General features: G+C 64.6%; 88 protein-coding genes (1 of these 88 running past the window's edge). 30 read left to right on the top strand and 58 right to left on the bottom strand.

Annotated elements, in window-relative coordinates; all coding sequences use genetic code 11:
* On the top strand, window positions 1–2,035 hold the 3' portion of the coding sequence (locus HB675_RS16090) for a UvrD-helicase domain-containing protein (RefSeq protein WP_213879333.1). The gene continues 245 nt to the left of window position 1, outside the view; only the last 2,035 of its 2,280 coding nucleotides appear in the window; its start codon lies off the left edge, out of view; it ends in the stop codon at window positions 2,033–2,035.
* Here the strand turns inward: HB675_RS16090 and HB675_RS16085 are convergent.
* Window positions 2,028–2,288 carry a DUF1652 domain-containing protein gene (locus tag HB675_RS16085; RefSeq protein WP_213879332.1) on the bottom strand — a complete coding sequence of 87 codons (261 nt, stop codon included), beginning with the start codon at window positions 2,286–2,288 and terminating at the stop codon, window positions 2,028–2,030. The two genes, HB675_RS16090 and HB675_RS16085, sit on opposite strands and share 8 nt — an antisense overlap.
* Window positions 2,289–2,717: 429 nt before the next feature.
* On the opposite strand from HB675_RS16085, the gene HB675_RS16080 reads away from it, so the two are divergent.
* On the top strand, window positions 2,718–4,343 hold the full coding sequence (locus HB675_RS16080; protein WP_213879331.1) for a methyl-accepting chemotaxis protein: 1,626 nt from the start codon (window positions 2,718–2,720) through the stop codon (window positions 4,341–4,343).
* A 58-nt stretch (window positions 4,344–4,401) separates the two neighbouring features.
* Window positions 4,402–5,589: a pyridoxal phosphate-dependent aminotransferase gene (locus HB675_RS16075; RefSeq protein ID WP_213879330.1), complete on the top strand. Its 1,188-nt coding sequence runs from the start codon at window positions 4,402–4,404 to the stop codon at window positions 5,587–5,589.
* A 181-nt stretch (window positions 5,590–5,770) separates the two neighbouring features.
* On the opposite strand, the gene HB675_RS16070 is transcribed toward HB675_RS16075, so the two are convergent.
* On the bottom strand, window positions 5,771–25,606 hold the full coding sequence (locus HB675_RS16070; RefSeq protein ID WP_213879329.1) for an Ig-like domain-containing protein: 19,836 nt from the start codon (window positions 25,604–25,606) through the stop codon (window positions 5,771–5,773).
* Window positions 25,607–25,931: 325 nt separating this feature from the next.
* The gene (locus HB675_RS16065) at window positions 25,932–27,839 is read right to left on the bottom strand and encodes an AAA family ATPase (protein WP_213879328.1); all 1,908 of its coding nucleotides are present in this window, start codon (window positions 27,837–27,839) and stop codon (window positions 25,932–25,934) included.
* Window positions 27,840–28,031: 192 nt separating this feature from the next.
* On the opposite strand from HB675_RS16065, the gene HB675_RS16060 reads away from it, so the two are divergent.
* Complete coding sequence (locus HB675_RS16060) at window positions 28,032–28,847, top strand: inositol monophosphatase family protein (RefSeq protein ID WP_213879327.1); 816 nt, start codon at window positions 28,032–28,034, stop codon at window positions 28,845–28,847.
* A 3-nt stretch (window positions 28,848–28,850) separates the two neighbouring features.
* Here the strand turns inward: HB675_RS16060 and HB675_RS16055 are convergent, their stop codons facing one another.
* The 9 genes from HB675_RS16055 to HB675_RS16015 all read right to left on the bottom strand — a co-directional run bounded on the left by HB675_RS16055 (window position 28,851) and on the right by HB675_RS16015 (window position 37,501).
* A complete protein-coding gene (locus HB675_RS16055; RefSeq protein WP_213879326.1) occupies window positions 28,851–29,543 on the bottom strand; it encodes a histidine phosphatase family protein in 693 nt (230 codons plus the stop codon).
* Window positions 29,544–29,725: 182 nt separating this feature from the next.
* Window positions 29,726–30,910 carry an extracellular solute-binding protein gene (locus HB675_RS16050; RefSeq protein ID WP_213879325.1) on the bottom strand — a complete coding sequence of 395 codons (1,185 nt, stop codon included), beginning with the start codon at window positions 30,908–30,910 and terminating at the stop codon, window positions 29,726–29,728.
* The gene (locus tag HB675_RS16045; protein ID WP_213879324.1) at window positions 30,907–31,896 is read right to left on the bottom strand and encodes a GTP-binding protein; all 990 of its coding nucleotides are present in this window, start codon (window positions 31,894–31,896) and stop codon (window positions 30,907–30,909) included. Before HB675_RS16045 ends, HB675_RS16050 begins: the two co-directional genes overlap by 4 nt.
* A complete protein-coding gene (locus tag HB675_RS16040) occupies window positions 31,893–32,192 on the bottom strand; it encodes a hypothetical protein (RefSeq protein ID WP_213879323.1) in 300 nt (99 codons plus the stop codon). The genes HB675_RS16045 and HB675_RS16040 overlap by 4 nt, the downstream gene beginning before the upstream one ends.
* 26 nt (window positions 32,193–32,218) lie before the next feature.
* Window positions 32,219–32,983: an SDR family NAD(P)-dependent oxidoreductase gene (locus tag HB675_RS16035; RefSeq protein ID WP_213879322.1), complete on the bottom strand. Its 765-nt coding sequence runs from the start codon at window positions 32,981–32,983 to the stop codon at window positions 32,219–32,221.
* Between the two features lie 17 nt (window positions 32,984–33,000).
* Window positions 33,001–33,774: an SDR family NAD(P)-dependent oxidoreductase gene (locus HB675_RS16030; RefSeq protein ID WP_213879321.1), complete on the bottom strand. Its 774-nt coding sequence runs from the start codon at window positions 33,772–33,774 to the stop codon at window positions 33,001–33,003.
* 13 nt (window positions 33,775–33,787) lie between these two features.
* Window positions 33,788–35,152 carry an MFS transporter gene (locus tag HB675_RS16025; RefSeq protein WP_213879415.1) on the bottom strand — a complete coding sequence of 455 codons (1,365 nt, stop codon included), beginning with the start codon at window positions 35,150–35,152 and terminating at the stop codon, window positions 33,788–33,790.
* A 38-nt stretch (window positions 35,153–35,190) separates the two neighbouring features.
* On the bottom strand, window positions 35,191–36,072 hold the full coding sequence (locus HB675_RS16020; RefSeq protein ID WP_213879320.1) for a polysaccharide deacetylase: 882 nt from the start codon (window positions 36,070–36,072) through the stop codon (window positions 35,191–35,193).
* 73 nt (window positions 36,073–36,145) lie between these two features.
* On the bottom strand, window positions 36,146–37,501 hold the full coding sequence (locus HB675_RS16015; protein ID WP_213879319.1) for an amidase: 1,356 nt from the start codon (window positions 37,499–37,501) through the stop codon (window positions 36,146–36,148).
* Between the two features lie 295 nt (window positions 37,502–37,796).
* Between HB675_RS16015 and HB675_RS16010 the strand changes: the two genes are divergently transcribed.
* The 3 genes from HB675_RS16010 (at window position 37,797) to HB675_RS16000 (ending at window position 41,368) form a co-directional block, all read left to right on the top strand.
* A complete protein-coding gene (locus tag HB675_RS16010; RefSeq protein ID WP_213879318.1) occupies window positions 37,797–38,813 on the top strand; it encodes a GntR family transcriptional regulator in 1,017 nt (338 codons plus the stop codon).
* A 271-nt stretch (window positions 38,814–39,084) separates the two neighbouring features.
* Window positions 39,085–40,026, top strand: coding sequence for an aliphatic sulfonate ABC transporter substrate-binding protein (locus HB675_RS16005; RefSeq protein WP_213879317.1), 942 nt, complete (start codon window positions 39,085–39,087; stop codon window positions 40,024–40,026).
* A gap of 16 nt (window positions 40,027–40,042) precedes the next feature.
* On the top strand, window positions 40,043–41,368 hold the full coding sequence (locus tag HB675_RS16000; RefSeq protein ID WP_213879316.1) for an LLM class flavin-dependent oxidoreductase: 1,326 nt from the start codon (window positions 40,043–40,045) through the stop codon (window positions 41,366–41,368).
* A gap of 3 nt (window positions 41,369–41,371) precedes the next feature.
* Here HB675_RS16000 and HB675_RS15995 read toward each other — a convergent pair whose 3' ends face one another.
* On the bottom strand, window positions 41,372–42,046 hold the full coding sequence (locus HB675_RS15995; RefSeq protein ID WP_213879315.1) for an MgtC/SapB family protein: 675 nt from the start codon (window positions 42,044–42,046) through the stop codon (window positions 41,372–41,374).
* A 139-nt stretch (window positions 42,047–42,185) separates the two neighbouring features.
* Between HB675_RS15995 and HB675_RS15990 the strand changes: the two genes are divergently transcribed.
* Window positions 42,186–42,602 (top strand): NUDIX domain-containing protein, encoded by a 417-nt coding sequence (locus HB675_RS15990; RefSeq protein WP_213879314.1) that lies wholly within the window; start codon window positions 42,186–42,188, stop codon window positions 42,600–42,602.
* A gap of 42 nt (window positions 42,603–42,644) precedes the next feature.
* Here HB675_RS15990 and HB675_RS15985 read toward each other — a convergent pair whose 3' ends face one another.
* On the bottom strand, window positions 42,645–43,361 hold the full coding sequence (locus HB675_RS15985) for an antibiotic biosynthesis monooxygenase (RefSeq protein ID WP_213879313.1): 717 nt from the start codon (window positions 43,359–43,361) through the stop codon (window positions 42,645–42,647).
* A gap of 194 nt (window positions 43,362–43,555) precedes the next feature.
* On the opposite strand from HB675_RS15985, the gene HB675_RS15980 reads away from it, so the two are divergent.
* On the top strand, window positions 43,556–47,659 hold the full coding sequence (locus HB675_RS15980; RefSeq protein ID WP_256737575.1) for a CheR family methyltransferase: 4,104 nt from the start codon (window positions 43,556–43,558) through the stop codon (window positions 47,657–47,659).
* Between the two features lie 5 nt (window positions 47,660–47,664).
* Here HB675_RS15980 and ligD read toward each other — a convergent pair whose 3' ends face one another.
* The 4 genes from ligD to HB675_RS15960 all read right to left on the bottom strand — a co-directional run bounded on the left by ligD (window position 47,665) and on the right by HB675_RS15960 (window position 54,165).
* On the bottom strand, window positions 47,665–50,208 hold the full coding sequence (gene ligD, locus HB675_RS15975) for a DNA ligase D (protein ID WP_213879312.1): 2,544 nt from the start codon (window positions 50,206–50,208) through the stop codon (window positions 47,665–47,667).
* Between the two features lie 15 nt (window positions 50,209–50,223).
* Window positions 50,224–52,404 (bottom strand): ergothioneine biosynthesis protein EgtB, encoded by a 2,181-nt coding sequence (egtB, locus tag HB675_RS15970; protein WP_213879311.1) that lies wholly within the window; start codon window positions 52,402–52,404, stop codon window positions 50,224–50,226.
* Between the two features lie 122 nt (window positions 52,405–52,526).
* Entirely contained in the window at window positions 52,527–52,952 is a 426-nt protein-coding gene (locus HB675_RS15965) for a DUF1810 domain-containing protein (RefSeq protein ID WP_213879310.1), read from the bottom strand.
* A 64-nt stretch (window positions 52,953–53,016) separates the two neighbouring features.
* On the bottom strand, window positions 53,017–54,165 hold the full coding sequence (locus HB675_RS15960) for a PatB family C-S lyase (protein WP_213879309.1): 1,149 nt from the start codon (window positions 54,163–54,165) through the stop codon (window positions 53,017–53,019).
* Window positions 54,166–54,385: 220 nt separating this feature from the next.
* Between HB675_RS15960 and HB675_RS15955 the strand changes: the two genes are divergently transcribed.
* Together HB675_RS15955 and HB675_RS15950 are read left to right on the top strand one after the other, a co-directional pair.
* Window positions 54,386–55,579, top strand: a complete 1,194-nt coding sequence (locus HB675_RS15955) for a CaiB/BaiF CoA-transferase family protein (protein ID WP_213879308.1) — start codon at window positions 54,386–54,388, stop codon at window positions 55,577–55,579.
* Complete coding sequence (locus HB675_RS15950; protein ID WP_213879307.1) at window positions 55,579–56,529, top strand: hydroxymethylglutaryl-CoA lyase; 951 nt, start codon at window positions 55,579–55,581, stop codon at window positions 56,527–56,529. Before HB675_RS15955 ends, HB675_RS15950 begins: the two co-directional genes overlap by 1 nt.
* On the opposite strand, the gene HB675_RS15945 is transcribed toward HB675_RS15950, so the two are convergent.
* The 5 genes from HB675_RS15945 to HB675_RS15925 all read right to left on the bottom strand — a co-directional run bounded on the left by HB675_RS15945 (window position 56,499) and on the right by HB675_RS15925 (window position 62,289).
* A complete protein-coding gene (locus HB675_RS15945; RefSeq protein WP_213879306.1) occupies window positions 56,499–58,130 on the bottom strand; it encodes an ABC transporter ATP-binding protein in 1,632 nt (543 codons plus the stop codon). The genes HB675_RS15950 and HB675_RS15945 overlap by 31 nt on opposite strands.
* A complete protein-coding gene (locus HB675_RS15940; RefSeq protein ID WP_213879305.1) occupies window positions 58,127–58,969 on the bottom strand; it encodes an ABC transporter permease in 843 nt (280 codons plus the stop codon). The genes HB675_RS15945 and HB675_RS15940 overlap by 4 nt, the downstream gene beginning before the upstream one ends.
* A complete protein-coding gene (locus HB675_RS15935; protein WP_213879304.1) occupies window positions 58,966–59,883 on the bottom strand; it encodes an ABC transporter permease in 918 nt (305 codons plus the stop codon). The genes HB675_RS15940 and HB675_RS15935 overlap by 4 nt, the downstream gene beginning before the upstream one ends.
* The gene (locus tag HB675_RS15930) at window positions 59,883–61,523 is read right to left on the bottom strand and encodes an ABC transporter substrate-binding protein (protein ID WP_213879303.1); all 1,641 of its coding nucleotides are present in this window, start codon (window positions 61,521–61,523) and stop codon (window positions 59,883–59,885) included. The genes HB675_RS15935 and HB675_RS15930 overlap by 1 nt, the downstream gene beginning before the upstream one ends.
* A 220-nt stretch (window positions 61,524–61,743) precedes the next feature.
* The gene (locus tag HB675_RS15925; protein ID WP_213879302.1) at window positions 61,744–62,289 is read right to left on the bottom strand and encodes a cupin domain-containing protein; all 546 of its coding nucleotides are present in this window, start codon (window positions 62,287–62,289) and stop codon (window positions 61,744–61,746) included.
* A 254-nt stretch (window positions 62,290–62,543) separates the two neighbouring features.
* Here HB675_RS15925 and HB675_RS15920 point away from each other — a divergent pair, with 254 nt between their 5' ends.
* Window positions 62,544–63,182, top strand: a complete 639-nt coding sequence (locus tag HB675_RS15920; protein ID WP_213879301.1) for a TIGR04211 family SH3 domain-containing protein — start codon at window positions 62,544–62,546, stop codon at window positions 63,180–63,182.
* A 10-nt stretch (window positions 63,183–63,192) separates the two neighbouring features.
* Here the strand turns inward: HB675_RS15920 and HB675_RS15915 are convergent, their stop codons facing one another.
* Complete coding sequence (locus tag HB675_RS15915) at window positions 63,193–63,516, bottom strand: hypothetical protein (protein ID WP_213879300.1); 324 nt, start codon at window positions 63,514–63,516, stop codon at window positions 63,193–63,195.
* 136 nt (window positions 63,517–63,652) lie between these two features.
* Here HB675_RS15915 and HB675_RS15910 point away from each other — a divergent pair, with 136 nt between their 5' ends.
* Window positions 63,653–64,804, top strand: a complete 1,152-nt coding sequence (locus HB675_RS15910; protein ID WP_213879299.1) for an epoxide hydrolase family protein — start codon at window positions 63,653–63,655, stop codon at window positions 64,802–64,804.
* Between the two features lies 1 nt (window position 64,805).
* Here HB675_RS15910 and HB675_RS15905 read toward each other — a convergent pair whose 3' ends face one another.
* From HB675_RS15905 to HB675_RS15855, 11 genes are all read right to left on the bottom strand, one after another.
* Entirely contained in the window at window positions 64,806–65,615 is an 810-nt protein-coding gene (locus HB675_RS15905) for a gamma-glutamyl-gamma-aminobutyrate hydrolase family protein (RefSeq protein WP_213879298.1), read from the bottom strand.
* A gap of 118 nt (window positions 65,616–65,733) precedes the next feature.
* Window positions 65,734–66,117 carry a hypothetical protein gene (locus tag HB675_RS15900; RefSeq protein WP_213879297.1) on the bottom strand — a complete coding sequence of 128 codons (384 nt, stop codon included), beginning with the start codon at window positions 66,115–66,117 and terminating at the stop codon, window positions 65,734–65,736.
* 86 nt (window positions 66,118–66,203) lie between these two features.
* A complete protein-coding gene (locus HB675_RS15895; RefSeq protein WP_213879296.1) occupies window positions 66,204–67,058 on the bottom strand; it encodes an endonuclease/exonuclease/phosphatase family protein in 855 nt (284 codons plus the stop codon).
* Window positions 67,059–67,150: 92 nt separating this feature from the next.
* Entirely contained in the window at window positions 67,151–67,930 is a 780-nt protein-coding gene (locus HB675_RS15890; RefSeq protein WP_213879295.1) for an amino acid ABC transporter ATP-binding protein, read from the bottom strand.
* The gene (gene ehuD / locus HB675_RS15885) at window positions 67,920–68,573 is read right to left on the bottom strand and encodes an ectoine/hydroxyectoine ABC transporter permease subunit EhuD (protein ID WP_213879294.1); all 654 of its coding nucleotides are present in this window, start codon (window positions 68,571–68,573) and stop codon (window positions 67,920–67,922) included. Before ehuD ends, HB675_RS15890 begins: the two co-directional genes overlap by 11 nt.
* Window position 68,574: 1 nt before the next feature.
* Window positions 68,575–69,240 (bottom strand): ectoine/hydroxyectoine ABC transporter permease subunit EhuC, encoded by a 666-nt coding sequence (gene ehuC / locus HB675_RS15880; protein ID WP_213879293.1) that lies wholly within the window; start codon window positions 69,238–69,240, stop codon window positions 68,575–68,577.
* Window positions 69,241–69,288: 48 nt separating this feature from the next.
* Window positions 69,289–70,164: an ectoine/hydroxyectoine ABC transporter substrate-binding protein EhuB gene (ehuB, locus tag HB675_RS15875; RefSeq protein ID WP_213879292.1), complete on the bottom strand. Its 876-nt coding sequence runs from the start codon at window positions 70,162–70,164 to the stop codon at window positions 69,289–69,291.
* A 71-nt stretch (window positions 70,165–70,235) separates the two neighbouring features.
* The gene (locus HB675_RS15870) at window positions 70,236–70,646 is read right to left on the bottom strand and encodes a PAAR domain-containing protein (protein WP_213879291.1); all 411 of its coding nucleotides are present in this window, start codon (window positions 70,644–70,646) and stop codon (window positions 70,236–70,238) included.
* 196 nt (window positions 70,647–70,842) lie between these two features.
* Window positions 70,843–71,094, bottom strand: a complete 252-nt coding sequence (locus HB675_RS15865; protein WP_213879290.1) for a hypothetical protein — start codon at window positions 71,092–71,094, stop codon at window positions 70,843–70,845.
* Window positions 71,095–71,141: 47 nt separating this feature from the next.
* Window positions 71,142–71,552, bottom strand: coding sequence for a DoxX family protein (locus HB675_RS15860; protein ID WP_213879289.1), 411 nt, complete (start codon window positions 71,550–71,552; stop codon window positions 71,142–71,144).
* A complete protein-coding gene (locus HB675_RS15855) occupies window positions 71,549–71,797 on the bottom strand; it encodes a DUF6555 family protein (RefSeq protein ID WP_213879288.1) in 249 nt (82 codons plus the stop codon). The genes HB675_RS15860 and HB675_RS15855 overlap by 4 nt, the downstream gene beginning before the upstream one ends.
* 221 nt (window positions 71,798–72,018) lie before the next feature.
* Here HB675_RS15855 and HB675_RS15850 point away from each other — a divergent pair, with 221 nt between their 5' ends.
* Together HB675_RS15850 and HB675_RS15845 are read left to right on the top strand one after the other, a co-directional pair.
* Entirely contained in the window at window positions 72,019–72,441 is a 423-nt protein-coding gene (locus HB675_RS15850) for a VOC family protein (protein WP_213879287.1), read from the top strand.
* Window positions 72,442–72,550: 109 nt separating this feature from the next.
* On the top strand, window positions 72,551–73,336 hold the full coding sequence (locus HB675_RS15845) for a sulfite exporter TauE/SafE family protein (protein WP_213879286.1): 786 nt from the start codon (window positions 72,551–72,553) through the stop codon (window positions 73,334–73,336).
* Between the two features lie 28 nt (window positions 73,337–73,364).
* Here HB675_RS15845 and HB675_RS15840 read toward each other — a convergent pair whose 3' ends face one another.
* The 4 genes from HB675_RS15840 to HB675_RS15825 form a co-directional block, all read right to left on the bottom strand.
* Entirely contained in the window at window positions 73,365–75,593 is a 2,229-nt protein-coding gene (locus tag HB675_RS15840) for a xanthine dehydrogenase family protein molybdopterin-binding subunit (protein ID WP_213879285.1), read from the bottom strand.
* A 15-nt stretch (window positions 75,594–75,608) separates the two neighbouring features.
* The gene (locus HB675_RS15835; protein WP_213879284.1) at window positions 75,609–76,613 is read right to left on the bottom strand and encodes a xanthine dehydrogenase family protein subunit M; all 1,005 of its coding nucleotides are present in this window, start codon (window positions 76,611–76,613) and stop codon (window positions 75,609–75,611) included.
* Between the two features lie 23 nt (window positions 76,614–76,636).
* Window positions 76,637–77,206: a 2Fe-2S iron-sulfur cluster-binding protein gene (locus HB675_RS15830; RefSeq protein WP_256737583.1), complete on the bottom strand. Its 570-nt coding sequence runs from the start codon at window positions 77,204–77,206 to the stop codon at window positions 76,637–76,639.
* 215 nt (window positions 77,207–77,421) lie between these two features.
* Window positions 77,422–77,874: a metallophosphoesterase family protein gene (locus HB675_RS15825; protein WP_213879282.1), complete on the bottom strand. Its 453-nt coding sequence runs from the start codon at window positions 77,872–77,874 to the stop codon at window positions 77,422–77,424.
* Between the two features lie 165 nt (window positions 77,875–78,039).
* Here HB675_RS15825 and treS point away from each other — a divergent pair, with 165 nt between their 5' ends.
* Window positions 78,040–80,106, top strand: coding sequence for a maltose alpha-D-glucosyltransferase (treS, locus tag HB675_RS15820; protein WP_213879281.1), 2,067 nt, complete (start codon window positions 78,040–78,042; stop codon window positions 80,104–80,106).
* On the opposite strand, the gene HB675_RS15815 is transcribed toward treS, so the two are convergent.
* On the bottom strand, window positions 80,092–80,955 hold the full coding sequence (locus HB675_RS15815) for a LysR family transcriptional regulator (RefSeq protein ID WP_213879280.1): 864 nt from the start codon (window positions 80,953–80,955) through the stop codon (window positions 80,092–80,094). The two genes, treS and HB675_RS15815, sit on opposite strands and share 15 nt — an antisense overlap.
* Before the next feature lie 115 nt (window positions 80,956–81,070).
* Here HB675_RS15815 and HB675_RS15810 point away from each other — a divergent pair, with 115 nt between their 5' ends.
* Both HB675_RS15810 and HB675_RS15805 read left to right on the top strand, forming a co-directional pair.
* Window positions 81,071–81,496, top strand: a complete 426-nt coding sequence (locus HB675_RS15810; RefSeq protein WP_213879279.1) for a VOC family protein — start codon at window positions 81,071–81,073, stop codon at window positions 81,494–81,496.
* A 79-nt stretch (window positions 81,497–81,575) separates the two neighbouring features.
* Window positions 81,576–82,502, top strand: coding sequence for a Gfo/Idh/MocA family oxidoreductase (locus HB675_RS15805; RefSeq protein ID WP_213879278.1), 927 nt, complete (start codon window positions 81,576–81,578; stop codon window positions 82,500–82,502).
* A gap of 55 nt (window positions 82,503–82,557) precedes the next feature.
* Here the strand turns inward: HB675_RS15805 and HB675_RS15800 are convergent, their stop codons facing one another.
* The 7 genes from HB675_RS15800 to HB675_RS15770 form a co-directional block, all read right to left on the bottom strand.
* Window positions 82,558–83,592: a glycoside hydrolase family 5 protein gene (locus tag HB675_RS15800; protein WP_213879277.1), complete on the bottom strand. Its 1,035-nt coding sequence runs from the start codon at window positions 83,590–83,592 to the stop codon at window positions 82,558–82,560.
* 371 nt (window positions 83,593–83,963) lie between these two features.
* Window positions 83,964–84,926: an isoaspartyl peptidase/L-asparaginase gene (locus HB675_RS15795; protein ID WP_213879276.1), complete on the bottom strand. Its 963-nt coding sequence runs from the start codon at window positions 84,924–84,926 to the stop codon at window positions 83,964–83,966.
* Window positions 84,927–84,945: 19 nt separating this feature from the next.
* Window positions 84,946–85,944, bottom strand: a complete 999-nt coding sequence (locus HB675_RS15790) for an oligopeptide/dipeptide ABC transporter ATP-binding protein (RefSeq protein ID WP_213879275.1) — start codon at window positions 85,942–85,944, stop codon at window positions 84,946–84,948.
* Entirely contained in the window at window positions 85,937–86,980 is a 1,044-nt protein-coding gene (locus tag HB675_RS15785) for an ABC transporter ATP-binding protein (protein WP_213879274.1), read from the bottom strand. The genes HB675_RS15790 and HB675_RS15785 overlap by 8 nt, the downstream gene beginning before the upstream one ends.
* A gap of 19 nt (window positions 86,981–86,999) precedes the next feature.
* Window positions 87,000–87,854 (bottom strand): ABC transporter permease, encoded by an 855-nt coding sequence (locus HB675_RS15780; protein ID WP_213879273.1) that lies wholly within the window; start codon window positions 87,852–87,854, stop codon window positions 87,000–87,002.
* Window positions 87,854–88,792 carry an ABC transporter permease gene (locus HB675_RS15775; protein ID WP_213879272.1) on the bottom strand — a complete coding sequence of 313 codons (939 nt, stop codon included), beginning with the start codon at window positions 88,790–88,792 and terminating at the stop codon, window positions 87,854–87,856. Before HB675_RS15775 ends, HB675_RS15780 begins: the two co-directional genes overlap by 1 nt.
* A gap of 7 nt (window positions 88,793–88,799) precedes the next feature.
* Window positions 88,800–90,392, bottom strand: coding sequence for an ABC transporter substrate-binding protein (locus HB675_RS15770; RefSeq protein WP_213879271.1), 1,593 nt, complete (start codon window positions 90,390–90,392; stop codon window positions 88,800–88,802).
* A gap of 458 nt (window positions 90,393–90,850) precedes the next feature.
* On the opposite strand from HB675_RS15770, the gene HB675_RS26090 reads away from it, so the two are divergent.
* The 5 genes from HB675_RS26090 (at window position 90,851) to HB675_RS15745 (ending at window position 96,038) form a co-directional block, all read left to right on the top strand.
* Entirely contained in the window at window positions 90,851–91,837 is a 987-nt protein-coding gene (locus HB675_RS26090; protein ID WP_213879270.1) for a GntR family transcriptional regulator, read from the top strand.
* Complete coding sequence (locus HB675_RS15760) at window positions 91,834–92,529, top strand: creatininase family protein (RefSeq protein ID WP_213879269.1); 696 nt, start codon at window positions 91,834–91,836, stop codon at window positions 92,527–92,529. The genes HB675_RS26090 and HB675_RS15760 overlap by 4 nt, the downstream gene beginning before the upstream one ends.
* Before the next feature lie 31 nt (window positions 92,530–92,560).
* A complete protein-coding gene (locus HB675_RS15755) occupies window positions 92,561–93,610 on the top strand; it encodes a ketopantoate reductase family protein (protein WP_213879268.1) in 1,050 nt (349 codons plus the stop codon).
* Window positions 93,597–94,358, top strand: a complete 762-nt coding sequence (locus HB675_RS15750; RefSeq protein WP_213879267.1) for an SDR family NAD(P)-dependent oxidoreductase — start codon at window positions 93,597–93,599, stop codon at window positions 94,356–94,358. The genes HB675_RS15755 and HB675_RS15750 overlap by 14 nt, the downstream gene beginning before the upstream one ends.
* A gap of 123 nt (window positions 94,359–94,481) precedes the next feature.
* The gene (locus HB675_RS15745) at window positions 94,482–96,038 is read left to right on the top strand and encodes a sensor domain-containing diguanylate cyclase (RefSeq protein ID WP_213879266.1); all 1,557 of its coding nucleotides are present in this window, start codon (window positions 94,482–94,484) and stop codon (window positions 96,036–96,038) included.
* On the opposite strand, the gene HB675_RS15740 is transcribed toward HB675_RS15745, so the two are convergent.
* Window positions 96,035–96,826, bottom strand: coding sequence for a helix-turn-helix transcriptional regulator (locus HB675_RS15740; protein ID WP_213879265.1), 792 nt, complete (start codon window positions 96,824–96,826; stop codon window positions 96,035–96,037). The genes HB675_RS15745 and HB675_RS15740 overlap by 4 nt on opposite strands.
* Window positions 96,827–96,948: 122 nt before the next feature.
* Here HB675_RS15740 and HB675_RS15735 point away from each other — a divergent pair, with 122 nt between their 5' ends.
* Window positions 96,949–97,878 carry a DMT family transporter gene (locus HB675_RS15735; protein ID WP_213879264.1) on the top strand — a complete coding sequence of 310 codons (930 nt, stop codon included), beginning with the start codon at window positions 96,949–96,951 and terminating at the stop codon, window positions 97,876–97,878.
* Window positions 97,879–97,901: 23 nt separating this feature from the next.
* Here the strand turns inward: HB675_RS15735 and HB675_RS15730 are convergent, their stop codons facing one another.
* From HB675_RS15730 to HB675_RS15720, 3 genes are all read right to left on the bottom strand, one after another.
* Window positions 97,902–98,996: a Gfo/Idh/MocA family oxidoreductase gene (locus HB675_RS15730; protein WP_213879263.1), complete on the bottom strand. Its 1,095-nt coding sequence runs from the start codon at window positions 98,994–98,996 to the stop codon at window positions 97,902–97,904.
* A 168-nt stretch (window positions 98,997–99,164) separates the two neighbouring features.
* Window positions 99,165–100,052, bottom strand: a complete 888-nt coding sequence (locus tag HB675_RS15725) for a LysR family transcriptional regulator (RefSeq protein ID WP_213879411.1) — start codon at window positions 100,050–100,052, stop codon at window positions 99,165–99,167.
* Window positions 100,053–100,355: 303 nt separating this feature from the next.
* The gene (locus tag HB675_RS15720; protein ID WP_213879262.1) at window positions 100,356–101,498 is read right to left on the bottom strand and encodes an aldose epimerase family protein; all 1,143 of its coding nucleotides are present in this window, start codon (window positions 101,496–101,498) and stop codon (window positions 100,356–100,358) included.
* 253 nt (window positions 101,499–101,751) lie between these two features.
* On the opposite strand from HB675_RS15720, the gene HB675_RS15715 reads away from it, so the two are divergent.
* From HB675_RS15715 to araH, 5 genes are all read left to right on the top strand, one after another.
* Window positions 101,752–102,441 carry a FadR/GntR family transcriptional regulator gene (locus tag HB675_RS15715; RefSeq protein ID WP_213879261.1) on the top strand — a complete coding sequence of 230 codons (690 nt, stop codon included), beginning with the start codon at window positions 101,752–101,754 and terminating at the stop codon, window positions 102,439–102,441.
* 41 nt (window positions 102,442–102,482) lie between these two features.
* Complete coding sequence (locus HB675_RS15710; protein ID WP_213879260.1) at window positions 102,483–103,361, top strand: SMP-30/gluconolactonase/LRE family protein; 879 nt, start codon at window positions 102,483–102,485, stop codon at window positions 103,359–103,361.
* Window positions 103,362–103,454: 93 nt separating this feature from the next.
* On the top strand, window positions 103,455–104,456 hold the full coding sequence (locus tag HB675_RS15705) for a substrate-binding domain-containing protein (protein WP_213879259.1): 1,002 nt from the start codon (window positions 103,455–103,457) through the stop codon (window positions 104,454–104,456).
* A 119-nt stretch (window positions 104,457–104,575) separates the two neighbouring features.
* Window positions 104,576–106,090 carry an L-arabinose ABC transporter ATP-binding protein AraG gene (gene araG, locus HB675_RS15700; RefSeq protein WP_213879258.1) on the top strand — a complete coding sequence of 505 codons (1,515 nt, stop codon included), beginning with the start codon at window positions 104,576–104,578 and terminating at the stop codon, window positions 106,088–106,090.
* 37 nt (window positions 106,091–106,127) lie between these two features.
* A complete protein-coding gene (araH, locus tag HB675_RS15695) occupies window positions 106,128–107,093 on the top strand; it encodes an L-arabinose ABC transporter permease AraH (protein WP_213879257.1) in 966 nt (321 codons plus the stop codon).
* Between the two features lie 30 nt (window positions 107,094–107,123).
* On the opposite strand, the gene HB675_RS15690 is transcribed toward araH, so the two are convergent.
* The 5 genes from HB675_RS15690 to HB675_RS15670 all read right to left on the bottom strand — a co-directional run bounded on the left by HB675_RS15690 (window position 107,124) and on the right by HB675_RS15670 (window position 112,701).
* Complete coding sequence (locus HB675_RS15690; protein ID WP_213879256.1) at window positions 107,124–108,728, bottom strand: inorganic phosphate transporter; 1,605 nt, start codon at window positions 108,726–108,728, stop codon at window positions 107,124–107,126.
* A 108-nt stretch (window positions 108,729–108,836) separates the two neighbouring features.
* A complete protein-coding gene (gene ppk2, locus HB675_RS15685; RefSeq protein WP_213879255.1) occupies window positions 108,837–109,751 on the bottom strand; it encodes a polyphosphate kinase 2 in 915 nt (304 codons plus the stop codon).
* A gap of 93 nt (window positions 109,752–109,844) precedes the next feature.
* Window positions 109,845–110,579 carry a transporter substrate-binding domain-containing protein gene (locus tag HB675_RS15680; protein ID WP_213879254.1) on the bottom strand — a complete coding sequence of 245 codons (735 nt, stop codon included), beginning with the start codon at window positions 110,577–110,579 and terminating at the stop codon, window positions 109,845–109,847.
* Between the two features lie 20 nt (window positions 110,580–110,599).
* Window positions 110,600–111,946 carry a diguanylate cyclase gene (locus tag HB675_RS15675; protein WP_213879253.1) on the bottom strand — a complete coding sequence of 449 codons (1,347 nt, stop codon included), beginning with the start codon at window positions 111,944–111,946 and terminating at the stop codon, window positions 110,600–110,602.
* Window positions 111,947–111,948: 2 nt separating this feature from the next.
* Complete coding sequence (locus HB675_RS15670; protein ID WP_213879252.1) at window positions 111,949–112,701, bottom strand: transporter substrate-binding domain-containing protein; 753 nt, start codon at window positions 112,699–112,701, stop codon at window positions 111,949–111,951.
* Between the two features lie 164 nt (window positions 112,702–112,865).
* Here HB675_RS15670 and HB675_RS15665 point away from each other — a divergent pair, with 164 nt between their 5' ends.
* The gene (locus HB675_RS15665) at window positions 112,866–113,609 is read left to right on the top strand and encodes an alpha/beta fold hydrolase (protein ID WP_213879251.1); all 744 of its coding nucleotides are present in this window, start codon (window positions 112,866–112,868) and stop codon (window positions 113,607–113,609) included.
* 3 nt (window positions 113,610–113,612) lie between these two features.
* Here the strand turns inward: HB675_RS15665 and HB675_RS15660 are convergent, their stop codons facing one another.
* Window positions 113,613–114,125 (bottom strand): DUF4142 domain-containing protein, encoded by a 513-nt coding sequence (locus HB675_RS15660; protein WP_213879250.1) that lies wholly within the window; start codon window positions 114,123–114,125, stop codon window positions 113,613–113,615.
* 91 nt (window positions 114,126–114,216) lie between these two features.
* Window positions 114,217–114,999 carry a class I SAM-dependent methyltransferase gene (locus HB675_RS15655; RefSeq protein WP_256737574.1) on the bottom strand — a complete coding sequence of 261 codons (783 nt, stop codon included), beginning with the start codon at window positions 114,997–114,999 and terminating at the stop codon, window positions 114,217–114,219.
* Between the last annotated feature and the right edge of the window lie 344 nt (window positions 115,000–115,343).

Here is a 115,343-nt window from a genome sequence, read left to right as displayed (position 1 = left end):
GGCAACCACAGTGATGGCCGGTGCCGGCTCGGGCAAGTCCACCTCGCTGGCCATGCGGCTGTTGGTCATGCATCACTACCTGGGCTATTCGCTGGACAGCATCACGGTCATTACGTTTACCCGTGAATCACGTAAAGACTTCATCAAGAAGATGGTGCAACTGTTTGATCTGTGGGAAATAAATATTTCAAATGGGCAGGCGCAAGGGACTGTGCGCACCTTTCACTCCCGCCTGCTGCCGCAAGTCCACAGCTTGCCGGGGCTTGCGGACGTACGCGTGTTCGAGACGCTCGGTGCCGGTACCGGCAACCCCTTCGACCTGCGTATCAACGAGGCTCAGCGCAGCCTGATGAACGCCTGCTACAGCGAACTGCTCAACCGCGACCCGGACTTTCGCGCACGGATAGGAGCACTGCGTCTGCACACCCTGCGGCTCAAGCGGCTCAGCCCTGAGCACCCGGAGGTGAAGAAGCGCGCCGTGGTCACCGAACTGGCCGCCCGTCGCGACGAGGAGCTGTGCGACCTGATCGAAGACCACTGGTACCGTGCAGGCGTCTGGCCCATCGAAGGCATCGAACCGGACCGTCGTACCGTCAGCATCAATGGCAGCCCATTCCATTGCCATGGCTACATCGCCGAACTGGACGCCTGGGTGGTGCTGGGCCTGGACCCTGCGCAAAATCCACAGATGAGCCGCCCTGGAGCCAAGCTCAGTGTGCGCGCCGAATGGGCGGTAAAGCGCACTCTGTTTCAGGCATTCTGCGATAAGCCTCTGATCTGGCTGGATAACTACGATGAGGGACGGCGCCTTTGGGGGGCGTTGGCCGGCAGTTCGGTGTCCGGTCCCGGCTTCGATTATCAGGTGGCCGGTGATCAGGCCGGGGCGCCATTGCTGGATGCATTCTTCGCCAGTGCCAGTTTCATCGAAAACCTGGGGCTGGACGTGGCCAGTGCCATTGCGGCCATGGATGCCGATGCCTTGGGTCCGGATCGGCTGTTCTTCCAGGCTTTGGCGCACTTCTGGCCGGCCTTCAATCAGGCGCTGCGCCAGCAGACCCCGCCCATCATGACCTACAACACGCTGTTCGCCTTGCTGGGCGAAGGCGCGCCGCAGCACCTCGAACGGCTGCCCGATGCCCTGATCGCTCCCATGACGCACGTGTTGGTGGATGAGTTTCAAGACATCTCGCCACAGATTGTCAGCTGGCTGCGGGCCAGTCTCGCCGAGGCGCGGCGCCGTGCCCGTGTGGCGCAGCCTTCGCAGGCGGCGCAGACATCGTTGTTGTGCGTGGGGGATGACTGGCAGTCCATCTACGGTTGGCGTGGCAGTTCCACCCATTACTTCCTGGCGTTCGAGCAGGAGTTCCCCGCGTCCAGCACCACCCGGGTGTTGCTCAGCGACAACTACCGCAGCCAGCAGATGATCATCGATGCGGCCGAGCACTTGGTACGCCCCGTGAGATCATTGCCGGGCAAGAAGGCCAGCGCCGCTGGCGTACATCTGCCGCCAGCCACAGCCGTGCAGGTGCTGGGGCGTGATGGGCAGCACCTGAGCCAGCGCTTGCGGGAGCATCATCGGCAAGGGCATTCGGTTCTCATACTCTTTCGAGGAGTATCCGATAAGTCATTGATTGATAATGAAGTAAACGAAATTATTCTTGCCGATGGCCAGCGTCCCATCGAGCAACGGCAGATCCGCTTGATGAGCGTTCACAGCGCCAAAGGCTTGCAGGCCGATGCCGTGTTTCTGTTGGGGGACTGCACGTACGCTGCCTCGTCGCCCTATCGCAATGAGGTGTACCGCCTGGCTGGCCTGGCAGGCACTGGGCAGGTCGATGGCTACGATGCGGCCCAGCGCGATGAAGTGCTACGCCTGGCTTACGTGGGAATCACCCGGGCTGTGGGGCACTGCTATTGGTACGTGCCACCACCGACGCGCCGCGAGCAGGCCGGGGTGACGGCAGCCAGCGCAAGGGTGCCGAACGACACAGTGTTTTTCACGGATTTGCGCAGCCAAGGGGATGCGTTCAGTTGACGGCCGACAGCAAGCGTGGCGGTACAAAGGCTTCCAGTTCGGCCTCGACGGCTTCGATGATGCGCTCCACATCGGCCGCATTCATCACCGTCGCACAGGGCAGGCCGGCGATGGCGATCACCGTCTCGCCACTGGCACGGTCGAACAGCCGCGCCACCATACTGCTGGGCGCGTCCATGCTGGCTTCGAAGCCCATGGGGTGAAAGTGCCAGCGCATGACCTGGCACGCATTGGGAAACGTCATCTTGTTCATGGTGCCCACCTTGACTGAGAAAGCGGCGTAATACAGCCGCTGGCAGGGAAGACCAGAGCGTTAACCTGTCCGATGATCGTGCCGGTGACGTGCAGCGAGACAGAACTTAAACGTAGCACCCACCCACGAAAAATTTGTGAATATTTCGTCCTGTTGCACAACTTTTCCCGTATTTATTGATCGTGGTCAGCCGTGGCCCGACCAACGGAAACAATAAGTAAAAGTGCCAGTAAATTGATACTAAGTTACCCGCGGCTTGTACTTCAGCCACTCAGCCTGAGTCGTTGCGTAGCAACCTGAAATATTTGGCGCAACCCCTTCATTTCAGGCGCATGAAGCCGATACCCCCAAGGTGTAACACAGCATTTTCACGAGCGCTGATTCAGCGCCGCAAAAAATGGTTTGCTTGACCCTTCAAGGTACCCTGCCATGTCTTTGAGAACCCTCAACATTGCGCCTCGCGCGTTCCTCGGTTTTGCCGTCATCACCGTGCTGTTGATCGGGTTGGCCGGCTTTGCCTCCAACCGCATGAGCATGGTTCGTCAGGCCTCGGTGGACATTGTCGGCAACCAGTTGCCCAGCGTCGGCTACCTGGGCAACTTGATCGAAGACGTGCTGCGCTTGCGCATCATGTCGTTCCGGATTCTGGTCAACCGCGAACCGGCCGCTCTGGCCGAGACCGATCGGCGTGCCGCCGAGTTGGTGGGCAAGCTCAAGGAAGCGCAAGCCAGCTACGCCGCGTTGCCTTTCGACGGCGAGGAAGCGACGGTGTACAAGGCCTTCAGCGCCAGCCTCGACGCCTATCTGCAGGCACAGAACGAGATGCTTGCCTTGTCCCGCGACAATAAGCTGGAGGCCATGCGCGACCTGATCAACACCAAGGTCAAGGCCGGGACGGATCAGATGGGCGATCAGTTGAATCAACTGGTGGCCATCAACAAGTCCGGAGCGATCGCGGCCGACAAGCTGGCCGCAGCCCGTTATGACACCGCCAACTGGACCGTCATCATGATTGCCCTGGCCGCGTGCGTGGCCACGGTGCTGCTGGCCTGGCTGCTGACTCGCAGCATTGTCGCGCCCTTGACCCAGGCACTGGCGGCCGCCCAGCGGATCGCCGCCGGCAACCTCAGCCAGCGCATCGATGCGCAGGGCAGCGACGAGCCGGCCCGCCTGCTCGGTGCCCTGGCGCAGATGCAAGGCAGCCTTCGCCAGACCCTGGAGCAGATCGCCGGCTCGGCCACCCAGCTGGCATCGGCCTCCACCCAACTGAGTGCGGTGACTGAAGAAGCCTCCCGAGGCCTGACCCAGCAGAACAACGAAATCGAGCAGGCAGCCACTGCGGTCAATGAAATGACCAGCGCCGTCGAGGAGGTGGCGCGCAACGCCGTTTCCACCTCCGAGGCCTCTCAGGACTCCAGCCGCGTGGCCATGCAGGGCCGTGACCGGGTCGGCGACACGGTCAGTGCGATCCAGACCATGAATACTGACCTGCAGCGCACCTCGACCCTGATCCAGGGGCTGGCCGCCCAGGGCCGTGATATCGGCAAGGTGCTGGACGTGATCCGCGCCATTGCTGAACAAACCAACCTGCTGGCGCTCAACGCCGCCATCGAAGCCGCCCGCGCCGGGGATGCCGGACGCGGTTTTGCCGTGGTGGCCGACGAGGTGCGGGCACTGGCCCATCGCACCCAGCAGTCCACCCGTGAAATCGAGCAGATGGTCGCCGGGATCCAGAACGGCACGGGCGAGGCAGTCAGTTCCATGGCGCAGAACAGTCAGCTTAGCCAAAGCACCCTGGAAATGGCTGAGGCGGCCGGTGGCGCCCTGCAGCAGATCACCGATTCCATCGCCATGATCAACGAGCGCAACCTGGTGATCGCCAGCGCCTCGGAAGAGCAGGCCCAGGTGGCGCGGGAGGTAGACCGCAACCTGGTCAACATCCGCGACCTGGCCAACCAGTCGGCCACCGGTGCCCAGCAGACCAGCGCCGCCAGCCATGAGCTGTCGCGCCTGGCGGCGGGTCTGAGCACACTTGTGTCGCGATTCACAATTTAATCCTGAGCAAGGCAGTGGTAGGGTCGATGGTTTCGTGCACGTGCACAGGGAGCCACTGATGCGTTACGCCGCTTTAACCCAAAGGATCGCCGGCGACGGCGCCGACGCCTGGCAGATTCACTACCGCGCCCAGCGCATGATCGACGCCGGACGCGACGTCATGCTGTTGTCGGTCGGCGACCCGGACTTCGACACCCCGGCACCGGTGGTCGCGGCCGCCGTGGCCAGTCTTCAGGCCGGGCATACCCATTACGCCGCCGTGCGCGGCAATCACTCCCTGCGTCAGTTCATCGCCGAGCACCACGCCCGACGCAGTGGGCAGGCGGTGGACGCCGACCATGTGGTGGTGTTGGCCGGCGCCCAGTGTGCGGTGTTCTGCGTGGCCTTGTGCGTGCTCGAGCCCGGTGACGAAGTGCTGGTGCCCGAGCCGATGTACGTCACCTACGAGGCCGTATTCGGCGCCTGTGGTGCCAAGGTGGTGCCGGTGCCGGTGCTGGCAGACAACGGCTTTCGCGTCGACCCGGCGGCGGTGGCCGCGCGCATCTCCCCGGCCACCCGTGCGCTGCTGATCAACAGCCCGCACAACCCCACCGGCGCGAGCCTCGGGTTGACCGCCTGGCGGGCCATTGCCGAACTCTGCGTGAGCCACGACCTGTGGCTGATCAGTGACGAGGTCTATAGCGAACTGCTGTACGAAGGTACCCACATCAGCCCGGCCAGCCTGCCAGGCATGGCCGAACGCACCGCGACCGTCAACTCGCTGTCCAAGTCCCATGCCATGACCGGCTGGCGGGTCGGCTGGGTGGTCGGCTCCAAGGCCTTGGCCGGGCACTTGAGCCATTTGGCACTGTGCATGCTGTATGGCCTGCCGGACTTCATCCAGCACGCCGCCGAAGCCGCCATCACCACCGCGATGCCCGAGGTGGCGCGCATGCGCGAGGTCTACCGCGAGCGCCGCGACCGCGTCTGCGCCGCACTGGACAACCGCCCCGGCCTGCGGGCGCTGAAGCCTGACGGCGGGATGTTCGTCATGGTCGATATCCGACCGACCGGGCTGAGTGCCCAGGCTTTTGCCGATGTGCTGCTGGACGATTACGCCGTCTCGGTGTTGGCCGGGGAAGCCTTCGGGCCGAGTGCGGCCGGGCATATTCGCTTGGGGTTGGTGCTGGAGGCGGATGCGCTGGAGGAGGCGTGTCGGCGCATTGCGGCCTGTGCGGCGGGGTTGATATCTGCGCAGAGCACTTGAATTCAGCATGACCCTGCAGGAGATTCTCTGATCGCTGCGACCCCGGCCGTTCCTCGCCTGTTTTCGCCTGGCCTGGCCTTTGCGGGAATACATTCGTACAGCGCCCAAGGCCGTGTGGGCGGTTGAGCGGCCTGACGAGATGCCATGACAGGCACCTCGCAGCCCCGCCCCAAACAAGACCTCAACCCGCCAACAACCGCCCTAACGCTTCGATCTCTGCCACCCGCCGCGCATTCGCCTGCAGCAACTGCTCGCCCAGGGTCGGCACCGGCGCCACATCGGCCACCGACGGCACGGCCGTATCGATCTGCGCCGTGGCACCCGACACATCCACCGCAGGCGCTTCGGAGCCCGCCGCCGAGAAGCCGGCATTATCGGCCGCAGCCGGGGCCGTGGTGTTCAGCTCATCGACGTCCAGCGGCGTGCGCTGGGCTTCGTTGAGGTCACCCACGGCGCCAGCCACCGGCGCGGCTTGCAGCTCCGTGGAGGCGCCCAGCGCGCCCAGGCCACCCACCGAGTCCAGCAGCGGTCGCTGGCTGCCCAGGGTCAGGTTGCCTTCCAGGTGCTTGACGCCGTTGACCGCCGCCAGCAGTACCGGCTCGTAGTCATTGGCGCGTCCCTGGATCAACAGCGAGGTGCCACCCAGGTCCGGCGGAATGTTCGCCGGGTTGAGCACGCCCAGGGCGTTGAGGGCCTGCGCCGTGGCCACGGTGACGGTGTCGTTGACCGCCACGTTCAAGGTCCCGGTGACCGTGGCGCCGTTGCTGTCGCGGACCACGTAGGTGACCACGTCGGTGCCGGTGAAGGTGCCGTCCGGGGTGTACACCAGCGCGCCGTTGGGCCCTACGCTGACCTGGCCGTGGCCGGCGCTGCCGCCGACCACGGTCAGCGGGTCGCCGTCCGGGTCGCTGGCCAGGGTACCCACCGGCACGGTTACCGGCGTCGTGCTGCCGGTGCTGACGTTGACCGGGGTGCCCGGTACAACGGGTGGCTGGTTGGCCACCGCCGATACCTGGATGCTGACCACCGCGTTGGCCAGGCCGCCGTCGGCGTCACGCACCTGGTAGGTGAAGCTGTCCGGGCCGCTGTAGCCGGCGCTCGGCGTATAGGTGAAACCGCCGTTGGGATTCAGGCTCAGGCTGCCGTGGGCAGGGGGCTGGGTGACGCTGAAGGCCAGGGCGTCGCCGTCCGGGTCGGTGGCCACCAGGGTGCCGCTGTACGGTACGTTTTCAGTGGCGATAACGCTGCTGTTCTGGGTGACCGGCGCCGGGTTGGTGATGTCCAGGGCGAAGGTCTGACTGAGCACGCCGCCGCGCCCGTCAGCGGCCGTTACGGTAATGGCATAGACGCCATTGGCGTTGGGGCCACCGGCCGAGGCACTGCTGCCCAGGGTGCCGGTGATCACACCGGTGTTGGCATCGATGGTCACGCCGGCCGGCAGCCCGGTGGCGCTGTAGGTCAGGCGGTCGCCGTCCGGGTCGCTGAAGTGCGTGGCGGCGTTGATGCTCACCGGCGCGCCGTCGCTGGCCGCCCGGGTGCCGATCGGGGTGTCGACTGGCGCCGCGTTGGCCAGGCCCACATTCAAGGTCACCACGGCGGTGGCGATGCCGCCATCAGCATCGCGCACCTGGTAGGTGAAGGTGTCGACGCCGCTGTAGCCAGCGCCCGGGGTGTAGGTGAAGGTGCCGTTGGGGTTGACGGTCACGCTGCCGTGAATCGGGCCCTGGCTGGCGCTGAAGGTCAGGGCGTCACCGTCGCTGTCGCTGGCCACCAGCGCGCCGCTCACGGCGGTGTTGGCGGCCGTGGAGAAGCTGGCATTGGCCGTGGTCGGCAGCGGGTTGCTGATGTCCAGGGCGAACGTCTGGCCGAGGGTGTTGCCGTGGCCGTCGTTGGCCATCACGGTGACGGCGTACACGCCATTGGCGTTGGGGCCGCCGGCCGAGGCGCTGCTGCCCAGAGTGCCGCTGATCAGGCCGGTGTTCGGGTCGATGGTCACGCCCGCCGGTTGGCCGCTGATGGTGTAGGTCAGGGCAAAACCATTGGGATCGGTGAAATGGCTCGCCGCGTCGATCGTCAGAGCGCCGCCATCATTGGCGGACTGGGTGCCGATCGGCGTGGTGTTCGGGCCATTGAGCGGGCCGACGCTGATCACCACCATGGCGCTGGCCACGCCGCCGTCGGCATCGCGCACCTGATAGGTGAAGCTGTCGATGCCGCTGTAATTGCTGGCGGGCGTATAGGTGTAGCTGCCGTTGGCGTTGACGGTCACCGTGCCATGGACCGGGCCTTGGCTGGCAGTGAAGGTCAGGCCGTCGCCGTCGACGTCCGTGGCCAGCAACTGGCCGGTGACGGCGGTGTTGGCGTTGGTCGACACACTGCTGCCTGCCGTGGTCGGCGCCGGGTTGCTGATGTCCAGGGCGAAGGTCTGGTTGACCGCGCCGCCATGGCCGTCATCCGCCGTCACGGTGATGGCGTAGACGCCGTTGTTGCTCGGGCCACCGCTGGAAGCGCTGCTGCCCAGGTTGCCGCTGATCAAGCCCGTGTTGGCGTCGATGCTCAGCCCGGCAGGCAGGCCGATGGCGGTGTAGGTCAGGCTGTTGCCGTCCGGGTCGCTGAAGTGGCTGGCGGCGTCGATACTGACGGCACTGCTGTCGTTGGCGCTCTGGGTACCGATCGGCGTGGTCAGCGGCGCGGCGTTGCCCAGGCCGATGTTCAAGGTCACCACGGCGCTGGCGATACCGCCGTCGGCGTCGCGCACTTGATAGGTGAAGCTGTCCACGCCGCTGTAGTTGGTGGCAGGGGTGTAGGTGAAGGTGCCGTTGCCGTTGAGCGTCAACACGCCATGGGCCGGGGCCTGGGTGGTGCTGAAGGTCAGCGCATCGCCGTCCACGTCAGTGGCCAGCAAGGCGCCGCTGACCGCCGTGTTGGCGTTGGTGGCGAAGGACGCCCCGCTGGTGGTCGGTGCCGGGTTGCTGACGTCCAGGGCGAAGGTCTGGCTGGTAGCGCCGCCCAAGCCATCGTTGGCGGTCACGGTAATGCTGTAGACGCCGTTGCTGGTGGGGCCGCCGGCCGAGGCGCTGCTGCCCAGGGTGCCGGTGATCAGGCCGGTGCCGGGGTTGATGCTGACACCGGCGGGCAAGCCGCTGGCGCTGTAGGTCAGGGTGTCGCCCTCGGCATCGCTGAAGTGGCTGGCGGTGTCGATGTTCACCGGGGCGCCGTCATTGGCGGCCTGGGTGCCCACCGGAGTGCTGGTGGGGGCGTCGTTGACGTTGATGGTGACCACGGCGCTGACGAGGCCGCCGTCGGCATCGCGCACCTGGTAGGTAAAACTGTCGCTGCCATGGTAGCTGGCCGTCGGCGTGTAGCTGAAGGTGCCGTCGCCGTTAAGGGTCAGGGCACCATGGGCCGGACCCTGGGTGGCGCTGAAGGTCAGGCTGTCGCCGTCCACGTCACTGGCCACGAGGGCGCCGGTGAGCGCGGTGTTCTCCGGGGTGGTGAACGCGGCGTTGGCGCTGGTCGGTGCCGGGTTGAGGGCGTTGAGGGTGAAGGTCTGGCTGAGCGTGCCGCCGTGGCCATCGTTGACGCTGACGGTGACTGCATAGACGCCGTCGGTGTTGGGGCCGCCATGGGAAGCGCTGCGGCCCAGCGTGCCGGTGATCAGGCCGCTGGCCGGGTCGATGCTCAAGCCGGCGGGCAGACCGCTGGCGCTGTAGGCGAGGGCATCGCCGTTGGCGTCGCTGAAATGGCTGGCGATGTCGATGTTCACCGTGGCGCCGTCGTTGGCGGTCTGGGTGCCCACCGGGGTGCTGGTAGGCGCATCGTTGACGTTAAGGCTGACCACCGCTGTGACGGTGCCGCCGTCGGCATCGCGCACTTGATAGGCGAAGCTGTCGGCGCCGTGGTAATCAGTCGCCGGGGTGTAGGTGAAAGTGCCATCGGCGTTCAACGTCAGGCTGCCGTGGGCCGGTGCCTGGGTGGTGCTGAAGGTCAGGGCATCGCCGTCCACGTCGCTGGCCACCAGGGTGCCGCTGACGGCGACATTTTCCCGGGTCGTGAAAGCGCTGTTGGCACTGGTTGGCGCCGGGTTGCTGACGTCCAGGGCGAAGGTCTGGCTGGTAGCGCCGCCCAAGCCATCGTTGGCGGTCACGGTAATGCTGTACACGCCGTTGCTGGTGGGGCCGCCGGCCGAGGCGCTGCTGCCCAGGGTGCCGGTGATCAGGCCTGTGCCCGGGTCGATGCTCAGGCCATTGGGCAGGCCGCTGACGCTGTAGGTGAGCGGGTCACCGTTGCTGTCGCTGAAGTGGCTGGCGGTGCCGATGCTGACGGTGGCGCCATCGTTGGCATTCTGGGTGCCGACCGGGGTGCTGGTGGGTGCATCGTTGACGTTGAGGGTGACCACCGCGCTGGCGATACTGCCGTCGGCGTCGCGCACTTGATAGGTAAAGCTGTCGGCACCGTGGTAGTTGGTGGCCGGGGTGTAGGTGAAGGTGCCATTTGCGTTAAGCACCAGAGTGCCGTGGGCCGGTGCCTGGGTGGTGCTGAAGGCCAGTGCATCGCCGTCCGCATCGGTGGCCGCCAGGGCGCCGGTGAGCACGGTGTTTTCCGGGGTGATGAACGACGCGTTGGCGGTGCTCGGGGCCGGGTTGCTGACGTCCAGAGCAAAGGTCTGGCTGACGCTGGCGCCATGGCCGTCGTTGGCCGTCACAGTAATTGCGTAGACGCCGTTCAGGTTGGGGCCGCCGGCCGAAGCACTGCTGCCCAGGGTGCCGGTGATCAGGCCGGTGACCGGGTTGATGCTCAGCCCGGCGGGCAGGCCGCTGACGCTGTAGGCCAGGCTGTCGCCGTTGAGGTCGCTGAAGTGGCTGGCAGTGTCGATGTTTACCGCTGCGCTGTCATTGGCGGCCTGGGTGCCGATCGGGGTGGTGCCGGGGGCATCGTTGACGTTCAGGCTGACCACCGCCGTCGCAATCGCGCCGTCGGCGTCGCGCACCTGGTAGGTGAAGCTGTCATTGCCGTGGTAACCAGCGGCCGGGGTGTAGGTGAAGGTTCCGTCGGCATTGAGCAGCAGGCCGCCGTGGGTCGGGGCCTGGGTGGTGCTGAACGTCAGCGCATCGCCGTCTACGTCGCTGGCCACCAACACGCCGCTGAGCGCGGTGTTCTGCCCGGTGGTGAAGCTGGTGTTGGCGGTGCTGGGTGCCGGGTTGCTGATGTTCAACACGAAGATCTGGCTGACGCTGCCGCCCAGGCCGTCATTGGCGGTCACGGTAATGGCGTAGGCGCCGTTGCCGGCAGGGCCGCCACTGGAGGCGCTGCTGCCCAGGGTGCCGGTGATCAGCCCGGTGCTGGCGTTGATGCTCAGCCCGGCGGGCAGGCCGCTGACGCTGTAGGTCAGGACGTCGCCATTGACATCGCTGAAATGGTTGGCGGTGGTGATGGACACCGGTGCGGCATCGGTGCCCGACTGGGTGCCGATGGGCGTAGAGGTGGGTGCATCGTTGACCGCAAAGGTGACCACGGCAGTGGTGATGCCGCCGTCGGCATCGCGCACCTGATAGGTGTAGGTGTCGGCACCGTGGTAGCCGGTGGTCGGGGTGTAGGTGAAGGTGCCATTGGCATTGAGCGCCACGGTGCCATGCAGCGGGCCTTGGGAGGCGCTGAAGGTCAGGGCGTCACCGTCGACATCGCTGGCCACCAGGACACCGCTCACGGGGGTGTTGGCGGTGGTGGCGAAGCTGGCGTTGGCGGCGACGGGCAGCGGGTTGCTCACGTTCAGGGCAAACAGCTGGCTGATGCTGCCGCCGTGGCCGTCGCTGGCACTGACCGTGATGGTGTAGACGCCGTCGCTGTTGGGGCCACCGACCGAGGCGCTGCGGCCCAGAGTGCCGGTGATCAGGCCGGTACTGGCGTTGATCGTCAGGCCTGCCGGCAGGCCGCTGACACTGTAGGTCAGGGGGTCACCGTTGGCATCGCTGAAATGGCTGGCGGCATTGATGCTCACCGCCGTGGCGTCATTGGCGGTCTGGGTGCCGATGGGGGTGGTGGTCGGTGCGTCGTTGACGTTCAGGCTGACCACGGCCGAGGCGAGGCCGCCGTCGGCGTCGCGGACCTGATAGGTGAAGCTGTCGGTGCCGTGGTAGCCGCTGGCCGGGGTGTAGGTGAAGGTGCCGTCGCCGTTCAGGCTCAGGCCGCCATGGGCCGGGGCGTTGACGGTGCTGAAAGTCAGCACGTCGCCGTCTATGTCGCTGGCTACCAGGGCGCCACTGACGGCGGTATTGGCGGCGGTGGTAAAGCTGCTCCCCGTGGTGGTGGGCGCCGGGTTGCTGACGTTCAGGGCAAAGGCCTGGCTGCTGGTGCCGCCGTGTCCGTCGTTGGCGGTGACCACGATGGCGTAGACGCCGTTGCTTGCAGTGCCGCCGTGTGAAGCGCTGCTGCCCAAGGTGCCGCTGATCAGCCCGGTGTTGGGGTCGATGCTCAGGCCGGCGGGCAGGCCGCTGACGGTATAGGTCAGGCTGTCGCCGTTGGCGTCGCTGAAATGGCTGGCGCTGGCAATCGCCACGGTGGCGCTGTCGTTGGCAGTCTGGGTGCCGAACGCTGTGGAGGTCGGCGCGTTGTTGACGTTGAGGCTGACCACGGCGGTGGCCACGCCGCCGTCGGCGTCGCGGACCTGATAGCTGAAACTGTCGAGGCCGTGGTAGTTGGCGCTCGGGGTGTAGGTGAAGGTGCCGTCGCCGTTGAGGGTCAAGATGCCATGGGTCGGCGCCTGGACGGTGCTGAAGGTCAGGGCGTCGCCGTCCACATCGGTGGCCAGCAAGGTGCCGCTGACCGCCGTGTTGGCGCGGGTGGTAAAGCTTGAGTCGGCACTGGTGGGGGCCGGGTTGCTCACGTCCAGGGCGAAGGTCTGGCTGACGGTGCCGCCCAGGCCATCGTTGGCGCTGACGGTGATGGCATAGACGCCGTCGGCGTTGGCGCCGCCGTGGGAGGCGCTGCTGCCCAGGGTGCCGGTGATCAGGCCGGTGCTGGCGTCGATGCTCAGGCCTGCGGGCAGGCCCGAGACGCTGTACATCAGGGCATCGCCGTTCAAATCGCTGAAGTGTGCGGCGCTGTCGATGCTGACGGCGGCGCTGTCATTGGCGGTCTGGGTGCCGATGGGCGTGGTGGTTGGTGCGTCGTTGATGTTCAGGGTCACCACGGCGGTGGCGATGCTGCCATCGGCATCGCGCACTTGGTAGGTGAAAGCGTCCGCACCGTGGTAGCCGGCGGCCGGGGTGTAGGTGAAGGTGCCGTCGGCGTTGACCGTGACCGCGCCGTGGGCCGGGCTTTGGGTCGCGCTGAAGGTCAGGGCGTCGCCGTCCACGTCACTGGCCAGCAACGTGCCGTTGACGGCGGTGTTGGAGGCGGTGCTGTAGGCCGAGTCTGAAGTGATCGGGGCCGGGTTGCTGACGTCCAGGTTGAAGGTCTGGCTGACCGTGCCGCCGTGACCGTCGTTGACGCTCACGGTAATGGCGTAGACGCCGTCGGCGTTGGGGCCGCCATGGGATGCGCTGCTGCCCAGGTTGCCGCTGATCAGGCCGCTTTGCGCATCGATGACCAGCCCCGTCGGTTGACCGCTGATGCTGTAGGCCAGGCTGTCGCCGTCGGCGTCGCTGAAGTGGCTGGCCATGTCGAGGCTGAACGGCGTGCTGTCGCTGGCAGTCTGGGTGGCCACCGGGGTGCTTTGCGGCGCCTCGTTGGGCAGGCCGACGCGCAGGCTGACCACGGCGCTGACCACGGCACCGTCGGCGTCGCGCACTTCATAGGTGAAGCTGTCGTTGCCACGGAAGTTGGCGCCTGGGGTGTAGAGGAAGGAACCGTCGCTGTTGAGCGTCAGGCTCCCCTGGGTGGGGCCCTGGATGGTGCTGAAGGTCAGCGCGTCGCCGTCGGCGTCGGTGGCCAGCAGGGCACCGGTCAAGGCGACGTTTTCCGGGGTCGCGAACGCACTGTTGGCGCTCACTGGCAAGGTGTTGCTCACGTCCAGGTTGAATGTCTGGGTGAAGGTGCCGCCCTGACCGTCGTTGGCGGTCACGCTGAGGGTGTAGACACCGTCGTGAGCGGGACCGCCGGCCGAGGCGCTGCTGCCCAGGGTCCCGCTGACCACGCCGGTGACCGGGTCGATGGTCAAGCCCGTGGGCTGGCCGCTGAGGCTGTAGGTCAGGGTGCTGCTGTCGACATCGCTGAAATGGCTGCCGGCGTCGATGCTCACCAGGGTGCTGTCGTTGGCGCTCTGGGTGGCAATCGGCGTGGCGGTCGGTGCATCGTTGACCGGGGTCACGGTGAGGCTGACCACGGCCGTGGCGACCGCGCCGCTGGGGTCGCTGACCTGGTAGGTGAAGCTGTCGGCGCCGTGGTAGTTGGCGGCCGGGGTGTAGGTGAAGGTGCCGTTGGCGTTGAGCACCAAGGTGCCGTGGGCCGGGGCCTGGGTGGTGCTGAAGCTCAAGCTGTCGCCGTCGGCATCGCTGGCTACCAAGGCGCCGGACACGGCGGTGTCTTCGTTGGTTGCCAGCGTCGAGTTCTGCGTCGCCGGCGCATCGTTGACCGGGGTCACGTTGAGGGTGACCACGGCGCTGACCACGGCGCCATCGGCATCGCGGACCTGATAGGTGAAGCTGTCGGCGCCGTTGTAGTTGGCCGCCGGGGTGTAGGTGAAGCTGCCGTCGTTGTTCAGCACCAGGCTGCCATGAGCCGGTGCCTGGGTGGTGCTGAAGGTCAGGGCGTCGCCGTCCTGATCCTGGGCCACCAGGTTGCCCGACAGCGGGGTGTCTTCGTGAGTGGAAAAGGTGGCATTGGCGGTGGTCGGCACGGTGTTGGCGACGGCCAGGTTGAAGGTCTGGCTGAGCACGCCGCCGTGGCCATCGTTGGCGCTCACGGTGATGGCATAGACGCCGTTGCCGCCTGCGCCGCCCGCCGAAGCGCTGCTGCCCAGGGTGCCGGTGATCAGGCCGGTGCTGGCGTCGATGCTCACGCCGTTGGGCAGGCCATTGGCGGTGTAGCTCAGGGTGTCGCCATCGACGTCGCTGAAATGGCTGCCGGCATTGATGCTGACGGCGGCGCCGTCGATGCCGGCCTGGGTGCCGATCGCGGTGCTGGTGGGCGCATCGTTGACCGCGGCCACGCTCAAGGAGACTACGGCGGTGGCGATGCCGCCGTCGATGTCGCGTACCTGATAGGCAAAGCTGTCGGCGCCGTTGTAGTTGGCGGCGGGGGTGTAGGTGAAGGTGCCGTTGGCATTGAGCACCAGGCTGCCGTGGGCCGGCGCCTGAGTGGTGCTGAAGGTCAACGGGTCGCCGTCCGGGTCGCTGGCCAGCAGGGCGCCGGTCAGGGTGGTGTCTTCGTTGATGGCAAAGCTGGCATTGGCCGTGGTTGGCAGTGGGTTGCTGACGTTCAGGGCGAAGGTCTGGCTGAGCACGCCGCCGTGGCCGTCGTTGGCGGTCACGGTGATGGCGTAGATGCCGTCACTGTTCGGGCCACCGTGGGACGCGCTGCTGCCCAGGGTGCCGCTGATCAGGCCGGTGCCCGGGTTGAGGGTCAAGCCAGCCGGCAGGCCGCTGACGCTGTAGGCCAGGGTGTCGCCGTCGACGTCACTGAAATGGCTGCCGGCGTTGATGCTGACGGTGGCGCTGTCGTTGGCGGTCTGGGTGCCGATGAGGGTGGCGGTCGGCGCGTCGTTGACGGCGGCGACGTTGAGGGTCACCAGCGCCGTGGCGATGCTGCCGTCGGCGTCGCGTACTTGATAGGTGAAGCTGTCGGTGCCGTTGTAGTTGGCGGCCGGGGTGTAGGTGAAGCTGCCGTTGGGGTTGAGCACCAGGTTGCCATGGGCCGGGCCTTGGGTGGCGCTGAAGGTCAGGCTGTCGCCGTCGACGTCGTTGGCTTGCAATTGGCCGGTCACGGCGGTGTCTTCGTTGGTGGCGAAGGTGCTGGCGCTGGTGGTCGGCGCCGGGTTGCTCACGTTGAGGGCAAAGGTCTGGCTGGCGGTGGCGCCGTTGCCGTCGTTGACCGACACGGTGACGCTGTACACGCCGTTGTTCAACGGGCCTCCCTGGGAAGCGCTGCTGCTCAAGGTGCCGGTGATCAGCCCGCTGACCGGGTCGATGCTCAGGCCGCCGGGCAGGCCGCTGACGCTGTAGCTCAGGGTATCGCCGTCGACGTCGCTGAAATGGCTGCCGGCATTGATGCTGATGGTGGTGCTGTCGTTGGCGGTCTGGGTGCCGATGGCGGTGCCGGTGGGGGCGTCGTTGACCGACAGTATGGTCAGGGTGGCCACGGCGGTGGTCACGCCGCCGTCGGCGTCGCGCACTTGGTAAGTGAAGCTGTCGGCCCCGTGATAGTTGGCCGCTGGGGTGTAGGTGAAGCTGCCGTCGCTGTTGAGCGCCAGGCTGCCGTGGGTCGGGCCTTGGGTGGCGCTGAAGGTCAGGGCGTCGCCGTCGGCATCGTAGGCGGTCAGGGTGCCTTGGACCTGGGTGTCTTCGTTGGTGCTGAAGCTGGCGCCGATGCTGGTCGGAACCGGGTTGGCGACGCTGAGGACGAAGGTCTGGCTGCTGGTGCCGCCATGGCCGTCGGCGGCGTTGACCGTGATGCTGTAGACGCCGTCGTGGTTGACACCACCTTGCGAGGCGCTGCTGCCCAGGGTGCCGCTGATGATTCCGCTGGCCGCGTCGATGCTCAGGCCGGCGGGCAGGGTACTTGCGGTGAAGCTCAGGGTGTCGCCGTCGACGTCATTGAAGTGACCGCCGGCATTGATGCTGACGGTGGCGCTGTCGTTGGCGCTCTGGTTGCCGACCGGGGTGCTGGTGGGGGCGTCGTTGACGGCGGCGATGGCAAGGGTCACCACGGCACTGGCCAGGGCGCCATCGGCGTCGCGTACCTGATAGGTGAAACTGTCGCTGCCGTTGTAGTTGGCGGCCGGGGTGTAGGTGAAGCTGCCGTTGGCGTTGAGCACCAGGTTGCCGTGGCTCGGGCCTTGGCTGGCGCTGAAGGTCAGGCTGTCGCCGTCGACGTCGTTGGCCTGCAATTGGCCGGACACGGCGGTGTCTTCGTTGGTGGCGAAGGTGCTGGCGCTGGTGGTCGGCGCCGGGTTGCCGACGCTCAGCACGAAGGTCTGGCTGGTGCTGGCGCCATGGCCGTCGTTGGCGGTGACGTTGATGGAATACTGGCCATCATGATTGACCCCGCCCTGAGAGGCGCTGCTGCCCAGGGTGCCGGTAATCAGCCCGGTGACCGGGTTGAGGCTCAAGCCGGCCGGCAGGCCACTGACGCTGTAACTCAGGGTGTCGCCGTCGACGTCGCTGAAATGGCTGGCGGTGGCTATGTTCAGGGTGGCGCTGTCGTTGGCGCTTACGGCCGACAGCGGCGTGCTCACCGGCGCATCGTTGACCGGGGTAATGGTCACGGTGACGTTGGCCGACGAGGTCAGGCCGCCCGGATCGCGCACGGTGTAGGCGATGGTGTCGGTGCCGTTGTAGTCGGCGTTGGGCGTGTAGGTCAGGGTGCCATTGGCGTTGATGACCACGCTGCCATGGGCGGCGCTGGCGGCGGTGACCGACAGGCTGTCGCCGTCCACGTCGCTGTCGTTGGCCAGTACGTTGATCACCACCGGGGTGTCTTCGGCGGTGGTGGCCACGTCGTTCTGCGCCTGAGGCGCGTCGTTGACCGGGCTCACGGTGACCGTGGCAGTGGCCGTCACGGTACTGCCGTCGGCGTCGCGCACCTGATAAGTGAAGCTGTCGCTGCCGTTGAAGTTGGCGGCCGGCTGGTAACGGAAAGTGCCGTCGGCGTTGACCGTGACGCTGCCGTGGGCAGCGCCCTGGGTGAGGCTGAAGGTCAGAGCGTCGCCATCCGGGTCGTTGGCCACCAGGGTGCCGTTGAGCACAGTGTCCTCGCTGGTGTTCAGGTTGACGTTGGCGCTGGTGGGCGCCGGGTTGCTTACGTCCAGTTCGAAGCTGCGGGTCACGCTGGCGCCATGGCCGTCGCTGACCAACAGGTTGACGGTGTACACACCATTGGCCGTCGGGCCGCCGGCCGAGGCGCTGCTGCCCAGGGTGCCGCTGATCACGCCGGTGCTGGCGTTGATGGCCAGCCCCGTCGGCAAGCCGCTGGCGCTGTAGCTCAGAGCATCGCCATCGACATCGCTGAAGCGATTGGACACGTCGAGGCTGAAGGTGCCGCTGTCCACCGCCGTCTGCGTGGCGATGGTGCCCGACGTGGTCGGGGCGTCGTTGACCGCGCTGATGGCGATCGACACGGTGGCCACGGCCGAACCCCCGTCGGTGTCGAGGACCCGGTAGCTGAAGCTGTCGGCGCCGTTGTAGTTGGCGTTGGGGGTGTAGGTGAAGGTGCCGTTGGCATTGAGCACCAGCAGGCCATGGGCCGGGCCCTGCACGGGCGTGGTGTCGACGCTCAGGGTATCGCCGTCCGGGTCGCTGTCGTTGCTCAGCACGTTGCCCGTCACGGCCGTGTCTTCCTGGGTGCTGACGGTGTCGGCACCGGCTACCGGCGCAGGGTTGTGCACGCTCAAGGTGAAGTTCTGGCTGACCACCGCGCCTTTGCCATCGGCGGCGCTGACCACCACGGCATAGGCGCCGCTGGTGACCTGCACCGACGCATGACCGCCGAGTGTGCCGCTGATCAGGCCGGTGGCCGGGTCGATGGTGATCCCGACAGGCAGCCCCGTGGCGCTGTAGGTCAGGGTGTCGCCATCGGCGTCGGTGAACGCGCCGCCCACGGCCAGGTGCAAGGTCTGGCCATCGTTGGCGTCGACGTTGGGCAGGGCCGTGGCCACCGGTGCGGTATTGGGTTGGGCGCCGACGGTAATGGTCACCGTGGCGGTTTCATGGGTGCCGTTGGAGAGCACGGTATAGGTGAAGGTGTCGGTGCCGATGAAACCGGAATTGGGCGTGTAGTGGGCGTTGCCCTGGGCGTCGAGGGTCACCACGCCGCTGGTGGGGGTGGTGAAGCTCTCGACCACACGGCCGGCGTTTTCGAAGCTGTCGTTGGCCAGCACGTTGAAGTCCACGGCGCTGCCGGACACGGTGCTGACGTGGTCGTCGACGATGTCGGCCACCGGGGTGATGCCGACGGGCAGGATGGCGCTGACGTTGAGCACGCCGCCGATCAACTGGCCCAGTTGCAGGGTGATATCGAGGTTGCCGTTGTAGTCGGCGCCGGGGGTGTAGATCAGGCTGTTCAGGGCGGCATTGATGTCTGCGACGGTGCCGTGTACTTCCAGGGTGCTGTCGTTGGTACCGGTGCCCTGGGTCAGGGTCAGGCCGGCGGTGGTGCCCAGGGTGAAGGTGCCCACGGGGACCGAGAGTTTGAGGTCCAGCACCTGGCCGTCGACGTCGCCGACGCTGAGTTTCTGGCCCAGCAGGTTGGCGAAGATCAGCGGGGTGTCTTCGGCCAGCAGCGGGATCGCCGGCAGTTGCAGGGTCGGCAGGTCCGGTACGGCGATCAGGTTGACCGCGATCACCCCGGTGGCCGTGGCACCGTCACCGTCCACCACGCTGTAGGTGATGGTGTCGGCGCCGTTGTAGTTGGCGTTGGGGGTGTAGGTCAGGGTGTGGTCGGCGTTCAGGGTCACGGTGCCGTGCAGCGCGGTGCCGCCGGTAAGGGTGACGGTATCGCCATCCGGGTCGATGGCGGCCACGGTGGTGATTTGCAGCGGCGTGTCTTCAAGGCCGGTGAGCAGGCCAGGGGTGGTGACGGGCGCGGGGTTGTTGACGTGCAGTTGCAGGGGCGAGGTGACCGAGGCACCGGCCAGATCAGTGGCGGTGACCACGATAGTGTAGTTGCCGTTGGCGACCTGGGACGCATGACCGCCCACCTGGCCGGCAATGATGCCGGTCAGCGGGTCGATGGCCAGGCCCGCGGGCAGGTTGCTGGCGCTGTAGTGCAGCACGTCGAACAGGTCGCCGTCACTGAAGGCGCCAGCGGTGGCAATGGCCACCACGGCGGCGTCGTTGACGGTGGCTGAGCCCAGGGGAACGCTGGTGGGTGGGGTGTTGGTGCCCACCACCACGTTGACCGCGATCTGCTCGGTCACGCCACCGGCGGTGACGGTGTAGGTGAAACTGTCGGCGCCGCGATAGCCGGCGCCCGGGGTGTAGGTGACCGCGCCGCCGAGGCCGATCACCACGGTGCCGTGGCTGGCGCCGCCGACGGCGGTGATCGCCGCTGCCGGGTCGCTGAAGCTGTCGTTGCTCAGCGGATAGAAGGTCACCGGTACCAATGGCTGAGTGGTGATGCTGTCAGCCACGCCATCGGTGACCGGGGTGATGGTCAGCGTGGTGTTGGCATTCTGGGTCAGCAAGCCGTCGCTGGCCGACAGGCTCAGGTTGGCGCTGCCGTTGTAATCGGCAGCCGGCTTGAACACCAGGCCGTTGAGGGCGGCGTTGATCGCGCTGGCGCTGCCGGTGAAGACCATGGCGCTGTCGGCGGTGCCGTCACCGCTGCTGAAGGCCAGGCCGCTGGTGCTGGACAGGGTCAGGGCGCCATGGGTCACGCCCAGGGTCACGGTGAGGGTGTCGCCATTGGCGTCGTTGACCACCAGGGCGTTGCCCGCCGCAGTGCTGAAGGTCAGCGGTACGTCTTCGGCCAGGCTCACTGCCGCCGGCATGCTCACGGTGGGTGCGTAGTTGGGCAGGGCAGTGTTGATGGTCACCGTGGCGGTTTCGGTGGTGCCGTTGGAGGTCACGGTGTAGGTGAAACTGTCGCTGCCCAGATAGCCGGTGGTGGGGGTGTAGGTGGCATTGCCCTGGGCGTCGATGGTCACCACGCCGTGGCTCGGGGTGCTATAGCTGCTGACTGCGCGGCCGGCGTTCTCGAACGTGTCGTTGGCCAGCACGTTGAAGTTGGCCGGGGTGTTCAGGGTGGCATTGACCTGGTCGTTGACGATGTCCGCCACCGGGGTGATGCCGATGGGCAGGATGGCACTGACGTTCAACACGCCACCGATCAACTGGCCCAGTTGCAGGGTGATGTCAAGGTTGCCGTTGTAGTCGGCACCGGGGGTGTAGATCAGGCTGTTCAGCGCAGCGTTGATGTCCGCCACGGTGCCGTGCACTTCCAGGGTGCTGTCGTTGGTGCCGGTGCCCTGGGTCAGGGTCAGGCCGGCGGTAGTGCCCAGCGTGAAGGTACCGACCGGGACTGACAGTTTGAGGTCCAGCACCTGGCCGTCGACATCGCCGACGCTGAGCTTCTGGCCCAGCAGATTGGCAAAGATGATCGGGGTGTCTTCGGCCAGCAACGGGATTGACGGCAGCCGCAGGGTAGGCAGGTCGGGTACGGCGATCAGGTTGACCGAGATTACCCCGGTGGCCGTGGCGCCATCGGCGTCCACCACGCTGTATGTGATGACGTCGGCGCCATTGTAGTCGGCATTGGGCGTGTAGGTCAGGGTGTGATCGGCATTCAGGGTCACGGTGCCGTGCAGCGCAGTGCCGCCGGTGATGGTGACCGTGTCGCCATCCGGGTCGACCGCCAGTACGGTGGTGATCTGCAGGGGCGTGTCTTCCAGCCCGGTCAGCAGACCGAGGGTCGTCACCGGGGCCGGGTTATTGACGTGCAGTTGCAGAGTCGACGTGACCGAGGCACCCGCCAGGTCGGTGGCCGTGACCACCACGTTGTAGTTGCCGTTGGCCGCTTGTACCGACGCATGGCCGCCGACGGTGCCGGAAATGATCCCGGTCAACGGGTCGATCGCAAGGCCTGCCGGCAGGTTGCTGGCGCTGTAATGCAGCACGTCGAACAGGTCGCTGTCGTTGAACGCACTGGCGGCGGTGATCAGCACCACGGCGCCGTCGTTCACCGTGGCGGTGCCCAATGGCACGCTGGTGGGCGCGGTGTTGGTGCCCACGGTGACGTTGACGGCGATCTGCTCGGTCACGCCACCGGCCGTGACGGTGTAGGTGAAGCTGTCGGCGCCACGGTAGCCAACGGCCGGGGTGTAGGTCACCGCGCCATTGAGCCCGAGCACCACGGTGCCGTGAGCGGCGCCGCCGACGGCGGTGATGGCCGCCGCCGGGTCGCTGAAGGTGTCGTTGGCCAGCGGGAAGAAGGTCACCGGCACCAAGGGCTGGGTCAGGATGTTGTCAGCCACGCCGTCGGCCACCGGGGTGATGGTCACTGTGGTGCTGGCGCTCTGGCTCAACAGCCCGTCGCTGGCCAGCAGGCTGACGTTGGCGCTGCCGTTGTAGTCGGCCGCTGGCTTGAATTGCAGGCCCTCGAGGGCAGCGTTGATGGCGCTGGCGCTGCCACGGAAAACCATGGAGGCATCGGCGGTACCGTCGCCGCTGGTGAAGGTCAGGCCGCTGGTCTGGGACAGAGTCAAGGCGCCGTGGGTGGCGCTCAGGGTCACGGTGAGGGTATCGCCGTTAGCGTCGTTGACCAACAGGGCGTTGCCACGCGCAGCGTTGAACAGCAGGGTCGCGTCTTCGGCCGAGGTCTGGGTGGCCGGCATGCTCACGGTTGGTGCGTAGTTGGGCAGCGCGGTATCGATGCTGACCGTGGCGGTTTCAGTGGTGCCGTTGGAGGTCACGGTGTAGGTGAAGCTGTCATGGCCCAGCCAGCCGCTGTTGGGGGTGTAGACGGCGTTGCCCTGGGCGTCGACGGTGACCATGCCGTGGGCCGGGGTGGTGAAGCTGGAGACGACACGGCCGGGGTTTTCGAAGCTGTCGTTGGCCAGCACGTTGAAGCTGGCCGCCGTGTTCAGGGTGGCATTGACCTGGTCGTTGACGATGTCGGCCACCGGCGCGATGGAGATCGGCAGCACGGCGTTGACGTTGAGGATGCCGCCCAGCAGCGTGCCGAGGTTGAGGGTCAGGTTCACCGGGCCGTTGTAGTCGGCGGCCGGGGTGTAAATCAGGCTGTTGAGGCCGGCGTTGATATCGGCCACGGTGCCGCGCACGTCCAGGGTGGTGGCGCCGTTGCCGTCAATGGTCTGTGCCAGGGTCAGCCCGGCGGTCTGGGTCAACGTGAAGCTGCCGATCGGCACCGAGAGCTTCACCTCCAGGACGCCACCGTCGATGTTGCCGACGCTGAGTTGCTGGCCCAGCAGGTTGGCGAAGATGATCGGCGTGTCTTCGTTGAGCAATGGGATCGACGGCAGTTGCAGGGTCGGGATGCTGGGGTTGCCGGCCAGCAACACGGCCACGGTGCCCACGGCGCTGCCGCCGTCGGTGTCGACCACGGTGTAGGTGATTGCATCCAGCCCGTAGTAGCTGGCATTGGGTTGGTAGGCCAGCGAGCCATCGGCCTTGATCGTCACGGTGCCATGCAGCGCCGAGGCTTGGGTGATGTGGATGGCGTCGCCGTCCGGGTCGATGATGGCCAGGGCGGTGATGTCGAGGTTGAGCAGGGTGTTCTGGGTGCCGCCGACTTGCAGGCCCGGCAGCGGGATCGGCGCCGGGTTGGTCACGGTCATCTGCAGCGCGCTGGTGGCACTCTGGCCGGCCAGGTCGGTGGCGGTGACGACCACGTTGTAGATGCCGCCGTTGACGGTGGAGGCGTGGGTGTTGACCAGTCCGCCGATGATGCCGGTGGCCGGGTCGATGGTCAGGCCTGCCGGCAGACCGCTCGCGCTGTAGGTCAACAAGTCGAGCAAGTCCGGGTCGTGGAAGGCCAGCCCGGCCGGCACGGCCACCAGACCACCGTCCACCGTGGCGAGTGTGCCCAGGCCGGTGGCGATGGGCGCGCGGTCACCGACGGTGACGCTGATCGACAGCGTCTCCAGGGTGCCACCGGAATTCACCGTGTAGGTGAAGGTGTCGGTGCCGGAATAACCGATGGCCGGGGTGTAGGTCACGGTGTTGCCGAGGAAAGCCACCACGCCGTGAGCGGCACTGCCGACACTGCTGATGAAGGCGCCGGCGGCAAAGGTGTCATTGACCAGCGGGGTGAAGCTGACGGGGGTCAGGATGCTGGTGGTACCCGTCTGGGTGATGCCGTCGGCCACGGCGGTGACGTTCAGGGCAACGCTGGCGTTCTGCACGGCGGCGATGCCGTCGCTGGCCTGCACGCTGATTGCCGCGCTGCCGTTGTAATCGGCCACTGGCGAGAACGACAGGCCGTTGAGGGCCGCGTTGATCGCCGCGATGCTGCCTTTGAAGACCATGGCCGGGTCGGCCGTGCCGTCACCGCTGGTGAAGGTCAGGCCGGTGGTCTGGGACAGGGTCAGGCTGCCGTGGGTCGAGGCCAGGGTCACCGTCAGTTGGTCACCGTTGGCGTCGCTCACCGCAATGGCATTGCCCGACGTGCTGGAAAACACCTTGGTGGCATCTTCGGCAAAGGTCTGGGCGGCCGGGACGGTGATCACCGGCGGGAAGTTGATGTAGGTGTTGACGTTGACCGTGCCGGTCTCGGTGACGCCACCGGAGAGCACGGTGTAGGTGAAGGTGTCGGAGCCGCTGTAGCCGCTGGTGGGGGTGTACACCACGTTGCCCTGGGCGTCGAAGGTCACACTGCCGTGGGCCGCGGTGCCGACGGCGGTGACTACGCGGCCGGCCGCGAAACTGTCGTTGCTCAGCACGTTGAAGGAAGCGGCGGTGTTCTGCGGCGTGCTGACCGTGTCGAGCACCGCATCGGGCACTGCGGTGAAGACGATGGGCAGAATGCTGGTGACCCCGGCTACCAGGTTGTCGGTCGCGGTCACGGTGAGGTTGACCGTGCCGTTGAAGTCCGGCACCGGGGTGTAGACCAGGCCGTTCATGGCCGCATTGATGTTGGCCTGGGTGCCCTGGATCGTCATCACTGCGTTGGCGGTGCCGTTGCCCTGGGTGAACGTCAGGCCGGCCACCGAGCTCAAGGTCAGGGTGCCGGTGGGCACCGAGAGGGTGACCTTGACCACCGCGGTGTCGGCGTCGGTCACGGTCAGCGCCGTGCCCAGCGCGCTGGACAGGATGACCGTGGTGTCTTCGTTGCGCGCTGTCACCGTCGGCAGGTGAATCACCGGCAGGGCGTCGTTGAGCACGGTGACGGTCACCGATGCGGTGCCCAGGACGATGCCCAGACCATCCTTGAGGGCATAGTTGAAGGTGTCGGTACCGAAATAGCCCGCGGTCGGTTTGTAGCTGATGGTGTTGTCGGCGTTGACCGTGGCGGTGCCGTGCAGTGGCGAGGTCGCTACCGCGACGTTGACCGTGGCGCCGAGGACGATGACGTCGTTGTTCATCACCGAGATGATGTTGCCGGTGGTGTTGATGGCCACCGTGGCAGTGTCGTTGACCGGCACCGACAGCAGCAGGTCGTGATGCCAGTCGCTGGCCTGGATGGCCTGGGTCTGGATCAGGCCCACGTGGTCTTCCAGCACCCAGTTGCCGCCCACGCCGGTGACGTCGGTGGACGCGGCCACGTCGGCAGTCAGGGCATCGGCCAGCGCTTGCACCGTGGCCTGGCCATCGCTGCCGGCGGCCAGGTCGCAGCCGTAGATCAGCACGTCGCCGCCGCTGCTCAGGTGCTGACCGATTTCTGCCAGCACGCTGGCGAACTCGCCCTTGATCGAAGTGCTGTCCAGTACCGTGCTGCCCACTTCCAGTTCGCCTTCGCTGGCATGGGTGATGATGTGGATGGCGTCGATGTTGCTGCGGCCCTGCAAGGCCGTGGCGATCTGGGTCAGGCCGTCGGTATTGGGATTGAGCCAGACGATATCGGCATGGGCGGGCAGGTCGGCCACCAGGGTCGCCTTGTCGGGCAGGCTGGAATCGATGAAATAGACTTCCTGGCGCGCGGCGGCTTCGTGGGCTGGGGCGGTGGCGACCAGGGCGTGGTTGAGGGTGTCGTTGGCGTCGGCCGGTTGATGGTCGACGGCGGCAGCGGCGGCGCTGTGATCGACGGCGGGGGCATCATGATGAGTGGCATCGGCGGCGGCAGCAGCGGCCGGGTGCGGCGAGGCCGTCAGCGCGGCGGCTGCGGTGGCGACGGCGGCACCGTCGAACATCAGGCGCGGCTCCAAGGCAATGCGGATGGCCGAGCTGTAAATGTGTCGACTGTTCATCATGACCTCCAGGTACGAACGATTGCCTCACAACGCTCAGTCTTCTTGCGGACGAGGCGGGGCTGACTCTGTATCGGCAGTGGATCCACAGGGTTGATGGCCGTTGGTCAGGTATTGGATCCGGCGATATCAGCTAAAAGCACAGCACAGTCGTGGCAGATTGCCTGCACGACTGTTCGGGGTTGTGATGGGTCTCTCAGAGCGGGGTGGTGTATCTGATCGCAGGACCGACCTTGCTCGGGAACTGGGGCACGCGGTCTTGATGAACCACCGCGTGACGGCTTTCCCGAGCAAGCTCGCTCTTGCAGGACGTCGAGGTTGAGGATCAGCTACCGGTATAGGCAGCGGCCTGCTCCAACCCCTGCGCATCATGGGCATGCAGGCTGCGCACATTCATCCCCAGTGCGGCATACACCTCGGTGCCGTTGATGGTTTCTTCCATCAACAGGCGGTCGACGATGAAGTCCATGACGTCGCGGTGTTCTTCCAGCAGGGCGTCGCATACCGCTTCCTGCTCGCGCAGCAGGGTGTTGACCTGGTCCAGGGTCTTGCCCGGCTCGACTTCGATGCCCGCTTCGCGCATCACGCTCAGGGTGGCCAGGTCCTTGTTCGGCCCCATGCCCAGGCCGCTGACCATGGACAGGGCGATCTTGGTGGCTTCCTGCAGGTCCGAAGAGGCGCCCGAGGACACTTCGTTGAAATACATTTTCTCGGCGGCGCGTCCTGCCAGCAGCATGACGATGCGGTTTTCCAGCTCCGACTTGCGGTGCAGACGCTTGTCTTCGGTCGGGATCACCAGGGTCACGCCCAGGGCCTGGCCACGGGGCAGGATGGTAACCTTGTCGACTTTGCCGATTTTCAGGCGCGCGGCAGTCAGCGCATGGCCCGCTTCATGCACAGCGATGCACAGGCGCTCTTGTTCCGTGAACGGCGTGATGCCGGACGGCTGCTCGCCGATGCGGTTGGTCTCGATGGCGTCGATCACGTGGCGCTCTTCGATGGAACTGGCGTGTTCGCGAGCGGCAAAGATCGCCGCCTGGTTCACCAAGGATGCAATGGCCGCCGGGGTCAGGCCCATGCACGTGCCCGCCAGGCGGTCGATGTCCATCTCGCCGACCTTTTTCAATTTGCTCAGGTACAGGCTCAGCAGGCCCTTGCGGTCTTCCAGGGTCGGCAGCGCCACGGCGATGGTGCGGTCGAAGCGGCCTTCACGGCGCAGGGCCGGGTCCAGGGATTCGGCCAGGTTGGTGGCACCGATCACCAGCACGCCTTCGGCGCCGTTGAAACCATCCATTTCGGTGAGGAACTGGTTGACGATGCGGTTCTGCTCGGTCTCGCCCATGCGCGGCTCGGAGGCGCGCTTGCCGATGCCGTCGATCTCGTCGATCAAAATGATGCAGGGGGCTTTGCGCCGCGCCTGGCGGAACAGGTTGCGCACCTTGATGATGCCGACGCCATAAAACATGCTGGAAAAATCGCTGCCGGTGGCGGCAATGAAATTGACCCCGCACTCGGCGGCCAGGGCCTTGGCCAGATGCGTCTTGCCGGTACCGGGCAGGCCGGTCAGCAACACGCCGCGAGGCGCGCGGGCGCCCAGCGATGAAAAACGCTCGGGGTGACGCTGGGCGGCAGCGATGTCCAGCAGCGCCTGCTTGGCTTCACCGCAACCGATCACGTCGTCGAAGGTGATCTTTGATTTCTTTTTGCGCTTGAGGTGACTGGTGACAAAACCCCAGAGCATCGGCCAGGCCACGCTCAGGACCACGCCGATGATCAGCAGGCGCATGGCCATGTCGATGGCGTAGCCGGCACTGAAGGCGGCCGACGGGCGCTCCTTGAGTTCGGAAAACTGGAAGCGTGGGGTGGTGTACCGGGCCACGAAGTCATAAGTCTGGCGTGCAGCCAGGCCCAACTGGTCGACGATGGCATAGCGCTCGCCGTCCTTGAGGGTCACGTACAGGTGATCGTTGCCGGTCACCGCTTCTGAAACCTTGCCGGCCCGCAGGTCATCGACGAAATTGGAGAAGCGCGAGTCGTGCTCGGTCCATGGCTTGTCGTTGTGCTGGATCTGCACGGCCATGGCGGTGTTCATGTCGGGCGCGGCGGTGGGTTCCGCGCTGTAAAGCCAGGTGGCGCCTGCGATCAGGAACGTCAGGGCGATGCCTGCTGCTGATTGCCAGTAACGGTTGCGCGAGAGCTTGCGCGCCCGGTGTTTGATTCCTGATCTGGACATCTGTACCTCGGTTTCGATTGATCCATGTCGGACGGTATGGACGAGCGACAAAATTCCGTTCCCGTCGGAGTGTTTGCCAGAACCGGGCCAAGTTCCATGCAGTTGGTCGGTGGCGGACGGACGGTCCCGAAGGGCTCGTGACTGTCATGTGAACCGGTCTATCATCGGCTTATCGACCCCAGGAGCTGCCCCATGACCGCACCTTTGCCTGACGCCCAGCTGCAACACCGTTACGAAACCGCCAAGACCCTCGCCACCGAAGCCGCCCGCCTGGCCGAGCTTGCTTATCGCCAGCGCGACACCCTGGTGGTAGAGCACAAGGGTGACGAGCTGCAGGACCTGGTGAGCATCGTCGACAAGCAGACTGAAGCCTTCATCAAGCAGACCTTGGCCGAGGCATTCCCCGAAGACGGTTTTCTGGGCGAAGAAACCGGCGCGGCGGACCTGGATGCACGCTGCATCTGGGTAGTCGACCCGATCGACGGCACCAGCTGCTTTGTCAACGGCCTGCACAGCTGGTGCGTGTCCATCGGCTTGCTGGTGGATGGCAAGGCCGCCATCGGGGTGATTGCCGATGCCGTGCATGGCGAACTGTTCCACGCTCGCAGCGGCCACGGCGCCTGGCTCAATGACCAGCCCATGCGGGTGCGCGATGTGCCGGACGTGCGCCACGGGGTGATGGGTATGGGCACCAACCACCGTGATGGCAAGGAGCATTTCATTCCGGTGCTCAGCCAGTTGCTGGAGCAGGGCGGTACGTTCATCCGCAACGGCTCCGGGGCGCTGATGACCGCCTATGTGGCGGCGGGGCGCCTGATCGGCTATTACGAGACCCACATCAACAGTTGGGATTGCCTGGCCGGCCTGGTGATGGTGGCCGAAGCCGGCGGGCGCGATAACGACTTTCTGCGCGGCAATGGCTTGCTCAGCGGCAACCCGCTGCTGGTGGCGGGGCCGCAGGTGTACGCGCAAGTGGCGGCGATGGTGGGGCCGACGCTGGATGCCTGAGCCTCACGCGGCGGGTGCCAGGCTGGCCAGTCTCCAGTTCTTGGCGTGCATGAAGCCGAGGATTCGCGGTTTGTGCCCATCGCTGCCGACGCGAATGAACAGCGCGTTGGCGTAGGGGTTGCGGGTGGTCTCGGTGATGCCCATCTGCCGCTCCAGCCGGTCGAAGCACTCGCTGTGGGTCACCAGCGCCAGGTTGCGCTGGGCAGTCTTCTGCCCCAGTGCCTGGCCCAGCACGTCGCCGCTGCACTTGAACAACCAATGCTGCACCGTTGCCGTCTGCGGCTTGAAGGCCAGTTGCGCAGTCTGCTGGGTGCGCAGGGTGTCGCTGGCCAGCACGTCCGTGTTGGCCAGCCCCAGGGTCGAGAACACTGTGCCCAACTGGGTGGCCACGGCGGCGCCGTGCAAGGTAATGCCGTTTTCTGCGGCCATGCAGCTGCGCGTGGACCGGTCACAGCGCTCGGCATGGCGCAGCAAGACAATGATGTCACCTGCCTTCCAGCTGGCCATCAGCCCCGAATGTGCCAGACGGTTGCCCACGCTCAGGTCGCGGATGTTGGCCGGCCGGGCGAACCAGACCCAGGCATAGGCGAGCAGGGCGGCGAGAATCACTCCCGCGAGGATGATCTTGCGCCGAGTGAACAGCGCACGGGGCGGCTGTGCGGTCTGACTGCGGGGCTGAACGCCGGCTTGCTGCATTTAGGGCACCTTGTGGAGAAGAGCCATGGGGTGGCAGGTGCGAGGACTGTAGAGCGGGATGGGTAAACGGGAGCTGAATGGCAGGGGGAAATCTGGCCTGTACAGACCTGGCTGTCGTCAGGACATCGGCCGGGGGTGGGGAAAGCGTTGGGGGCACGTGCACCCCAGGGCCCACCCCGATCCTACCCCCGCCCGGCCCGCAGAAAATCAGCCCAGCGCCGCACCAGATAATTGTGCTCATCCATGACCGAATTCCACACGCTGATGTGTCCCATGCGTTGCGCATAGGAGCCGCCTTCGCGACAGGCGCCGATGTCGATCAGGGGCAGGCCGTCGCTGCCCGGCAGCTCTTCACGGGCCGCAAGGCCCGCGTACCAGTAGTCCCATTCGGCGGCGCTGAGGTGGTCGCGGGTGCGCAGCGGGTTGGAAATGTAGAAGCCCTGGCGCGCCATGACCGCGCCGGGCCAGCCGGCGAGCCACCAGTTGAGGTAGGCGTAGGCGGCGTCGCGCACTTTACCGGTGGCGCAACGTGACAGCGACAGGCCGCCGAACCAGGCGCGATAGCCTTCGCGGGGCACGGCCAGGCGGTACTGCACCCCCGCGCGGTGCAGCTGCATCAAGGTCGGCGACCACAGGCTTTGAATGTCGATGCGCGGCTGCATCATCAGTTCGCCGGCCTCCTGATCATCCGACCAGAACGCGGCGAAATGCCCATGGCGCTGCTTGTCGATCAAGACCTTGGCCAGGCGGTCGATCTCGTCCAGTTCCAGGTTGCCGATATTGGCGAAGTCCGCCAGCCCCGCAGCCTGCACGGCCATGGCCGCATCCAGCGCGCCGATGGAGGCATCGCTTTGCAACGCGATGCGCCCGCACCAGCGCTCGTCCAGCAGCCACGACCAGCTTTCCTGATCCTGGGTCAGGCCGTTGGGCAGGCGCTCCGGGCGATAGGCGAAACTGTCGGCGTTGTGGGTCAGCGGCAGCATGCTGATCAAGTCGCTGGGGCGGTTGCCCAGGCCGCCATCGTGCTGCACGAACAGCCGGTCGCAGGGCAGGCTGCCGGTGGCCAGGCGATCATCCGGGCTCAGGCGTCCGCGCTTGGGCAGGTCGTTGATCTCTTCCCACAGCGCCAGGCGGCGCGTGTCGATGGGCTGGATGGCCCTGGCCGGCCAGACCAGGTCGACGTTATGGAACCACTGGTCATACAGGTCATAGCTGTCCGGCTGCATCACGGCGATGCGTTGCGCCTGCTGCACTTCGTGGATCTGATAGACAAGGCGAATGCCCAGCTCTTGCTCGGCGCGTTGGCGGATCGACTCCAGCAGGGTGACCGACGTGCCGAGCACGCGCAGCGTGATGGGTTCAGTCATGCCGCTCGCTCTGTCTGGCCAAGGAAGGCATGGAACGAACGACGTAGCAGTGCGGTGTCAAGATCGCGAACGATGAACACCAGCCGCGAACCGCGCTCGCCGTTGGGCCACGCGGCCAGGTGCAACGGTGCATGCAGGCAATGCTGCACACCATGAATGACGACCGGCTGTTCACTGTTGATCACGTCGAGAAGGCCCTTGACCCGGAGAATGCGTGCGCCATGGCATCTTAACAGCATGGACAGCCAGACGCCGAAGGTGACCCAGTCCAGCGGCGTGTCGAAGCTCAGGCAACAGACCTGCGCCTGGCTGTGGCGCACGTTGTCCACCGGCTTGAAAAGCTGCCAGCGCCCGACTTCCTCGGCGATGGCCGGACCGCCCAGGCCCTGACCCCAGAGCAGTTCGTCACCGCCTTCCACGGTTCTGGCCAGCCACTGCGGGGCGCCGGCATTGAGCTGGCCGAGGCGCTCGCGCAGCGCCTGGAGCCGAGTGGCGGGGACACGGTCGTCCTTGCTCAGCAGCAGGCGGTCGGCAGCGGCCACCTGGGCCAGCCATTCGGGGTGCAGTTGCTCCTGCAGCGCTGCGTGCTCGGCGTCGACCACGGTGATGATCAAACCCAGATGATAGTGCCCGCGCAGGTGGGCGTCGGTGGCCAGAGTCGCGAGGATCGGCGCCGGGTCGGCCAGCCCGGTGGTTTCAAGGAGCACCCGGGCAAAGTCCGCAATCTCGCCGCGCCGGCGACGTTCGTCGAGCAGTAGCAGAGCGGCCTTGAGGTCACCGCGCACCGAGCAGCACACGCAACCGCTGGGCAGTAACACCACGTCGGGGGCGAGTGTCTGCACCAACAGGTGGTCCAGGCCGATTTCACCGAATTCGTTGATCAGCACCACGGTGTCGGCCAGGTCCTGGCCGGCCAGCAAGCGCTGGAGCAGGGTGGTCTTGCCGCTGCCGAGAAAACCGGTGATCACGTTCAGGGGCCGACTCATGGGTGTTGCTCCAGGTGGGCGAGGACGCTCAGGTCCAGCGGGTCCGGGACGCGACCCAGCATGGCCTGGGCCTTGTCCCAAAGTTCATCCAGGCCGCTGGCCAGTTCCTGACGCCCGGTGGCACCTTGCAGCAGGTACGCCGAGCCTTGAAAGTCCGAGACGCCGAGGCGAAAGGGCGCCAGTACCCGATTGATCGCCGCGATCCGTCGCAAGCGTTCCCGCCGGCGCGGCAGTTCATCGCCCAGCGGGTCGCTCCAGTGAACATCCTGGCCCAGCAGGCCGCACAGTCCACACATGGTGTTCGCCTTCTATACGCCGTTATTCAGGGCATGACATCGCCGGAGTTGGGGCCCAGGGTCTGGCCGACAAAGAGGTTGCCGCCAGGCTCGGACGCCAGCAGCACGGCGATGGGCGCCACTTCCTCGGCCAGGCCGAAGCGGCCCAGGGGCAGCTCCTTGGCTTTGGCCGCTTTCCAGTCCTGGCTCAAACCTTCGACCAGGCGAGTGGTGATCGGGCCGGGGGCGATGGCGTTGACCAGCACGTTGTCCTTGGACACCTCCAGGGCCAGGGACTTGGTGAATCCGATCACCCCGGCCTTGGCGGCGGCATAGTGGGTCAGTTCGGCGCCGCCCTTGATGCCCAACTGGGAGGCGACATTGATGATTCGCCCCCACTGTTGTTCCAGCATGAACGGCAGCGCCCGCTGGCTGGCGATGAACACGCTGGTCAGGTCGACCCGCAGCATGTCGTCCCACATCTCCTGGGTCAGGTCGACGCAGCGGGCCTGGGTCAGCATGCCGGCATTGTTGACGAGGATGTCGATGCCGCCCAGCCGCTCGATGCACAGGTCGACGCCGGCCTGGGCGCCCGCTCGGGTGCCCACATCGGCCACGCACTCATGGACTTCGGCGCCGAGTGTGCGGCAATGCTCGGCCACGCCGCTCAAGGCTTCGCCGTTGCGGTCGCAGAGCACCAGGCGCGCGCCGGCTTCGCTGCAGGCCCGGGCAATGGCGGCGCCGATGCCGCTGGCGGCGCCAGTGATCACGGTGCGGCGGCCAGCCAGGGGTTGGGCAAGGGTTCTGATCATGTGCTTCTCCAATGAATTCAATCCGGCCAACGCACGGTCAGGCCGCCGTCGACCACGATGCTTTGCCCGGTCAGGTAGCTGGCTTCGCTGGAGGTCAGAAAGGCCACCAGCGCCGCCACTTCATCGGCTCGGCCAACCCGGCCCAGGGGGATCGCCCGCGCCGCCTTGGCCAGGCCCGCGGGGCCCAGCGAGTTCTTGGCGTCGAGGGACTGCGGCGTTTCGATCAGGCCGGGAATCACCGCGTTGCAGCGGATGCCCCGGGGCGCCAGTTCGACGGCCAGCGAGCGGCACAGCCCCGGCACGCCGGCCTTGGCCGCCGCGTAGTGAGCATGGTCCTGCCAGCCATAGACGCCGCCGGCAATCGAGGAGATCGCCACCATGGCGCCGTCCTGCCGCAGGTAGCGGGCTGCCGCGCGAAAGGTGCGCATGACCCCGGTAAGGTCGACATTGAGCAGTTCGTCCCAGCGTGCGTCAGTCATTTCCAGCAGCGGTGCAGCGCGCAGGATACCGGCATTGGCCACGGCATAGTCGAGGCGACCGTAGCGCTCCATGGCGGCTGCCGCCCAGGCGTCCACCGACTCGGTGCGGGCCACATCCAGCGACAGCATCAGGCATTCGCCGCCCACGGCCGCCACCTGTTTCAGCGTTTCATGGTGATCGTGCGGGTCACCGGGGAAGTAGCCCCCGACCACCCGCACGCCGCGTTTGGCATAGGTCACGGCGAGCGCCTGGCCGATGCCGCTGGCGGCACCGGTGATCAGCGCAACGGGGCGTTGTTGTGCATCAGTCATTGCAGGCTCCAGATTATTTGACGCTGTCAGGGCTGACGTGGCGCGCGGCCAACATCACCAGGCCGGAAAGAAAGCACGGCACCGCACCGAACCAGATCGCGGCGCTGTACCACTGGCCGCCGCTGGTCAATACGCCGGTGATGCCCAGGCCCGCCATCACTGCGCCGATCGGGCCCATGGCGTGAACGATGGCGCCGCCGGTGGCGCGGATGCTGGTGGGAAAGCTTTCACTCATGAAGAACAACAGCGCCGAATACGGACCGTTGAGGAAAAACAGGCCGACGCTGTACAGGGTGACCACGGTGACCAGGTCGCTCGGCCCATAGATCATCGCCGCGAACGCCAGGCCACCGCACATCCAGCCCATGGCCACCGTGTTGCGCCGGCCGATACGGTCGCCCAGCCAGCCGTGGAACAAGTAGCCGCAAAAGCCCACCAGGTTGGACAGCACCAGAATCCACAGGGAGTTCTGGAACGACACGTGGTGCACGCTGACGATCACCGAGGTGCCGAGCACGCTGAACACTTGAATCGCCGACCAGTTGAGCAGCAACGCCACGCTGAGCACCAGGGTGGCGCGCAGGGCGGTGCCGCGAAAGGCGGCGCCGATACCGGCCTTGGCGTGCTCCTGATAGTCCACGCCATAGGCCCTGGCCAGCGCCTGGGCCTGGCCGTCCTGGCCGCTCTTGCGCAACTGGGCGATGCGCAGGTGCACCTGGAACTGCGGGCTCTCTTTCAGCCGGCGTGCCAGAAACGCCACGACGAAGGCCGGAATGGCGGCGAAGACGAAGCAACCCTGCCAGCCGATCTGTGGCAGCAGCACCGCCGTCAGCCCGGCGGCAATCAGCGCGCCCACTGGCCAGCCGCTCTGCACCAGGCTGTAAATGAAGCCGCGGCGCTTGACCAGTTTGGGGTCGGTGGAAGCGGCGTAGATTTCCGTCAGGTAAGTGGCGTTGACGCCTTCCTCGGCATAGCCCAGGCCCGCCACCGAACGCACGCCGATCAGGCCTCCCTTGCCCATGCCGGCGGTGAATGCCGTCAGCAGCGAACACAGGGCCGAGCCGGTCACGGTGAAGATGATCCCGGCCCGGCGGCCGAGGCGATCGACCACCGGGCCGATGGCAAACGCTACCACCGCCCCGCCCAGCGCGACCCAGGTGGCAATCTCGGCCTGGGTCGCCTGGTTCCAGCTGAAGTGCTCACCCATGACCGGCAGCAGGGTGCCGAACAGGATGAAGTCATACACCGCGAAGACCCAGGCGAAGAAGGCAATCCAGGTGGCGTATTTGACGTCCGCGGACGTCAGGTGTTGCGGTTGCCAGTCGGCGGCGCTGGCCGCGTCTGGCGCCTGCTTGGCAACGTAGGCTGCGGTGGGCATGGTCATGGCGAATCCTCAGGGAGACGGGCGGGTGTGAGTCAGCGTTGGCGCGGCTGGCGCTTGATGAAGTCGTCGGCAATTTCATCCATGGTCACGAAGCGCACGCCGGCATGGCCTTGCATGTGTTCGATGAACCGCTCGAGCATCAGCAGCACTTGCGGGCGGCCGGACACGTCGGGGTGAATGGTGATGGGGAACACCGCGTAGTCGTGCTCGCGGTAGACCCAGTCGAACTGGTCGCGCCACATCTCTTCAAGGTGGCGCGGGTTGACGAAGCCGTGGCTGTTGGGCGCTTTCTTGATGAACATCATCGGCGGCAGGTCGTCGAGGTACCAGTTGGCGGGGATCTCCACCAGGTCGGTTTCTGCGCCGCGTACCAAGGGTTTCATCCACGTGTCGGGGTGCTGGCTGTAGTCGATCTTGGTCCATTGATCACCCACGCGGACGTAGTACGGGGTGAAGTCGTTATGCATCAGGCTGTGGTCGTACTTGATGCCTTTTTTCAGTAGCAGCTCGTTGGTCACCCGGCTGAATTCCCACCAGGGTGCCACGTAGCCGGTGGGGCGGCGGCCGGTCAGTTCGGTGATCAGCGCGATGGATTTGTCGAAAACGATTTCTTCCTGCTCGGCGGTCATGGCAATGGGGTTTTCATGGCTGTAGCCATGAATGCCGACTTCGTGGCCGGCGTCGGCCACCGCTTTCATCTGGGCGGGAAAGGTCTCCACCGAGTGGCCGGGGATGAACCAGGTGGTGCGCAGGTCATATTTCTCGAACAGTTTGAGCAGGCGCGGGGCGCCGACTTCACCGGCGAACAGGCCACGGGAGATGTCGTCGGGGGAGTCTTCACCGCCGTACGAGCCCAGCCAGCCTGCCACGGCGTCTACGTCGACGCCGATCGATACCAGAATTTCTTTAGCCATGGGGAACGTCCTCTTGCCCGGTGTGCAACGGCCAGACGCTCGGGCCGGGCCCCGGGCGTGCCAGAAAGTGAGGTCAGTCAGCGCTGTCGAGCAGGGCTCCAATGGTCAAGGCGGCGCGCAGCAATGCGCGGTCCTCGCCGCTGGCGGCGGCCAGCAACAGGCTGGTGGGCAGACCTTGGTGATCGACGCCGCTGGGAAGGGCCACCCCGGGCATGTCCATCAGGCTGCCGGCCATGGTCAGACGCAGGGTGGCCAGGTTGCAGCTGGCGAACAGGGCGTCGTCCTGCTCCAACGCTGCCAGCAGCGGCGCGACATGGGCCACGGTGGGGGTCACCAGCAGGGCGCCATCGAGTTCTTGCGCAAGGCGCGCTTGCAGCCGAACGCGCAGGTCGTAGAGCGCCAATTGTCGGCTGGCGGGGAGTGTGCGCGCGGTTTCCAGACGCTGGCGAACCCGTGGGTCCAGTTGCAGCGCAGCGGGGCTGTCGAGCAGTTGTTCGTGGCGGGCGAAGGCTTCGGCGGCGCCGAGCCAACCCTGTTCGGCGATGCAGTCGAGGGTGGCCTGCCAGGCGCCCAGCGGCCGCCGATCAATGCGCACGCCAGCATGCGCCAGACGTTGCAGGCAACGTTCGAGGTTGTCGCGCACGGCCGGTTGTACCCGGGGATCGCTCAGGGTGGCGTCGTCCACCCGCAGGCACAGGCGGTGGGGCTCGGTGGCAAGCAGCGGCTGGCGGTCGGTCAGCAACTGATCGATCAACACGGCATCGCGCACGCTGCGGGTCAGCGGGCCGAGCGCGTCCAGGGAGCGGGCGAGGCTGAACACACCGTCCATGGGCAGGCGCCTACGGCTGCTGCGATAACCCACCAGGCCGTTGAACGCGGCCGGAATGCGGATCGAGCCGGCGGTGTCGGTGCCCATGGCCACCGGTACCACGCCGGCCGCCACGGCGATCGCCGAGCCCGACGACGAGCCGCCTGGTGCCCGCGGCTGGCCGGGCAGGGCGCTATTGACCGGAGTGCCGAAGTGAGGGTTCAGGCCCAGCCCGGAATAGGCCAGTTCGCTGAGGTTGGTCTTGCCCAGGCAGACCATCCCGGCCTGGGTCAGGCGGCTGACCACGCTGGCGTCCTGTTTGGCGGGCGGTGCGCTGCGGCGCAGGCCGGCGCCGGCGGTGGTCACGGTGCCTTGCAGGTCGAACAGGTCCTTCCAGGCAATGGGCACGCCGTCGAGGGCTGACAGCGGTGCACCGGCTTGCCAGCGCGCGCGCGAGGCCTCGGCTTCACGGCGGCCCCGGGCTTGGGTCAACGTGATGAAGGTTCCCTCGGTGGCGGCCGCTTGCTCCAGCGAGGCCTCGAACACCTGCACCGGATCAGCCAGGCCAGCGGCATAGGCGTTGCTCAGGGCGGTGGCGTCAAAGGGCTGATCAAGCGGCATGATGAACTCCAAAAATGAACCGACTACAAATGTACATTAGCAATTTACATACATTTAACTAAGCAGTGTTCATGCCAGTTACGAAGAACGGCACGCAGAATGCACGGAGATATCGGGTCTTGACACGCTAAGCCGCTTAACCGGTGCCGGTGGCAATTAATGGATGTATTAATAAACAATCCATTAATGCCCAAAAAGGTAACACGCCCGATACCCAAGGCCCCAGTTTGGTGCCCGCACTGTGGGCCCTTGAGGTGTGAGAGAATTTCCGCGAACCAGGTAGGGAAGCGCGCCAATGCGGGTCGAAGTAGATGAACCAACGGTCGATGACAGCCGCAGCGCGCCGCGCTATGGACTGATTCGCAGCGCCTTGCGCGACGCCATTCTCCAGGGCCGCGCCGAGCCTGGGCTGGTGCTGGTGGAAGGGCCGCTGGCGCAATTGTTCGCCACCAGCCGGGTGCCGGTTCGCCAGGCACTGACCTTGCTCTTCGAAGAAGGCTTGATCAGCCGGTTCGAGGGGCGTGGCTACCTGATCAACCCCGAGGGGCTGGACCTGGCGCCCCAGCGTGTGACCCTGACCCGCCAGTTGCTGGGGCTGGAACCCGAGGAGGAGCTGATCGACCTGCGCCCGTTGGGCGAGCGCGTGTACGACGAGATTACCGCCTGCGTGTCGACGGTCATGGTGTTCGGCCATTACCGGCTGGACGAACAGCGGGCGGCGGAGCATCTAGGGGTCAGCCGCAGCGTGGTGCGCGAAGCGCTGATGCGCCTGCGTGACCGGGGGTTGGTGGAGAAGGAACCTTATGCCCAGTGGCTGGCCGGGCCCCTGACCGCGCGGGAAGTCAGCGAGGACTACGAACTGCGCGCCTTGCTCGAACCCCAGGCGTTGCAGCAGACCGCCGCGTCACTGTCCCGGGAGGCCTTGCTGGCGATGCTCGAACACATCGCTCGCCTGCAGCACGACCCGGACAGCGCCAGCCGCGCCGACATCGATCAGCTGGAAAACGACCTGCACAACCGCTGCCTGGCGGGGTTGCGCAACCGCAAGATGGCGACCTTGATCCGTCAGTGCCAGAGCCCGATGAACATCAGCCGGATCTTTCATGATGCGCTGCACATGGGCATCGACCAGGCGACGCTGGTGGAGCACCGGCTGGTGATCGAGTCGTTGCTGCACGGCAACGCCGATTCGGCGGCGCTGAGCCTGCGCGATCACCTGCTGCGGGCGCGAGACCGGACGTTGCAGCGGTTGAAGGTGTTATCAGTATTGCCGGAGCCGCAATTGCCGCCTTATTTGACGCGGTTGAGTTGAAGTCGGCGCTCTGGCGCAGCAACTGCAGGGCCAGGACGGCAGTGGAAGAAAACGACAGGGGGGACAGATCGAGCATCGGGGCGGTCTTCGCGAGGTAGCCGGCGACAGTACGCGGTGCGTGACCCGGCATGCGAGACAGGTGTCGGCAACGTCAGCGACACAGTGGGTCACCCACCGGAAAGCCATAAGCTTATGCTTATACGTTTCTTTCATAGTAGATCACTATTTTTATAATCTTGACGGCTTAAGTCCCCTGCCAGTGACCGAGCCCATGACCTTGCGAAAACTGCTTCTCGCGGCCAGCCTGATGTTGGCTGCCGTCACCGCTCACGCGGAACAGACCGTCGACATCGGCTACCAGCGCTCGTCGACCCTGTGGATCCTGCTGAAAAACAATGGCCAGCTTCAGGAGCGTCTCAAGCCCCTGGGCTTCACGGTCAATTGGCACGAGTTCAGCAGCGGGCTGCTGAGCGCCATGAACGCCGGCAGCGTCGACCTGCATGCCGATGTGGCCGACGCCTTCGCTGTGTTCACCCAGGCGGCCAACGCGCCGTTGACGTATTACGCTCGGGAAGCACCGTCACCCAGCGCCCAAGCGATCATCGTGCCCGAGAACTCGCCGATCCACAGTGTCGCCGAGCTCAAGGGCAAGACCGTAGCCGTGTCCAAGGGCTCAGGCAGTCACTATCTGCTGGTCTCGGCGCTGAAGAAGGCCGGCCTGACCCTGGCCGACGTCAGTCCGCGCTACCTCGAAGCCCCGGACGGGGTGGCCGCCTTTGCCAGTGGCAGTGTCGACGCCTGGGCCATCTGGGACCCATTCCTGGCCACCCAACAGCGCGAACACCATGTGCGCGTGCTGGCTGACGGCAGCGACGGCGTGGCCAACTACAACCGTTTCTACGTGGCCAACACCGCCTTTGCCAAGGCTCATCCTGAAGTCCTGCAAGTGGTGTTCGATACCCTTCGCCAGACCGGTCAATGGGTCAAGGCCCACCCTCAGGAGGCGGCCAAAGAACTGGGCCCGCTGTGGGGCAACATCCCCGCCGAGACCGTGGAGGTGGCCAACGCGCGACGCAGCTACGATATCGTCCCGGTCAAGGTCGACGAATTGGCCGAACAGCAACGCATTGCCGACGCCTACTACGCCGCCAGGTTGATCCCCAAACCGCTGAAGGTCGGTGATATCGCCGTCTGGTCCCCGTCTGCCCACTGATCTCGAGGGATAACCCATGAGCCGTCAAATCCACCTGTCTGCCTTCTTGCTCACCGGCCCGGTGATTCACAGTCACGCGGCCTGGCGCCACCCGGAAACGGTCGGCAATTACCTGGATCCCGAGTACTACGCCCGCACCGCACGGGTGGTGGAGGAGGGGCTGTTCGACTTTCTGTTCTTTGCCGACCGCCTGGCAGTGGGTGACCAGATGGGCGGCTCGCGCGACCTGGCGCTGCGCTATGGCGCTCAGGATGCCACCCGCCTGGACCCGCTGCCGATTCTCTCCTATCTGGTCGGTCAGACCCGTCGGCTGGGCCTGGGCGCTACCCGCTCCACCACGTATTACGAACCGGCGCATATTGCCCGGGAATTCGCCACCCTCGACCACCTGTCCAAGGGCCGCGCGGCCTGGAACATCGTGACCTCCATGAACGACAGCGAGGGACGCCTGTTCGGCAAGGACAAGCACCTGGAGCACGACTTGCGCTACGACCGCGCCGACGAGTTCGTCGAAGTGGCCTTGCAGCTGTGGCGCAGCTGGGAGCGCGATGCCCTCAAGCTCGACCGCGAAAGCGGCGTGCTGGCCGACCCGGCGAAGATCCATTCACTTGACCATCAAGGTGACTGGTTCAAGGTCGAAGGCCCACTGAACATTCCGCGCAGCCCCCAAGGCCGGCCGGTGCTGATTCAGGCCGGCTCATCGGGACGAGGCCGGCGCTTCGGTGCGCGCTGGGCCGAAGCGATTTTCACCATCCATCCGCACCTCAAGGCCATGCAGGCGTTTCGCGAAGACGTGCGGGGGCAGGTGGTGCAGCAGGGTCGCGACGCTGACAGTTGCAAGGTGCTGACCGCGATCATGCCCTTCATCGGCGGCAGCGAAGCCGAGGCACGGGCCAAACGTGACCGGCACAACGCCTTGGCTCGACCGGAGCTGGGCCTGGTGACCCTGGCCTCACAGTTGAACGTCGACCTGTCGCCTTTTGCGTTGTCTTCGACCCTGGCCGACATCGTCCGGCATCCGTCGATTCATCCGGCGGCGGCGGAAAAACTGCTGATGCAAGGGCCGGATACCACATTGGAAGCGCTGGGCCGAATCTTTGCCAGCAGCGTGCGGGTGCCGCAACTGGTGGGCACCGGTGCCCAGGTGGCCGATCAACTGGCGGAAATCTTCGAGCAGGGCGGCAGTGACGGTTTCGTGATTTCGCCGGCCTACCTGCCAGGCTCATTCAGCGAGTTCGTCGAGAGCGTGATCCCTCATCTGCAACGCAAGGGCCTTTATCGCAGCGCCTATGAAGGCTCGACGCTGCGTGAACACCTGGGCCTGGCGGCACTGGACGACTGAGCCTTACTGGTTGCTCTCGTCTTCGTGCACGCCATCGATGCGCAATAACTGCGCAAGGATCTCGTCGGCCTGCGCGCCGGAGGTGCGCTTGAGCTCGATGGTGACGCTATCGGTGTCATCGTCCGGGCCTTTCTCGACGATGAACTGCTTGACCTTGGACGCCCGGTTGCCCATGACTTCATGCAGGGTGTGCAAGGTCAGGGCACGGGACGGCGCTATCAGCTTGAACACATGCTGCTGCACGCGATTGCGGTAGACCCGCTCCATGGGTTTGATGGCCACCAGAATCATCAGGATGATGAACGTGGCGGCCGTGCTCACCACATAAAGACCGCCGCCCACCGCCAGGCCAATGGCGGCCACAGTCCATAGACTGGCGGCAGTGGTCAGGCCTTTTATCACCTCGCCGCGCAGCAGAATCGAGCCGGCGCCCAGAAAGCCAATGCCGGACACCACCTGTGCTGCCACCCGCGAGGGGTCCAGTTCGGTGTGGGGCATGCGCAACGCGTCCTGGAAACCAAACGCCGAAACAATCATCAAAAGGCAAGAGCCCACACAGACCAGCATGTGGGTACGCAGCCCGGCGGCCCACAACAACCGTTCGCGCTCCAGGCCTATAAGACTGCCCAAGGCGGCCGATAACAGGAGACGGATGCACATTTCCCAGTCGCTGAGCATGGGCGGTTCCTCGCAGGAAGGGGGGCTTCTGTTGACCGATCATCCTTTGAGTTGGTTCAGACGTGACGTACGGCACGCTCCGTGCATCAGACTGAATGTGACAGTTGTATGACACTTACGTAACAGGTGGACGAATACCATGGGCGCCTCCGACAGCACCGCAGTGAAAGACAAGCCGGTCAAACGCCGCGCCACGGTGATTTTTCGTCGTGACGACCAGATTCTCTTTGTGCGCAAGCGCAAATCCAAATGGAACCTGCCGGGCGGCCGCGTCGAGCCCGACGAAACGCCGATGCAGGCCGCCGTGCGGGAAATGGCTGAAGAGACGGGTGTGGCCCTCGATCAGCTGGAGTACGTGTCCGAATACGTCGAAGACCGGGTCATTCACTACCTGTTCGAAAGCCGCCTGCCGGCCCGGCAGAAGCCCCGCCCGTGCAACGAAATTGCCGATTGCCGCTGGTTCAACGCCCGCGAAATGGACAAGCGCAACGTGCTGGGCTCGATTCGCGCGCTGCTCAAACGCAGTGAAGCGGATGTGAGCCGCCAGGCGCTTTGATGGTTGAGCCGCAGGAGCGCGCTCCTGCGGCTGAGGCCATCCTCAACCTTGGGTGATATCGCGCAACAACACCCGTCCACTGGCCATCGGCTTGGCCAATGTCTCTTTGTAGCCGGCACGAATGGTGTCGATCATCGGACGCTTCAGGTTGGCCTGGTGCAGGTCTTCGTTGCTCCAGCGCTCCAGTTGCACCATCTGCTCGGGGTGGTCGACGTCCTGGAAGATGTCGAAGGCCACGTTGCCGTCGGCCTTGCGGAAGGTCGGGATGACTTGCGACACGTTGGCCTTGAATTGGTCCAGGCTGCCCGGCTTGACCGTCAGGAACACGAACAGGTCGCTGGTCGCGGACTGATCATCGATCTTCGTCGGCTGCACGTCGGTGCCCGGCCCCACGCCTTGAAGGGTCATGTGCTCGATGCCGCCTTGCAGGGCCGTTTTCGCCAGCGCGTGCATGGCCAGCAGTTTCGGCGACTTGAGATGCTCGTTGTAGGCGGCCTTGTTCTGCCACTGTTCCAGCACGTACACCGTGGTGGGGTCGGCCTTGGATTCGAACACACTGAACGACAGGTTGCCAGGCTGGGCCTTGGCGGCGGCAGCGTTGCCCTGCAAGGAGGCTTCGAAAGCGCTCAGGCTGGCCGGCTTGACGTGCAGGGTGGCGAGGCTTTCGAACGTCGGCTCGGCGGCCTGAGCGGCGGCACTGAACAGGGTGGCCAGGGTTAGGGCCGAGAGGGTTTTCAACGCGGCGGGACGGTTGAGCATCGAGGATCTCCATGAACGGGCTGCACCGACGCTAACAGCCTTGGCGTCGCGATTGTGTGAAATAAGATTCAGGCGGCGAGGTGTCTGGCCCGGCCGCCAACGACGCGTTCGCGTGGTTTGGCTGCAGAGTGCAAGGTGAATCAGCTAGACTCCCGAAGCACCACGGACTCTATTTTCCGCACAAGGCCTTCAGCATGACGTTCGATCCCCCTTGCATGAGCGTCAGCGATGAGCATCCGGCCGTTTTTCGACCCGATTTCATGGTCGTCGGCATCGGCGCATCGGCCGGCGGCCTGCAGGCGCTGCTCAACCTGTTCGGCTCGATGCCGAGCCAGAGCGGCATGGCTTTCGTGGTGGTCATGCACCTGCATGCCACGCACAAGAGCAACCTGGCGCAGATCATCGGCAACGTCACGGCCATGCCCACCGTCGAAGTCGCCGGGACGCTGCGCATCGAGCCCGACCATGTCTACATCATCGCGCCCGGAAATGACCTGCTGATCGAAGCCGGCGAGTTGTCGCTGAGCCCCTCCCGGCGTGCCAGCGGCGCGCAGGTGGCCATCGATCTGTTTTTCCGCCAACTGGCGACGGGCTTCGGGGCGCATGCCGTCGCGCTGGTCTTGTCCGGCGCCGGGGCCGATGGCTCGGTGGGCATTGCCAAGGTCAAGGAGCAGGGCGGTGTGGTGCTCGCGCAGTTGCCCGAGGATGCCGAGTACGATGGCATGCCGCACCATGCCATCGAAACCGGCATGGTCGATATCGTTCTGCCCGTGGCGCAGATGGCGGCACGCCTGGGGGTTTTGCACGCAGGCATGCAGCGCCTGCACGGCGAACCGCCGTACATCGCACAGTTGACGCAGGAGCCGGACGGTAGCAGCCAGGCACAGGCGCTGCGCGAGATCCTGACGCTCTTGCGGGTGCGCACCGGCCACGACTTCAAACAATACAAGGGCGCCACCGTGCGCCGCCGGATCGAGCGACGCATGCAGGTCAACGGCATCGCCGAGTGGGGCGATTACCAGCAGTACCTGCGTGAGCACACGGCCGAAACCCAGGCCTTGCTCAAGGACATGCTGATCGGCGTGACCAACTTCTTTCGCGACCATGACGCCTTCGAGGCGCTGGAGCACCAGGTCATCCCCGAGCTCTTCGAAGAGCAGCGCCTGCAGGATCAGGAGCACGAAATCCGTGTCTGGTCGGCTGCCTGTTCCACCGGCGAGGAGGTCTACAGCCTGGCCATGCTCCTGCTGGAGCAGGCTGACCGGGCCAAGGCGCCAGTCAATGTGCAGCTGTTTGCCACCGACATCGACGAGCATGCCTTGCAGGTCGGGCGCAAGGGCCTGTACCTGCCGGGTGTCGTCGCGGATGTCGGTGCGGTGCGGGTCAAGCAGCACTTTACCGCCGAGGCCGAGCACCTGCGCATCAAGAAGGAGCTGCGCGAGCGGGTATTGTTTGCCAAGCACAACCTGCTCAACGATCCACCATTTTCCCGGCTCGACCTGATCAGCTGTCGCAACTTCCTCATCTACCTGGACCGCGAGGCCCAGGCGGCGGTGATCCAGATCTTCCATTTTGCCCTGCGCCCGGGGGGCTATCTGTTTCTCGGCAACTCCGAGTCCGCCGAGGTGTGCTCGTCGCTGTTCGTGGCGGTGGACAAGAAGCTGCGCATTTACCGTTCGCGCAACGCTTCGCGGGTCATCCGCACCGCGACCCTGAGCCCCCCTCATCCTCAACCCAGGACCGTGATGGAACCGGCGCTGCCGGAACCCGGGAGAAAGAAAATTTCCTTTGCCGACATTCACCAGCGCGTGCTGGAACAGTACGCGCCGCCCAGCGTGATCATCGACCAGGCCTGCAACATCGTTCACACCTCCGATCGTGTTGGCCGCTTCCTGCGCTATGTGGCGGGCGAACCCACGCACAACCTGCTCGCGCTGGTGCAGCCCGAGTTGCGCCTGGAGCTGCGGACCGCGATCTTCCAGGCCTCGCAGTCGGGCAAGAGCGTCGAGGCTCGACGCGTGCTGACCAGCCGTGACGAGCGCCAGTTCTACATCAACATGATCGTCCGGCCGTTCAGCGACCGCGCAGCGATGAGCGAGTACATGCTGGTGCTGTTCGACGAAGTGGAGGACGTCATGGGCACTGAGACAGTGGCCGTCGGCGAGTTCAAGGACAGCGTCCTGACCCAGCTGGAAGCCGAGCTGCAGCGCACCAAGGAACAGCTGCAGTTCACCATCGAGCATTCCGACACCTCCACCGAAGAGCTGAAGGCCTCCAACGAAGAACTTCAGGCCATTAACGAAGAACTGCGCTCGGCCTCCGAGGAGCTGGAAACCAGCAAGGAAGAGCTGCAGTCGATCAACGAAGAACTGATCACGGTCAACGCCGAGCTCAAGGCCAAGATCGAGGAAACCGGCAAGATCAACGACGACCTGCAGAACCTGATCACCTCGACCCACATTGGTACGGTATTCGTCGACCAGGTCATGCGCATCAAGTGGTTCACCCCCCAGGCCGCACTCGTGTTCAACATGATCGAGAGCGACGTCGGTCGTTCGCTGCTGGACATCACCCACCGCCTTGAGTACCCAGGCCTGGCCGAAGACGCCACCAAGGTCTTCGAGTCCCTGCACCAGATCGAACGCGAAGTACGGAGTCACGACAACCGCTGGTATCTGGCGCGGCTGCTGCCTTACCGCACCCTGGACGACCGCATCGAAGGCGCGGTGCTGACCTTTATCGACATCACCGAGCGCCGCCTGGCGCAGGACAGGCTGCGCGAAGGCGAGGCGCATATGGCGCTGATTGCTCAGAGCACTCGCGATCACGCCATCATCACCACCGACCCCGAAGGCGTGATCACCTCCTGGAGTCGCGGCGCCGAGGTGATCTTCGGCTACAGCGAGGAGCAAGCCCGGGGCCGCGACATTGCCCTGATCTATACCGAAGACGACTGCCAGTCCGGGCGGCCCAGGGCGCAGTTGATGCTGGCCAAGAAACGCGGCTACGCCATCGATCAGCGCTGGCATCCGCGCAAGGACGGCCAGCGCATCTATTGCAGCGGCGTATTCAACCCGCTGGACGACGGTGCGGTACGCGGTTTCGCCTATATTGGTCGCGACACCACCCGCGAGCAGGAACACCTGAAAAAGCAGCGCGTGCGCCTGAAGGATACTCAGGCCACCAGCCTGCTCAAGGACGAGTTCATGGCCGTCATGTCCCATGAGCTCAAGCACCCGCTGAATTTGATCCAGCTCAATGCCGAGCTGTTGACACGCACCCCGGCGGTGCGCGACACCGACATCGCCCTGCGGGCCACCACAGCGATCCAGCGCGCGGTGCGCAGCCAGGCACAGATCATCGATGACCTGCTTGACGTATCGCGGATCAAGACCGGCAAGCTCAAGCTGGACCTGCAGCGGGTGGAGTTCGGCCCGTTGATTCAGGAGATCCTCGAAGTCATCAAGCCCAACGCCATGGCCGCTGGCGTTGTTGTGAGCTTTGCGCTCGATGATGGGGCGCAGGCCTGGCTTGAGGCCGACCCGGTGCGTCTGGAGCAGATCGTCTGGAACCTGTTGAACAACGCGGTCAAGTTCACCCCGGCAGACAAGCATGTCGATCTGTCGCTGACCCGCGAAGACGGCTGGGCGCGCCTGCAGGTGGTGGATGAAGGGCAGGGCATCGAAGCGCAGTTCCTGCCGCGCCTGTTCGATATGTTTGGCCAGGCCGAGCATCACCACAGTGCCAGCTCCCATCATGGCCTGGGCATTGGCCTGGCGCTGGTGCACCAGCTGGTACAGGCCCATCACGGCCGTATTGAAGCGACCTCGCCAGGACCCGATCAAGGCTCGACCTTCACTGTCTGGCTGCCGCTGCTGGACCAGCCCCCCCACCGCCAGACGGCGGCGGTGCTCCAACCCGGCCTGCTGTCCGGCCTGCAGATCCTGCTGGTCGATGACTCTGCGGACGTGCTGGCGATGATGACCCTCCTGCTGGAGTCCGAAGGCGCCAACGTGCTCGGCACGTCGAAACCCGAGGAGGCCTTGGCGCTGGCGATCGATCAGCGTTTCGACGTGATCCTGTCGGACATCGGCATGCCCGAGCTCGACGGCAATCAGCTGATGCGCGAGGTGCGCAGGCGGGGTTTGAATCCGCGCATCCCGAGCATTGCCCTTACCGGTTATGGCCGGGAAGACGATGTGGCCATGACCCAGGAGGCCGGGTTCAATCTGCACTTGAACAAGCCGGTCAACATCGAGGCCTTGGTGGAGGCGGTGCTGCGCCTGGTGCGCCAGTAACGGCGTCAGCGCAGGCGTTTTTTCAGGGCGGCGGTGAGGCTTTGCCGTGTCTTGAAAAAACGCTCCCAGGGGTCGCCGTCCGATCCATCCAGACGCTCGAAGACGCTATGGATGTTCCACTGGTCGGCCCCCTTGATCTCGCTCAGTTCCTCGCGCCAGATCGGCACCGACACTGGCAAGCCGTCGCGGCTGCGCGCAGCGTAGGCGCAAATGGTGGTGGCGCCCAGGCCGTTGCGCAGGTAGTCGATGAAAATCCTGCCGACGCGGTTCTTCGGCCCCGACACCGCCGAAAACCGCTCGGGGACCAGCCGGGCGATGTGCTTGACGATGGCGTGGCTGAAGTCCTTGACCTCGTCCCAGTCGGCCTTGACGGTGAGCGGTACCACCACGTGAATACCTTTGCCGCCGGAAGTCTTGAGGAACGACTTGAGGCCCAGTTCGTCCAGCACCGTGAGCACCAGCTGGGTGGCTTCGACCATGCTTTTCCAGGGCAGGGTCGGGTCCGGATCCAAGTCCAGGGTGAAGCGATCCGGGTGGCCGAAGTCCTTGGCGGTGGCGTTCCAGGTGTGCAGTTCCACGGTGCTCATCTGCACCGCGCCGATCAATGCCTGGGCGTTGTCGATGACCATCGCGGCCTGGCCGGCTTCGCTTTTGCTGAAGGTGGTGATGTCGGGGATGGCCAGGTGCTCGGCATTTTTCTGGAAGAACAGCTCGCCGGCGATGCCGTCCGGGGCGCGGACCAGAGCGACCGGCCGGCCCTGGAGATGGGGCAGGATCCGCGGCGCGATACGCGCGTAGTACTCGGCCAGCTGCATCTTGGTGGTGCCACTGGTGGCGTCGATCACCCGCTCGGGGTGGGTGATGCGCACCTGGCCGCCCAGTTGTTCCAGCTGCCTGGCCTGGGGCCTGGCTTTTTTCGTCGGCTGGGCCGACGCAGGTTTCTTCGCGGTTTCCACGCTGATGTCCTTGGCGGGCTTGTCCTGGCGCAGGCCGTGGAACACGGCATGGCGCACGGAACCCTCACGGGTGATTTCGGCAAAGGCGACCTCGGCCAGCAGGTTGGGCTGCAACCAATGCACCCCCCGCGCTTCGCTGCCGGTGGGCGGGTTGCTGACCGCGACCTGGTGGGTTTCCAGCGGCACGAGCTGCCCGTGCAGGGTGCGCAGGGTGGTCTCGTTGAAGCCGGTACCGACCTTGCCGGCGTAGCGCAGCTCGCCGCTGTCCGCATCGTGCAGGCCCAGCAGCAAGGCGCCGAAGGCGCTGCGACTGCCCTTGGGCTCGGTGTAGCCGACGATGACGAACTCCTGGCGACGCTTGCATTTGAGCTTGATCCAGTCACCGCTGCGCCGGGACACATAAGGGCTGCCCACGCGCTTGCCGATCAGACCTTCCATTTGCAGTTGGCAAGCGCTGTCGAGCAGTGACTCCGGGGTCTCGGGGAAATCGTCGGAATACCTCAATACGCCGCCTTCATGGGCCTTGAGCAACTGCGCAAGGGCAGCACGGCGTTGCTCCACGGGTACCTCGCGCAGGTCCATGCCGTTGAGGAAGGGAACGTCGAACAGGTAATAGACGATGGCGTCGCTCTTGCCGGTTTCGAAGGCGTTCTGCAAGGCCTGGAAGTTCGGCACTCCCCGCTCGTCGGCCACCACCGCTTCGCCGTCCAACCAGCCGCTGCGCAGACCCAGTGCGGCCAGGGCCTTGGCCTGCGCGGGCATCTTGGCGGTCCAGTCATGGCCGTTACGGGTAAACAGGTGCACGCTGTCGCCATCAATGCGAGCCAGCAGGCGGTAGCCGTCGAACTTGATTTCGTAGCGCCATTGGCCGGCCGGCGCCGAGTCCACAAGGGTCGCCAGCTCGGGTTTCAGCGAGGCGGGCAGGTCGGCCTCCCGGGCGCCTTCCAGCACAAGGTCCTTCTTCGCGCTGCGTCGGCGTTTTTTCGCCGGGGCCTGTTCGATGGCGCGTGGTCGGCTGGTCGTTTCCCGGGGTACCAGGGTGCGCTCGCTGAGGACGCTGCCCGGGAGCGCTTCGACCACCTTGTACTCGGTTTCCGGGCGCGCCGCGTCATCCTTGGATTTGATCAGGAACCATTGTTCCTTTTTACCCTGCATGTGGGTCTTGACCAGATTCCAGACGCCGCCGAGCTTCTCGCCCTGTAAACGGAACTTGAGCTTGCCCCTGGCGTACCCGTCGTGGGGGTCGCCTTCGGGAATCCACAGGCCGCGGTCCCAGACGATCACCTCGCCGGCGCCGTAGTGACCCTCCGGGATCTGCCCTTCGAAGCGGGCGTAATCCAGTGGGTGGTCCTCGACATGCACCGCCAGCCGCCGGGCTTTCGGGTCCAGGGACGGGCCCTTGGGAATTGCCCAGCTTTTCAAGGCGCCATCGAGTTCCAGGCGAAAATCGTAGTGCAGATGGCTGGCGTCGTGCTTTTGAATACAGAACTGCAAGGCCTGAGCAGCGGCCTTGCGGGTTTCCCGGGTTCCGCTGGGTTCCGGTGTGGCGTCAAAGTCGCGTTTGCGGTGGTATTCGTCCAGTGCCCTGCTCATCGCTCGGTGCTCCCGTCAAAACAGACAGAACATCCCGACCTGTGGCGCTTCGCTCAGCCATTGATGGCTGACCCGCCAACCGGCCAGGGTCGCCAGTTCGGTAAAAGATTGCTCGGTGAACTTGTGCGAGTTTTCGGTGTGCAGCCGCTCGCCTGCAGCGAAGCTGAAGCGCTGCCCGGCAACGTTGACCTGCTGCGCACGTTGGCTCACCAAGTGCATTTCCATGCGTTCGTGCTCAGGGTTCCAGCAGGCCAGGTGGTCATACGCATCGAGGTCGAAGTCGCCGTGCAGCTCGCGGTTCAGGCGGGTCAGCAGGTTCTTGTTGAAGGCTGCGGTGACGCCGCTGGCGTCGTTGTAGGCCGCCACCAGGGTCTCTGGGTCCTTGACCATGTCTACGCCAATGATGAACACCGCGTTGCGCCCCAGCAGGGTACGCGCCGAGCGCAGGAACTCCACCGCCTGGGGGCGAGTGAAATTGCCCAGGGTGGAGCCTGGGAAAAAGCCCACCCGTGGCAGGCCCTTGGCGGCCGAAGGCAGGTGCAGGGCACGGGTGAAGTCGTCCACCAGCGGCGCTACGTTCAACCGCGGGTAGCGGCTGCGCAGTTGCAGCGCAGCCTTGTCCAAGGCATTGCGACAGATGTCGATGGGCACGTAGAGCGCGGTTTGCGGCGCGGCATCCAGCAGCAGGCGGGTCTTGTCGCTGGCGCCGCTGCCAAATTCCACCAACGCGGCGTCGGCGGGAATCAATGCCGCCAGTTCCGGGGCGATGCGCTGCAGCAAAGTGGTTTCCGCTCGGGTCGGGTAGTACTCGGCCGTGGTGCAGATGTCCTCGAACAGCCGCGAGCCGGTGGCGTCGTAGAAATACTTGGGCGAGAGATGCTTGTGCTCGGCGGACAGGCCTTCGATCACGTCGCGAGCAAACTCACTTTGCTCTTCGGGCTTTGTGGCCGGAGCCTTGACGCCGCCCGGGCGTGCATCCCGGGCCAGGCGCAGACCGGAGCACATCCAGCGCAGTCCCGGGCCGAAGAAGTTGCGGTAAGTCAGCCGGCAGTGGTCGGGGGCGGTGATGCTGGCACCGCCGCGCAGGACCATCTGGCTGACCATGAACTTGCCATTGTATTCACCCACCGCACTGGCCGCCGGCTGGAAGCCCGGATAGGCGCTGTAGGCGCTCTGGGTCCACTGCCAGGCGGCGTCGTCCACCTGCTCCAGCTGGCCGGCCGCGGCGGCGGTCTCCCATTCGGCCTCGGTAGGCAACCGCGCACCGGCCCATTGCGCAAACGCAGCGGCTTCGTAGTAGCTGATGTGGGTGACCGGCGCATTCGGGTCCAACGGTTGCAGCCCGCGCAGGGTCATTTCGTGCCAGCCTTCTGGGGTGGCTTGCCAGTACAGGGGGGCTTTCCAGCCTTGGGCCTGGACCGTGGCCCAGCCGTCGGACAGCCACAGGTTGACCTGTTCATAGCCGCTGGCGTCGATGAACTCCAGCCACTGGCCGTTGGTGACCAGCCGATCGCTGATCTCATAGGGTTGCATAAAGGTCTGATGGCGCGGGCCTTCGTTGTCGAAGCTGAAACCCTGTCCGTTGTGGCCGATCTCCAGCAGCCCCCCCGCCTGGGCCTTGAAACGGCCGCGACGGCCGGCCGGGTCCCGAGGCCACTGGCTGTCATAGACCGGCTTGAGGGACGACAGGTTGAACAGGTGATGGATGTCCATCAGCAGCAGTTCCTGATGCTGCTGTTCATGGGCCAGGCCCAGTTCGACCATCTCGCGAGCGGCCTGGCCGAGGTCCTGGCCGAGCAGGCTGTGCATGTGCAGGTCGACGTATTGGCGGTAGGCGATCACTTGATCCAGCGCAGGACGAGTCATCAGGCCGCGCTGGGGGCGAGGGTGACGCGGACCGACCGCTTCGTAATAGGAGTTGAAGAGGTAGCAGAAGGTCGGATCGAAAGCGCGGTAGTCCGGCAGGTATTCACTGAGCAGGAAGGTCTCGAAAAACCAGGTGCAGTGTGCCAGGTGCCATTTGGCCGGGCTGGCATCGGGCATCGACTGCACCACCATGTCCTCCGGGCTCAGGGGGGCGACCAATTGTTCGGTCCGTCGGCGCACTTGCTGGTAGTGCCCCAGCAGCGGGTCACTGTGCCGTGTCTCGACAGGGGCTGGGGCAAGGTGCAGGGCAGGGCGGTGTTGGCTGATCATCTGATAATGACTCCGACGGCTCCGTCGCTGGCGACGATAGGGGACGAGGGTAATGGGCGTAGAACTCTGACTGTCGGGGGGGACCGAGGGTTCGGCTTTTCTTGACCGATGGCACGCGCCGATCATTCTCCCAGCAAGAACAGGGTCTTGGCGTCGGCGTCGGCACCGAAGAATTGCCTGAGCGCCGGTGCGAACAGGGGGTGCTCCGGTGCGATGGCGGCAAACAGCGTGAGGCAGGAGCGTAGTTTGAGATCGTCAGGATGGCCGAAAATATCCAGGGCGGTCTTGTCGCTGTGAGCCAGCAGTGCGCTCACCGCTTCTTCCAGTTGCGGGCCCAGCAGTGGGTGCAGCAGATAGGCCTGAGCCTCACCGGCACCCGACAGGGCGTAGCGTTCGGCCATGTCGCTGTGCCCCAGCCCGTGCAGCTGGGGGAACACGAACCACATCCAGTGGCTGGTCTTGTGGCCGTGTTGCAATTCTTCCATCACCCGTGCATACACCGGGCGCTGGGCTTCGACAAAGCGGTGCAGGTTGTAGGGATCGTGCATGGCGGAGCGCCCCTGCTGTTGGTTTTATCCAGTTGTGGAGTGGGGCGTGGGAAGGGAGTTCCAATTATTTAGCGGTCAGCGCACGCTCCATCCGGCACAGGCCTTCTTCCAGCAGGGCTCGGGGGCAACCGAAGTTCAGCCGCACGAACTGTTCCAGCTCGGGGCCGAATTCGGGGCCGGCGCTAAAGGCCACCCTGCCGTGTTCGAGGAAGAACTGCTGCGGGTTGTCCAGGCCCAGTGCCGTGCAGTCCAGCCAGGCCAGGTAGGTGCCTTGGGGGACGCTCATGCGCACGCCGGGCAGGCGGCTGCTGACCGCTTTTACCAGATAGTCGCGGTTGGCTTGCAGATACGCCAGCAGGGTGTTGAGCCATTCGCCGCTCTCGCCGTAGGCTGCGCGGGTGGCTTCCAGGCCCAGGGCGTTGACGCTGTCCACCATCCCCAGGCGCGCGGCGTTGAAGCGCTGGCGCAGCGCGGGGTTCTGGATCACCGCGAAGGCGGTTTTCAGACCGGCGATGTTGTAGGCCTTGCTCGCTGACATCAGCGTGATGGTGTGGGCGGCAATCGGCGGGCTCAGGGAGGCCATTGGCACATGGCGGCGGCCGTCGAAGAGAATGTCGGCGTGAATCTCGTCTGAAATGATCAGCACCCCGGCCTCGACGCAGGCCTGGCCGATCAGGTGCAACTCGTCGCTGGCGAAGACCTTGCCGAGGGGGTTGTGGGGGTTGCTGAACAGGAAGGCGCCGGCACCGTGCAGGGTTCGCTTCAAGGCCTCCAGGTCCGTGGGGTAATCGCCGTTGGCGTCCACCTGGAACGGCAATTCGATGCACGGCAGCTCCCAATGACCGGGGGCGACCCGCAGCGGTTGATAGTTGGGGGTCTGCACCACCACGCTGGCGCCTGAAGGAACCAGCGCGTTCAAGGCCATGTTGACCCCCGGCTCCACGCCGGGCAGGAACACCAGGTCGTCAGGCTGTATGCGCCAGGCGTAGTGGTCCCAGAGGTAGGCGACCAGCGTGTCGCGCAAGGCTTGCCGGGGCACGCTGTAGCCCATCAACGGGTGCTCCAGACGCAGGCGCAGCGCCTCGACGATGGCCGGGGCCATGGCAAAGTCCATGTCCGCCACCCACATCGGCAGTACATCGTCGGGGTACAGCGACCATTTCTTGCTGCCGCTGCCTTGGCGGTCGAAGAGCAGATCGAGATCGAAGGGCATGGCAGGGTCCTTGGGGGGCAGAGAAGAGAGGCTGAAGGCTGCCTGAGAATGGGCGTGTGAGCAACTGCGAGCGGCGATGGGCTGTCGAACACGCGATCGCTCTCGGCGGTGCTGAAGTGGCTGGCTGTCAGGGTGGCAGTGTCTTCTGTCCAGACCCTCCATTACACTTCAGCCCTCAGTGACCTGACTGCTGGCATACCTTCAACAATAGAGGCCCCCCATGACTGCCCCCCTCAACGGAGTTCGCGTGATCGAGATCGGCACCCTGATTGCCGCGCCGTTCGCCGCCCGCCTGCTGGCCGAGTTCGGCGCCGAGGTGATCAAGATCGAGTCCATAGGGCAGGGGGACCCACTGCGCAAGTGGCGCAAGCTGCATGAAGGCACTTCGTTGTGGTGGTACCTGCAATCGCGCAACAAGAAGTCGCTGGCGCTGAACCTCAAGTCCGCCGAGGGCATCGCCATCATCAAGCAACTGGCCGAAAGCGCCGATGTGCTGATCGAGAACCTGCGCCCCGGCGCTTTGGAAAAGCTCGGGCTGGGCTGGGATGTGTTGCATGCCTTGAACCCAAAACTCACCCTGGTGCGCATTTCCGGCTACGGCCAGACCGGCCCGTACCGTGACCGCCCCGGCTTCGGCGCCATCGGCGAGGCCATGGGCGGGATTCGCTACACCACCGGCAGCCCCGGTTCGCCGCCGGCGCGCATGGGGGTGAGTCTGGGTGATTCGATGGCCTCGATGCACGCGGTGATGGGCGCGTTGATGTGCCTGCTGCGGGTCAAGACCGGGCAGGGCGACGGTCAGGTGGTGGACGTGTCGCTGGTGGAAAGCGTGTTCAACGTCATGGAGAGCCTGATCCCCGAGTACGACATGCTCGGCCATGTGCGCGAGCGCAGCGGCGGTGCGCTGCCGGGCATCGCGCCGTCCAACACCTACCCGACCCTGGAAGGCGCCTACGTGGTGATTGCCGGCAACAGCGACCCGATCTACAAGCGCCTGATGAGCGTGATCGGCCGCGCCGACCTGCGCGACGACCCGCGCTTTGCCCACAACGATGGCCGTGCTGCTCAGAGCGACTTGATCGACGACGCCATTGCCGCCTGGAGCGCAAGCCTGCTGATCGAGCAGGTGTTGCAGGCCCTGGAAGCGGCCGAAGTGCCTGCCGGGCGCATCTATTCGGTGGCCGACATCGTCGCCGACCCCCACTACCAGGCCCGTGGCATGCTGCTGGACAGTCAGTTGCCAGGCGGCGCAGCGGTGAAGATGCCAGGCATCGTGCCGAAGCTTTCCGACACCCCCGGCGAGGTGAACTGGCCAGGGCCGAGTCTGGGCCAGCACTCCGACAGCCTGTTGCGCGGCCTGGGCCTGACCGAGGCGCAGATTCTGGGCCTGAAGGCGGCGGGAGTGGTGCAGTGATGAACGACGAGCATTTGATTGTTCAGGAAGTCGCCCCTCGCGACGGCTTGCAGATCGAACCGACCTGGGTCGAAACCACCGACAAGGTCGCCCTCATCGAAGCGCTTTCCAGGGCCGGGTTTTCGCGCATCGAAGCCGGCTCCTTCGTGTCGCCCAGAGCCATCCCGGCGTTGCGCGACGGCGACGAGGTGTTCCGCTCGTTCAAGCGTACCGCCGGGGTGATCTACGTGGCGCTGGTGCCCAACCTCAAAGGCGCGCAACGGGCCTTGGCCGCGGGTGCCGACGAGCTGAATCTGGTGCTTTCGGCCAGCCAGACCCACAACCTGGCCAACATGGGCATGCGCCCGGAGCAATCGCTGGCGGCGTTCGGCGACATTGTGCGGCTGGCTCAAGGCACCACGCTGAGCCTCAACGGTTCGATTGCCACCACGTTCGGTTGCCCGTTCGAAGGCGCGATCAGCGAAGACCGAGTGATCGCGCTGGTGGACGCTTACCTGGAACTGGGCCTGCACGGCGTGACCCTGGCCGACACGACCGGCATGGCCAATCCGCGCCAGGTCCGCGGTCTGGTCAGCCGGGTGCTGCAACGCGTGCCGGCGTCGGCCTTGACCCTGCACTTTCACAACACCCGGGGTCTGGGCCTGGCTAACGTGCTGGCGGCCTACGAGGTGGGTGCCCGACGTTTCGATGCGGCCCTGGGCGGCCTGGGCGGTTGCCCGTTTGCGCCTGGCGCCTCCGGCAACATCTGCACCGAGGATTTGGTGAACCTGTGCGAGGAAATGGGCATCGCCACGGGTATCGACCTGCCTCACTTGTTGACCTTGTCGCGTCAGCTGCCGGCCTTGCTGGGCCACGAAGTGCCCGGCCAAGTGGCCAAGGCCGGGCGCAATTGCGATCTGCACCCGCCCCCTGAAAGCTTTCACAAGGCGGACAGCAACTCCCGGGTGTAGGCATGTTCGGGGTTGGCGAACAGGCTTTCGACATCGCCGTGCTCCACGACCCGACCCTGATGAAACACCAGCACGCGGTCGCTGACGTGCTGCACCACGCCCAGGTCATGGGAGATGAATACCAGCGACAGTTGATGCCGCGCTTGCAGTTCGGCGAGCAGGTCCAGCACCTGGGCCTGCACGTAGACATCCAGCGCCGACACCGGCTCGTCGCAGATGATCAGCGCCGGTTTGGCCGCCAAGGCGCGGGCGATAGCGATGCGTTGGCGTTGACCGCCGGACAGCGAGCGCGGTCGTCGCTCAAGGAAGTCGGCGTTCAAACCCACCTGTTGCAACAACTCGATGACCGCCTGGCGCGGGTTGTCGACACCCGGTGCGAGGTTTTCGGCGACCAGGCGCTGCACACTGTAGCGCGGGTCGAACGAACTCAATGGGTCCTGGGGGATGTACTGCATCTGCCGTCGCAACGGCCGGCGACGGGCCTCGTCGATGCCGCTCCAACGCTGGCCGAGCAGGTGCACCTGGCCTTCGTCCGGTTCCAGCAAGCCGAGGAGGATGTTGGCGCACGTGCTCTTGCCCGAGCCGGATTCGCCGACAATGCCCAGCACCTCGCCCTTGCGCACGCTGAACGACACCTGATCCAGTGCGGTGAAGCCTGCCGTTTTCGCGGCGAACCAGCCGCGTGGCCGGTAGCGCTTGCTGATCCCCTCGACCCGTAGCACCTCTTCGTCGGCGACCTGACGCTCGGCGTGGCTGTCACGCAGGATCAGCCCGTTGCCGGCAGCAAGAAAGCGCGCTGAACTCAGGCGCTGACCTCGGGAAGCCGCCGACGGAGTCGCCGCCAGCAGCTGTCGGGTGTAACGATGCGCAGGGTTGCGCAGCACCTGTGCCACCGGGCCGGCGTCTACCACGTTGCCTTGATGCAGCACGCACACCCAATCGGCGATCTGCGCCACCAGCGCCAGGTCATGGCTGATCAACAGCAGCCCGGCACCGGCACGGACCCGTTCACCGAGCACCGCGATCACCTGTTTCTGCACCGTGGCATCCAACGCCGTGGTCGGCTCGTCGGCGATGATCAGCCGTGGGTCGCCGGCAATCGCCGCCGCAATCAGCGCACGCTGCCGCAAGCCGCCCGACAGCTCATGCGCGTATTGCCGGGCACGTCGGGCCGGGTCAGGAATACCGACTTCCTCCAGCAGACGTTCCACCCGCTGCCGGACAGTGCCGTGACGACCCTGCAATTGATGCTCAAGGATGACTTCGGCGGCTTCCTGGCCAATGGTGCGCAATGGGTCCAGCGACACCAGCGCATCCTGCATCACCAGCCCCGCGAAGGTACCGCGCAGGTCACGCCAGTCGGCCTCGCCATACTGGCGCGCGTCGCGGCCGGCAAGCTCGAAGCGCTCGGCTCGGACCTGCGCGCCGTCGCCCGCCAGCCCCAGCAGGCTGCGTGCGGTGAGGCTCTTGCCTGAGCCGGACTCGCCCACCAGCGCCACACACTGCCCCGGCCAGATGCTGAAGCTGACCCCGCGCACCAGCGGCTCGCTGCCTGCAAAGCCGATGCTCAGGTTGTCTATGTCCACTAATGGCAGGCTCATGGCTGACGACCCTCGAAACGACGTTGCAGGTGTTTGCCGAGCACACTGAAGGCGATCACGGTCACGGTAATGCTGACCCCGGGAAAGACGCTGGGCCACCAGGCGATACGCAGCACGTCGCGGCCTTCGGCGAGCATCACGCCCCATTCCGGGGTGGGTGGCTGAGGCCCAAGGCCGAGAAAACTCAAGCCCGACACCGCCATGATCGAACTGCCAATGTCCAGCGTGGCCAGGGTCGGGATCGCCACCAGCACGTTGGGCAGCAGGTGCCGGCAGAACACGCGTAGCCCGCTCTGGCCGTACAGCACGGCGTGGCGCACGTAATCGGCCTCGCGCACCAGCTGGGTCTGGCTGCGTACCATGCGCCCGAACTTGGGAATGCCGGCGATACCGATGGCCACCGCCACATGGAACAGCCCCGGACCGATCAGCGCGATCACCAGCAGCGCCAGCAGGACATGGGGGAAGGCCGACAGCACGTCGAACACCCGTGAGGCGATCTCGTCCAGCCAACGATGCTTGAGACCGGCGACCAACCCCAGCAACACCCCCAGCACCAGGCTGATGAGCATCCCGGCCAGGCCGATCAGCACGGAATAGCGGGCGCCGTGCAGAACGCGGGCGAGTACGTCACGGCCCAGCCGATCGGTGCCGAACCCGTGCTCCAGGCTGGGCGGTTGCAGGCCTTGGGTCACATCGCCGACCAACGGGTCGTAGTGGCTGAACAGCTGCGGCGCGACCATGGCCAGCAGCACCAGCAACAAGAAGCCGCCCGCCGCTGCCACCGCAAGGGCGCCGGAAGGCCGTGACAGGCTCGCATGCACGGGTACGGTACTCATCGATTTCTCAACCTCGGGTCAATGAACAGGCAAACAATGTCCAGCACGGTCGAAATCATGACGTAGATGAACGCTGCCATCAGGACCACCGCGAGGACCACCGGCACGTCCTGCGCCGTGATCGCATTGAGCGTCACGGTGCCCAGCCCCGGCCGGCCAAAGACCTTTTCCGTGATCACCGCGCCCCCCAGCAATCCGCCCACCAGCCAGCCGCCCAAGGTGATGATGGGCAGCAGGCCGTGGCGCAGCACGTGGCGGTAGCGCAGCCCGGTTTCGCTCAGGCCGCGGGCGCGGGCGGTGGTGATGAAAGGTTGTTCCAGCGCTTGTTCCATGGCCTCGCGCAGCACGTGGGCAAGAATCCCCGCCGAGGGCAGGGCCAGGGTCACCGCCGGCAATACCAGTGAGCGCCAGCCCACCGCGCCAGACACTGGAAACCAGTGCCAGTGAAAGGAAAACAGCATCAACAAGAGGATGCCGACCCAGAATACCGGCGTCGAGGTGGCTACCTGCTCTACCGTTGACGCCACCCAGCGCAAGCGCGGGCGGCGCCCGGCGGTAGCGACGCCGACGACGATCGCCAGCGCCACCGCGAGGGCCCCGGCGCTCAGCGCCAGTTGCAAGGTGGGCCACAGTTGCGAGCGCAGCAGCTCGGCCACCGGCGTGCGCATGATGTAGGAGGTGCCCAGATTGCCGTGCAGCAGGCGTCCAAGAAAGTCCAGGTACTGCACGGGCAGGGAACGGTCCAGGCCCCACTCGCGAATGATGGCTTCGCGCATGCCGGGGTATTGGGTGTCGCCGGCCAGGATGTCCTCGATGCGTCCGGGCAGGCACTGCAGCGCCACGAAGGCGCTGCTGACACTGAGCCAGAGCACGCCGAGGCTGCTCAGCAACCGGGTCAGGATCGGCCGCCACATCAGTGCTGCGTCCACACGTCATGGAAGTTGGACGGCGAGTCCAGCTGCGCCTCGAAACTCAGCCCATGGACGCTGTCCTTGGCCGCCAGCTGAAAACTGGGGGCGAACAGCGGCACGATGTAAGCCTGCTCCACCGCCCGTTGCTGGATCTGTGCGAGGATCGGCCGCCGCGCGTTGAGGTCAGAAGTCGCGCGGGCCTTGTCGATCCCGTCGGCAATCTGCGGGTCGATCTTGTCCTGCACGCCGCTGTAGAAGCCGGTGCGGCCCAGCACGTCGCGCAGAGACAGCGCGGTGTCCGACGGGTTGAGGGTGTTGGGGTAGATGTTCCAGCTGCCGTCGACACGGCTCTTGGCGAACTCGCCGCCGGTAATGATGCGCAGGTCCAGATCCAGGCCGATGTTCTTTTTCACCGCCGCCTGGATCTGTTGAATCAGCAGGTCGCGGTTATCCCGCACATAGGGTTGTGGGAAGCCCACCTCGATGCGCAGGCGTTGGCCGCCCTGGGTCCGGTAGCCTTCGCTGTCGCGGCCGGTCCAGCCGGCCTCGTCCAGCAGCTGATTGGCGTGGGCAACGTTGTTGCCCCAGGTGTGGGCCAGGGCCTTGTTGCTGTCGGGGTTGTCCGGGCCGATATCGGACCAGGCGCGGGGCACGGTGCCCAGGTAGATGTTCTTGACCACCGCATCGACGTCGAAGCCGTCACGCAGGGCCTGGCGCACGCGCACGTCGGTGGCTGGTCCGTGGGTATAGTTCACGTTGAGGGTGAACGAGGTTTCTGCTGACGGCCCCACCAGGTACTGGAAACCGGGGGCATCTTTGAACAGCGGGATATCGGTGGGCTGCACACCTTCGATCACGTCGACTTGCCCTGAGGTCAGCGCCCCGGCCCGCACAGCGTATTCGGGGAGGAAGCGGTAGGTGACCGAGTCCAGGTAGGCCGGTCCCGGGTGGCTGGCGTAGGCGGGGGGCCATTGGTAATGGGGGTTCTTGACGAAGCGTGCAGACTGGCCGCGCTGGTATTGGTCGAACACGAACGGCCCGGTGCCCACCAGTTGCGGGCCACCGCCGCACAGATCGGGGGCGCTGGCCAGGGCCTTGGGTGCGATAAAGCCCAGTTTGACGCTGGAGAATGATTCAAGCATCGAGGAGTCTGGGCGGCTCAGCACGATGTTGACCTCATGGGGGCCGATCACGTCGGTGCGCAGGTAGTACTCCATGAAGGTGGCGGCCATGGCGGTGTTGGCCGGGTTGGCCACCCAGTCGAAATTGGCTTTCACTGCCTGGGCGTCGAACGGTTCGCCGTTGCTGAAGGTGACGTCGTCGCGCAGCACAAAATGGTAGGTCCTGCCATCCGGCGAGATGTCCCAGCTTTTCGCCAGCCAAGGCACGAAGGAGCCGTCGGCCTGCTTGCCCACCAGTGAGTCGATGTAGTTGCGCATGATCAGAAACGAGTTCTGCTGGCCCGAGCGGTGCGGGTCGAAACACACCGGTTCCCCGGCCACGGCGATGGACAGATTGCCGCCGGCCGCCGGTTGGCCAGTGGCTGCGGCGGCCACCGCTTTGTCCTGGGTGCCGTCGCCGCAGGCGGTCAGCAGGAGAGGGGATAGAAGGGCGATGCAGAGACCGTTGCGCAAGCCGGGCATGGGATTCCTAATATGCTTGTAGATAATATATTAGGGAAATCTATATGCTCTTAACGAATTATGTCCAAGGCTGAAAGGTCATATGGATATATCACGCGACACCGCAATGCGGCCGTCGCCGGCAAGCCTGAGGGTATAGGCCAACCCGGCATTGAAGTGGCTCTGAGGGAGCAGGGCTTGCCCGCGATGGCCGCGCTGGGGTTCCTCGGCCGAATTCGAATCAAAAATTCGCCGGTGTATTTGCGCTGATGATCTCGGCTTCATCTGCGCCGATGTTGCGGAAGCTGTGGGGCAGGGTGGTGGGGATGTAGTAGCCGTCACCGGGGTGGAGCACACTGACGGCGCCGTCCACGGTCATCTCGATCACGCCACGGGTGACCAGGCCGCACTCCTCTCCTTCACTGTGCACGATGGGTTCGCCGGAACCTGCGCCCGGGGCATAGACCTCGCGCAGAAAGCGCATCTGCCGACCCGGCACTGGCGCGCCCACCAGCAACAGGCGCAAGCCGTTACGGCCGAGGTCCGGTTGTTCGCCCGCGCGGAACACGTAGGGCTCCTGCTGCGGCGGAGCGTCGAAGCTGAAGAAGTCCGCCAGGGACATGGGGATGCCCTCCAGCAGTTTCTTCAGCGAGCTGACCGAGGGGCTGACACGGTTCTGCTCGATCAGCGAGATGGTGGCGTTCGTCACGCCGCTGCGACGGGCCAGCTCGCGCTGGGAAAGCTGATGCCGTTCTCGAACCAGTTTAAGCCGTGCACCCGTATCCATAACCGCCTTATGTTCTGTCAATGTGAGGGCTGCCCCGTGCGGGCCGCCTCGCGCCGGCGGCTATTAAATCACATCGGCCCTGCCGTGCCAGTGGCGATGCGCGCAAGCTGTCGCCCCTGGGGAAATGAACCTGGGGCCATTTTTACGGTCTGTCAGCAGGCAGTTGCTGCGACCTGCCTTTAAGGTGCTGAGTGCGCCTTGTCTACGGCCCAACCATCCGGGCCTTCATTTTCATATTCACGCGAAGATCAACCATGCCCTTTCTTTCCCGTCTGTTTTCTCGGCTGCTGCCATTCTCCTCGCTGCTGGCCGGCGGCCTGCTGCTCACCGGCAATGCCCATGGCGCCGAAGCCGACCGCTGGATCAGCGATAACCTGACCACCATCGTGCGCAGTGGTCCCACCGACGGCTACCGGGTGATCGGCATGGTCAAATCCGGGCAGAAGGTACAGTTGATCAGCACCCAGGGCGACTACAGTCAGATACGTGGCGAGTCCGGGGACACGGTCTGGCTGCCCAGCGCCAACCTGCAGGAACAACCAAGCCCCACCGAGCGCCTACCGCAGTTGACCCAGCAAGTCACCGAATTGAACGACCAGCTCAAAACCATCGATGACAGTTGGAAAACTCGTGTTCAGGGCATGCAGGAAACCCTGGATACGCGCAAAAAGCTGATCGACGAACTGCAGGCCCACAACAAGGACATCGATGCGCAATTGACCGCGGCCCAGAGTGAGGTGCGCACGGTGCAGGCGCAATTGGGCGACGAGAACAAGCAGGTGTTGATGCGGTACATGGTCTATGGGGGCGGCATTGCCGGGGCCGGGTTGCTGGCAGGTTTGATCCTGCCGATGCTGACCCGTGGGCGCAAGCGCAATGACCGGTGGTTTTGAACGGGCTGCATCAGCGGCATTCGTGCGCGGCTTTCTGCAAGCGCGAGTGCCCGATCGGCCCGCGCAAATAAAGCGAGACCTGGGTGCCGGTGTTGGTCTTGTGGGCTTCCAGGATCTGATCGGCGGCGACGTCGCTGGGCGCGGTCAGGGTCACCAGGTTGCGGTGCTCGGTGATCTGCGTGCCAGGGCGTATGGCCTGCCATTTGGGGTAGACGCAGTCGGCGAATTCAGCCGGCGTCTTGCTGCTATTAAACTGCACGGACGGCGCGTTTGGGCGAATGGCACAGCCGGCCAGCAACGCCATTGGCAGCAGGAAAACGAGAAGGTTTTTCATGACTCGGGGGTCCTTGGATCGAAGCGCGCGGATCATCGCTCAAAGCGCCGGTAAAAGGAAATGATCAAATGCACTGTTTTCTATCGACGGCGTCGATTATTACCAGCGCTATCAGTCGCTTGAGGGAGAAATCGGAATGCAGATCAAGCCGTTTACCGTGCACGTCGATGATTTGGCGCTGCACGATCTGCAACAGCGCCTGGCCCGAACCCGTCTGGCACCTGCCATCGAGGGCGCCGGCTGGCAGGAGGGCACCGCCCCTGACTTCCTGCGTCGGCTGTTGCACCACTGGCAGCACGGCTTCGACTGGCGCGCCCAGGAACGCCGGCTTAACCGGCTGCCGCAGTTCATCGCCGAGCACGCTGGGCAACAGGTGCATTTCATTCACCAGCGCGGTACGGGCCCCGCGCCGCTGCCGCTGATCCTGACCCACGGCTGGCCCGGTTCCTTTGTCGAGATGCAGGCCATTGTGCCGCTGCTGGCTGACCCCGGTGCTCACGGGGGAGATCCTCGGGATGCCTTCGATGTGGTGGTGCCGTCGCTGCCCGGTTATGGTTTTTCGTCGGCGCCGGTGTCGGCGGGGACTGGCCCGTACGAGATCGCCGACCTGTGGGCCGAGCTGATGAGCGCGCTGGGGTATGAGCGGTTCGGGGCCCAAGGGGGCGATTGGGGCGCGGGGGTGGCGACCTGGCTGGCCTGGCGTCATGCCGACCGGATCAAGGGGTTGCACCTGAACTTCATACCCGGTTCCTACCGCCCACCGCTGGGTGACGGGCACGCCCCCATCAGCCCTGATGAGCAGGCGTTTCTGGATCACGTCGGCCAGTGGAGCCAGACGCAGGGGGCCTACGGCCAGATTCAGGGGACCAAACCGCAAAGCCTGGCGGTGGGCCTGAACGATTCGCCAGCGGGCCTTGCGGCCTGGATCACCGAGAAATTCCAGGCCTGGAGTGATTGTCAGGGCGAGCTGGAACAGGCTGTGTCAATGGATGATCTGCTGACCAACATCAGCCTCTACTGGTTCACCGGGACCATCGGCTCGTCCATGCGCCTTTACGTGGAAGGGCGCCGCCGCCCGCTGCATTTCAGCACCGGCCAGCGGGTGTTGCCGCCGCTGGGAGTGGCGCAGTTTCCTGCCGAGTTGCCGATGCCGCCGCGTTCATGGGTCGAGCGGGTGTACAACCTGCAGCGCTGGACCGTCATGGCGCGCGGCGGCCACTTCGCCGCCCTGGAGCAACCCCAGGCACTGGCCGAAGAGATCAGGGCGTTTTTCCGCCCTTTGCGCTAATTCAGGCAGCCTGTTCCACGGGTTTGCTCTGGCCCGCGACGCGTGCCCGGCAGGCTTGGCCAAAGGCCTGGAACAACTTCACCGAATCGGGATTGCTGCTGGCTTGCCATTCCGGGTGCCATTGCACTGCGAGGAGGAACGAGCTCAAGCCCGTTCCGTGGATGGCTTCCACCAGGCCATCGTCGGCGTAAGCGATGGCTTCCAGGCCCTTTCCGAGGGTCTTGAGCCCTTGGCCATGCAGCGAATTGACCTCGATGCGCGCGGTCCCCAGCACCTGATGCAGCCAGCTGTCGGCGGTGATCTGCACGCTATGGGCGGGGGCGTATTGGGCTTGAACCGAAGCGTCGGGGTTTTCCCGGTGGTCATTGAAGCCCGGCTCGGCGTAGACCTTCTGGTACAGGTCGCCGCCCAGTGCCACGTTGATCTCCTGCATGCCACGGCAAATGCCGAAGATCGGCAGGCCGCGGGCGATGGCAGCGTGAATCAACGGCAAGTCGAACTGGTCGCGCTCGCGGTCCTGGGCCTTGCCCGGGGTCAGGTTGTCCTGGCCATACAGCGCAGGGTCGATGTTGCTCCCGGCGCCGGTCAGGTAGACGCCGTCGGCCATGTCCAGATAGTGCGCAAGGTCATCAATCCCGCAGCAGGTCGGCACCAGCACCGGCAAGCAACCGGCCAGTTCCACCAGCGGGGTGATGTATTTGTGGGTCATGACCTGGTAGGCGTGGCCTTTGCGTACCGACGTACCCATGGACATGAGGACCACCGGTTTTCGAAGGGTTGGGTGTTCTTTGTTCGGGGTGCTGCTTGACATAAGTCACCTTGTGGCGGGCCAGGGCGGCCCGTTTTCTGGTCAAAGCCTAAGTGCTAGCCTGCCACAGGCGTTTATTATGTCAAACAGTATGATCAGAGCCGTCAAGAATAATGTTCGGTCAAGCCATCTCGTCAAGCATCTGCCGGTACTGCTCATCCACCAACGGCTGCGGCACACACAGGGTGATGGCGGTTTCCAGCCACTGCCGAGCCTGCTGGGTGTACTCGACGATTTCGTAATGGCTCAAGCCTTCCACATGCTTGGGCAGGTGCAAGTCGCGCAGCTCGCCATTCTCCAGGTCATGCACCGGGAAAATCAGCAGGTCGCTGGTCAAGTTGCTCACGCAATAGATGTCCGAGCCGATATAGGCAGCATTCACCGCAATACCCGCAGCGGCCGCTTGCTTGCGGATTTCGGTGGCCACTTCGACGTAGGCACGCTGCATACGCTGGTAGGCTTCATCTTCGGCGCTTATGGACAATGTCGTGTCAGGCTGCTGCATTGGGCGTTCTCTTTTGATGATCCGCCCATTTTCGCAAGGAATCGGCGCGCCAAAAGCTTTCTCTGACAGATGGTAACGTTTGGCCACTAGTTTCGGGCAGACGGTCTTCCCATCGCCAGGGGGCTACCCAATTGGGCGTGTAAAAACAAGGGCGCATGGTCTGAAACACTGGCGCGGGCCTGCTGATGGGTCAGGCCGAGGAACTTCGGATAGGCGAAGATCTGTACGGTGTTGATCTTGATGGTGCTGGCCTTGGCGATGAAGATGTTGTCGTACAGGTTGGCGAACTTGCCGTCCGTGGTGGAGAGCGTGCTGGCCCCCTCGGTGAGCAACGGCCGGGCGGATTGGTCGAGGTTGTCCCAGGCCGGCGAGGTCGGCGGGGTGTTGAAGTCCCCCATCAGCAGCAAATGGCTGTTGCCGTGGTAGGTGTCTCCCAGCCAGGCCCAGTATTGCGAGAGCGCAGTGATCTCCCCGGCGCGGTCGGCCTTGTGCTTGCCGTACAGAATGTGCACCGTGGCCACCACGAAATCGGTGTGATCGCTCAAGGACTTGAAGCGCGCCGAGTAGGGGTCTCGGGCGAAGGCCTTGTCGCGGTCCAGATACGTCACGGCGCCGTCGGCGTAGGCCACCGCGTCGTCGCGCCACACGAAGCCGTACATCTCTTTATAGGAAGAACGGCCTACGGCGCTGGAGGACATGGCGCTCCAGTGGTGGCCGGTCTGCTTGCTCAAGGCCTGGGCCAAGGTGTCGAGGGCGTCTTCGCTCATCAACTCCTGCACCGCAAGAAAGTCGACGTTGGCGGCCACCTTGGCAATGGCGGCGAAGTCCTTGTTGGGACGCACGCTGAGGTGTTCCAGGTTCCAGGTGCCGATACGCGTCTCGGCGTGCAGGGCGGGGGTGACGAGGAGCAGGCAGGTCAGGACAGCAGATCGAATGCGCATTTTTTCTCTTGATGTAAAGCGGTAGGTTCTGGAATCAACCCACTGATAAAAAAGAGAAAGTAACACAGTGTTTCATGAGGCGCAGCTGATGGTTAATGGCCCTGCACGCGATTGAGGAAACGCCGGGTACGCTCATCCTGCGGGTTGACCAGAATCTCTTCCGGGTTGCCATCGGCAATGATCCTCCCACTCTCCATGAACAGCACCCGATCGGCAAAGTCCTGGGCAAAATTCATTTCATGGGTGACCAGCAACATGGTGGTCTGCTGTTCGTGCGCGATGTTGCGAATCACCTCCAGTACCTCGCCCACCAGCTCCGGGTCCAGCGCGGAGGTCACTTCGTCGAACAGCAATACCTGCGGGCGCATGGCCAAGGCGCGGGCGATGGCGACCCGTTGCTGCTGGCCGCCCGACAGGTTGGCAGGGTAGGCAGCGGCCTTGTGGGTCAGGCCCACCTGCTCCAGACAGGTCATGGCACGGCTGCGCGCCTCGCTCGGGTTCAGGCGCAGCACCTGCACCGGCGCTTCCATGACATTGTCCAGCACGGTCAGGTGGGGAAACAGGTTGAACTGCTGGAACACCATGCCCACCCGATGCACCACCGGCTGGCGCCGGCTCAACGGCCAGCGCCAGCCATGGGGCGGCGCCGGCACCGGCGCACCGGCCACCTCGATGCTGCCTTGCTGGTAGGTTTCCAGCCCCTTGATCAAGCGCAGTATCGTGGATTTGCCCGAGCCGCTGGGGCCGATCAGTGCCACTTTCTGACCCTGGGGAATGCTCAGGTCCAGGTGGTCGATGATCGGCGCGCCGCCGAAATGCTTGACTACCTGAGTCAGGCGAATCTGTGGGCGAGTGCGTGCGTCAGGCGGCATGGCTGCGTTTTTCCAGGTACTTGAAGAACAGGGAAGTGGGCACGCTGATCAGCAGGAACAGCAGCGCCATCACGGTGTAGGGCTCGTTGTAGTGATAGGTCAGGCCCGCCACTTGCTTGGCCGCCTGGAACAGTTCCGGGATGGTGATGACCGCCAGCAGCGGTGTTTCCTTGAACATGCCGATCAGGTAGTTGCCCAGCACTGGCAGCATCGGCTTGAGCGCCTGGGGCAGGATAATTCGCCGCCAGGTCGTGCTGCGCTCGATGTCCAGCGCCGACGCCGCTTCCCACTGACCACGATCGATACCGTCAATGGCGCCGCGCCAGGCCTCGGCGATGTAGGCGCTGTAATACAGGCCCAGGCCGAGCACGCCGGTGCTGATGGGCGGCAGGGTGATCCCGGCCTGGGGGAGGGCGAAGAACAGCACATAGAGCTGCACCATCAATGGCGTGTTGCGCAGAAAGCTCAGGTAGCCCGCGCACAGGCGCCGCACGATGCTCGAGGGACTGCGCTGCAACAGCGCCACCGCCATGCCCAGCACCGTGGCCACGACGAAACCGAGGATGACCACCCGCACCGTGACCAGCAGCCCTTTGAGCAAGTCCGGCACAATCGACCAGGCCAGTTGGAAGTCGAAATCCATGTCAGTGCTCCGGCCGCCGCCAGGCCGTACTGTGCCGTTCATAGCGGCGCACCAGCGCGCTCAACGGCCAGGCCATGGCGAAATAGCACAGCAGCACGATGCTCCATATCAACGACTGCCGCCCAAGGGTGGTGATCAATTGGTTACCGGCAAAGGTCAGGTCGGTCAGGGTGATCAGCGACACCAGCGACGTGGTCTTGAGCAATTCCACCAGTTGGTTGCCCAGCGGCGGAATCATGAACGGCAGCGCTTGAGGCAGGATGATCCGCCGCAGGGCCGCACCGGGCGGAAAATCCAGCGCCCGTGCTGCATCCCGCTGGCCCGCACTCACGTTCACCAGCGCCGACCGGATGATCTCCGAGCCGTAGGCGGAAAAGGTCAGCCCCAGGCCGATCACCCCGGTGGTCATCGGCGCCAGGGTGATGCCGAACAGCGGCAGAATGAAGAACAGATAGAACAGCAACACCAGCGCCGAGATGCCCCGCAGCAGTTCCACATAGACGGTGGCGACCCAGCGTAACGCACGCCAGCGCGACAGGCGCATCAAGGCGATGGCAAAACCCAGCACCAGAACGAGGACCTCGGCCTGGGCGGTGATCTGCAGGGTGACCCAGGCGCCTTGTCCCAGTTGTCGGGCGATAAACAGCACGGTGCCGTCGGTGAACATGACCTGTACTCGTGTGGGTTTGAGGCCTGGGGGGTGGCTTGGGTGAAGTCAGAGCGAGCATCGTTGCTCGGCAGTGATGTCCGTGGCCGGCAGCTCGTTCTCGGTGTAGCCGTATTTCTGCAGGATCTTCAGTAACTCCCCGGACGCGCGCAGCTTGGCGAGTTGTTCATTGAAGGCCTGAGCAAAGGCCGGGTCGTTCTTCGGCAGGCCGTAGGCGTGATAATTCCAGGTCGGGTTGCCGCTGGCGTCGGGGATCTGCTCAAAGGGCAGGGCACGTTCCACCGATGGGTCATTGGCTTTTTGCAGCAGGCCGATGATCTCTGCGTCAGGGAAATACACCACATCCACCCGGTTGGCCTGCAACGCCGCCAAGGCCTCATTGTCCTTGTCGAACAGGGAGACGTTGGCCTCACTGATCCCGGCGCTCTTGGCTTCCTGCACCTGATTGGAGCCCGGTTGCGTAGCCAGGCGCGCCTTGCCGTTGGCGGCGACGTCCTTGAGGCTGTGCAGGTTCAAGGGGTTACCGGCCTTGACGATAAAGGCGCCACCCGAACGGGTCACCGGGTTTGAATAGGCGATCACCTTGCAGCGCGGCGGGGTGATGAACAGCCCGGCGCCGATCAGGTCGAAGCGCTTGGCCGCCAGCCCCGGCACCAGCGAGCCGAAGTCACTGATGGGAGTGTCCACCTGGGTGATGCCCAACGGCTTGAGAATCGCCAACAGCACTTCATAATTGGCCCCGGTAATCTTGCCGTCGGTGCCGATGTAAGCGTAAGGCTGCTCGTTGGCGATGCCGGCGGTCAGGCCGCTGCTGCGGCCTTTTTCCAGCAGTCCGGCGGCCATCGCCGAGGCGCTGAAGAGGGTGCCGAACGCGATGGCCGAGCCGAGCAGGGTGGCCAGGGAGAGTTTTCTGGAGGCAGGCATGATTCGGTACCAGGGCGGGGTGAGGAGGGCAGCGTTATAGTGAAAGATACTATCGGTATAAAAATATTTTTTTAAATATCGATGAGGAATAAGGTTAGAACTGGGTTGCGGGACTGCGGTGGCGCCGAGGAAGAGGGGGCCGAGGGCGGCAACTCAGATGCAACCCCTGGGGCGTCACTGCGCGCACTCGCCGGCAAGTCATACGCCGACTCATACTGAGCATGGGTGCTCGACGCCAGCAACCGCGCCTGGCACGGGCAACTGCTGACGCTGTCCAGCGTGCCTGCCACCCGGCGCCCACCCGTCATCCTAGAGTCGATGCCACCCAGGATCTGATATGGCTGCCCATCCGCGCCGCAACTGACGGCATCGCCCTCGCGACTCTGGAGCAGGCCAAACATCATGACGGTGTCGGCGCCCTCGAGCACGGTGCCGCCACAGCTGGTCTTGTCCCCTCTGCCAATGAAATGTCCATACGCCATTGCTGGTTCCTTTCGTCAATCTCGAAGCCGGCACGCGGAGAGGCGCCGGACCGGGGGCGAGATTCGTCGAAAGGGGTAGGGGATGTCTGTAGGACGGTTCTGAAAATGCGGCGGAAATTTCTGAAGTTTCTCGTGGCTCAGGTGCCAGGCAGGTTGCAGGCGCCTTCACCCATTGAGTTAGAGCCGATCCCTGCGCTCAGCGATTGAGCCCCGGCACTCCGATCTGCAACTGCCCCAGCATGAACTTGGCCGCGACATAGGACGCCGTCGCCCCCACAATCCACAACACCGACCCGCCGACCACGATGCCCAGGGCGATCTGCCAGGCCAGCCAGTTGGCGCTGCGTGGCTTGCGCCAGGCGCCTCGCTGGGTGGGCTGATAGCCGCGCTCGTCGTCCAGATCCAAATCCAGTTCATGGTCGAGGTCAGCGCGCAGATTGTCTTTCATGGTCGTCCAGGTATTAAGTAAAAGGGGCAGAGCCGGCGGAGGATACCTCAGCGCAAGGTCTCGGTGCGAGCCGGCCAGCGGATGACGTCGGTGCACCACAGCGGCCACCACACCAGCACAGGCTGGAACAGCAGGCGCGGCACGTGGTAGCCCCAACCGAGCACGGTGCCGCCTGTTGCGACATGGTCAAAGGCGTGTTTGAGGTTGGCGGGGAATACGCAGATTGCATACAGGGCCAGCATGATCCCGGCCAGTCGCCGCGTGCGTGGCAGCAACAGCCCCAGGGCGCCGAGCCACTCACAGATTCCAGTGACCACCACCACGGTCGCCGGCCACGGTACCCAATCGGGCACGATGGCGACAAAGCCCGCGGTCGCATATAGATGAAAGAAGCCCGCAATCAGGTAGACCGCTGCCAGTAACAGGCGCAAGCCATGCAGGGCAGCGGCATGACTCAACTGTGTTCCAACGGAACGGTCGATGCCGCTCGCCAGCTCACCTCGGTAATACCGAAGCGCTCGGCCCAGGGCCTTGAGGTCTTTTTAATCTTTTCCCGGGTGTTGCGGCCGATACGGCCGACTCCCGCGTCACAGCTGGCCCAGTGCCAGGCCTCGGCGTTGTCCATGCGGTCGGCGCGGATGACGAAGCTCTTGGCTTGCCCATGCAGGCTGTAATCAATTACATAAAGTTGTGTAGAAGGCATTTTTCTATCCGCCGTTGTCGTCGTACGTACTAAGCTGAGTATCGGGGGCGTCAGAAATTCAACACAAAAGACGAAGGGCCGGTTTTGAGCCTTAACTGCCTGAAAGTGGACAGATTGTCGGAAAAATATCCGACGAGCTGTAGTGTCAAAGTGCCATTTATCTCGTGCTGCCACTTGGACATTCTTGATACGCTTGTACAAGGTCACTTCCTGGAACTGCCATGATTTCCCATACCTGCCTCGGCGTGAACGACTTCGCCCAAGCCTTGGTGTTTTACCGCGGCCTCATGCGTATCCTCGGTCTCCAGAACAGCTTCACGGACCTCGCCCGCCCTTGGGCCGCCTGGAAACACCCCGACCACGACCGGCCACTCTTCGTCATCGGCGTGCCCCTCGACGGCCAGCCGGCGACGGCGGGTAATGGCACAGTAATAGCCTTGCAGGCCAAGGACCGGGTCGCCGTCGGCAAGGCCTATGCCGTCGCGCTGGCTCTGGGCGGCAGCGACGCCAGCGCGCCACGCGTGCACCCCGAATATCACCCCCACTTTTACGGCGCTTTCTTCCACGACCCGGACGGTAACCTGCTGTGCGTTTGCTGCCACGAGCCGCCGACGGCTGCGGACGCGACAGCAAAAGCTGATTAATAGCTTCAGGATCTAAGAATAGATCCTATCGTTCTATAAGTTCATAACAAAAGCCGATATCCTGCCGCCCTGATTTTCCCGCTTAAACCTGTGCAGTGTGGATGGCGTCATGGAATTTGGCAGTATTGGTTGTGTGGTAGCGGGGCTGGTGGTGGGCTTCATCGTCGGGATGACCGGTGTAGGCGGCGGTTCGCTGATGACGCCGATCCTGTTGTGGTTCGGCATCAACCCGGCCACTGCGGTGGGCACCGATCTGCTGTACGCGGCGGTGACCAAGTCCGGCGGCGTCTGGGTCCATAGCCGCAACAAGAACATCGATTGGCGGGTGACCGGCTGGCTGACCCTGGGCAGCGTGCCGGCGGTGGCCATGACCCTGTGGTACCTGAGCACCCTGCACGCCGCGCCCCAAAGCATGAACGCGCTGATCAAGCAGGCCCTGGGCGTGGTGCTGTTGATCACCGCGTTGGCCGTGTTCTTCAAGCAGCAGTTGCTGGCCTTCGCCAACCGCCGCGCAGGGGGCACCTACCAGCCGAGCGGCGTGAGCCTCAACGTGCTGACGGTGATCACCGGGCTGGTGCTGGGGGTCATGGTCGCCCTGACGTCCATCGGCGCTGGCGCATTGGGCACGGTGGCGTTGTTCATCCTCTATCCGTTTTTGCCGACCCGCCGCCTGGTCGGGACCGAAATTGCCCACGCCGTACCCCTGACCCTGGTGGCGGGCCTGGGCCATGCCAGCATGGGCAACATGGACTGGTCGGTGTTGGGGCTGCTGCTGTGCGGGTCTTTGCCGGGGATCTACGTCGGCAGTCAGTTGGCCGGCAAAGTGCCGGACGCCGTACTGCGCCCGTGCCTGGCGGTGATGCTGTTTCTGATCGGCTACAAGCTGGTGTTCTGACGCCGCGCGGGGCGACGTCAGACGCTGTTCACACCGCCAACAGGTGCTCGATGCGCACCGGCAGGTCGCGTACGGTCACCCCGGTGGCGTGGCGTACGGCATCGGTGATCGCTGCGGCCACGCCGGCCAGGCCGATCTCGCCGATGCCCCGTGCGCCCAAGGGGTTGAGCGCCATGTCCGGGTAGTCGAGAAAGGTAATGTCGACGCTGGGCGCGTCGGCGTGGGTCGTCACGATGTAGTCGGCCAGGTTGCTGTTCACCGGCGCGCCGCTGCGCGAGTCGTATTCGATGGCTTCGAACAAGGCCATGCCGACGCCCATGATGATTGCGCCTTCGATCTGGTTGCGCCCGGTACGGGCATTGATCACCTTGCCGGCATCGATCACCGTGACCACGCGGCTGACCCGCAGGCGGGCCATCTCCGGTTGCCAGATCACTTCGACGAAATGCGCGCCGTAGGAATGCAGCGAGACCTTCTTTTCCGCCTCGGCGCTGCCGGCCGCCTTGCCGTGCCCGCTGACGTGATTGATCCGCGCCGCCTGCAGCATCTCGCCCACTTCCACGCCGTCATCGGCCGGCGCGCCCTTGACGCGAATGCGCATGTTGATGAATTCCAGGTCATCCGCTTTTTTACCACTGAACCCGGGATGGTGCTGGGCGGCCATCTCCCGTGCCTGATCCATGGCTGCCTGCGTGGCTTGCTGCACAGCGGGCACCAGCGAACCAGTGGCCATGGAGCCACCGGACATGGGACCGGGCGGCAGGTTGCTGTCGCCCAACACCACGTCGATACGCTCCAGCGGCAGCCCCGTCAGCTGCGCGACCATCTGCGCCACGACGGTGTAGGTCCCGGTGCCGATGTCCTGGGTGCCAGAGGACACCCGGGCGCGGCCGTCGCTGTTCAATTGCACGGCCGCTTCGGCCGGCAGGGCCTTGGCTTGCCAAGAGCAACAGGCCATGCCCCAGCCGACAATATCGCCAGCGTCATTGTGCATCGAGCCCGGTTTTTTGCCGCGACGCGACCAGCCAAACCGGCTGGCGCCCAGGTTCAGGCACTCGGTGAGGTGACGGGAAGAAAACGGTTGGTCGGTGCTCTCGTCATGGTCGGGCTGGTTGATCAGCCGCAGTTGCAACGGGTCCATGTCCAGGCTCACGGCCAAATCGTTCATCGCCGACTCCAGGGCATACAGCCCCGGCACTGCGCCCGGCCCGCGCATGGACGTGGGCGGGGAGATATCGCGACGGGCGAACGACCAGGCGGCCCGAAGGTTCGGCGTGCTGTAGAGAAAGCCCGTGGCCTCGCCGCAGTTCTCCTTGTAGGTGTCCAGCCGGGCGTTATGGAACAGGTAGTCCTGCTGCACCACGCTGAGCTTGCCGGCGGCGTCGCAGGCCAGACGCATGCGCTGTTGGGTGTTAGTGCGATGGCCGACTGACTGGAACATCATCTGCCGGTCCACCACCAGTTTGACCGGCCGCTGGAGCTCGCGAGCACTGGCGGCAGCCAGCAGCGAATGGGTCCAGGGCCACAGCTTGCCGCCAAAACCCGAGCCCAGGTACTCGGTGATCACCCTTACCTGTTCCGGGGCGACGCCGAGCATCTGCGCACTGACCGTGCGGTGGTTCATGATCGCCTGGGAGGTTTCATACAGTGTGAACGCGTGGCCGTCCCAGACTGCCACGGTCGCATGGAGCTCGATGGGGTTGTGCGCGTGGGGCGGCGTCGTATAGGTCTGGTCGAGCTTGACCGGGGCAGCGGCGAACGCCTTGTCGACGTCGCCACGCTCGGTGTCGACCTTGACCGGCTCTTCGGCCGTCAGGCGCAGATCCACATTGGGCGTGTCGGCGGCGTAGCTGACCTTCACCGCGGCAGCACCCGCCAGGGCCTGCTCGTAGGTGTCGGCCACCACGACCGCGACATACTGGCCGTAATAGGTGACGCGATCATCACTCAGGGGCGGGCGACCTTCGTCGGTCTTGCCGCCACCGCTTTTGCGGAACAGCTGTTTGTCGAAGTTGCCGGCGTGATAGACCGCTACCACGCCGGGGATCCGTTCAGCCTGGCTGGCGTCCAGCGCGGTGATGTGGCCAGTGGCGATGGTAGCGGTCACCGGTACGGCGTAGGCCATGCCCGGGAAGTTGTGGTCTGAGGTATACATCGCCCGGCCGCTGACCTTTTTCGGGCCGTCGATGCGCGGGTAGCCGAAACCGATGACATTGTCTGCGGTGGGCTGGGCTGCTGCGGGTTGAGGCTGGGCCATGGGGTCTCTCCCGAATCAGGCGGTTTGCGCGACGGTGGTCAGGGCGTGGATCAGACAACGCTTGGCCAACTCGACCTTGAAGGCGTTCTCGGGGTGGGGTTTGGCATCCTGCAAGGCCGCCTGGGCGGCGGCCTTCCAGGTCAACGCCGTGGCCGGGGAGCCGATCAGTACCTTTTCCGCTTCTGGCGAGCGCCAGGGACGAGTGCCCACCCCGCCCAGGGCGACGCGGGCGCCGCGCACCTGGCCGTTGTCGATCTGCAGGACCACGGCGGCGGACGCAAGGGCGAACTCATAGGAGGCGCGATCGCGCAGCTTCAGGTAGCCGGAGCGGCTGTTGGGCAAGGGTGGCGGCAAGGTGATGTGGGTGATCAACTCGCCGGGTTGCAGCACGGTTTCCTTGTCCGGCGTCTGTCCCGGCAGCAGGTAGAATTCGCCGATGGGCACTTGCCGCTGGCCGCGTTCCCCATGAATGTGCACGGTGGCGTCCAGCGCCATGAGCGCGACGTTCATGTCCGAGGGATTGGTAGCGATGCAGTGGTCGCTGGTGCCAAGGATGGCCAAGGTGCGGTGCACGCCTTCCATCGCTGCGCAGCCCGATCCCGGCTGGCGCTTGTTGCAGGCGCTGACGTTGTCGCGAAAGTAGGTGCAGCGGGTGCGTTGCAGCAGGTTGCCGCCGGTGGTGGCCATGTTGCGCAACTGTGCCGAGGCGCCCGACAGCAGGGCCTGGGACAGCACCGGGTAGGCCTGCAGCAGGCGTGCGTCGTGGGCCATGTCGCTGTTTCGCACCAGCGCGCCGATCTTCATGCCGCCATCGCTGCCGGGGCCGATGTCGGCCAGCGGCAGGTGGTTGATGTCCACCAGTTGGGTCGGCGTTTCCACCCCCAGCTTCATCAGGTCGGTGAGGGTGGTGCCGCCGGCAATGAAACGCACCTGGGCGCCTTGTTGCGCGGTGGACGCGGCAGCGGCAAGGTGCGCGGCTTGATTGATGCTGGTGGCGCGGTTGAACGAAAAGCTCTGCATGGCCGTAGCCTCCTGGGTTCAGCTCAGGCCTTGCGGGTCTGCTGGATGGCCGCGAGGATGTTGGAGTAGGCGCCGCAGCGGCAGATGTTGCCGCTCATGGCTTCCTTGACGTCGGCGTCGCTGGCGCCGCAGGGCTCTTTGGCCAAGGCCACGGCTGACATGATCTGCCCCGAGGTGCAGTAGCCGCACTGGTAGGCATCGTGTTCGACGAACGCCGCCTGCACCGGATGCAGGCGCCCCGGTGCGCCGAGGCCTTCGATGGTGGTGACCTCGTCGCCTTCGTGCATCAGGGCAAAACTCAGGCACGAATTGACCCGGCGGCCATTGACATGCACGGTGCAGGCGCCGCATTGCCCGTGGTCGCAACCCTTCTTGGTGCCGGTCAGTTGCACCCGTTCGCGCAGGGCGTCGAGCAGAGTAGTACGCGGGTCGACTTGCAAGGTCATGGCCGTGCCATTGATTTTCAGGCGCAGCGACTGGGCACCGGGCTCCGTCTGGACGTGGGGCTGCGGAGCCGTGGCGGCCACGGCGGCGCTGGCCAGGCCACCGCCGAGCACCGCCGCCGTGCCGCTGACGCCGATGGCCTGGAGCATGGAGCGACGGGACACGGCGACGGTCGGTATCAGCCGGGAGGGGTCTAGCGTGCGGTCTTCGGGTTTTCTGGACACAGGCGTGATCTCCATCAGTACGGTCGTGACACGCGCCTCTGCGGGCGCTGACAGGGGTTGGGCTCTGGGGTGGCGTGAAGGTGGGCAGGCCGAGATCGTAAGCGTTGGTCAGCGGCGGGGGCGGTAGGGTTCCATCGTTCTCAGGCCAGAGCGACAAACTTCACCTGCCGGTGGCGGCCGTCGACCTGCAACAGGGCCACGGTGATCGGCAACTTGAACCGTCGCGGCCCGGCGCTGCCGGGGTTGATGAACAGCACGTTGTCGCGCCATTGCTCCAGCGGCTTGTGGGAATGGCCGGTGACCACCACGTCGATGCCGAGGGGCAATGGGCTGGGCACGTCGGCCATTTCGTGGGTCACGTACAGGCCGATTTCCCCCAGGCGAAGGCTATGGTTCAGATCGACGCCGGCCCACTGCTCGTCCCTGTCATTGTTGCCGCGCACCACGGTGAGCGGCGCTACCGCCCGCAAGGCATCGAGGATCTCGAGTTTGCCGATGTCGCCGGCATGCACCAGATGGTCGCAGCCTTGCAGCGCGGCCAGCGCCTCGGGGCGCAGCAGGCCGTGGGTGTCGGAGATCAGGCCGATTTTCATGGAGGATTCCTGATGGGGATTGCACTGGCAGGCAACCCTGATGTGTCCCATAGAGCAGGCCTTGAGCTTGAGGTTCACTCGGTGAGCAATGCTCAGACCCGATGCAACGATCCCCGTTCGTCGCACTCTTAAGCACAGATCATCTGCCAAGAGGGCTGCGCAATCATGGCAACACCGGACAAGGAATACATTCAGTGGCTGGTTGACCAGTCGATGCTCAACGCCGCCAAGCAGCGCGCCAAGCTGTACGCCGGGCAGGCGCGGCTGTGGCAGCGCCCTTATGCGCAATCGCGGCCACGGGACGCGTCGGCCATTGCCTCGGTGTGGTTCACCGCCTATCCGGCCTCGATCGTGACCCGCCCCGGTGAGTCGGTTCTCCAGGCCCTGGGCGACGAGACCCTCTGGCACGCCCTGTCGGAAGTTGGCATTCAAGGCATTCACAACGGCCCGCTGAAGCTGTCCGGAGGCTTGCGCGGCCGCGAGCGCACCCCCAGCGTGGACGGCAATTTCGACCGCATGAGTTTCGACATCGACCCGGACCTGGGCACCGAAACCGAGATGCTCGGCCTGAGCCGCATCGCCGCCGCCCACAACGCCGTAGTGATCGACGACGCCATCCCGTCCCACACCGGCAAGGGCGCGGATTTCCGCCTGGCGGAACTGGGCTACGAGGACTACCCGGGCCTGTTCCACATGGTCGAGATCAAGGAAGAGGACTGGCCGCTGCTGCCCGAAGTCGTCGAAGGTCGCGATGCGCGCAACCTGCCGCCCGAGATCGTCGATCAGCTCAAGGACAAGCACTACATCGTTGGCCAGTTGCAGCGGGTGATCTTCTTCGAGCCGGGGGTCAAGGAAACCGACTGGAGTGTCACGCCTGTCATCGAAGGTGTGGACGGCAAGCGCCGCCGCTGGGTCTACCTGCACTACTTCAAGGAAGGCCAGCCATCCCTCAACTGGCTGGACCCGACCTTCAGCGCCCAGCAGATGATCATCGGTGACGCCCTGCACTCCATTGACATCATGGGCGCGCGCATTCTGCGTCTGGACGCCAACGGGTTTCTCGGCGTCGAACGGCGCGCCGAAGGCCCGGCGTGGTCGGAAAGCCATCCGCTGTCGGTGGTGGGTAACCAGCTGCTGGGCGGGGCGATTCGCAAGGCTGGCGGTTTCAGCTTCCAGGAGCTGAACCTGACCATCGACGACATCGCCTCCATGTCCCACGGCGGCGCCGACCTGTCCTACGATTTCATCACCCGCCCGGCCTACCAGCATGCCTTGCTTACCGGCCGCACCGAATTTCTGCGGATGATGTTGCGCCAGGTGCACAGCTTCGGCATTGACCCGGCGTCCTTGATCCATGCCTTGCAGAACCACGACGAGCTGACCCTGGAGCTGGTGCATTTCTGGACCCTGCACGCCCACGACCAGTACCTGTACAAGGGCCAGACCTTCCCCGGCAATATCCTGCGCGAGCACATTCGCGAAGAGATGTACGAGCGCCTGGCCGGCGAGCATGCGCCGTACAACCTCAAGTTCGTCACCAACGGGGTGTCTTGCACCACCGCGAGCATCATCACCGCCGCCTTGGGCATCCGTGACCTGGAGGCCATCACCGCAGCCGACATCCAGCAAATCCAGCACATCCACCTGTTGCTGGCGATGTACAACGCCATGCAGCCCGGGGTATTTGCGCTGTCCGGCTGGGACCTGGTGGGCGCCTTGACCCTGCCCGCCGAGCAGGTCACGCACTTGATGCAGGACGGGGACACCCGCTGGATTCACCGGGGCGCCTACGACCTGGCCGACCTCGACCCCGAGGCCGAATTTTCAGCCGGCGACATGCCCCGGCCGAAAACCCTCTACGGCAGCCTGGTCAGCCAATTGCAGCGCTCGGATTCGTTCGCCAGCCAGCTGAAGAAAATGCTCGCCGTGCGCCGTGCCTACGACATTGCGGCCAGCCGTCAGATTCTGATTCCGGATGTCGATCACCCGGCCTTGCTGATCATGGTCCACGAGCTGCCGGCCGGTAAGGGCACCCAGATCACGGCGTTGAATTTCGGCAACGAGGCCTTGGTGGAGACCCTCAACCTGCCGGGCATTGCACCGGGCCCGGTGGTGGACATCATCAACGAGCGGGTTGAAGGCGACCTTACCGAGGACGGCCACTTCACCATCACCCTGGACGCCTACGAAGGCCTGTGCCTGCGGGTGGTCAGCGCCTCACCGCCGATCTGACAGGCATTCGCGGAAGAGCCGGTGCAGGGGCTGCTGGCGCTGGGCATGGCGCATGACCAGCACCAGGTCGCGGTGGAAGGTCAGCGGCCCCAGTTCCAGCACCCGCACTCGCGAGGGGGCCTGCAACCACAGGCCGGCGCGGGGGATCAGCGATACCCCGAGGCCGGCCTCGACCATGCGCACGATGGCATCCAACTCGTCCAGTTCCAGGCTGGCACGGGACTCGAGCTTGTGTTCGCGCAGAAACCGGCTGACCAGCCGCCCGCCGAACGAATGTCGGTCGTAACGCACCAGCGGCTGTTCGCGCAGCAGGGTCAGCGGGTTATCGCCGCTGACGTGGACGGGGCAGATCAGCACAAACGGTTCCTGTTCCAGCACCTGCACGTGTAACTCCTTGGGCACCGCGAAGGGTGGGCGGATCATGATCGCCAAGTCCACCTCGCCGGCATCCACCGCGCTGAGCAGATCGAGTGAAACGCCGGGCACCAATTTAGTCTCCACCTGGGGCGCCGCCGCCCGCAGGCGCACCAGCGCGGCGGGCAGCATGCCGGTCTGAGCCGAAGCGATGGCACCCAGGGTCAGGCTGCCGTGGTAACCGTCGACCTGCTCCGGTGTACACAGGCGCTGGAAGGTCTGCACGATCTGCTCGGCCATGGGCAGCGCGCGCTCCCCGGCGGCATTGAGCGTGGCCTTGCGCCCGCTGCGGTCGAATAATGGCGTGCCGAGGGCGTGCTCCAACGTGCGGATCTGCGCGCTGACCGCCGATTGCGTCAAGCCGATGTGGTTGCCCGCAGCAACGAAGGTGCCCAAACGGGCCACGGTCAGCAGGGTGTTCAATTCACGGATCATGGGCAAAGGCTCGATTGATCGAAATAATTGTGGCTCGGCAGCAAATATATCCGTTTTCCAACAAAGTTGTGCGTGCTCAGAATACGGTCACCGTACACGCCCCCAGGAGATGCCCATGAGTCTGTCGCCGTTCCACCTTGCCATTCCGGTCTACGATCTGGCCGCCGCTCGTCAATTCTACGGCGAGGTGTTCAACCTGCCTGAAGGGCGCTCCAGCGAGCACTGGGTGGATTTCGACTTCTACGGCCATCAGCTGGTGATCCACGAACACCCCAAAACCGACTCCCAGGCCCACGCCGGCACCAACGCGGTGGACGGTCATGACGTGCCGGTCCCGCACTTCGGCATCATCCTCGGCTGGGAGCAATGGGAAGCGCTGGCCGAGCGCTTGCAGGGCTTTGGCACGAAGTTCGTCATCGAACCCTACATCCGCTTCAAGGGCCAGGTGGGCGAGCAAGCCACCATGTTTCTCTTCGACCCTTGCGGCAATGCCCTGGAGTTCAAGGCGTTCAAGGACATGAGTCAGCTGTTCGCCAAGTAAACATCTGAGTGGATAGCTGCTATAACCCCTGTGCTGTCATGAAAGTTGAACAATAAAAATAAATCACGGGAGTGTTGCGATGCGTCCAATTCGTCTGGGTCTGGTCGGTTACGGCAAGATCGCGCAAGACCAGCATGTGCCAGCCATTCGTGCAAACCCTGCCTACGAACTGCTGGCCGTGGCGACGCTGGGTGAGGCTTGCCCGGGAGTTGAAAATTTCACGTCCCTGGCCCATATGCTGGAACAGGGCCCGACCCTCGATGCCATTGCCTTCTGTACGCCGCCCCAGGGGCGCCACGCCCTGGTGAGCCAGGCGCTGGCGGCGGGCAAACACGTGCTGGTGGAGAAGCCGCCGTGTGCGACGCTGGGTGAGGCCATGGCCTTGGTCGAAGAGGCGCGGGTGCAGGGCGTCAGTTGCCTGTTTGCCTGGCATTCGCGTTTTGCTCCGGGGGTGGAAGCCGCCCGCGACTGGTTGTCCGAGCGCGAGCTGGACAGTGTCGAGGTGCTCTGGAAGGAAGACGTGCGCAAATGGCACCCTGGCCAGCAGTGGATTTGGCAGCCGGGTGGTCTGGGGGTGTTCGATCCGGGCATCAATGCCTTGTCGATCCTCAGCTACCTGCTGCCCGACAATCTGTTCGTCAAGGCCGCGCAGTTGCGCATTCCTGCCAATCGACAGGCCCCCATTGCCGCCGAACTGGACATCGTCGATGCCAACGGCCTGACGGTGCGCGCCGAATTCGATTGGGATCATGGGCAGGAAGAACTGTGGCAGATCCGCATTCAGGCCCAGGGCGCGACCCTGCTGCTGGAGCAGGGCGGCGCTGTGCTGAAAGTGGACGGAGTGGCGCAGCCGGTGGCCGATGAGGGCGAGTACACCGCCGTCTATCGCCACTTCCAGCGCCTGGTGCGCGACGGCGCCAGCGACACTGACCTGCAGCCGTTGCGGCTGGTGGCGGACAGTTTCTTTATTGGCGCGCGGGACGCCGTGGAGGCGTTCGAGGATTGACCGTGCTGTCTTGTTCCCGCTCAAGCGCGCACGAGCTTGAGCGGGAACGGCTCGATCAAGGGCAGTTGTTAGCCGCCGTCAACCACTTGGACAACACCGGCCACTGCGGCCGTGCCACGCCGTTGATCGGCTCGATCGCCACCGGGTCATTACCCCACCACGGCCCGGCCGCCCAATAGGCCACCGGCACGCACTGGTCGTGCATATAGGACAGCAGGTTGTCCATCGCCGTCAGCCAGCGCGGATCGTTGTCCGGCACGCCGAACTCGCCCAGTTGGCCGCGCAGCTTGTTGCGTTTGAGCCACTCCACGAACGGCTTGGCCCGGTTGACGCCGATCATCGGGTCGAAGGTGCCGGTAATGGGGTTGGCGTAGGCGCCGCTGCTGCCATCATCCAGGTACAGGTGAGCGGAATAGACCAGGTTGTTGTTGGGGTCCTTGAGCAGCAGCAGGTCGGAGTTGAGGTCCGGGTACAGGGTGGTGTTGGACCAGGAACGGCCCTCTACGTAGATCGGGTGCACGGTGTCATACATGCGGATGGCATTGATCCCCGCCTGGGCGATACCTTTCCAGGTCTTGTCGGCATCCCCGTAAGGTTCGTTCATCAGGTCATAGCCGTGGGTGCCGGGGTTGTTGCCCCAGCGCTGCGCGACTTTTTTCATGATGTTGGTGTAGGAGGAGGTGGGCGCTGCGGTGGTACCGAGGATTTTGCCGTAGTAGCGACCATAGTTGTGGATGTCGATGATCACCCCCATGTTGCGCTCCGCCGCCTGGGCCAGGAAGGTGTCGATGCCCTTGGCGTAGGCCGGATCCAGCGAACCCAGGGGTGACGGTTGCAGCCGTTCCCACAGGATCGAAAAGCGAATGACCTTGACGCCCGCGGTCTGCCATTTGTTCAGGTACGAAGCACTGGGGAAAATGTAGTTGGTGCCGGCCACGCCGGGAAGGACGGACCCGCCCCAGCCGGCGGCGGCCACGTTCAGGTGAATCAGGGGCGCGCCACCGCCGTCTGACAAAGGTTGTGCAGCGTTCGCTGATGGCATGACCAGCCACACAACGCTCGCTATCAAGGCAACTATCAACTTTTTCATGTTCCGTTCTCCGAGGCGCGTCAAGGCTCGATCCGAGGCTGCGCGCCCAGCTCAATTCCACTCGATGGATGATTGGGCTTTGTCATGGCTGCCGCCCCTCTGAGCTGGATTCTTTAACAGCTTCACAGGCGGCCAAAACATTGCTTGCGTGGGGTAATGCAGGTATTGCGCCCACCTTTGGCGCTGCGCGCGATGAGGGGAGGGCGAGGTCGGCTGCGCAGCTTGTGCCAGAGCGTTGGCAACCGTTGGGCGGGGGCGTTTTTTTGGCGACGACAGGACGTTTTCAAGCCCTTTCAGGGCGGTTTGACCGGGCCTGGCCGTGGCGTCAATTCAAAGCCGCCAATTTATGGGCGCCCTGACGGAGGCGCGCCTCAGGCCGGTTGGCAATCGAACTCGAACAGGCGTTCATGGCTCGCCACCACACCTTTTCCGTCACCGGTAACCCAACCGCGAAACATGCCGAGGGTGTTGTAGGGCGCGGCGACCCGGCCTTGGGCATCGATCGCGATCGCCCCGGCGCCCACCCCGTGTTCGGCAAAGGCTCCCCTGATCAGGTGGCTGGCGGCCGAGCCCAGGTCTTCGCGGCCATGGGCGATGCGCGCGGCAATGTCATGGGCGAACACGTGGCGGATGAAATACTCGCCCTGGCCGGTGCCCGAGACCGCGCAGACGCCGTCCCTGGCGTAGGTGCCGGCACCGATGATCGGGCTGTCGCCGACCCTTCCGACGGGCTTGTTGGTGTAGCCGCCGGTGGAAGTCGCCGCAGCCAGGTGGCCATGCGCGTCGAGGGCCACAGCACCGACCGTGCCGTGCTTTTCCGATTCCCGGGCGCTTTTGAAGGTGCCGGCACGCTGGTGCTCTCGCATGCTGGCCAGTGCCGCCTCGCGCCGCGGGGTGGTGAAGTAAGGGTTGTCGACGCAAGGCAGCCCGTGACGCGCGGCATAGGCGTCGGCGCCGTCGGCGGCGAGCAGGACGCTGTCGCCAGCTTCCAGCAGGTGCCGGGCGGCGAGGATCGGGTTGCGAATGCGCCGGGCCGCGCACACCGCGCCGGCGGCCAGGGTCGCACCGTCCATGATGGCAGCGTCCAGTTCATGTTCGGCGTCGGCGTTGAGGGCAGCGCCATGGCCGGCATTGAAATGCTCGGAATCCTCCATCACCACCACGGCCGCCTGCACCGCATCCAACGCCGAACCTCGGGCTTGCAGCACGGCCCAGCCGGCGCGCAGGGCCCGTTCCAGGTCGCGGCGCGCGGCGCGCCACTCTTCCGGGCTCAGGTCTTGCTGAGCCATGACGCCGCAGCCACCGTGCAGGGCAAGGGTAATAGGGTTGGACATGGCAATCTCCTTGGGGCCATCAGGCCAGATGACACGCAACCCGCTGGCCGCCAGGTCTGGCGCTCAGTATCGGACGTTGCTGACTGCACAGCGGCACGGCGCGCGGGCAGCGGGTGTGAAAACGGCAGCCGCTGGGCGGCGACAGCGGGCTGGGCAGCTCGCCGGTCAGGCTGACGCTGCGCTGGCGGTCGTCCGGGTCCATGCTGGGGGCGGCTCGCAGCAAGGCCTGAGTGTAAGGGTGCAGGGGCGTTTCATACAGCGCCTCGGTCTCGCCCACTTCCACTACTTCGCCCAGATACATCACGGCGACGCGATGGGAAATGTGCCGCACCAGACGCAGGTCATGGGCGACGAACAGCACCGTCAGGCCCAGCTTGTCCTGCAGCTCCAGCAGTAGATTGACCACCTGCGCCTGCACCGACACATCCAGCGCCGAGACCAGCTCATCGGCCACCAGCACCTGTGGCTCCACCGCCAGCGCCCGGCTGATGCCGATGCGCTGGCGCTGGCCGCCGGAAAATTCGTGGGGCAGTTTGTCCTTGGCGTCGGCGGGCAGGCGCACCAGCTCCAGCAGCGCCGCGATGCGCCCGGGGATTTCGGCGGGCGGGCACAGGCGGTGCACCGATAACGCTTCGTGCAGCACCTGGCCAACGGTCATGCGCGGGTTCAGCGAGCCGTAGGGGTCCTGGAAAATCATCTGCACCTGCCGGTTGAAGGCCCGGCGCTGGGCACCTCGCAGGCCGGCGATGTCCTTGCCTTGAAAGCGCACGCGCCCCTCGGTGGCGTCCAGCAGGCCGACCAGGGCGCGGGCGAGGGTGGACTTGCCGCAGCCCGACTCGCCGACGATGCCCAGGGTTTCACCGCGATGGATCTCCAGGCGCACCTGATTCAGGGCCTGCACGTATTGCCGTGGCTGCCCGCGCAGCCGTCGCCACAGGGTCTGGCGAACGGGGAAGTGCACCACCGCATCTTCCACGCAGAGAATCGGCTGGGTCACGGTGCCTGGGTTGTCATGCATGGCGCATGTCTCCATTGGGCTGGCGGGCCTGCTTGAGCCGTTCGCTGGCCTGCACATGGTGGCAGGCGGCGGCATGGCCTTCGGACAGGGTAAGCAGCGGCGGGACTTCGCGCAGGCACAACTCGCTGCGATAGCTGCAACGTGGGTGAAAGCTGCAACCACCGGGCAAGGCCGCCAGCGACGGCGGGGTGCCGTCGATCGATTGCAGCGGCAGACGCTCGCCCCCCAGACGCGGCACCGAAGCCATCAACCCCTGGGTATAGGGGTGCCGTGGGCGGCGGAAAATCTCCCCGACCGGACCGCTTTCGACGATGCGCCCGGCGTACATCACCGCGACCCGGTCACAGAGCTGGGCAACCACGCTGAGGTCATGGGTGACGAAAATCATGCCCATGTGAAGCTCCTCGCGCAGCCTGAGCAGCAGTTTGATGATCTGCTCCTGAATGGTCACGTCCAGGGCCGTGGTGGGCTCGTCGGCCAACAGCAACTGCGGCGCGCCGGCCAGGGCCACGGCTATCATCACCCGCTGGCGCATGCCGCCGGAGAATTGATGCGGATAATCGTCCAGCCGCCGCTGCGCATCGGGGATGCCCACCAGACCCAGCAGTTCGAGGGTGCGCTGGCGGCGTTGCGCGCGGTTGAAATCGGTGTGGGCGCAGAGGCTTTCATCAATCTGCCGGTGCACGGTGAGCACCGGGTTGAGGGCAATCATGGGCTCCTGAAAGATCATCGCGATCTCGCTGCCACGAATGCGCCGCAGGTTTTTCTCGCCCAGGCTGAGCAAGTCTTCGTCGCCCCAGTTCACCGAGCCCGTGGATCGGGCCCGCGGGCCCAGCAGGCTGAGCAGCGAGCGCAGGGTCACGCTCTTGCCTGAGCCGGACTCGCCCACCAGCCCGAGAATCTCCCCCGGAGCGAGGGTCAGGCTCACGTCTTCGATGGCGGTGATCTCTCCCCGTGCGGTGCGAATGCGGGTGGTCAGCCCGCGCACGTCCAAGTGTTTGCCGGCCGTACCGAGGGCGGGTGAAAGGGGGGGCATGTGCGGCATCCTCATCGGTTCAGTGGCTCGCCGGCCGTAGCCATTCGGCCAGGGCCTCGCCCAGCAGGCTGAAGCCCAGCCCGGTCAGGACAATGGCCAGGCCAGGAAAAATGGTGATCCACCAGGCGGTGTCCATAAAGTTCTTGCCAGCGGCGATCAACACACCCCATTCGGCGGTCGGCGGCTGTGCGCCGAGCCCCAGATAGCCCAGGCTGGAGCCCAGCAGGATCGATAGCGCCATGTCGGTCATCCAGTACACCAGCGCCACGGTGATGACGTTGGGCAGCACATGGCGCAGGAGAATGCGCAGGTGGCTGTAGCCCATGACCTGACCGGCCGCCACGTAGTCCAGGCGCCGTTGCACCGCCACTTCGCCGGCCACCAGCCGGGCATAGAACACCCAATAGATGATGCCTACGGCAATGTACATGCTATTGAGGCCCGGCCCCAGAATGGCAACGATGGCAATGACCAGCACCAACAGCGGAAAGGTCACCACCGCGTCCACCACGCGGTGAAACAGGGTTTCGGCCAGGCCGCCGTAATAGCCGACGAACAGGCCGACCAGGGTGCCGAACAGCATTGGAAACAAGGTGGTGAACAGGGCAATCTGCAAGTCTACGCGGTAGGCATGGATCACTCGGGAGAAAATATCCCGGCCAAAATTGTCGGTGCCGAACAGGTGCGCCCAGCTGGGCGGCTTGAGGATGGCGTGGTAATCGAATGCCAAAGGGTTATAGGGCGCAATCAGACCGGGGAAGCAGGCGGCGACCAGACTGGCCAGCAGGATCAGCCCGCCGATGGCCAGCGGCAGCGGCAGACGCCTCACCGACAGCTTCCAGACAGAACGGGTACGGGGCAGGGCGGTGCTCATCAGCGGGCTCTCCGGGGATCGAGCATCATCTGCACCACGTCGGTGACCAGAAAAATCGCCGACACCAGCACCGCCAGCACGATCACCAGCCCCTGAATCATCGGGTAGTCGCGGCTGAAGATGCTGTCCACCATCAAGCGGCAGATGCCCGGCACCGCGAACACGGTTTCAGTGATCACCGCGCTGCCGATGATGGTGCCGATGTTCAGGGCGAACAGGGTCAGGGTCGGGATCAACGAGTTGCGCATCACGTGGCGCATCAGGATAACCCGGGTACTGAGGCCCTTGGCCCGAGCGAAGGTGACGTATTCGGCGTCGAGCACAGCAATGATCGAGGTGCGCAGGCTGTTCATCAGCACTGCGGCCAGGCTCAGGGCCAGGGTCAGCGCCGGCAGGAACAGGTGGTAGAGGTTATCGCCCCAGGAGGTGCCATAGCCGCCCACCGGAAACCAGTGCAGGTGGGCGGAAAACACCGTCAACAGCACCAGGCCGATATAGAAGGCCGGCATCGACAGGGCCACCTGAAACGAGCCGCGAATGGCCAGGTCCGTGGCGCTGTGACGCTTGAGCGCCGAGACGAACGCCAGCGGAATGGCCAGCAGCAGCGCCAGCACCCCGGCCATGGCGGTCAGCGTCAGGGTCACCGGCAGGCGCTCGGCCAGCACGGACGTGACCGGTGTGTGCAAGGCGTAGGACATGCCCAGGTTACCGCTCATGACGTGCCCGGCGAATTGCAGGAACTGCACCGGTAGCGACTGATGCAGCCCCAGTTCGGTGTTCATCCGCAACACATCGGCGTCGACGCTGCGGTCGCCGATCATGGCGCTGGCGGGGTCCCCCGGCAGCAGCCGGACGATGACGAAGGTCACCAGCAGAATCACCAACAGGGTTGGAATCATCAGCACGAGGCGTTTAAGGATGTAGGCGAACTCGGGCACGACAGGCTCACTTCTGCAAATAGGCTTCGCTGAACAGGTTGTTGCCCAACGGGATCTGCACGAAGCCCTTGACCGAGGTCTTCAGGGCCACCGGGTACGAGCTTTCGTAGAGTGGGATGGTCGGGCCGCTGCTGTTGTAGATATCCTGCACGGTCTTGTAGAGGGCGGCCCGCTTGGGCGGGTCCATCTCTTTCTGGGCGCTCTCGAAAGCCTGATCCACCGCGTCGCTCTTCCAGCCAGAATGCAGGGCCTGGATGTTTTTCGAGTAGGCAAAGTAGGAAGTGATCTCGCTCGGGTCGGCAATGTCATCGGTCCAGGGTGACAAGCGCAGGGCAAAGTCGCTTTTGCGAAAACGGTCGGTACGGGTGGCGTTGTCGACCTGATTGATGTTCAAGGTCACGCCCACTGCGGCCCACATCTGCTGCAAGGCGGTGGCGATGCTGATGTCGTCTTCGTTGCCGGCCAGGATCATCATGTCGGTGCTGAAGCCGGACGGGTAGCCGGCTTCGCTCAGCAGTGCCTTGGCCTTGGCCACGTCCACCGGATAGAGGGGCGTAGTGCCTGAGTTCATCGGCGTCGAAGTGGCCATGAACGAGGTCATGGGCTTGCCGATGCCGTAGGTCACCAGTTGGATGATCCCATCCTTGTCGGTGGCGTAGTTCAGTGCCTGGCGCACCTTGGGGTTGGCCAACGGGTTGGCCTTGCCGGCGATCTGCGGGTTGACGTTCATGCTCGCGTACTCGACCCGGGTCGAGGGGAACAGCACCATGTTCAGCGCCGGATTGCCCCTGAGTTCGGCAACGCGCGAATAGGGAATGAACTCGGCGCCGTCCAGCTCGCCCGACTGCAACTTGAGAATGCGTGTGGCGTCATCCGGGATGATTTCGAACTTCACCGCATCAAGGTAGGGCAGGGGCTTGCCGTCGCTGCCCTGGCGCCAGTAATAGGGGTTGCGCACCAGGGTCATGGTCGAATTGTGTTGCCAGGATTGCAGGATGAACGGGCCGGAGCCTACCGGATGCTCGGCGAAGGCAGTGGCTTTGTCTTTATCGGTGGCACCGGGCGTGGCTTCAAATTGCTTTTTCGGCATCACGGCGGTGTTGAACACCGTCAGCGCGCTGAGGATGGTCGGGTCCGGATGGGACAGGTTGATGATCACGGTCTGCGGGTCCTTGACCTGCACGCTCTGTATCGAGCTGATCATGAACTGCCACACGCCGTTGCCGGGCTTGGCCGCGCGTTCCAGCGACCACCGCACGTCTTCGGCGGTGATCGCCGAGCCGTCGGAGAAGCGCGCACCGGAGCGCAGGGTGAGGGTCACGCTCTTGCCGTCGGCGGCGATGCTCCAGGCGCTGGCCAGGCCGGGTTGGACGCCCTTGCCGTCGTTGGTCGGCAGCAGCAAGGTGTCGTAGAGGTTGGAGAGAATCCAGATGTCGACGTTGTTGTCGTTGAGCACCGGCTCAAGGAATGTGCTGTCCGCGTAACGCCCGTAAGTCAGGGTGCCACCGCGTTGTGCCACATCGGCCGCCTGGGCCATGGCCGTGGTCAGAAGGCTGACCGCCAGTGATGCCAACCACGTTGCCTTGCGTGCTGCCTTCATCGGTGCTGCCCCCTGAATGATTGAGTGATTCACTCCAGCCCGTACGGTCTTCGCCGTAACAGTGTGCTAGTACGATAATTCCGGCTGTGACCGCGAGTGTCAAACGTTGCATGGCGGGTGGACGACCGTCGAAGCCGACGTGAAGACGGGCGTGCGCCGTTTTTGTGCGGGGCGCCGGGGGCGTATGCCGAACGACGCCACGTTTTTGCAAGGGCGCATTGTCAGGTCGGAGCTGAACGCACCAAATCAACGCCAATAAAGGCGTGACGCACTAAATGAGGTAGCCGTGAAAATATTTTCTGCCGGGTGCGCAGCGCCCCCTGGATGATGCGCGGGCTGATCGGGGTGCGGGTCTGCGAGGTTTCGCCGAGCGCCAGAACGGGTGTGGAAAGCGCCTTGCCAAGCCTGGAAAAATCCGTTTAAGTGTATTAGTCAACTAATACACATCAGGCGTCTGCATGGATTTTGAACTCGATCGCTCCCTGACCATTCCGCTCGGCACCCAACTGCGCGGGCTGGTGGAGTACGCGATCACCTTCGGTGCGTTGCGCCCAGGCGAGCGTCTGCCTTCGGTGCGGGAAATGGCCGACAGGGTCGGTGTCGCGCCCATGACGGTGGCGCAGGTGTACCGCGAGCTCAAGGACGCCGACCTGATCTACAGCAAGCCGGGCTCGGGCACTTTCATCGCCGACGCCAATGCCTCGCTGGCCTTGAACGGTCAGCGCCTGAGCGACCTGCACGCCAGTGTCGACGCCCTGATCGACTGCGCCATCAGGATGAATATCTCGGCCGCCGACCTGGCGGCGCTGGTGCGGGTGCGCTGCAACGACAGGACCCGCAAGCGGCGGGACAACGTGGTGTTTCTGGTGGGCAATTTCCTGGCCTCTTCCCGGGATTATGCGCAATGCGTGGCAGAAACCCTGGGGGAGGCGGCGGTGGTCGAGGCCACCACCCTGGCCTTGCTGGAGGGCGACCCGGCCCTGCGCCAACGGGTCGGTGCGGCCGACCTGGTGTTGACCTTCGCCCATCGCCGCCGCCAAGTCAGCCAGTGCCTGCCCGGGGCGACAGTGGTCAATATCAGTTTTATTCCTTCGGAAAAGACTCGCCGCGCGCTGGCCTCCATCGACCCGCTGGCCCAGGTGCTGGTGGTGTCGATCTTCGCCGAGTTCACCGCCTTGATGAAAGCCGGTATCGAGCGCTTTGCCTCCCATGTCGACTCCGTCACGGTGATTCACCGCGATGACCCGGACCTGAGCGCGCGCCTGCCCAATGCCGACGTGCTGATTTACGCCACCGGAGCCGAGGATTTGCTGGCTCAGCTCGGTGAAGGCCAGCAGGCCTTCGAATACCGCCACGTGCCGGATGCCGGCGAGATCCGTCGCGTGGTCTTGCCGTTGCTCGATACGCTTCCCGTTGCGACGCCTCGTGGAGAGACCCCCGCATGAAAATAAGTGAAATGCATTGGCAGCAGCTCGAAAGCTATCTGGCCCACGACGACCGTGTGATCGTGCCGCTGGGCAGCACCGAGCAGCATGCGTTCCTGAGCCTGTCGGTGGATGCGATTCTCGCCGAGAAGGTCTCGGCGGACGCCGCCGAGCCCTTGGGTATTCCCGTGTTCCCGGTCCTGCCCTTCGGCATGACGCCGACCTTCTATGACTTTCCTGGCACCGTCAGCCTGCGCATGAGCACCTACCTGGCGGTGCTTGAGGACATTCTCGACAACCTGCGCCACCAGGGCTTTCGCCGCATCCTGCTGGTCAACGGCCACGGCGGCAACGCCCCGGCGCAGCACTTCATCAGCGAATGGATGGTGACCCACCGCGAGGTATCGGTGCAGCTGCACAACTGGTGGGCGGCACCCCAGACCTGGGCCAAGGTCATGGCCATCGACCCGGTGGCGTCCCATGCGTCGTGGATGGAAAACTTCCCCTGGACCCGCCTGGCGGGCGTCGAACCGCCCGCCGAACAGAAGGCCATGCTGGACCTCGCCGGGTTGCGCAAGATGAACCCGGGCCAGGCACGCCAGTACTTGGGCGATGGCAACTACGGCGGCTTTTACCAGCGTGCTGACGAAGACATGCACGCCATCTGGCAAGTCGCCGTTGCCGAGCTGCAAGCCATCCTGCAAGCGCTGTAGGTCCTGCCACGTGCCCACCGAGAGAAACAGCATGAGTGATCCCTGCGAACCGATTGTCATCTGGGGCGGCGGCGCCATTGGCGCCAGCCTGGCGTGCGCGCTGGTCAAGGCCGGCGAGCCGGTGCTGCTGGTGGACAGCGCCATGGCCCACGTCGAGGCGATCAACCGACGCGGGCTGACCCTCACCGGCCCGTTGCTGGCCGGCTGCTTCAAGGTGCCGGCCTGCCTGCCCGAGCAGGTGCCGGGATTGCACCGGCGTATCTGGCTGGCGGTGAAGTCCCATCACACCGAGCAGGCCATGGTGCAGATCAAGCCCCATCTGGCCGCCGACGGCTACGTCGCGTCCATGCAAAATGGCTTGAACGAACGGGTCATCGCCGAACACGTCGGAGTCGAGCGCACTGTCGGCGCTTTCTTCAACTTCGGCGCCGACCTGATCGAGCCAGGCGTGGTCCACTATGGCGGGCGCGGCGCGGTGGTGGTGGGCGAGCTGGACGGGCAGGTGCGCGAACGCACGCGTGAATTGCATGGCGCACTGCTGCACTTTGACCCTGAGGCGGTGCTCAGCGAGAACATCTGGGGTTACCTGTGGGCGAAGATGATCTACGGCGCGCAGCTGTTTGCCACCGCCTTGAGCGATGACAGCATTGCCGACGTGTTGGCCATGCCCAGGTTTCGTCCGGTACTGACCCAGCTGGCGCGGGAGATCGGCGCGGTGGCGGCGGCCGAAGGGGTGGTCTTGCAGGCATTCAACGGTTTCGATCCGCAGGCATTCGCGCCCCAGGCCAGCCAGGCAGAGACCCAGCGTTCGTTCGATGAGATGGTCGCGCACAATCGGCGCTCGCTGAAATCCCACTCCGGGATCTGGCGTGACCTGGCCGTGCACAAGCGCAAGACCGAAATCGACGCGCAGATCGCCCCGGCCGTCGGCATCGGCGCCAGCCACGGCCTCGACATGCCCGTGACCCGGCGTCTTATCGAATTGATCCATGCCATCGAACAAGGCGAGCGTCCACAAAGCCAGACGACCTTGGCCTTATTGTCGCTATCCGCTGGAGAGCCTGTGCATGACGCCGTTTGATCTTTCCTCCCGCCAGGTGTTGGTCACCGGCGCCGCCCAGGGTTTTGGCCGGGCGATCTGCAAAGCCTTCAGTCAGCTGGGTGCCAGGGTACTGGCCTGTGACATCCAGGCCCAGGGCCTGCTGGAAACGGTGCAGGCGTGTGGCGAGCGTTGCAGCGAGGCCCGGCTGGACGTCACCGACCCGTTGGCGGTGACGGCGTTGTTCGCCCGGCTGCATGCCGAGGGTTGGCAGATCGACACGTTGGTCAATAACGCCGGCGGTGTGGTGGGGCAGCAGGGTCAACCCATCGAAACCGTGACTTTCGCCCAATGGCAAGCCATCGTCGACGTCAACCTGACCGGCGCCTTTCTGATGGCGCAGGCGGTGGCGTCGGGCATGAAGCAGCAGCGCTTCGGTCGCATCGTCAATATCTCCAGCCGCGCCGGGCTGGACGTCAGCCTCACTGGCATCCAGGCCTATGCCAGTGCCAAGGCCGGGCAGATCGGCCTGACCCGCCAGCTGGCCCATGAGCTGGGGCCATGGAACATCACGGTCAACAACGTCGCCCCGGGCTTTGTGCGCAGCAACCCCAGTACCGAACAGCAGTGGCTGGCCCTGTCGCCTGGCGAGCAGGCGAGGCTGGTGGACAACATCGCCTTGAAGCGCCTGGGTGCCGCCGAGGACATTGCCCATGCGGTGCTGTATTTCGCCTCCGACTGGGCCAACTGGGTCACCGGGCAGGTGCTCAGCGTGGATGGCGGGCGTTAGAACCGCAGGGAAGCATACGCCGCCTGGCACCCGCCAGCCCTTCGTCATACGACCATCAAGCCTCGCTACCGTCAGCCGATAGCCTCTCACTAGCGTCACCACAAGAGAGGCCGGCATTGCCCCATGAAACGTCTGTCCGACTTGCTGGAAACCAGCCGCGTCGCCGAAGAGTCGGTACAGCGCTCCTACGCGTTGTTTCGCTGGGCTGTCGCATTCATTCTGGTGATGGTGCTGTGCATCGTGGCCCTGGAAAGCTGGCGGCTGGCTCAGGATTACCAGAATGCCTATACGGCAGCGGCCAACTCGGCCACTAACCTGACACGTGCGGCGGCGCAGCAGGCAGAAGGGGCGATTTTGCAGGTCGATACCTTGCTGTTCGGCGTGCGCGAGCGCATGGAGGGTGATGGCCTGGAACACCTCGATATCGCCCGACTGCAGCGCCTGTTCACTGGGCAGGTCGCCGCCACTCCGCAACTCCACGGCCTGTATGTATTCGACGAGCACGGCCACTGGGTGGTCAGTGACAAGGCGCCCATGCCTCAGGAAGTCAACGTCACTGACCGCGAATATTTTCTCTACCACCAGCAGCACGTCGATCGTGGGCTGCACATCGGCCCGGTGTTCGTCAGCCGCTCCACCGGCGATCAGGTGATCCCGCTGTCCCGGCGTATCGACCACCCTGACGGCTCGTTCGCCGGGGTCTTCGTCGGCACCATCGACATCCGTTATTTCGAAGATTACTACGCTAATTTCAGGGTGGACGCCAAGGGCGCCTTTGTCCTGGCGCTGCGCGACGGGTCGGTGCTGGTCAAGCATCCGGTTCTGGAGGGCGGCGTGAGCAACAGCCTGGCCAATGGCGAGGTCTACCGCAACCGGCTGCCCTATGGCCCCGAGGGGGTTATCCAGATGGTTTCGGTGGTCGATAACCAGCCACGACTCTACGGCTACAAGGCCTTGCACGATTTGCCGCTGGTGATGGAGGCGGGGATCTCCACCGAGTCCATTGTCCAGGGTTGGACGCACGATTTGTTCAAGACCGTGGTCATCGTGCTGGTGATGTTGCTGGGTATGGGCGTGTTCAGCTACTTCTTCCTGCAGCAGCTGCGGTCGAAGATCGTCATGGCCGAAGCGCTGCAAGTGGCGCACACCGCCGTGCAGGACATGGCCATGCGCGACGGACTGACCGGGCTGGGCAACCGCCGCCTGCTGGACCGCCACCTGGACGATGAAGTGGCGCGAGCGAGGCGCTCGGGCTTGCCCCTGAGCCTGATCATGCTCGACCTGGATTTCTTCAAGCGCTTCAACGACCACTACGGCCATTACGCTGGCGACGAATGCCTGCGCCGCGTGGCCTCAGCCCTCCAGGCCACCCTGCACCGACCGGGGGACCTGGCGGTGCGCTACGGTGGCGAGGAACTGGCGGTGCTGATTCCCGACACCGATGCCGTCGGCGCCACCGTGCTGGTGGAGCAGATTCTGGACGCCATCCGGGCATTGGCGATCGCCCATGCCGACAGTCCATTCACCCAGGTCACCGCCAGTGCCGGGTTGTTCGTCAGTACCGCCGTGCTCGGTGAACTGACTGCGGCGGCCATGATCCAGGGTGCGGACGCGGCGCTGTATAAGGCCAAGCAGAATGGCCGTGATCAGTGGTTTCGAGGGCTGGCCGTCGAGGATTAAATCAGGCGCGCCCGCCGATATTCGTCCGGGCTTTCCCCGGTCAGCTTGCGGAACATGCTGATGAAGGCCGACGAACTGCTGTAGCCCAGGTCCAGGGCGATGCGTTCCACGGCGATGCCGTCACGCAGTTTTTCCAGCGAGGCGACCACCTTCAAGCGTTGTTTCCACTGCGCCAGCGACATGCCCAGGTCGCGCTGGCAGCGGCGCAGCAGGGTGCGCTCGGTGGCATTGACCCGTTGTGCCCACTCGGCGAGTGAGCGGCCGTCGCTGGGATCGTTTTCCAACGCCTGAAGAATGGGCGCCAGCACCGGGTCGTTGGAACCGGGCAGGTAGGTGCCTTCCCGCTGGGTATGACGCAGGCGGTCCACCAGCACCTGCAACAGGCGCGCGTCTTCGGCACTTTGCGCCAGGGCCGGCGGGTGCGCGCAGAGTTCATCCAGCAACGCGCGGATCAGCGGCGAGATCGTCAGGGCGCAGGCCTTGGCGGGAAAGGCGGTGCACAGCTCGCGGGTGACGTACAGCGAGGCATGGCAGGCCTGCTCGCGGTTGAGGCCGACGTGCTCGATGTCAGGCGGCAGCCAGATGCCATATTGCGGCGGGGCGATGAAGTGCTGGCTGGCCAGCTTGACCTCGATGACGCCGCTGAACGAATAGACGAATTCGCCCCAGGGGTGGCGATGCACCGGGTAGGTCGCCGAGGCCGGGACCTGGGCCGCGCGAAAGAAGATCGGGGCAGGAAGTTCGGTGCTGAAGGGCGGGATCAGCAGGTGAGTGACCGGCTTGTTCATCGGGCATCGCTTGGCTGGCAGGGTGAATGACGATTATGCGCTATCGGCTGTCGGTTTAGCGCTATATCCGGCCAATCGGGCGCGAGCACACTGGCAACCCTTCCACACAAGGATAATCCGTCATGGCAATTCGAGCCCCCCTGGACAGTCGCGCGACTGGCCTGATGATCTTGTTATGCTTGATCTGGGGGTTGCAGCAGGTGGCGATCAAGGCCGCGAGCGCCGACGTGGCGCCGGTGCTGCAGATTGCCCTGCGTTCCGGCGCGGCGGCGTTGATCGTGGGTGTGCTGCTGCTAGTGCGGCGGCGCACGCTGCGGCGCGTGGAGGGCGCCTGGCAACCTGGCATTGCCGTTGGCCTGCTGTTTGCGCTGGAGTACCTGGCGGTGTCCGAGGGGCTAAGACTGACCTCGGCGGCTCACATGGTGATCTTCCTGTACACCGCGCCGATCTTCGTCGCTATCGGCCTGCATTTTCGCTTCCCCGGCGAACGTCTGAAGGGCGTGCAATGGCTGGGGATTGCGATCGCGTTCTGCGGTGTCGCCGTGGCGTTCTACTCGCCCGAAACGCCCGGCAGCGATGCCCGTCACCAGCGTCTGGGCGATGCCCTGGCCCTGCTGGCGGCACTGCTCTGGGCCGCCACGACCTTGACCATTCGCTGCACGCGCCTGGCCGAAACCCCGGCGCCCCTGACGCTGTTCTATCAATTGGCCGGGGCCTTTGTGCTGTTGATGGCGGCGGCGTTGGCGAGCGGGCAGATGCACCTGCACCTGACGGGCATAGTGGTCGCCAGCCTGGTGTTCCAGACCCTGGTGGTCTCTGTGTTCAGCTTTCTCACCTGGTTCTGGCTGCTGGGCCGCTACCTGGGGTCGCGGCTGGGGGTGCTGGCCTTCCTCACACCTTTGTTCGGTGTGGGGCTGGGTGCCTGGTTGCTCGGCGAGCACCTGGAGAGCGTTTTTGTGGTGGGGTCGCTGATGGTGCTGGTGGGGATCTTCCTGGTCAGCGGCCATGATCTGCTGATCACGGCCCTGCGGCGAAGAGCGCTGGCCTCCTGATTGGCGCCCGTAGTCGCGGCGTATCAGTCGAGAAGGGTCTGTCCGTCCGTTTTTGCAGCGTCCAGCAACCCGTGCAGGCGCAAGGCCTCCTCGAACGTGGCAGCGACTCGTGTGCCTTCGGCCCGGTCCTCGGCGTAGGCGTAGTAAAGCTCGGCCAGTTCCAGCACCGCGGAGGGCAGGGTGGAGGCGGGCAGGCGCTGATACGACGCGGGTACCGGCAAGGGTTGCAACGGCAGGTTGTCGCCGTGGGCGCCCTGGATCTCATAGTCATCGCCCTCCTCGCCAAAGGCCGAGGTGTTGCTGATCCGAAGGTCACCCTGGTCGCCGGTGAGGTCGATCTGCACGCCCGAGCCATTGCGCTTGCCGCCTTCTATGTGCGCGGACACCACCGCACCGTCTGCCAGCAGGCCGCTGAGCACCAGTTGATCGGGCGCTGTACTGGCCAGCAATTCGCCGGTTTCCTTGAGGGTCACCTGGGGAAACTGGCTGACCATCAGGCCCGAGACGCTGACAGGCCAGCCGGTGGCCGTAAAGAGCATGTCGAGAAAGTGCCCGGCGTAGATGGCGATCACGCTGGAAAAATTTTCTTCGGCGGCGGTCCAGCGTAGCGCCTGGGAACGCATGGCCTGGAAGTCATTCATGCTTACGTGGAGGCGGGCCGAACGCAGGTTGCCCACGTAGCCTTCGCGCAGCAGGTCTTGCAGGTAGCGGTTGTGCGGCGCGTGGCGGCGTTGCAGGCCGACGATATGGCGCACGCCGGCTGCGTTCGCCAGGCGCAGCAGCTTGGCCGAGTCGGCCGTGGTGGTGGTCAGCGGCCATTCGCAATAGACGTCCTTGCCGGCCCCTATGGCAGCGCGCACGGTCTGTTCATGCTGGGGCGCGGTATTGGCCACCACCACCAGATCCACGTCGGGGTTGTTGACCAGCGCATCGAGGGAATCGGCTACCTCGGCGATCTGGTATTGAGCGGCGGCGGCCTGGGCCCGTTCGCGGTTTTCGCTGTACACCGCTTGCAGCCGGTACTGCGGCAACAGGTTGAGCACCCGCAGGTGGCCGTGGCGGGCCCAGTTGCCGACACCGACGATACCGACGCGAATGGGGTTGGGATGGGCTGGCATGGGGGAGGTCCTCGCTGAATGGGATGGGCGAGGTGCACTCTAGGGCGCCACCCGCCCGGGAAAAACGGCTTGGGAGGCGGAACACTCTGGACAGAAACGGCACTAATCCCGGCATCGCCCGTGCGCCTGTCGGCCAGGTGCTGCAGCGCTGAGCACCTGCCTGTGAAGTCAGGCGCTCAGAATGTGATCCTTGAAGAAGTCGATCAGCACCCGCAGCCTCGGGGCCGTCTGCTTCGAGGCCGGCCAGAGCATCCACAGGCTGCCCTCATGGTCGGTATAGTCGGCCAGCAGCACCTCAAGCCGGCCGTCGGCCAGCGGCTGGCGGATGGAAAAGTCCGGCAGGCAGGCGATCCCCATGCCGTCGATGGCCAGGTAGGTCAGCGGGTCCATGGTGGTGCAGGTCAAGGCCCGCGCCAGCTGTGGCTCGATGTGGGTATCACCCACCCGCAGCGGCCAGCGCTCGATCATTCCGGTGGCCGGAAACTTGTGCAGCAGGCACACGTGCCGGCTCAGGTCGTCCGGGTGCAGGGGCACGCCACAGCGCTGCAGGTACGCGGGCGCTGCCACCACCTGCAACCGATAACCCCCCAGTTGGCGCGCCATCAGCCGAGAATCCTGCGGCGCCCCGGTGCGGATCACCGCATCAAAACCCTCCTCGATCACATCGACCATCCGGTCGGACATGTCCACTTCCAGCTCGATGTCCGGGTACGCGCGCATGAAGCCGGCCAGCACCGGCATGATCATCACGTTCTGGATCGGCACGCTGATGCGTACTTTGCCCCGCGGCGTTCCGGACAGCTCCAGCAATTCCGTCTGGGCGGCCTTCACTTCACCGAGAATGCGCTTGCAGCGCTGCAGGAACAGCTCGCCTTCGGTGGTCAGGGTCACGCTGCGGGTACTGCGATGAAACAAGCGCACCCCCAGCCGCTCTTCCATGCGCGCGACACTCTTGCCCACCGCCGAGGAAGAGATCTCCAGCAGGCGCCCGGCTTCAGTGAAACTTCGGGTTTCGGCCACATGGACGAAGGCGGTGATGCCGCTGAGGCTGTCCATCATGGTGGTGGGCTCGTATGAGGGGAAACCCGCAGAGTAGAGAGGCGACGCGGGTTTGCATAGCGGGGACGAGCAGGCAAGAAAAAGCCGCTGCAGCGTGAATGTGCTGCAGCGGCGTCAGGTCGCCAGTCGACAGGGCCGAGCTTGCTCGGGAACAAGAGTCTGCGCTGCACCTGACGCACCGCGTGCCTTGATTCCCGAGCAAGCCCGGCCTTGCAGAGTCAGCACAACAAGCTGGCGCGCGAAGAGGCCTGCATGCGCGCCAGCATCAGGCGCGGTCGTGTTCCGCGCCTCGAGCCTTGATTATTGCGCGCTGAACTTCAACACCGTCGTCTGCGTATACGCCTTGCCCGGATCAAGACGGGTGCTGGCGAAGTTCGGTTGGTTCGGTGCGTCCGGGAAGTGCTGGGTCTCCAGGGTGAAGCCACCCCAGTGCGGGTAGACCTTGCCGCCCTTGCCGTGGATGCTGCCGTCCAGGAAGTTGCTGGTGTAGAACTGCACCCCAGGTTCGGTGGTGTAGAGCTTCAGACGCCGGCCCGATTGCGGGTCGCTGACTTCGGCGGCGACTTTCTTCACGTCGCCGCCGGTGTCCAGTGCCCAGTTGAAGTCAAAGCCGCCCTGTTTGGGTTCAGCGAACTTGAGCTGGGGATGGTCGGCCTTGATGTTTTTGCCAATGGCCGTGGGCTTGAGAAAGTCCATCGGTGTGCCGGCCACCGGAGCCAGCTCGCCGGTAGGGATCAGCTTGCCGGTCACTGGCGTGTAGTGGGCCGCGTGCAGGGTGGCTACCTGTTGCAGCACATCGCCGCTGCCGGCGCCGGCCAGGTTGAAGTAGCTGTGGTTGGTCAGGTTCAGCACCGTAGGCTTGTCGGTGACGGCGTGATACTGGATGCGCAGTTCGTCCTGGTCATTGAGGCTGTAGGTCACCTCGGTTTTCAAGGTGCCGGGGAAGCCCATCTCGCCATCGACCGAGACATAGGTCAGCTTGACCCCGACCCAACCCTTGCTTTTCACCGGCCCCGCTTTCCAGACGTGCTTGTCGAAACCTTGCGTGCCGCCGTGCAGGGCATTGCTCTTGTCGTTCTGCGGCACCTGGTAGGTCTTGCCGTCGAGGGTGAACTTGCCATCGGCGAGGCGGTTGCCGAAGCGACCGATGGTGGCGCCGAAGTACACGGTGGGGTTGTCGCGGTAGCCCTGGATGTCATCGAAGCCCAGCACCACGTCGGCGGTTTTGCCGTGCTTGTCAGGCACTTGCAGCGATTGCAGCACGCCGCCCCAGGTGAGGATGCTGGCCTGCATGCCGTGGCTGTTGGTCAGGGTGATCTTCTCGATGGCGGTGCCGTCGGCCAGCTTGCCGAACTCGCTGGTTTCGGTGGTCAGGCCCGCGGCCTGGGCGGTGAGGGTACTGATCATGAGGGAAAGTCCAAGGGCATTGAGCAAATGAGTCATGAGCGGTGTTTTCCTTGTTGTTGTTTTTGCACGGCGGGTGGAACGGGCTCTGCGGCAAGTCGTCAGACTATTGGGCGACAAATTGCCGCTGAACAGGATTTATAGCCGAAATTCGACGGCGCATAAAATAAATGGTAATACTATTTAACGGTTTTTCTACGGCGCCCTGTTGAGTGGGGTCTTGCTGTCAGCTATCGGCCAATCATATGATGATTAGCGTAGCGCAGGATCGGCTTGCCGTGGAGTGATGTGAATGTCCAACAGTGTGCATGCCGCCACCGTCGATCGGCTGGGCGGCTGGATTGCCTCTGGCGCGGTGCTGCCGGGGCAGACCTTGAAAATCGAAGCGCAGCTGTGTGAAGAGTTTGGTGTGAGCCGTACCGTGGTCCGCGAAGCGATCAAGACGCTGGTGGCCAAAGGCATGGTGGAAGTAGGCCCGAAGGTCGGGACGCGGGTCCTGCCCATTCGGGGTTGGAATCTGTTCGACCCCCAAGTGGTGGGCTGGCTGGCGGACAAGGGCCTGCCGGAGAATTTTGTGATGGACCTGCTGGACCTGCGTCGAGCCATCGAGCCGATGGCCGTGCGCTGGGCCTGCGAGCGGGCAACCCCGGCGCAGATTCTGGCGATCGAGCAGGCCTACGAGCGCTTGGCGGCCTCGATGGACGACAAGGATACGTACAACCACGCGGACCAGCAGTTTCACGAAGCGGTGCTGGCCGCCAGCCACAACCAGTTCATCGAGCAGATGCTGCCGGCGCTCGGTGCCTTGCTGGCGATCTCTTTCGAGGTGTCGTCGGCGGTGCCGGACGAACTGGGCAAGACCTTGCCGCTGCACCACGAGCTGGCCAAAGCCATCGCCAGTCGTGACCCGGCGCGAGGGGTGTGGGCCTGCATGAGTTTGATCGAACGCGCAGCCATCACCATCGGTGATCATTACAAATAAGCCACACCGCATCACCACAATAACAACAAAGAGACCGCTCCATGGACTGGCAACCCCTGACACCCCACCGTTTTCGCCTTGGCGAAGGCCCCCACTGGGACGCGCGCGACCAGGCCCTGTACTGGGTCGATATTGCCGGCTTCCAGGCCTGGTGCCTGGATGCCTCGGGCCTGCGCCAATGGCAGCTCGACGAGCCTGTGTCGGCTATCATCCCTTGCGAGCACGGCGATGCCCTGGTCACCTTGGCCAGCGGCGTGTACCGCCTGTCGCTGAACTCCCCCCGCTATCGCCCGGCCCTGCACCGACTGGCCACTCCGGACCCGGTCTCCGGCAACCGCGCCAACGATGCGCGCTGTGACGAGCAGGGCCGGCTGTGGCTGGGCACGATGCAGAACAACCTCGATGCGCAGGGCGGTGACTTGCCGCTGGAGCGCCGCTCGGGTGGACTGTTTCGCGTCGAGGCCGACGGCAGCAGTCGGCAACTGCTGGCCGGCCTGGGCATCGTCAACACCCTGCAGTGGACCGCCGACAACGCCGCACTGCTGAGCGCCGACAGCCTGGACGGGGTGATCTACCGTTACCCCATCGACGCCGACGGCGAGTTGGGTGCGCGCCAGGTGTGGGCTGACGTACACCCGCGTGGCGATCCCGATGGCTCGGCCATGGACGATCAAGGCTTTCTCTGGAACGCCCGCTGGGGCGGGCATTGTCTGCTGCGCCTGGCGCCGGACGGCTGCGTCGATCGGGTCATCGAGCTGCCGGTCAGTCATCCGACCAGTTGCGCCTTTGGCGGCCCGGCACTGGACATTCTGTACGTCACCAGCGCCGCGCCCGGTGATGCCAGCGGACGCTGGGATGGTGCCGTACTCAATGCTCGGGTCGGCGTCAGTGGCGCGCCGGGTCGACGCTTTGCCGGGTGACACTAAGTTACATTCGCTGTATTGATAATATGATAAGACTGTAAATGCAAAAGCTGGACGCTGTAGCTCATCAATAAAAATAAGGAGTCAGCTATGTTGAGTCGTCTCGGGATTCGTTCCCTGTGCTGTGCCGCTGTAACCGCAGGCGTGCTGGGTTTTGCCACCCAGGCGTTGGCCGAACAGGTGAAAATCGGTTTCCTGGTCAAGCAACCCGAAGAACCCTGGTTCCAGACGGAGTGGGCCTTCGCGGAAAAAGCGGGCAAGGAACACGGCTTCACCGTCATCAAGATCGCCGTCCCTGACGGTGAAAAAACCCTCTCTGCGATCGACAGTCTCGCCGCCAACGGCGTCAAAGGCTTCGTCATCTGCCCCCCGGATGTCTCCCTCGGCCCGGCCATCGTCGCCAAGGCCAAGCTCAACGACATGAAAGTGATGGCCGTGGATGACCGTTTCGTCGACGCCAATGGCGCCTTCATGGAGGACGTCCCCTACCTGGGCATGGCGGCCTTCGAAGTGGGCCAGAAACAAGGCGCGGCCATGGCCGATGAGGCCAAGCACCGCAACTGGGACTGGAAAGACACCTACGCGGTGATCAACACCTACAACGAGCTGGACACCGGCAAGAAACGCACCGACGGCTCGGTGGACGCGTTGAAGAAAGCCGGTCTGCCCCAGGACCATATCCTCTTCGCCGCCCAGAAAACCCTCGACGTGCCCGGCAGCATGGACGCCACCAACTCGGCGCTGGTCAAGCTGCCCAGCGGCGCGAAGAACCTGATCATCGGCGGCATGAACGACAACACCGTGCTGGGCGGCGTGCGCGCGACCGAAAGCGCCGGGTTTGCCGCCGCCAACGTGATCGGCATCGGTATCAATGGCACCGACGCCAAGGGCGAATTGCAGAAGGCCGACAGTGGTTTCTTCGGGTCGATGTTGCCCAGCCCGCACATCGAGGGCGAGAAGACGGCGGTCTATGTCTACGAGTGGGTGACCAAGGGGGTCGAGCCGCCGAAATACACGGCCATGGACACGGTGACCTTGATCACCCGCAAGAATTTCAAGGACGAGCTGACCAAGATCGGTCTGTGGAATTGAGTTGATCCCCATTCCCGAGCTGTGCTCGGTCCTGCAGGTGCGACATCAGGCCTGCAGGACCGAGCGCAGCTCGGGAACCGTCCCACTCGATATCGCGGTTCTCTACAGGAACATCCATCATGGATCAGCAACCCCACGCCGGCCAGAGCCTGCGTTTCAACGCCATCGGCAAGAACTTCCCTGGCGTGCGCGCCCTGTCGGACATCAGCTTCGTCGCCCAGCCCGGCACCGTTCACGCGCTGATGGGCGAGAACGGCGCCGGCAAGTCCACTTTGCTGAAAATCCTCGGCGGCGCCTATCAGCCCAGCGCCGGGCACCTGCAACTGGGTGACGAGGCGCTGAGCTTCCGCTCGGCGGCCGAGAGCATCGCCAGCGGCATTGCAGTCATCCACCAGGAGCTGCACCTGGTCCCGGAAATGACCGTGGCCGAAAACCTGCTGCTGGGTCACATGCCCTCGCGCTACGGGCTGGTCAACCGCCGGGCCATGTCCCGACGTGGCCGTGAATTGCTCAAGGGGCTGGCCGACGAGATCGACCCGGACATGCGCCTGGGCAACCTGTCCCTCGGCCAGCGACAACTGGTGGAAATCGCCAAGGCCATGTCCCGCAACGCCCATGTCATCGCCTTCGACGAACCCACCAGCAGCCTCTCGGCGCGGGAAATCGAGCGCCTGATGGCGATCATCGCCCGGCTGCGGGACGAAGGCCGGGTGATCATCTACGTGTCCCACCGCATGGAAGAAATCTTCCGCATCTGCAACGCCGTCACGGTGTTCAAGGATGGCCGTTTCGTACGCACCTTCGACGACATGGCGCAGTTGACTCACGACCAACTGGTGACCTGCATGGTCGGCCGCGACATCGAGGACATCTACAACTACCGCGCCTGCGAGCACCAGGGCGAGGCCTTGAGCGTCAACGGCCTGCTCGGCCACGGCCTGCAAGAACCGGTGAGCTTTTCGGTGAGCAAGGGCGAGGTGCTGGGCTTCTTCGGCCTGGTGGGGGCCGGGCGCACCGAACTGTTCCGCCTGCTTTCCGGGCTGGCGCCGATCAAGGCTGGCACCTTGCGCCTGGACGGCCGCCAGTTGCAACTCAAGTCGCCCCGCGACGCCATCGCCGCCGGCGTCCTGTTGTGCCCCGAAGACCGCAAGAAAGAGGGCATCGTGCCGCTGGCCAGCGTCGCCGAGAACATCAACATCGGCGCCCGGGACCAGCACGTCTCGCTCGGCTGTCTGATCCAGGGCGACTGGGAAAAGGCCAACGCCGCCAAACAGATCCGCGCCCTGAACATCAAGACGCCGTCGCCGGACCAGCAAATCATGTACCTCTCCGGCGGTAACCAGCAAAAGGCCATTCTCGGCCGCTGGCTGTCGATGCCGATGAAAGTGTTGCTGCTTGACGAACCGACCCGTGGCATCGACATCGGCGCCAAGGCCGAGATCTACCAAATCATTCATAACCTGGCCGCCAGCGGCATCGCGGTGATCGTGGTGTCCAGCGACCTGATGGAAGTGATCGGTATTGCCGACCGGATTCTGGTCATGAGCGAGGGCGCCATCACCGGCGAAGTCCCCCGCGAACTGGCCGATGAATCGCGCCTGCTGCAACTGGCGCTGCCGCGCACGCGGCATTGACACCACCATGGCCAAAGACAATAACAAAGAGGTGAATATGTCCCAGCAAACGACTCTCCAGGCGCCCCGTCAGGGTCTCAACATGCGCCGTTTCCTTGACGACTGGGTCATGCTGCTTGCAGCCCTGGCGATCTTCCTGTTGTGCGCGGTGTTTATCGACAACTTTGTCTCGCCGCTGAACATGCGTGGGTTGGGCCTGGCAATCTCCACCACCGGCATCGCCGCCTGCACCATGCTCTACTGCCTGGCCTCCGGGCATTTCGACCTGTCGGTGGGCTCGGTGATCGCCTGTGCCGGGGTCATCGCCGCCGTGGTCATGCGCGACACCGGCAGCGTCAGCCTCGGTGTGGCGGCAGCCCTGGCCATGGGCCTGATGGTCGGTCTGATCAACGGCCTGGTGATCGCCAAGCTGAAGATCAACGCCCTGATCGCTACCCTGGCCACTATGCAGATCGTGCGTGGCCTGGCGTATATCTTTTCCAATGGCAAGGCGGTGGGGGTCAGTCAGGAACAGTTCTTCGTCTTCGGCAACGGCCAATTGTTCGGCGTGCCGGTGCCGATTCTGATCACCATTGTCTGCTTTGTGTTCTTCGGCTGGCTGCTCAACTACACCACCTACGGGCGCAACACCATGGCCATTGGCGGCAATCAGGAAGCTGCACTGCTGGCGGGGGTACACGTCGACCGCACCAAGATCATCATCTTCGCCGTGCATGGCCTGATCGGGGCGCTGGCGGGCGTGGTGCTGGCTTCGCGCATGACCTCGGGCCAGCCGATGATCGGCCAGGGCTTTGAACTGACGGTGATCTCCGCTTGCGTGCTGGGCGGCGTATCACTGGCAGGCGGGATCGGCATGATTCGCCATGTGATCGCCGGGGTGCTGATCCTGGCGATCATCGAGAACGCGATGAACCTGAAGAACATCGACACGTTCTATCAGTACGTGATTCGCGGGACGATACTGTTGATTGCGGTGATCATTGACCGCATGAAGCGGCGCTAGGATGCCCCTGCAGGGCGTATGGGGGCCGCTTTAAAACACCACTCGAAACAGCGCATACAACCCCGCCGACAGCAGCATTGCCGCCGGCAGGGTAAACACCCAGGCCAGCATCAGGTTGCGCAGTGTTGCCATCTGCACACCACTGCCGTTGGCCGCCATGGCGCCCGCCACCCCTGAAGACAACACATGGGTGGTGGACACCGGCAACCCATAGATATCCGCCGCGCCGATGGTGGCCATGGCCACCAGTTCGGCACTCGCGCCCTGGGCGTAGTTGAGGTGGGTCTTGCCGATGCGTTCACCCACGGTGATCACGATCCGTCGCCACCCCACCAGCGTCCCCAACCCCAAAGCGATGGCCACCACGACTTTGACCCAGAAAGGGATGAAACGTGTGGCTTCATCGATCTGGCGCTGGAATTCGTTGAGGTTATTGCGGGTATCGTCGGAGAACCTGTCCAGGTGCTGCTGGTTGAGCAAGTGAATGCTCTGGGACGCTAGAAACATGTCATTGCGCACGTTGGTCATTGCCGACGGCGGGACCTTCACCAGGGTGCCGTAATTCTTCACCTCATCGGCAATCAGCCCGGTCACTCCGGCCAGCGCCGGGATCAGTTCGGGTGGGGCCTTGCGGCTGTGCAGGTAATCCAGCAGCACCCCGCGCGGATCCGCGGGAGCGGGCGCCGGCACCGCCTGCTGCAAGCCGTCGCGAGTGACCTGGGCCACGGCGACGAACTGCGTGGTCTGAGTCACCGGCACCGCGCGGTTGAGGGCGTAGGCCATGGGCAGGGTGCCCACCAGAATCAGCATGATCAGGCCCATGCCTTTCTGGCCGTCATTGGAACCGTGGGCAAACGACACGCCGCTGCACGTAAGAATCAACAACCCCCGTATCCACGCTGGAGGCGGCGCATCGGCATGGGGCTCCTGATACAACTCGCGCTGCTTGATCAGCGCGCGCATGGCCAGCAGCAACAGCGCCGCACAGACAAAGCCGACCAAGGGCGACAGCAGCAGGGCATAGCCGACCTTGGTCACCTGGGTCCAGTCCACACCGTCCAGCCCCGAGCGCCCGTCGAGCCAGGCGCTGGCGATGCCCACGCCGAGGATCGAACCGATCAAGGTGTGGGACGAAGACGCCGGCAGACCCAGCCACCAGGTACCGAGGTTCCAGATGATGGCGGCGATCAGCAAGGCAAAGATCATCGCAAAGCCGTTGCTGGTACCCACTTGCAAGATCAGGTCCACCGGCAGCAGCGCGACAATGCTGAAGGCCACGGCGCCACTGGAGAGCAGCACCCCGAGAAAATTGCACAGGCCTGACCACAGCACCGCGACATTGGCCGGCAGCGAATGGGTGTAGATCACCGTGGCCACCGCATTGGCGGTGTCGTGGAAACCATTGACGAACTCGAAGCCCAAGGCAATCAGCAGCGCCAGCCCGAGCATGCCGTAGGGCAGCCAACTGGTGGCGACATTGCCGGCGGCGATCACGTCACGAAAGACCCCCCAGCCGCTGACAGCCAGGCCGATAGCCAGGAGGATACAGAACAGCACCAGGCTGCCCTTGCCCATGCGTTTGCCCAGGTGAGGGCGGCGGGATGTGGCCGTTTGGCCGGAATGCAGGACAGTCATGGCGCGCTCGCTTGGCAGAGGACCCTCACCAAGCTAAGCGCGGAACATGACGCTTTTCCTTCTATCGAGCGCCGGGCAGACCGGCGGCACGTCACTCGTCCTGCGCCATCAGTAGGTTTGCGGAATCAGCAGCTCGGCTGGCATCGGATTACGACGATAGTCCTCGTGGCGCATGCGCTGCGGCAATTCGATCACCGGCTGCTCGATTTCCTCGTACGGCATCTGGCTGAGCAGGTGATGGATGCAGTTCAAACGGGCTTTTTTCTTGTCATCGGCCTGTACCACCCACCAAGGGGCATCGGCGCTGTGAGTGCGATCGAGCATGATTTCCTTGGCCTTGGTGTAGTCTTCCCAGCGCCGGCGCGACTCCAGGTCCATGGGGCTGAGCTTCCATTGCTTGAGCGGGTCGTGGATGCGACTGAGAAAGCGCAGGTGCTGTTCCTGGTCGGAAATCGAGAACCAGTACTTGATCAACTGGATGCCGGAGCGGGCCAGCATGCGTTCAAACTCCGGCACGTCGCGGAAAAACTCTTCGTACTGACGGTCATCGCAAAAGCCCATGACCTTTTCCACGCCGGCGCGGTTGTACCAGCTGCGGTCGAACAGGACGATTTCACCGGCGGCCGGCAGGTGTGAGACATAGCGCTGGAAATACCATTGGGTGCGTTCGCGGTCGTTGGGAGCGGGCAGGGCGGCCACGCGGCAGACCCGCGGATTGAGGCGCTGGGTGATGCGCTTGATCACCCCGCCCTTGCCGGCGGCGTCGCGACCCTCGAACAGGATGACCACCTTGTGCCCGGTCTTGACCACCCAGCTTTGCAGCTTGACCAGTTCGCCCTGCAGGCGGAACAGCTCGCTGAAGTACAGGCGGCGCGCCTGTTTTTCCGGGCTCTCGGGGATATTGGAGTCGAAGAATTCGTCCAGGGACTGGTCTTCGTCCAATTCCAGCTCCAGCTCTTCATCGGCCTGGTCGAGCAGTTCGCGATGAATGCGGTTTGCCAGTGCGGCGGTGGTAGGAGACATGGGTGCAGCCTCGCGTGTCGGGAGGCCTTGAATGCTAGTGACAGGATGTGACGGCACGATGACGCCGCAAGCACTTTGCCATGTCAATGGCCATTAGTGGGCGGACGCTTCCACCCGGCCCAGCCCACCGGCTGCCTTGAGCTGAACAAAGGCCGCGCGAGTGCGGGCGACGATGTCATCCGAGGTCTGCAGGCTGTAGGCGTAATACAGCCCGGCACCGAGGTCATCCAGGCTGTAGATCGGTTCCAGCCGGTCGTAAGGGACGTTCGCCATGGCGCATTGCTGACGGGCCTCGCGCTCGGGCAAGGCCACGAGCTGGACTTGCCCATTGAGCAGTTTGCGGAAATTTTCGGCGTTGTTGGCCGACACCACCATGCGCGTGAAATCGTGGGCCTCCAGGTATTGCTGACGAACATCGTCACGAATCACGCCGACGCTGTACTGGCGCGCGTCCTCCAGCCTGTTGACGACGATGCTCGAGTCATCGCGCAGCTTGTAGAACTGCGGCGTGATGTGCGCCAGTTCGCCCACCCATTTGAAGCGGGCTTCGCGAGCGGGGGTGCGCATCATCGGGTAGATCAGCACGTTGGGTTGCAGCAGCGCCATGTCGTAGGCGCGGGCCCAGGGGTAGAGGCCCATGTGGTAGTCATCCAGCCCGGCCCGTTGCAGCATCTGCTCGGCGATCTCGCTGGCCACGCCCGCTACCTTGTCACCTTGCAGGTAACTGTAGGAGGTGTCTTCTGTCACCATTTCGATAGTGGCGCCCGGGGCTGGCAGGCAGGTCATGGCCAGCCACAGGGCGCAGGTTGACGTCAGGGAACGATGCATCTTGGTTCTCTTTGATGGATTCATACCACGACCCGGTCCCGTCCTTGGCTTTTGGCCCGGTACAGGGCCTGATCGGCGGTTTTGAGCAACAGGTCGAAGTCGTCCATGGTGTCGGGGTCCAGCTGCGCGATACCGATGCTCATGGTGACGAACGGCGACACGCTGGACTGGCCATGGGCCAACTGTTGCTCGGCCAGCGCCCGGCGCAGGCGTGCAGCAGCCTCCCGGGCCTGATCGGTGCTGGCGCCGGGCAGCAACACGGCAAACTCTTCGCCGCCCAGCCGGGCGGGCAACTCGCCAGCGCGGGCGAACACCTTGCGCAGGGTCTGAGCCACGGTTCGCAGACAGTCATCGCCCATGGCATGGCCATGACTGTCGTTGTATTTCTTGAAGAAGTCGACGTCGCACATCAGCACGGCCAGCGGTTGGCGATGACGCAGGGCGCGCTGGAATTCGATGATTTTGACTTCATCGAAATAGCGCCGGTTGGGCAGCCCGGTCAACGAGTCGTGCAGGGACAGTTCGTGCAGGCGCACGTTGGCGGCGCGCAGCTCGGCGGTCCGGGCTTCGACCTCGTCCGCCAGGCGGTCGCGGCTGGCCGCCAGGGCCAGTTCGTCTTGATGTTGGCGTTCGATATAGTCTGCCAGCTTGTCCTGCAGGTTGTTGACCCCCACTTCCAGCAGTTGCAGTTCGTCGTCGTCACTGGCCGGCGGACGCTCCAGGCTCAAGCGCTCGCGCAGGTTGGCCGGCGACAGGCGACCCAGGTGCCAGGCAATGTGCTGCACATGCACGGTCACCGAGCGGTTGAACATGCCCATGATCAAGCCGGCCAGGGCGAGGGACTGAATCACCTGGGTCAGAATGATGATTGCCACTTCCTTCCACAGACGTTTCCACAGCAGGCTCTGGTCGCCGACGATGGTGAACTCGCCGACCTGCTCGCTGGCGCCGGGGTAGGGCTCGACGGTCAAGTTACGGTGCACCCGCGGGGCATTGCCCTCTTCCGGCGCGCGTTTGCGTTCCAGTACTTCAGGGAGTCGGCCCGCACGCAGGATGCGCAGCTCCACCCGGCCCACGGGCGCAGCCTGGGCCATGCTGTCGAGTTGGCTCTGCAAGGCGTCCCGGTCCATTTCCCAGACCGCGCGGGACAAGGTGCCCTGGAACACCTGATCAATCAGCTGCAACTCGCTTTTCATGTTGCTCAGGTTGTTGTCCCAGGCAAACCAGGTGCGCACCGCCACTGTGGCCACGGTAAACAACAGGCAGAACATCAGGGTGGCAAGTACCAGCCGGCGCCCGAGTGAACCCACGGGGGATCGCAACGGCATATTGAGGTCATAGATCTGATTATCCGGCGGCTGAGACATGGTCATAGCCACTTGCGCATGATGGCAGCGTATTTGCCATTGCGGTGGATGTCGTCGAGGCTATGGCGCAACCGCTCGACCAGTGCGGGCGGCGTGTCGAGGCTGAAGGCCAGACTCAAGTCTTCGCCCAGGTCATCCAGCGGCAGCGACTCCACCAGTACTTTGTCCGGGTCGTCGCCGGCCTGACGGGCCAGCCACGCGGCATTGCGGGCGTCGGAGATCCACAGGTTCAGGCGGCCCAGCCTCAGCTTGTCGTAGTTGAATTCGTATTTGTTGCTGGACTGCAGGTTCTGTCCCACGGTGAACTGATGCGCCTGGAGGTATTCTTCGCCGACGTCTTCTTTGACCGTACCGATCTGGTAGGCCCGTGCCTGGTCCAGGTTGTCCAGGTGAATGGGGTGGGCGGCCGAGGAGTACAGGCAGGTATGCGTGGAGACGATCACCCCCACCCAGTTGAACAGCCGCTCGCGCTCGGGGCTGCGGGTGATGGAATAGATCAGCACGTTCTTGCCGTGCAGGGCGATGTCGTAGGCGCGGGCCCAAGGCATGGACTCGATGGACGCCGGCATGCCGGCATCGTCGAGCACGGCCTGCACCACCTCGGTACTCAGGCCGGTGAGTTTGCCGTTCTCGGTCATGTTGTAGGGCGAGAATTCTTCGGTCACCACCCGCAGCGGCTCGGCGTACGCGGCACAGCACGACACCCAGCCAAGCAGGGTGCAGAGTGTGCGGGCGCGCAGCAGCGACGACGTCATGGCCAATACCTTAAAGACTGCAAAGGGCTATTTGCCATCAACGGACGCGGGTACGCAGGCTGGCAATGAGCGTATCGGCCACTCTTTCAAAGGCTTGAGGCTTCATTCATCAGGTACTACGGCAATGTTAAGCTCGGCGCTTTGCCTGCCAGGAATCGCTTCCCATGGAAAAAACCTCCCTTGCCCAGCGGCTGCTGCTGGCCGCGCTGTTGCTCACCGGCATCGCCCAGGCGCAGGCCGACGACACGTTGCACACTGACCTGCCGGTACCTTATCTGGAACAGGCAGTTTCCCGGTCCGATCAGCCGCTGGTGATCTTCCTGCATGGCTATGGCAGCAACGAGGCCGACCTGTTCAGCCTGCGCGAGGAACTGCCGGACGGCTACACCTACCTGTCCCTGCGTGCACCGGGGACCGTGGAGCAGGACGCGTACAAGTGGTTCACCAGCAAGCGCGAGGGCGCAGACTACGACGGCGTCACCGCCGAACTGGCCAGCAGTCAGAAACTGCTCGGGGACTTTATCGTCAAGGCCGTGGCCAAGTATCACACCCGTGCCGACAAGGTGGTGCTGGTGGGTTTCAGCCAAGGGGCGATCATGTCCTATGAGGTGGCGCTGCGCCGTCCGGCCAGTGTGCGCGGCATCGCCGTGCTCAGTGGCAGCCTGCTGCCGGTGCTGCACGCCGAGCTCAAGCCGAGCCCGGCGCTGAAGAACCTCGCGGTGTTCATCGGCCATGGCACCGATGACCCGCAACTGCCGGTCAAGGACGCCACGGACGCCGACCAGATCCTCCAGGGCCTGGGCCTTACGCCGCAGCTGCATATCTACCCGGGCCAGCCGCATTCGGTCAGCGCCATGGAAGTCGCCGACCTGAAGGCCTGGTTGCAACAGACGCTCGGTACGCCGTGAGTCTTATTTGCGGTGCGTCTTGAGCAACCGGTTGGCCATTTTAAGGTGGTGTTCCATCATCGCCAGGTTTGTCTGGGCGAACAGCTTGAGCTCTGGGATGGTGGCGGTAGCTATTTCATTCTGGAACAGCTTGACCGCACCTTCGTGGGCCTTGACCTGTTCGGTGGCGAAGGCTGCATCGACGCTCTCGCCCTTGGCCGGGGCCACTTGCATCTTGGCCGCCTGGGCCTGAACCGTAGCGGCGTCCGGCATGGCAATGTGCAGTTGCGAGGCCAATGCCACCAGCTTCTGGTTCAGGTCGGTGTGGTCGTCGATCAGGCGGTGGGCCAAGGTGCGGGTATCGTCGAACTGGGTCTTGGTCAGGACGGTCTGGCTGGCCTGGATCTCTGCGGCACCGGCCACGGCCAGTTGATCGACGAACGGGTCAGCGCTGGCAGCCAAGGCGCTGCTCAGAGCACCGAGGCCCAGCAGGCAGGACAGGGCGTGGGGCATGAAGCGAGAACGAAGTGCAGGCATGGGATTCCCTCTGAAGAATCCCGCAGTTTAGGGAAAGCCATGCCTGTCGGGGGGCACTGAACAAAATTTAATTCACGGCCCGCCTTTTACCTCAGAGGATCTTGACCGTGTGGAAGGCCACCGTGTCGTAGGGCACGGTCACGCTTTCCTGCCCGGCCAGGTCCGGATGCCGGGCGATGATCTCGCGGACATCGGCAAACACCCGGTCCTGCTCGGCCGCCGGCAGGTTGGCGACGAAGCTGATGGACTTGACCCGGTTGATGATCACGTCCTCCGGCAACCCGGTGTGCCCATGGCGAAAATGCCGTTCGTTGAGGGGCGAGAAGCCGTTGTACGGAAATACCTTGCGCCATTGCCCGCTGAAATAACGGGGGCTGTCGGCGGCGACACTGTTGACCACTTCGGCCACCTGCGCGACCCAGTCCACCGAGGTGTCGCGCAGGTTCCAGATCATCCCCAGCCGGCCGCCCGGCTTGAGCACCCGATGGATCTCGGCCATGGCCTGGGCATTGGCAAGCCAGTGGAACGAATGGGCGCAGACTATCGCGTCTACCGAGCCGCTCTTGAGCGGGATATCCTCGGCGGTGCCGTCCAGCAGCTGGATTTCCGGGTAGCGGGCGTGGAAGCGTTCGCGCAGGGTCTGGTCCGGCTCTACCGCGATGACGTGGGCGCCAATGTCCAGCAACCGCGGGGTGAATTTACCCGTCCCCGCACCGAGGTCCAGCACCACGCTGTGATGTTTGAGCCGCAGGTCCTTGATCAGCCAATCATTGGCTTCGGCCGGGTAGCCCGGCCGACCCGTGGCAAACGCGTCCGCGCTCTTGAAGTACGCGGGGAAGGCGGACAGATTGAGCATCGCTTTGAGACTTTTCATGATGGCCCTCGGGGCGGATGGGTCCGCGGTGTTGTTGTGGGGCGAAGGGGGTGTCATGACAAGCGTAGCGTATGGGCGGCGGGGGGGACTCCCTTTTGGAAAGGCCGGAGTGTCGGCCCAGCCAAAAGGAAGCAAAAGGCCTCTGCGCCCGCATTGGCCCTGTGTTTCGCTACGGGGTCCCTCCTTGCGCATCGCTCCGTGGGGGGCGCGCTGTTCCAGTCGGCCTGCTGAGGGCGCGGACCATCAAGATCACAAGCAGATCAAAAGCCAGAGCCAGAGCCAGAGCCAGAGCCAGAGCTACAGCGTTGCCGCGACCTCAGCCACGATCCGCTGTTGATCTGGCT

The organism is Pseudomonas sp. dw_358 (genome assembly GCF_018449655.1).
Lineage (GTDB): Bacteria > Pseudomonadota > Gammaproteobacteria > Pseudomonadales > Pseudomonadaceae > Aquipseudomonas.
The sequence above is the reverse complement of the archived record's forward strand: the minus strand, read 5'-3'. Positions and strand labels throughout refer to the sequence as shown.

Excerpts from the sequence above, each read along its gene's own strand:
- HB675_RS16085 (WP_213879332.1), bottom strand. The coding sequence starts at position 2,288 with ATGAACAAGATGACGTTTCCCAATGCGTGCCAGGTCATGCGCTGGCAC.
- HB675_RS16080 (WP_213879331.1), top strand. The coding sequence starts at position 2,718 with ATGTCTTTGAGAACCCTCAACATTGCGCCTCGCGCGTTCCTCGGTTTT.
- HB675_RS16075 (WP_213879330.1), top strand. The coding sequence starts at position 4,402 with ATGCGTTACGCCGCTTTAACCCAAAGGATCGCCGGCGACGGCGCCGAC.
- HB675_RS16070 (WP_213879329.1), bottom strand. The coding sequence starts at position 25,606 with ATGAACAGTCGACACATTTACAGCTCGGCCATCCGCATTGCCTTGGAG.
- HB675_RS16065 (WP_213879328.1), bottom strand. The coding sequence starts at position 27,839 with ATGTCCAGATCAGGAATCAAACACCGGGCGCGCAAGCTCTCGCGCAAC.
- HB675_RS16060 (WP_213879327.1), top strand. The coding sequence starts at position 28,032 with ATGACCGCACCTTTGCCTGACGCCCAGCTGCAACACCGTTACGAAACC.
- HB675_RS16055 (WP_213879326.1), bottom strand. The coding sequence starts at position 29,543 with ATGCAGCAAGCCGGCGTTCAGCCCCGCAGTCAGACCGCACAGCCGCCC.
- HB675_RS16050 (WP_213879325.1), bottom strand. The coding sequence starts at position 30,910 with ATGACTGAACCCATCACGCTGCGCGTGCTCGGCACGTCGGTCACCCTG.
- HB675_RS16045 (WP_213879324.1), bottom strand. The coding sequence starts at position 31,896 with ATGAGTCGGCCCCTGAACGTGATCACCGGTTTTCTCGGCAGCGGCAAG.
- HB675_RS16040 (WP_213879323.1), bottom strand. The coding sequence starts at position 32,192 with ATGTGTGGACTGTGCGGCCTGCTGGGCCAGGATGTTCACTGGAGCGAC.
- HB675_RS16035 (WP_213879322.1), bottom strand. The coding sequence starts at position 32,983 with ATGATCAGAACCCTTGCCCAACCCCTGGCTGGCCGCCGCACCGTGATC.
- HB675_RS16030 (WP_213879321.1), bottom strand. The coding sequence starts at position 33,774 with ATGACTGATGCACAACAACGCCCCGTTGCGCTGATCACCGGTGCCGCC.
- HB675_RS16025 (WP_213879415.1), bottom strand. The coding sequence starts at position 35,152 with ATGCCCACCGCAGCCTACGTTGCCAAGCAGGCGCCAGACGCGGCCAGC.
- HB675_RS16020 (WP_213879320.1), bottom strand. The coding sequence starts at position 36,072 with ATGGCTAAAGAAATTCTGGTATCGATCGGCGTCGACGTAGACGCCGTG.
- HB675_RS16015 (WP_213879319.1), bottom strand. The coding sequence starts at position 37,501 with ATGCCGCTTGATCAGCCCTTTGACGCCACCGCCCTGAGCAACGCCTAT.
- HB675_RS16010 (WP_213879318.1), top strand. The coding sequence starts at position 37,797 with ATGCGGGTCGAAGTAGATGAACCAACGGTCGATGACAGCCGCAGCGCG.
- HB675_RS16005 (WP_213879317.1), top strand. The coding sequence starts at position 39,085 with ATGACCTTGCGAAAACTGCTTCTCGCGGCCAGCCTGATGTTGGCTGCC.
- HB675_RS16000 (WP_213879316.1), top strand. The coding sequence starts at position 40,043 with ATGAGCCGTCAAATCCACCTGTCTGCCTTCTTGCTCACCGGCCCGGTG.
- HB675_RS15995 (WP_213879315.1), bottom strand. The coding sequence starts at position 42,046 with ATGCTCAGCGACTGGGAAATGTGCATCCGTCTCCTGTTATCGGCCGCC.
- HB675_RS15990 (WP_213879314.1), top strand. The coding sequence starts at position 42,186 with ATGGGCGCCTCCGACAGCACCGCAGTGAAAGACAAGCCGGTCAAACGC.
- HB675_RS15985 (WP_213879313.1), bottom strand. The coding sequence starts at position 43,361 with ATGCTCAACCGTCCCGCCGCGTTGAAAACCCTCTCGGCCCTAACCCTG.
- HB675_RS15980 (WP_256737575.1), top strand. The coding sequence starts at position 43,556 with ATGACGTTCGATCCCCCTTGCATGAGCGTCAGCGATGAGCATCCGGCC.
- ligD (WP_213879312.1), bottom strand. The coding sequence starts at position 50,208 with ATGAGCAGGGCACTGGACGAATACCACCGCAAACGCGACTTTGACGCC.
- egtB (WP_213879311.1), bottom strand. The coding sequence starts at position 52,404 with ATGATCAGCCAACACCGCCCTGCCCTGCACCTTGCCCCAGCCCCTGTC.
- HB675_RS15965 (WP_213879310.1), bottom strand. The coding sequence starts at position 52,952 with ATGCACGATCCCTACAACCTGCACCGCTTTGTCGAAGCCCAGCGCCCG.
- HB675_RS15960 (WP_213879309.1), bottom strand. The coding sequence starts at position 54,165 with ATGCCCTTCGATCTCGATCTGCTCTTCGACCGCCAAGGCAGCGGCAGC.
- HB675_RS15955 (WP_213879308.1), top strand. The coding sequence starts at position 54,386 with ATGACTGCCCCCCTCAACGGAGTTCGCGTGATCGAGATCGGCACCCTG.
- HB675_RS15950 (WP_213879307.1), top strand. The coding sequence starts at position 55,579 with ATGAACGACGAGCATTTGATTGTTCAGGAAGTCGCCCCTCGCGACGGC.
- HB675_RS15945 (WP_213879306.1), bottom strand. The coding sequence starts at position 58,130 with ATGAGCCTGCCATTAGTGGACATAGACAACCTGAGCATCGGCTTTGCA.
- HB675_RS15940 (WP_213879305.1), bottom strand. The coding sequence starts at position 58,969 with ATGAGTACCGTACCCGTGCATGCGAGCCTGTCACGGCCTTCCGGCGCC.
- HB675_RS15935 (WP_213879304.1), bottom strand. The coding sequence starts at position 59,883 with ATGTGGCGGCCGATCCTGACCCGGTTGCTGAGCAGCCTCGGCGTGCTC.
- HB675_RS15930 (WP_213879303.1), bottom strand. The coding sequence starts at position 61,523 with ATGCCCGGCTTGCGCAACGGTCTCTGCATCGCCCTTCTATCCCCTCTC.
- HB675_RS15925 (WP_213879302.1), bottom strand. The coding sequence starts at position 62,289 with ATGGATACGGGTGCACGGCTTAAACTGGTTCGAGAACGGCATCAGCTT.
- HB675_RS15920 (WP_213879301.1), top strand. The coding sequence starts at position 62,544 with ATGCCCTTTCTTTCCCGTCTGTTTTCTCGGCTGCTGCCATTCTCCTCG.
- HB675_RS15915 (WP_213879300.1), bottom strand. The coding sequence starts at position 63,516 with ATGAAAAACCTTCTCGTTTTCCTGCTGCCAATGGCGTTGCTGGCCGGC.
- HB675_RS15910 (WP_213879299.1), top strand. The coding sequence starts at position 63,653 with ATGCAGATCAAGCCGTTTACCGTGCACGTCGATGATTTGGCGCTGCAC.
- HB675_RS15905 (WP_213879298.1), bottom strand. The coding sequence starts at position 65,615 with ATGTCAAGCAGCACCCCGAACAAAGAACACCCAACCCTTCGAAAACCG.
- HB675_RS15900 (WP_213879297.1), bottom strand. The coding sequence starts at position 66,117 with ATGCAGCAGCCTGACACGACATTGTCCATAAGCGCCGAAGATGAAGCC.
- HB675_RS15895 (WP_213879296.1), bottom strand. The coding sequence starts at position 67,058 with ATGCGCATTCGATCTGCTGTCCTGACCTGCCTGCTCCTCGTCACCCCC.
- HB675_RS15890 (WP_213879295.1), bottom strand. The coding sequence starts at position 67,930 with ATGCCGCCTGACGCACGCACTCGCCCACAGATTCGCCTGACTCAGGTA.
- ehuD (WP_213879294.1), bottom strand. The coding sequence starts at position 68,573 with ATGGATTTCGACTTCCAACTGGCCTGGTCGATTGTGCCGGACTTGCTC.
- ehuC (WP_213879293.1), bottom strand. The coding sequence starts at position 69,240 with ATGTTCACCGACGGCACCGTGCTGTTTATCGCCCGACAACTGGGACAA.
- ehuB (WP_213879292.1), bottom strand. The coding sequence starts at position 70,164 with ATGCCTGCCTCCAGAAAACTCTCCCTGGCCACCCTGCTCGGCTCGGCC.
- HB675_RS15870 (WP_213879291.1), bottom strand. The coding sequence starts at position 70,646 with ATGGCGTATGGACATTTCATTGGCAGAGGGGACAAGACCAGCTGTGGC.
- HB675_RS15865 (WP_213879290.1), bottom strand. The coding sequence starts at position 71,094 with ATGAAAGACAATCTGCGCGCTGACCTCGACCATGAACTGGATTTGGAT.
- HB675_RS15855 (WP_213879288.1), bottom strand. The coding sequence starts at position 71,797 with ATGCCTTCTACACAACTTTATGTAATTGATTACAGCCTGCATGGGCAA.
- HB675_RS15850 (WP_213879287.1), top strand. The coding sequence starts at position 72,019 with ATGATTTCCCATACCTGCCTCGGCGTGAACGACTTCGCCCAAGCCTTG.
- HB675_RS15845 (WP_213879286.1), top strand. The coding sequence starts at position 72,551 with ATGGAATTTGGCAGTATTGGTTGTGTGGTAGCGGGGCTGGTGGTGGGC.
- HB675_RS15840 (WP_213879285.1), bottom strand. The coding sequence starts at position 75,593 with ATGGCCCAGCCTCAACCCGCAGCAGCCCAGCCCACCGCAGACAATGTC.
- HB675_RS15835 (WP_213879284.1), bottom strand. The coding sequence starts at position 76,613 with ATGCAGAGCTTTTCGTTCAACCGCGCCACCAGCATCAATCAAGCCGCG.
- HB675_RS15830 (WP_256737583.1), bottom strand. The coding sequence starts at position 77,206 with ATGCTCCAGGCCATCGGCGTCAGCGGCACGGCGGCGGTGCTCGGCGGT.
- HB675_RS15825 (WP_213879282.1), bottom strand. The coding sequence starts at position 77,874 with ATGAAAATCGGCCTGATCTCCGACACCCACGGCCTGCTGCGCCCCGAG.
- treS (WP_213879281.1), top strand. The coding sequence starts at position 78,040 with ATGGCAACACCGGACAAGGAATACATTCAGTGGCTGGTTGACCAGTCG.
- HB675_RS15815 (WP_213879280.1), bottom strand. The coding sequence starts at position 80,955 with ATGATCCGTGAATTGAACACCCTGCTGACCGTGGCCCGTTTGGGCACC.
- HB675_RS15810 (WP_213879279.1), top strand. The coding sequence starts at position 81,071 with ATGAGTCTGTCGCCGTTCCACCTTGCCATTCCGGTCTACGATCTGGCC.
- HB675_RS15805 (WP_213879278.1), top strand. The coding sequence starts at position 81,576 with ATGCGTCCAATTCGTCTGGGTCTGGTCGGTTACGGCAAGATCGCGCAA.
- HB675_RS15800 (WP_213879277.1), bottom strand. The coding sequence starts at position 83,592 with ATGAAAAAGTTGATAGTTGCCTTGATAGCGAGCGTTGTGTGGCTGGTC.
- HB675_RS15795 (WP_213879276.1), bottom strand. The coding sequence starts at position 84,926 with ATGTCCAACCCTATTACCCTTGCCCTGCACGGTGGCTGCGGCGTCATG.
- HB675_RS15790 (WP_213879275.1), bottom strand. The coding sequence starts at position 85,944 with ATGCATGACAACCCAGGCACCGTGACCCAGCCGATTCTCTGCGTGGAA.
- HB675_RS15785 (WP_213879274.1), bottom strand. The coding sequence starts at position 86,980 with ATGCCCCCCCTTTCACCCGCCCTCGGTACGGCCGGCAAACACTTGGAC.
- HB675_RS15780 (WP_213879273.1), bottom strand. The coding sequence starts at position 87,854 with ATGAGCACCGCCCTGCCCCGTACCCGTTCTGTCTGGAAGCTGTCGGTG.
- HB675_RS15770 (WP_213879271.1), bottom strand. The coding sequence starts at position 90,392 with ATGAAGGCAGCACGCAAGGCAACGTGGTTGGCATCACTGGCGGTCAGC.
- HB675_RS26090 (WP_213879270.1), top strand. The coding sequence starts at position 90,851 with ATGGATTTTGAACTCGATCGCTCCCTGACCATTCCGCTCGGCACCCAA.
- HB675_RS15760 (WP_213879269.1), top strand. The coding sequence starts at position 91,834 with ATGAAAATAAGTGAAATGCATTGGCAGCAGCTCGAAAGCTATCTGGCC.
- HB675_RS15755 (WP_213879268.1), top strand. The coding sequence starts at position 92,561 with ATGAGTGATCCCTGCGAACCGATTGTCATCTGGGGCGGCGGCGCCATT.
- HB675_RS15750 (WP_213879267.1), top strand. The coding sequence starts at position 93,597 with ATGACGCCGTTTGATCTTTCCTCCCGCCAGGTGTTGGTCACCGGCGCC.
- HB675_RS15745 (WP_213879266.1), top strand. The coding sequence starts at position 94,482 with ATGAAACGTCTGTCCGACTTGCTGGAAACCAGCCGCGTCGCCGAAGAG.
- HB675_RS15740 (WP_213879265.1), bottom strand. The coding sequence starts at position 96,826 with ATGAACAAGCCGGTCACTCACCTGCTGATCCCGCCCTTCAGCACCGAA.
- HB675_RS15735 (WP_213879264.1), top strand. The coding sequence starts at position 96,949 with ATGGCAATTCGAGCCCCCCTGGACAGTCGCGCGACTGGCCTGATGATC.
- HB675_RS15730 (WP_213879263.1), bottom strand. The coding sequence starts at position 98,996 with ATGCCAGCCCATCCCAACCCCATTCGCGTCGGTATCGTCGGTGTCGGC.
- HB675_RS15725 (WP_213879411.1), bottom strand. The coding sequence starts at position 100,052 with ATGGACAGCCTCAGCGGCATCACCGCCTTCGTCCATGTGGCCGAAACC.
- HB675_RS15720 (WP_213879262.1), bottom strand. The coding sequence starts at position 101,498 with ATGACTCATTTGCTCAATGCCCTTGGACTTTCCCTCATGATCAGTACC.
- HB675_RS15715 (WP_213879261.1), top strand. The coding sequence starts at position 101,752 with ATGTCCAACAGTGTGCATGCCGCCACCGTCGATCGGCTGGGCGGCTGG.
- HB675_RS15710 (WP_213879260.1), top strand. The coding sequence starts at position 102,483 with ATGGACTGGCAACCCCTGACACCCCACCGTTTTCGCCTTGGCGAAGGC.
- HB675_RS15705 (WP_213879259.1), top strand. The coding sequence starts at position 103,455 with ATGTTGAGTCGTCTCGGGATTCGTTCCCTGTGCTGTGCCGCTGTAACC.
- araG (WP_213879258.1), top strand. The coding sequence starts at position 104,576 with ATGGATCAGCAACCCCACGCCGGCCAGAGCCTGCGTTTCAACGCCATC.
- araH (WP_213879257.1), top strand. The coding sequence starts at position 106,128 with ATGTCCCAGCAAACGACTCTCCAGGCGCCCCGTCAGGGTCTCAACATG.
- HB675_RS15690 (WP_213879256.1), bottom strand. The coding sequence starts at position 108,728 with ATGACTGTCCTGCATTCCGGCCAAACGGCCACATCCCGCCGCCCTCAC.
- ppk2 (WP_213879255.1), bottom strand. The coding sequence starts at position 109,751 with ATGTCTCCTACCACCGCCGCACTGGCAAACCGCATTCATCGCGAACTG.
- HB675_RS15680 (WP_213879254.1), bottom strand. The coding sequence starts at position 110,579 with ATGCATCGTTCCCTGACGTCAACCTGCGCCCTGTGGCTGGCCATGACC.
- HB675_RS15675 (WP_213879253.1), bottom strand. The coding sequence starts at position 111,946 with ATGTCTCAGCCGCCGGATAATCAGATCTATGACCTCAATATGCCGTTG.
- HB675_RS15670 (WP_213879252.1), bottom strand. The coding sequence starts at position 112,701 with ATGACGTCGTCGCTGCTGCGCGCCCGCACACTCTGCACCCTGCTTGGC.
- HB675_RS15665 (WP_213879251.1), top strand. The coding sequence starts at position 112,866 with ATGGAAAAAACCTCCCTTGCCCAGCGGCTGCTGCTGGCCGCGCTGTTG.
- HB675_RS15660 (WP_213879250.1), bottom strand. The coding sequence starts at position 114,125 with ATGCCTGCACTTCGTTCTCGCTTCATGCCCCACGCCCTGTCCTGCCTG.
- HB675_RS15655 (WP_256737574.1), bottom strand. The coding sequence starts at position 114,999 with ATGAAAAGTCTCAAAGCGATGCTCAATCTGTCCGCCTTCCCCGCGTAC.